This window comes from Acinetobacter harbinensis, assembly GCF_000816495.1.
GTDB classification, from domain to species: domain Bacteria; phylum Pseudomonadota; class Gammaproteobacteria; order Pseudomonadales; family Moraxellaceae; genus Acinetobacter; species Acinetobacter harbinensis.
On the sequence record NZ_JXBK01000001.1, the window covers coordinates 438,714 to 554,056 of the forward strand.

General features: G+C 41.4%; 92 protein-coding genes, 2 tRNA genes and 3 pseudogenes (1 of these 97 only partly in view). 54 read left to right on the forward strand and 43 right to left on the reverse strand.

The window, feature by feature from the left end; translation table 11 throughout:
- The 3 genes and pseudogenes from SE27_RS14120 to SE27_RS02125 form a co-directional block, all read left to right on the forward strand.
- Window positions 1–1,054: pseudogene (locus SE27_RS14120) on the forward strand (hypothetical protein); the annotation flags it as partial.
- 87 nt (window positions 1,055–1,141) lie between these two features.
- A complete protein-coding gene (locus SE27_RS02120) occupies window positions 1,142–7,153 on the forward strand; it encodes an SdrD B-like domain-containing protein (protein WP_039620437.1) in 6,012 nt (2,003 codons plus the stop codon).
- A 61-nt stretch (window positions 7,154–7,214) separates the two neighbouring features.
- On the forward strand, window positions 7,215–10,091 hold the full coding sequence (locus SE27_RS02125) for a hypothetical protein (protein ID WP_039620439.1): 2,877 nt from the start codon (window positions 7,215–7,217) through the stop codon (window positions 10,089–10,091).
- Between the two features lie 69 nt (window positions 10,092–10,160).
- Here the strand turns inward: SE27_RS02125 and rsmB are convergent, their stop codons facing one another.
- A complete protein-coding gene (gene rsmB, locus SE27_RS02130; protein ID WP_039620440.1) occupies window positions 10,161–11,471 on the reverse strand; it encodes a 16S rRNA (cytosine(967)-C(5))-methyltransferase RsmB in 1,311 nt (436 codons plus the stop codon).
- The gene (fmt, locus tag SE27_RS02135) at window positions 11,471–12,430 is read right to left on the reverse strand and encodes a methionyl-tRNA formyltransferase (RefSeq protein ID WP_039620442.1); all 960 of its coding nucleotides are present in this window, start codon (window positions 12,428–12,430) and stop codon (window positions 11,471–11,473) included. The genes rsmB and fmt overlap by 1 nt, the downstream gene beginning before the upstream one ends.
- An 866-nt stretch (window positions 12,431–13,296) precedes the next feature.
- Between fmt and ilvD the strand changes: the two genes are divergently transcribed.
- The 3 genes from ilvD to SE27_RS02150 all read left to right on the forward strand — a co-directional run bounded on the left by ilvD (window position 13,297) and on the right by SE27_RS02150 (window position 16,631).
- Complete coding sequence (gene ilvD / locus SE27_RS02140; protein ID WP_039620444.1) at window positions 13,297–14,982, forward strand: dihydroxy-acid dehydratase; 1,686 nt, start codon at window positions 13,297–13,299, stop codon at window positions 14,980–14,982.
- Between the two features lie 70 nt (window positions 14,983–15,052).
- A complete protein-coding gene (locus SE27_RS02145; RefSeq protein ID WP_039620446.1) occupies window positions 15,053–16,363 on the forward strand; it encodes a hypothetical protein in 1,311 nt (436 codons plus the stop codon).
- Entirely contained in the window at window positions 16,344–16,631 is a 288-nt protein-coding gene (locus SE27_RS02150; protein ID WP_039620448.1) for a chorismate mutase, read from the forward strand. Before SE27_RS02145 ends, SE27_RS02150 begins: the two co-directional genes overlap by 20 nt.
- A gap of 87 nt (window positions 16,632–16,718) precedes the next feature.
- Here the strand turns inward: SE27_RS02150 and SE27_RS02155 are convergent, their stop codons facing one another.
- The 4 genes from SE27_RS02155 to SE27_RS02170 form a co-directional block, all read right to left on the reverse strand.
- The gene (locus SE27_RS02155; protein ID WP_039620451.1) at window positions 16,719–17,210 is read right to left on the reverse strand and encodes a hypothetical protein; all 492 of its coding nucleotides are present in this window, start codon (window positions 17,208–17,210) and stop codon (window positions 16,719–16,721) included.
- 517 nt (window positions 17,211–17,727) lie between these two features.
- Entirely contained in the window at window positions 17,728–19,035 is a 1,308-nt protein-coding gene (locus tag SE27_RS02160) for a solute carrier family 23 protein (protein WP_039620452.1), read from the reverse strand.
- A gap of 298 nt (window positions 19,036–19,333) precedes the next feature.
- Window positions 19,334–22,018 (reverse strand): phosphoenolpyruvate carboxylase, encoded by a 2,685-nt coding sequence (gene ppc / locus SE27_RS02165; RefSeq protein WP_039620455.1) that lies wholly within the window; start codon window positions 22,016–22,018, stop codon window positions 19,334–19,336.
- 141 nt (window positions 22,019–22,159) lie between these two features.
- Window positions 22,160–22,792 (reverse strand): TetR/AcrR family transcriptional regulator, encoded by a 633-nt coding sequence (locus SE27_RS02170; protein ID WP_039620457.1) that lies wholly within the window; start codon window positions 22,790–22,792, stop codon window positions 22,160–22,162.
- A gap of 146 nt (window positions 22,793–22,938) precedes the next feature.
- On the opposite strand from SE27_RS02170, the gene SE27_RS02175 reads away from it, so the two are divergent.
- The 6 genes from SE27_RS02175 (at window position 22,939) to SE27_RS02200 (ending at window position 30,719) form a co-directional block, all read left to right on the forward strand.
- On the forward strand, window positions 22,939–24,045 hold the full coding sequence (locus SE27_RS02175; protein ID WP_039620459.1) for an efflux RND transporter periplasmic adaptor subunit: 1,107 nt from the start codon (window positions 22,939–22,941) through the stop codon (window positions 24,043–24,045).
- Window positions 24,042–27,194, forward strand: coding sequence for an efflux RND transporter permease subunit (locus SE27_RS02180; RefSeq protein ID WP_039620461.1), 3,153 nt, complete (start codon window positions 24,042–24,044; stop codon window positions 27,192–27,194). The genes SE27_RS02175 and SE27_RS02180 overlap by 4 nt, the downstream gene beginning before the upstream one ends.
- A gap of 144 nt (window positions 27,195–27,338) precedes the next feature.
- Window positions 27,339–27,716, forward strand: coding sequence for a hypothetical protein (locus tag SE27_RS02185; RefSeq protein WP_039620464.1), 378 nt, complete (start codon window positions 27,339–27,341; stop codon window positions 27,714–27,716).
- Between the two features lie 106 nt (window positions 27,717–27,822).
- On the forward strand, window positions 27,823–28,941 hold the full coding sequence (gene dnaJ, locus SE27_RS02190) for a molecular chaperone DnaJ (RefSeq protein ID WP_039620466.1): 1,119 nt from the start codon (window positions 27,823–27,825) through the stop codon (window positions 28,939–28,941).
- Between the two features lie 254 nt (window positions 28,942–29,195).
- Complete coding sequence (dapB, locus tag SE27_RS02195; RefSeq protein WP_039620468.1) at window positions 29,196–30,017, forward strand: 4-hydroxy-tetrahydrodipicolinate reductase; 822 nt, start codon at window positions 29,196–29,198, stop codon at window positions 30,015–30,017.
- Window positions 30,018–30,074: 57 nt separating this feature from the next.
- A complete protein-coding gene (locus SE27_RS02200; RefSeq protein ID WP_039620470.1) occupies window positions 30,075–30,719 on the forward strand; it encodes an SRPBCC family protein in 645 nt (214 codons plus the stop codon).
- Between the two features lie 149 nt (window positions 30,720–30,868).
- Here the strand turns inward: SE27_RS02200 and SE27_RS02205 are convergent, their stop codons facing one another.
- On the reverse strand, window positions 30,869–31,231 hold the full coding sequence (locus SE27_RS02205; protein ID WP_052251692.1) for a hypothetical protein: 363 nt from the start codon (window positions 31,229–31,231) through the stop codon (window positions 30,869–30,871).
- Between the two features lie 91 nt (window positions 31,232–31,322).
- On the opposite strand from SE27_RS02205, the gene SE27_RS02210 reads away from it, so the two are divergent.
- Window positions 31,323–32,753: an aminotransferase-like domain-containing protein gene (locus SE27_RS02210; RefSeq protein ID WP_039620472.1), complete on the forward strand. Its 1,431-nt coding sequence runs from the start codon at window positions 31,323–31,325 to the stop codon at window positions 32,751–32,753.
- Here the strand turns inward: SE27_RS02210 and ahr are convergent.
- From ahr to tnpA, 10 genes are all read right to left on the reverse strand, one after another.
- Window positions 32,750–33,772 carry an NADPH-dependent aldehyde reductase Ahr gene (ahr, locus tag SE27_RS02215; protein WP_039620474.1) on the reverse strand — a complete coding sequence of 341 codons (1,023 nt, stop codon included), beginning with the start codon at window positions 33,770–33,772 and terminating at the stop codon, window positions 32,750–32,752. The two genes, SE27_RS02210 and ahr, sit on opposite strands and share 4 nt — an antisense overlap.
- 39 nt (window positions 33,773–33,811) lie before the next feature.
- Window positions 33,812–34,366 (reverse strand): DNA-3-methyladenine glycosylase I, encoded by a 555-nt coding sequence (locus tag SE27_RS02220; RefSeq protein ID WP_039620475.1) that lies wholly within the window; start codon window positions 34,364–34,366, stop codon window positions 33,812–33,814.
- A 28-nt stretch (window positions 34,367–34,394) separates the two neighbouring features.
- Window positions 34,395–34,640 (reverse strand): hypothetical protein, encoded by a 246-nt coding sequence (locus SE27_RS02225; protein WP_039620477.1) that lies wholly within the window; start codon window positions 34,638–34,640, stop codon window positions 34,395–34,397.
- A gap of 17 nt (window positions 34,641–34,657) precedes the next feature.
- Window positions 34,658–35,188 (reverse strand): M23 family metallopeptidase, encoded by a 531-nt coding sequence (locus SE27_RS02230; RefSeq protein ID WP_148308910.1) that lies wholly within the window; start codon window positions 35,186–35,188, stop codon window positions 34,658–34,660.
- A gap of 72 nt (window positions 35,189–35,260) precedes the next feature.
- On the reverse strand, window positions 35,261–36,295 hold the full coding sequence (gene mutY / locus SE27_RS02235; RefSeq protein ID WP_039620481.1) for an A/G-specific adenine glycosylase: 1,035 nt from the start codon (window positions 36,293–36,295) through the stop codon (window positions 35,261–35,263).
- A 131-nt stretch (window positions 36,296–36,426) separates the two neighbouring features.
- Window positions 36,427–36,789 carry an HIT family protein gene (locus tag SE27_RS02240; protein WP_039620483.1) on the reverse strand — a complete coding sequence of 121 codons (363 nt, stop codon included), beginning with the start codon at window positions 36,787–36,789 and terminating at the stop codon, window positions 36,427–36,429.
- A 70-nt stretch (window positions 36,790–36,859) separates the two neighbouring features.
- Entirely contained in the window at window positions 36,860–37,609 is a 750-nt protein-coding gene (locus SE27_RS02245; protein WP_039620485.1) for a dienelactone hydrolase family protein, read from the reverse strand.
- Between the two features lie 332 nt (window positions 37,610–37,941).
- A complete protein-coding gene (locus tag SE27_RS02250) occupies window positions 37,942–38,643 on the reverse strand; it encodes an FKBP-type peptidyl-prolyl cis-trans isomerase (RefSeq protein WP_039620487.1) in 702 nt (233 codons plus the stop codon).
- Between the two features lie 49 nt (window positions 38,644–38,692).
- The gene (locus SE27_RS02255) at window positions 38,693–39,397 is read right to left on the reverse strand and encodes an FKBP-type peptidyl-prolyl cis-trans isomerase (RefSeq protein WP_039620490.1); all 705 of its coding nucleotides are present in this window, start codon (window positions 39,395–39,397) and stop codon (window positions 38,693–38,695) included.
- Between the two features lie 186 nt (window positions 39,398–39,583).
- Complete coding sequence (gene tnpA / locus SE27_RS02260; protein WP_039620492.1) at window positions 39,584–39,982, reverse strand: IS200/IS605 family transposase; 399 nt, start codon at window positions 39,980–39,982, stop codon at window positions 39,584–39,586.
- A gap of 59 nt (window positions 39,983–40,041) precedes the next feature.
- On the opposite strand from tnpA, the gene SE27_RS02265 reads away from it, so the two are divergent.
- Window positions 40,042–41,349 (forward strand): RNA-guided endonuclease InsQ/TnpB family protein, encoded by a 1,308-nt coding sequence (locus tag SE27_RS02265; RefSeq protein ID WP_039620493.1) that lies wholly within the window; start codon window positions 40,042–40,044, stop codon window positions 41,347–41,349.
- A 229-nt stretch (window positions 41,350–41,578) separates the two neighbouring features.
- On the opposite strand, the gene SE27_RS02270 is transcribed toward SE27_RS02265, so the two are convergent.
- From SE27_RS02270 to SE27_RS02280, 3 genes are read right to left on the reverse strand one after another with little or no spacing between them, the layout of a single operon-like run.
- Window positions 41,579–43,765 carry a polysaccharide biosynthesis tyrosine autokinase gene (locus SE27_RS02270; RefSeq protein WP_039620495.1) on the reverse strand — a complete coding sequence of 729 codons (2,187 nt, stop codon included), beginning with the start codon at window positions 43,763–43,765 and terminating at the stop codon, window positions 41,579–41,581.
- A gap of 21 nt (window positions 43,766–43,786) precedes the next feature.
- A complete protein-coding gene (locus SE27_RS02275) occupies window positions 43,787–44,215 on the reverse strand; it encodes a low molecular weight protein-tyrosine-phosphatase (RefSeq protein WP_039620496.1) in 429 nt (142 codons plus the stop codon).
- Window positions 44,215–45,279 carry a polysaccharide biosynthesis/export family protein gene (locus SE27_RS02280; protein ID WP_406564546.1) on the reverse strand — a complete coding sequence of 355 codons (1,065 nt, stop codon included), beginning with the start codon at window positions 45,277–45,279 and terminating at the stop codon, window positions 44,215–44,217. Before SE27_RS02280 ends, SE27_RS02275 begins: the two co-directional genes overlap by 1 nt.
- Window positions 45,280–45,617: 338 nt before the next feature.
- Here SE27_RS02280 and tviB point away from each other — a divergent pair, with 338 nt between their 5' ends.
- The 22 genes from tviB (at window position 45,618) to galE (ending at window position 70,214) form a co-directional block, all read left to right on the forward strand.
- On the forward strand, window positions 45,618–46,895 hold the full coding sequence (gene tviB, locus SE27_RS02285; RefSeq protein ID WP_039620498.1) for a Vi polysaccharide biosynthesis UDP-N-acetylglucosamine C-6 dehydrogenase TviB: 1,278 nt from the start codon (window positions 45,618–45,620) through the stop codon (window positions 46,893–46,895).
- Between the two features lie 163 nt (window positions 46,896–47,058).
- On the forward strand, window positions 47,059–48,858 hold the full coding sequence (locus SE27_RS02290; RefSeq protein ID WP_039620499.1) for an ABC transporter ATP-binding protein: 1,800 nt from the start codon (window positions 47,059–47,061) through the stop codon (window positions 48,856–48,858).
- Between the two features lies 1 nt (window position 48,859).
- Window positions 48,860–50,473: an aldolase catalytic domain-containing protein gene (locus tag SE27_RS02295; RefSeq protein WP_039623747.1), complete on the forward strand. Its 1,614-nt coding sequence runs from the start codon at window positions 48,860–48,862 to the stop codon at window positions 50,471–50,473.
- Window positions 50,470–51,162 (forward strand): acylneuraminate cytidylyltransferase family protein, encoded by a 693-nt coding sequence (locus tag SE27_RS02300; RefSeq protein WP_039620500.1) that lies wholly within the window; start codon window positions 50,470–50,472, stop codon window positions 51,160–51,162. Before SE27_RS02295 ends, SE27_RS02300 begins: the two co-directional genes overlap by 4 nt.
- Window positions 51,159–51,827: an HAD family hydrolase gene (locus SE27_RS02305; RefSeq protein WP_039620501.1), complete on the forward strand. Its 669-nt coding sequence runs from the start codon at window positions 51,159–51,161 to the stop codon at window positions 51,825–51,827. The genes SE27_RS02300 and SE27_RS02305 overlap by 4 nt, the downstream gene beginning before the upstream one ends.
- 57 nt (window positions 51,828–51,884) lie before the next feature.
- The gene (locus SE27_RS14340; RefSeq protein WP_201772977.1) at window positions 51,885–52,046 is read left to right on the forward strand and encodes a hypothetical protein; all 162 of its coding nucleotides are present in this window, start codon (window positions 51,885–51,887) and stop codon (window positions 52,044–52,046) included.
- Between the two features lie 58 nt (window positions 52,047–52,104).
- On the forward strand, window positions 52,105–52,896 hold the full coding sequence (locus SE27_RS02310; RefSeq protein WP_039620504.1) for a hypothetical protein: 792 nt from the start codon (window positions 52,105–52,107) through the stop codon (window positions 52,894–52,896).
- A gap of 4 nt (window positions 52,897–52,900) precedes the next feature.
- Window positions 52,901–54,049, forward strand: a complete 1,149-nt coding sequence (locus SE27_RS02315) for a glycosyltransferase family 4 protein (RefSeq protein ID WP_052251693.1) — start codon at window positions 52,901–52,903, stop codon at window positions 54,047–54,049.
- A gap of 18 nt (window positions 54,050–54,067) precedes the next feature.
- Entirely contained in the window at window positions 54,068–55,315 is a 1,248-nt protein-coding gene (locus SE27_RS02320) for a hypothetical protein (protein WP_039620505.1), read from the forward strand.
- Window positions 55,290–56,408, forward strand: coding sequence for a glycosyltransferase (locus SE27_RS02325; protein WP_039620508.1), 1,119 nt, complete (start codon window positions 55,290–55,292; stop codon window positions 56,406–56,408). The genes SE27_RS02320 and SE27_RS02325 overlap by 26 nt, the downstream gene beginning before the upstream one ends.
- 4 nt (window positions 56,409–56,412) lie before the next feature.
- Window positions 56,413–57,450 carry a polysaccharide biosynthesis protein gene (locus SE27_RS02330; protein WP_039620510.1) on the forward strand — a complete coding sequence of 346 codons (1,038 nt, stop codon included), beginning with the start codon at window positions 56,413–56,415 and terminating at the stop codon, window positions 57,448–57,450.
- A gap of 2 nt (window positions 57,451–57,452) precedes the next feature.
- A complete protein-coding gene (gene wbjC, locus SE27_RS02335) occupies window positions 57,453–58,565 on the forward strand; it encodes a UDP-2-acetamido-2,6-beta-L-arabino-hexul-4-ose reductase (protein WP_039620511.1) in 1,113 nt (370 codons plus the stop codon).
- Between the two features lie 11 nt (window positions 58,566–58,576).
- Window positions 58,577–59,707, forward strand: coding sequence for a non-hydrolyzing UDP-N-acetylglucosamine 2-epimerase (wecB, locus tag SE27_RS02340; protein ID WP_039620513.1), 1,131 nt, complete (start codon window positions 58,577–58,579; stop codon window positions 59,705–59,707).
- A 14-nt stretch (window positions 59,708–59,721) separates the two neighbouring features.
- Window positions 59,722–60,906 (forward strand): glycosyltransferase family 4 protein, encoded by a 1,185-nt coding sequence (locus SE27_RS02345; protein WP_039620514.1) that lies wholly within the window; start codon window positions 59,722–59,724, stop codon window positions 60,904–60,906.
- A gap of 13 nt (window positions 60,907–60,919) precedes the next feature.
- The gene (locus tag SE27_RS02350) at window positions 60,920–61,861 is read left to right on the forward strand and encodes an NAD-dependent epimerase/dehydratase family protein (protein ID WP_039620516.1); all 942 of its coding nucleotides are present in this window, start codon (window positions 60,920–60,922) and stop codon (window positions 61,859–61,861) included.
- A gap of 14 nt (window positions 61,862–61,875) precedes the next feature.
- Complete coding sequence (locus SE27_RS02355; protein ID WP_039620518.1) at window positions 61,876–62,886, forward strand: MraY family glycosyltransferase; 1,011 nt, start codon at window positions 61,876–61,878, stop codon at window positions 62,884–62,886.
- Window positions 62,879–63,403: a PglD-related sugar-binding protein gene (locus SE27_RS02360; RefSeq protein ID WP_039620520.1), complete on the forward strand. Its 525-nt coding sequence runs from the start codon at window positions 62,879–62,881 to the stop codon at window positions 63,401–63,403. The genes SE27_RS02355 and SE27_RS02360 overlap by 8 nt, the downstream gene beginning before the upstream one ends.
- 82 nt (window positions 63,404–63,485) lie before the next feature.
- Complete coding sequence (locus SE27_RS02365) at window positions 63,486–65,360, forward strand: polysaccharide biosynthesis protein (RefSeq protein WP_039620522.1); 1,875 nt, start codon at window positions 63,486–63,488, stop codon at window positions 65,358–65,360.
- Between the two features lie 25 nt (window positions 65,361–65,385).
- A complete protein-coding gene (gene galU, locus SE27_RS02370; RefSeq protein WP_039620524.1) occupies window positions 65,386–66,261 on the forward strand; it encodes a UTP--glucose-1-phosphate uridylyltransferase GalU in 876 nt (291 codons plus the stop codon).
- A gap of 14 nt (window positions 66,262–66,275) precedes the next feature.
- Window positions 66,276–67,532: a nucleotide sugar dehydrogenase gene (locus SE27_RS02375; protein WP_039620526.1), complete on the forward strand. Its 1,257-nt coding sequence runs from the start codon at window positions 66,276–66,278 to the stop codon at window positions 67,530–67,532.
- The gene (pgi, locus tag SE27_RS02380) at window positions 67,532–69,202 is read left to right on the forward strand and encodes a glucose-6-phosphate isomerase (RefSeq protein WP_039620527.1); all 1,671 of its coding nucleotides are present in this window, start codon (window positions 67,532–67,534) and stop codon (window positions 69,200–69,202) included. The genes SE27_RS02375 and pgi overlap by 1 nt, the downstream gene beginning before the upstream one ends.
- Window positions 69,195–70,214, forward strand: a complete 1,020-nt coding sequence (gene galE, locus SE27_RS02385) for a UDP-glucose 4-epimerase GalE (RefSeq protein WP_039620529.1) — start codon at window positions 69,195–69,197, stop codon at window positions 70,212–70,214. Before pgi ends, galE begins: the two co-directional genes overlap by 8 nt.
- Before the next feature lie 62 nt (window positions 70,215–70,276).
- Here galE and SE27_RS02390 read toward each other — a convergent pair whose 3' ends face one another.
- Genes SE27_RS02390 through ribBA form a run of 8 tightly spaced genes read right to left on the reverse strand, consistent with a single transcriptional unit; the run spans window position 70,277 to window position 78,442 of the window.
- The gene (locus SE27_RS02390; protein ID WP_039620531.1) at window positions 70,277–71,647 is read right to left on the reverse strand and encodes a phosphohexomutase domain-containing protein; all 1,371 of its coding nucleotides are present in this window, start codon (window positions 71,645–71,647) and stop codon (window positions 70,277–70,279) included.
- Between the two features lie 59 nt (window positions 71,648–71,706).
- Window positions 71,707–73,545 carry a glutamine--fructose-6-phosphate transaminase (isomerizing) gene (gene glmS, locus SE27_RS02395; RefSeq protein ID WP_039620533.1) on the reverse strand — a complete coding sequence of 613 codons (1,839 nt, stop codon included), beginning with the start codon at window positions 73,543–73,545 and terminating at the stop codon, window positions 71,707–71,709.
- Between the two features lie 12 nt (window positions 73,546–73,557).
- The gene (gene glmU, locus SE27_RS02400; protein WP_039620536.1) at window positions 73,558–74,922 is read right to left on the reverse strand and encodes a bifunctional UDP-N-acetylglucosamine diphosphorylase/glucosamine-1-phosphate N-acetyltransferase GlmU; all 1,365 of its coding nucleotides are present in this window, start codon (window positions 74,920–74,922) and stop codon (window positions 73,558–73,560) included.
- Window positions 74,923–74,944: 22 nt separating this feature from the next.
- Entirely contained in the window at window positions 74,945–75,469 is a 525-nt protein-coding gene (locus SE27_RS02405; RefSeq protein ID WP_039620538.1) for a phosphatidylglycerophosphatase A family protein, read from the reverse strand.
- The gene (gene thiL, locus SE27_RS02410) at window positions 75,444–76,364 is read right to left on the reverse strand and encodes a thiamine-phosphate kinase (protein WP_039620540.1); all 921 of its coding nucleotides are present in this window, start codon (window positions 76,362–76,364) and stop codon (window positions 75,444–75,446) included. The genes SE27_RS02405 and thiL overlap by 26 nt, the downstream gene beginning before the upstream one ends.
- A 21-nt stretch (window positions 76,365–76,385) precedes the next feature.
- On the reverse strand, window positions 76,386–76,835 hold the full coding sequence (nusB, locus tag SE27_RS02415) for a transcription antitermination factor NusB (protein WP_039620542.1): 450 nt from the start codon (window positions 76,833–76,835) through the stop codon (window positions 76,386–76,388).
- A gap of 3 nt (window positions 76,836–76,838) precedes the next feature.
- Window positions 76,839–77,309 (reverse strand): 6,7-dimethyl-8-ribityllumazine synthase, encoded by a 471-nt coding sequence (ribH, locus tag SE27_RS02420; RefSeq protein WP_039620544.1) that lies wholly within the window; start codon window positions 77,307–77,309, stop codon window positions 76,839–76,841.
- A gap of 11 nt (window positions 77,310–77,320) precedes the next feature.
- The gene (gene ribBA, locus SE27_RS02425; RefSeq protein ID WP_039620546.1) at window positions 77,321–78,442 is read right to left on the reverse strand and encodes a bifunctional 3,4-dihydroxy-2-butanone-4-phosphate synthase/GTP cyclohydrolase II; all 1,122 of its coding nucleotides are present in this window, start codon (window positions 78,440–78,442) and stop codon (window positions 77,321–77,323) included.
- A gap of 536 nt (window positions 78,443–78,978) precedes the next feature.
- Between ribBA and SE27_RS02430 the strand changes: the two genes are divergently transcribed.
- Window positions 78,979–79,965, forward strand: coding sequence for an AraC family transcriptional regulator (locus tag SE27_RS02430; RefSeq protein WP_039620548.1), 987 nt, complete (start codon window positions 78,979–78,981; stop codon window positions 79,963–79,965).
- A 356-nt stretch (window positions 79,966–80,321) separates the two neighbouring features.
- Here SE27_RS02430 and SE27_RS02435 read toward each other — a convergent pair whose 3' ends face one another.
- The 4 genes from SE27_RS02435 to SE27_RS02450 form a co-directional block, all read right to left on the reverse strand.
- On the reverse strand, window positions 80,322–81,665 hold the full coding sequence (locus tag SE27_RS02435) for an MFS transporter (protein WP_039620551.1): 1,344 nt from the start codon (window positions 81,663–81,665) through the stop codon (window positions 80,322–80,324).
- Between the two features lie 327 nt (window positions 81,666–81,992).
- Complete coding sequence (gene antB / locus SE27_RS02440) at window positions 81,993–82,484, reverse strand: anthranilate 1,2-dioxygenase small subunit (protein ID WP_039620552.1); 492 nt, start codon at window positions 82,482–82,484, stop codon at window positions 81,993–81,995.
- Window positions 82,485–82,486: 2 nt separating this feature from the next.
- Window positions 82,487–83,902 carry an anthranilate 1,2-dioxygenase large subunit gene (gene antA, locus SE27_RS02445; RefSeq protein WP_039620554.1) on the reverse strand — a complete coding sequence of 472 codons (1,416 nt, stop codon included), beginning with the start codon at window positions 83,900–83,902 and terminating at the stop codon, window positions 82,487–82,489.
- Window positions 83,903–84,706: 804 nt separating this feature from the next.
- Window positions 84,707–84,916 (reverse strand): cold-shock protein, encoded by a 210-nt coding sequence (locus SE27_RS02450; RefSeq protein ID WP_039620556.1) that lies wholly within the window; start codon window positions 84,914–84,916, stop codon window positions 84,707–84,709.
- 934 nt (window positions 84,917–85,850) lie between these two features.
- Between SE27_RS02450 and SE27_RS02455 the strand changes: the two genes are divergently transcribed.
- A complete protein-coding gene (locus tag SE27_RS02455) occupies window positions 85,851–86,087 on the forward strand; it encodes a DUF2171 domain-containing protein (protein WP_039620558.1) in 237 nt (78 codons plus the stop codon).
- 642 nt (window positions 86,088–86,729) lie between these two features.
- Here the strand turns inward: SE27_RS02455 and SE27_RS02460 are convergent.
- On the reverse strand, window positions 86,730–87,995 hold the full coding sequence (locus SE27_RS02460; RefSeq protein WP_039620560.1) for a type II toxin-antitoxin system HipA family toxin: 1,266 nt from the start codon (window positions 87,993–87,995) through the stop codon (window positions 86,730–86,732).
- A gap of 4 nt (window positions 87,996–87,999) precedes the next feature.
- Complete coding sequence (locus SE27_RS02465) at window positions 88,000–88,302, reverse strand: helix-turn-helix transcriptional regulator (RefSeq protein WP_039620562.1); 303 nt, start codon at window positions 88,300–88,302, stop codon at window positions 88,000–88,002.
- A 114-nt stretch (window positions 88,303–88,416) separates the two neighbouring features.
- Here SE27_RS02465 and SE27_RS02470 point away from each other — a divergent pair.
- The 4 genes and pseudogenes from SE27_RS02470 to SE27_RS02485 form a co-directional block, all read left to right on the forward strand.
- A pseudogene (locus SE27_RS02470) lies at window positions 88,417–88,737 on the forward strand (IS5/IS1182 family transposase); the annotation flags it as partial.
- Window positions 88,738–88,926: 189 nt separating this feature from the next.
- Entirely contained in the window at window positions 88,927–90,219 is a 1,293-nt protein-coding gene (locus SE27_RS02475) for a type II toxin-antitoxin system HipA family toxin (protein ID WP_039620564.1), read from the forward strand.
- Window positions 90,212–90,490 carry a helix-turn-helix domain-containing protein gene (locus SE27_RS02480; protein ID WP_039620566.1) on the forward strand — a complete coding sequence of 93 codons (279 nt, stop codon included), beginning with the start codon at window positions 90,212–90,214 and terminating at the stop codon, window positions 90,488–90,490. The genes SE27_RS02475 and SE27_RS02480 overlap by 8 nt, the downstream gene beginning before the upstream one ends.
- A gap of 185 nt (window positions 90,491–90,675) precedes the next feature.
- Window positions 90,676–94,023: a DEAD/DEAH box helicase gene (locus SE27_RS02485; protein WP_039620568.1), complete on the forward strand. Its 3,348-nt coding sequence runs from the start codon at window positions 90,676–90,678 to the stop codon at window positions 94,021–94,023.
- A 108-nt stretch (window positions 94,024–94,131) separates the two neighbouring features.
- Here SE27_RS02485 and SE27_RS13590 read toward each other — a convergent pair whose 3' ends face one another.
- Window positions 94,132–94,878: an IS5 family transposase gene (locus tag SE27_RS13590; protein ID WP_081406866.1), complete on the reverse strand. Its 747-nt coding sequence runs from the start codon at window positions 94,876–94,878 to the stop codon at window positions 94,132–94,134.
- Window positions 94,879–94,934: 56 nt separating this feature from the next.
- On the opposite strand from SE27_RS13590, the pseudogene SE27_RS13810 reads away from it, so the two are divergent.
- Window positions 94,935–95,030 (forward strand): annotated as a pseudogene (locus SE27_RS13810) (helix-turn-helix domain-containing protein); the annotation flags it as partial.
- 290 nt (window positions 95,031–95,320) lie between these two features.
- Here the strand turns inward: SE27_RS13810 and SE27_RS02495 are convergent.
- Window positions 95,321–95,396 (reverse strand) — tRNA-Gly (locus SE27_RS02495).
- A gap of 40 nt (window positions 95,397–95,436) precedes the next feature.
- Window positions 95,437–95,512: transfer RNA gene (locus SE27_RS02500), tRNA-Gly, on the reverse strand.
- A 235-nt stretch (window positions 95,513–95,747) separates the two neighbouring features.
- Here SE27_RS02500 and SE27_RS02505 point away from each other — a divergent pair.
- The 5 genes from SE27_RS02505 to SE27_RS02525 all read left to right on the forward strand — a co-directional run bounded on the left by SE27_RS02505 (window position 95,748) and on the right by SE27_RS02525 (window position 98,599).
- On the forward strand, window positions 95,748–96,059 hold the full coding sequence (locus SE27_RS02505; protein WP_039620570.1) for a BolA family protein: 312 nt from the start codon (window positions 95,748–95,750) through the stop codon (window positions 96,057–96,059).
- An 11-nt stretch (window positions 96,060–96,070) separates the two neighbouring features.
- Entirely contained in the window at window positions 96,071–96,463 is a 393-nt protein-coding gene (locus SE27_RS02510) for a SirB2 family protein (protein WP_039620572.1), read from the forward strand.
- A gap of 87 nt (window positions 96,464–96,550) precedes the next feature.
- Window positions 96,551–97,393 carry a ParA family protein gene (locus tag SE27_RS02515; protein WP_039620575.1) on the forward strand — a complete coding sequence of 281 codons (843 nt, stop codon included), beginning with the start codon at window positions 96,551–96,553 and terminating at the stop codon, window positions 97,391–97,393.
- A gap of 8 nt (window positions 97,394–97,401) precedes the next feature.
- A complete protein-coding gene (locus SE27_RS02520) occupies window positions 97,402–97,794 on the forward strand; it encodes a hypothetical protein (RefSeq protein WP_039620577.1) in 393 nt (130 codons plus the stop codon).
- A 214-nt stretch (window positions 97,795–98,008) separates the two neighbouring features.
- Entirely contained in the window at window positions 98,009–98,599 is a 591-nt protein-coding gene (locus tag SE27_RS02525) for a LysE family translocator (protein WP_039620579.1), read from the forward strand.
- Between the two features lie 24 nt (window positions 98,600–98,623).
- Here SE27_RS02525 and SE27_RS02530 read toward each other — a convergent pair whose 3' ends face one another.
- On the reverse strand, window positions 98,624–99,256 hold the full coding sequence (locus tag SE27_RS02530) for a DedA family protein (RefSeq protein WP_039620581.1): 633 nt from the start codon (window positions 99,254–99,256) through the stop codon (window positions 98,624–98,626).
- A gap of 226 nt (window positions 99,257–99,482) precedes the next feature.
- On the opposite strand from SE27_RS02530, the gene guaA reads away from it, so the two are divergent.
- Window positions 99,483–101,051 carry a glutamine-hydrolyzing GMP synthase gene (gene guaA, locus SE27_RS02535; RefSeq protein ID WP_039620583.1) on the forward strand — a complete coding sequence of 523 codons (1,569 nt, stop codon included), beginning with the start codon at window positions 99,483–99,485 and terminating at the stop codon, window positions 101,049–101,051.
- A 386-nt stretch (window positions 101,052–101,437) separates the two neighbouring features.
- On the opposite strand, the gene SE27_RS02540 is transcribed toward guaA, so the two are convergent.
- On the reverse strand, window positions 101,438–102,700 hold the full coding sequence (locus tag SE27_RS02540) for a GGDEF domain-containing protein (protein ID WP_081406867.1): 1,263 nt from the start codon (window positions 102,698–102,700) through the stop codon (window positions 101,438–101,440).
- A 520-nt stretch (window positions 102,701–103,220) separates the two neighbouring features.
- Between SE27_RS02540 and SE27_RS02545 the strand changes: the two genes are divergently transcribed.
- On the forward strand, window positions 103,221–103,868 hold the full coding sequence (locus SE27_RS02545) for a glutathione S-transferase family protein (RefSeq protein ID WP_039623754.1): 648 nt from the start codon (window positions 103,221–103,223) through the stop codon (window positions 103,866–103,868).
- A 118-nt stretch (window positions 103,869–103,986) separates the two neighbouring features.
- On the opposite strand, the gene phoR is transcribed toward SE27_RS02545, so the two are convergent.
- From phoR to SE27_RS02560, 3 genes are all read right to left on the reverse strand, one after another.
- Entirely contained in the window at window positions 103,987–105,348 is a 1,362-nt protein-coding gene (gene phoR, locus SE27_RS02550) for a phosphate regulon sensor histidine kinase PhoR (RefSeq protein WP_039620585.1), read from the reverse strand.
- A gap of 25 nt (window positions 105,349–105,373) precedes the next feature.
- The gene (phoB, locus tag SE27_RS02555) at window positions 105,374–106,084 is read right to left on the reverse strand and encodes a phosphate regulon transcriptional regulator PhoB (protein WP_039620587.1); all 711 of its coding nucleotides are present in this window, start codon (window positions 106,082–106,084) and stop codon (window positions 105,374–105,376) included.
- Window positions 106,085–106,313: 229 nt separating this feature from the next.
- Window positions 106,314–107,009 (reverse strand): TetR/AcrR family transcriptional regulator, encoded by a 696-nt coding sequence (locus SE27_RS02560; RefSeq protein ID WP_039620589.1) that lies wholly within the window; start codon window positions 107,007–107,009, stop codon window positions 106,314–106,316.
- Between the two features lie 213 nt (window positions 107,010–107,222).
- On the opposite strand from SE27_RS02560, the gene SE27_RS02565 reads away from it, so the two are divergent.
- Window positions 107,223–108,089 (forward strand): SDR family NAD(P)-dependent oxidoreductase, encoded by an 867-nt coding sequence (locus tag SE27_RS02565; protein ID WP_039620591.1) that lies wholly within the window; start codon window positions 107,223–107,225, stop codon window positions 108,087–108,089.
- 191 nt (window positions 108,090–108,280) lie between these two features.
- Here SE27_RS02565 and SE27_RS02570 read toward each other — a convergent pair whose 3' ends face one another.
- Window positions 108,281–109,648: an MATE family efflux transporter gene (locus SE27_RS02570; protein ID WP_039620592.1), complete on the reverse strand. Its 1,368-nt coding sequence runs from the start codon at window positions 109,646–109,648 to the stop codon at window positions 108,281–108,283.
- 426 nt (window positions 109,649–110,074) lie between these two features.
- On the opposite strand from SE27_RS02570, the gene SE27_RS02575 reads away from it, so the two are divergent.
- The 3 genes in view from SE27_RS02575 to SE27_RS02585 are tightly spaced (each overlapping or abutting the next) and all read left to right on the forward strand, a layout consistent with a single transcriptional unit that may run on beyond the window.
- Entirely contained in the window at window positions 110,075–113,461 is a 3,387-nt protein-coding gene (locus tag SE27_RS02575) for a type VI secretion system Vgr family protein (protein ID WP_039620594.1), read from the forward strand.
- The gene (locus SE27_RS02580; RefSeq protein ID WP_227504623.1) at window positions 113,442–113,960 is read left to right on the forward strand and encodes a hypothetical protein; all 519 of its coding nucleotides are present in this window, start codon (window positions 113,442–113,444) and stop codon (window positions 113,958–113,960) included. Before SE27_RS02575 ends, SE27_RS02580 begins: the two co-directional genes overlap by 20 nt.
- A protein-coding gene (locus tag SE27_RS02585) for a hypothetical protein (protein WP_039620598.1) crosses the window boundary here: on the forward strand, window positions 113,957–115,343 show its 5' portion. It continues 998 nt past the right edge of the window; 1,387 of the gene's 2,385 nt are visible here — the first part of the coding sequence; its start codon is at window positions 113,957–113,959; its stop codon lies beyond the right edge, outside the window. Before SE27_RS02580 ends, SE27_RS02585 begins: the two co-directional genes overlap by 4 nt.

Consider the following 115,343-nt stretch of genomic DNA (forward strand, 5'->3'; position numbering starts at 1 on the left):
TACCGGCAATATTCCAGACAATTACATTATTACTGTTCCAAATATCCCAAATGGTTGGACGGTTGAGGTCTTTGAAAAAGACTCTACAGGAAACTGTACCGCAACCAAGCTGACCAATTCCGGCAACATTGCCAACGGTACAGAAAAAAGTTTCTGTTTGATGGTCACGCCACCTGCAGGTGCTGCTGCAGACACCGTGACTGGTCAAAATATTAAAGTTGAAATATCTTCACCTGCAACTGGTAGTAAAGATGATATTACTTTTAATGTTAAGGTTGCTGAACAACGTCAATTAACCTTCACCCCAGATCGTCAAGGTCAAATTGCACCAGGTGGAACAATTGTTTATAGCCATACTTTAACCAATGCCGGCAACATTTTAGAAGGTGTGAGTGCAAGTTATCCAATCGAGATTAATTGGAATTCAACGCTACAAGGCGCTAACACCTCTGTTTATGTAGATCTAAATAATGATGGTCAATTAACTGCTGATGAATTGATTACCGGCAACAGTGCATTTGAGCGCAATGCTTCCTTGCTTCAACTTTTGGCAAAAACAGGCAATGCTGGTTTATCACAAAACGAAGCAGTCAGCATTATTGTAAAAGTTGAAGCACCTGCGACAGCTACTGCCGGTGAGTCCGATACCACCAGTGTGACCTTTACAGCAACAGGTACAACAAATAAACCTGCTGCTGTAACAGTGACTGACCGCACCATCATTAACTTGGGTCAAGTTCGTTTGGTGAAAACACAAGGTTTATCTGCTAACTGTAGTGATCAACCAACAGCTTATGTGAGTACAAATTTGGCTGCAAAACCGGGTCAATGTGTGTATTACAAAATTGTTGCCAGCAATGATGGTAATGCCAATGCCACCAATGTGGTGATTAGCGATACCGTACCAAGCTATACCAAACTGTACGGTACTGTGGAGCCGACAGGCGCAACTCAGTCAAATGGTCAAATCAGTTATAACGTCGGTATGCTTACACCTGCAGCAAGCGCAACCTTAAAATTTGCCGTAAAAGTTGATGGCCTCATCACTCCATAAGTCTCTTTAAATTAATCCCCGCCCTTTTTAGAAAGGGTGGGGATCTTGATATTTTTATTTTAATTTTTTGGGGTTTGGGGCTTGTCCATGAAAAAGGCAATCAGCAAGAAAGTGGAAACACTGTCTTTGACGGCACTTGCATCGGCGATGTTATTGGCACAGCATAGTTATGCAGCCATGCCGGCAGCTGGACAGATGATCCAAAATATTGCCTATGCCAGTTATGAAGTCAGTGATTCAAATGGTGAGCAATTACTGAAAAGCACGCAATCCAATGCTGTAAATATCGAAATTGCCAAATTTTATACGCTTGAATTATTGGCTGATCAACTTAAACAGGTTGAAGCCGGTTCAAAAGTAATTTGGCTCAATCAATTGACCAATACCAGTAATACCGATGCATGGTTTGACTTTAAAACCATTGCGGTCAACCATTTATCCAATGTCAAAATTTACTTAGATGCCAATAATGATGGTGTATTTGACCTATCCGATCGCTTAATCAAAGAAGGTTTGCTGTTACAACCCAATCAAACTGTGCATTTATGGGTGGTGGCAGAGACCTCATTACAAACACCGGATCAACAAAAATTAGTATTGCCGTTAGTGGCCCAAATTCGTGAAGAACCCCAACAACAAAAAACTGCCGAAGATACTGTACAGGTGTTTGAGGCCAAATTAAAAATTGAAAAAACTGTAGATCAGCCGCTGCTGAGCATGAATCATCAAGCGCAAAGCCTTAACTACACCCTAACAGTAAGCAATTCATCGGCTTTGCCCGTATCTCCTGCCAGCATTAGCGTAGATGGACAAAAACAAGCATGGCTGATTGTTGAAGATGCCTTGCCGGCCAATACCATATTTGATGCGATTCAAATTTTAGAGCCGGCTTCAACTGCGGTGGTTTTACATAAATTGGCAGAAGGACAATATTCAAGCCATATCCCGAATGACAAAACCCAAATTTCTCATGCTGTGGTGGCTTATAAAAATGCATTTGCTGCCGGTCAAAGCAGCAGCATTAAATTAAGCGTGAAAACGTTGGCCAGCATCAGCGCCACCACCTTGCTCAATCAAGCCTATGTGCTACATCAAACAGGGCAAGTGGATAAAAAGACTTTATCCAATACAGTTGAGACCCAAGTGTTGGGCAAAGCCAGTTTAGACAGTACCACTGCTGATTTTAAAACCGACTTATATAGCGGTAAAGTTAACGACGTTATTTATCTAAAGAGCAATGCTGCGGTGTGTAATGCCAATCGCTTTAGTCAAGAGCAGGTACGCATTCGGATTGAGTCGAAATTAACCGGTGATGTGGTAGTGGTCTCCGCCATAGAAAGTGCAGCAAACAGTGGAGTGTTTCAATTTAGTTTAAAGACTGAAGAAAATAGTGTTAAAAACTTAAATGATACTGTTTTACAAACGCTTAAACGTGATGACGTGACGGCACGTTTACTGGATTGTGTCGATGCTCAAGGTCAAATCACTACGCCAATTAACGATGTGGCCACGCAAATACTGATTGATCCCTACGGCATCGTGTTTGATGCAAAAACCCAAAAACCGGTCGCTGGAGCAACGGTCATTTTGGTCGATGAAAATGATCAGCCCGTGGGTAATAATGTCGCCTTTGAGGTTGATCGGACAACCGGTGCATTGCGTAGTATGCCTGCAAAACAAGTGACCTCGGCCACAGGGGAATTTGTTTATCCTCAAGTGATTGCGGGTAACTATAAATTGTTGGTGGATACCTCCAGCATAAGCAGCCGTCAATACAGTTTTGTCAGTGATCAAGCGCTATATCCAATAGCCTCATTCAATGGTATGGCGGTCAATGCTGAGTATTCTTATGGTGGGGTGTTTAGCCTTAGCTCTACCAGCCCTGCCTTAAATATTGATATTCCAATCGATCCTCAATTAACACAATCTAGTTTGGTGGTACAAAAAACCGCACGCGATAGCAGTATTGAACTGGGTGATTTTACCAACTACAGCATTACCGTAAGCAATCAAGGCGATGTATTGGCGCGTGAAGTTAAATTACAAGACACCTTGCCGCGCGGTTTTAGCTATGTCCCGAATACCATGCGCGTTGACGGTAAACCTGTTGCCGATCCAGTGGGCGGTAAAGGACCGTATTTAACGTTGGGTTTGGGCGATCTGGCGGTGAATGCCAGCGCAAAAATTGAATATCGCGTTTTGGTGGGGCCAAATGCATTAAATGGTGATGGTATTAACCGCGCGCGTGTAGTTGATCGTTCGGGGCTAAGCTCCAATGAAGCGCAAGCCAAAGTCAATGTGCGCGCTGGCGTTTTTAGTGCTGACGCCTTTGTGGTGGGTAAAGTTTATAACGACTGTAACGCGAATGGCATGCAAGACAAAGGTGAGTTAGGGGTATCCGGTGTCCGCATTTACATGGAAGATGGCAGTTATGTGATTACCGATCGTGAAGGTAAATATGACTTCTATGGTGTTTCTGCCAAAACCCACGTTTTAAAAGTTGACCGCACCACATTGCCTGTGGGAACCGTACTTATCAGACAATCAAATCGCAACGCGGATGATCCATCAAGCCGTTTTGTTGATGTCAAACGTGGTGAATTACATCGTGCTGATTTTGCCCTTACTGATCAGAACGGCAGCTGTTCTAGCACATTGATTGAGACGCTTAAGCAGCGTCAGCAGAATATTAATCGCAGTAATTTTAATTTAGAAAAGGCGATTAATCAGCAACTGTCGATAGAAGCACCAAGTTATCTCACCCGCAGTACCCGTTCAGAAAATAGCCAAGGCTGTTTGGCCAGTAACAATGAGCAAAACTGCTTACTCAATGCTACGAATCCTGTAAATACCCAAGCGCAGCAATTGGCGATCAATCCGCTTAAGCCGACCACTTGGGTAAATCTGGAAGATTATTTAAAGCGCAGTGACAGTAATCATTTAGAAATCTTAAACCTCAAACAAGGACAAGTACTGCCTTTTGCCCAAACCAGCATTCAAGTGCAAGGCGCAGCTGGTGCGACACAGCGTGTGTTGGTTAATGCGGTGCTGGTCTCAGAAAAGCAACGCGGTAAATTGGCCATTTTAGATGAGCAGCATAAACAGGGTCTGGAATATGTAGGTGTGGCCTTAAATGTGGGTACAAATACTATTCGTGTCGAGCAATTAGATTTACTGGGTAATGTACGTGAAAGCCAACAGGTTCAAGTGATTGTTCCAGATGATATTCATCATCTGAAATTACAGCAACCACTGGCATCGGTGATGGCCAATGGTCGTGATGTGATGCAATTACAGCTACAACTACAGGATAAAAATGGCATCAAGGTTTCCACACGCACTTCAGTGACCTTAGAAAGCGATATTGGTCTGATTGATCTGCCCGATTTAAATCCGAGTGAGCCGGGGATTCAAACCTTTATTGAAGGCGGTGAGATGATGATTCCCATCATCGCACCCAATGCACCGGCGCGTGGCACATTACGCGTCAGCAGCGGCCTGCTCAAACAAGCGCTTGATATTCAGTTCCAAGCCGATTTACGTCCGCTGATCGCCGTTGGTTTGGTTGAAGGGGTGCTTAATTTTAATCATTTTGATGCTCAGCAACTGCACAGTGTGACTCAAAATGATGGCTTTGAAGAACAGCTTAACGAGATTGCCAATTGGGGCGATGATACGGCGTTGAGCGGCCGTGCTGCGATGTTCCTCAAAGGAAAAGTCAAAGGCGATTATTTGTTAACGCTGGCTTATGATTCCAGTAAAAGCTCAAAACAGCGCTTGTTCCGCGATATTCAACCGGATGAGTATTATCCCATTTATGGGGATGCTGCGGCCAAAGGCTTTGATGCGCAATCGACCAGTAAATTATATGTACGTCTAGACAAAGGCCGCTCGTATGCCATGTACGGCGACTATGTCACGCGTACTGAAAAAGATGAAGGCTTGGCATTGGGGCAATATAATCGCTCCTTGACTGGGGTGAAAGTCGGTCATGAAAGCGATAAATTACAAGCCTCGGCTTTTGTGGCACAAACCAAATCCCGTCAGATCGTTACTGAAAACCGCGCCTTAGGGATTTCTGGCCCTTATAGTTTGGGTGCAATTTCCAATGACTTGATTTTAGAAAACAGTGAAAAAGTTGAAGTGTTAACCCGTGACCGTAACAATCCCGGTTTAATTATTGCCAAACAAACCTTAACGCGTTTTTCAGATTATCAAGTCGACAGCTACAGCAACAGTATTTATTTAAAACAAGCCGTGGCCAGTGTCGATTCAGAGCTTAATCCGAACTTTATTCGGGTCACAGTAGAAGCGGATGAAATTGGTGATGCGTATTCAGTGGGTGGTGTGAGTTTTAGCTATGCCGTAAAAAGCCATCTGAAAATTGGCGGTTCATTTGTACAAAGCAATGACCCCCTCCAACATGAGCAAATCGCCAGTTTAAATACTGTGGTTAAAGTGGGACCGTACGGTAAATTGATTGCTGAAGTGGCGCAGTCGAAAAATACCGATAGCAGTATCGATCAAATTGCCTCTATCAATAGCGAAGGTTTAAGCGATAAAAATCAAGGAACTGCGGCACGCTTAGAGTTTGAATATGCACCAAGTTTTGCCCATGTTCGCGCCTATCATCAACAAGCCCAAGACGGCTTTGAAAATGATGCGGCCACCATCAGTGCCGGACGTAAAGAAAGTGGCATAAAAGTATCAGCACCGATTGCTCAAATAGGTTTGGCGCGTTTTGAAGCAATTCGCACTGAAGATCAAGATAATCATGGCGTCCGTAGCGGATTATCGGCCAGTCTAGAGCGTAATTTTTTTAAAATCTTAGCGCTAGAATTGGGTCTACGCCATTATGATGAAAGCACTGCCGCAGCCACGTTGGCCACTGAAAATTCAGGCCCTTATAACGGCACAACGGCACGAATTAAATTTACCGGTAACTTACCGTGGAAAGGTGCCAGCGCTTTTATTGAATATGAGCAAGATGTATCTAACGCTGATAAACAAGTCTTGTCCCTAGGCGGAACAGCCAAAGTTCTACCGAATACTGAAGTCTATGCCCGTCATGAATTGATTTCAGCCATTGATGGCTTATATTCACTGAACAGCGCTGAGGAAACCAACAGCACGGTGTTGGGTGTCTCTAGCAGCTATATGAAAGATGGTTCAGCCTTTAGTGAATATCGGGTTGCCGATGGCATTAGCAACCGTGAAGCGGAAGCCGCTTTGGGTTTACGCAATCGTTGGCAACTCAAACCACGCGTATATTTAAGCACTAGTTTTGAACGCATTCAAAGTCTGTCCAACAAGGCTGAAAATACGAATAATGATGCCACCGCGGCAACGCTGGGTTTAGAATATTTGGTGCATGAGAATTGGAAAGCCACCACACGTTTAGAGGCGCGCCGTTCAGACAGCGCAGATACCTTAATCAATAGCGTAGGTTTTGCACGTAAATTAAATGATGATGCGACGCTTTTAACTAAAAACACCTTGAATTGGGTTGACAATAAACAGGCCGAGCAAGGCGATCATCTGCGCAATCGTTTCCAGTTGGGTTTGGCGTGGCGTGATGATGCTGAAAATAAATTAGATATTTTGTCTAAAGTGGAATATTACTACGAACACAATGCCACAGATTTAGAGGCCGAATTTAAGCGTCAGGCCTATGTCACGTCTATTCATAGCAACTATCATCCTGAGCAGCGTTTGACGCTATCCAGTCAATATGCTGCAAAATGGTCAGTATTGAATGAGTACGATATCTCTAGCAATGCTTTAACTCAATTGCTCAGTGGCCGTGCAATGTATGACCTCAATGAACGTTGGGATATGAGTATACAAGCGGGCGCTTTATGGGCCAATCATGGCGCAGGAACACGCTATTTAATAGGTGCAGAGTTGGGCTATTTACTCAGTACCAATCTTTGGGTTTCGGCGGGCTATAATCTTTTAGGTTATCAGGACAATGAGTTGGCCAATACCAGCTCCAATGGGCAAGGCGCGTATTTAAAATTTAGATTCAAATTTGACGAAGATTTATTTGCTCGCCCTCTCAAAAATAACACGGCTTTAGCATCAACGCAGGGACGATAGAACATGACCGTACTTAATTTATCGTTCGCGCTAGAACAACCAAACGTGCAGGTGAACTAAGATGATCAAGCCATACACAGCTTTTATTTTGGCATCTTCATTTTTATTGTTGAGTACCATGCCACACGTTTATGCAGATGAAAATCTACCGGCATCCAATACACGGATTCAGCGTAGTTTTGTAAATATGGATTTACAAACGCCAACGATTACTAACAATTATACTTTATTGGATGCCAATCCTAATTTGTTTGGTACAGGAAACTATATTCCAGGTTGGAGAACGACACATACGTCCAGAAATAACATTAATTTTCCTATGGAATTTTGGAAAGGAGGTGGTCCTGATGGAGTAGCGAATAATCCAAATGTCACTAGCAATGCGAGTAACCAATATATTGAATTAAATGCAGAGGAAGTATCAAATATTTATCAGAGTATTTGTTTGCTTCCTGATGATAGTTTTACTTGGAGCTTTGATCATGCAACTCGAAGTTCAAAAGATGAAAAGGCTGAATTTTATATTGGTCAAGTGAATGGAAGAGCCGTTACTAGGACTAAATCTATCGGTTCTAGTCCAATACATACTACAGTAAAAACTTGGCTTAATACTGGACTTAAATCTTTTTCAATGGCTGGTATCATTCCAGCAGCTGGAAAATATGAATTTATATTCCAAGCAACACAATGGAATAATGTGACATATGGTAACTTTATTGATAACGTAAAGATTAAATTAAGACCAGCGATAGAATTTTCCGCTAATAACAATACAGTAATTGAGAATCAGACCAGTGGTTATCATGCAGTGGAATTTAATATCGTTGGATTTGTAGATGCTGATTTCGATGTGGCGTTTACGATTGACAATACCGCATCAATTAATCCTGCCATATATGGTACAGATTATAAAATATTTAATAAAAACTCTGGTACAGCGGTAGAAATAATCCCTGTCCTCAGTGCTGATTCTAAAAAACTTAGCTTTAAATATAAAGTTAAATATAACCCAAGTTTAAATTATGCAACTGGAGTAAAAATTACTGATTTGGTTATTCAAGTCATTAATAATAATAATAAGGAAGGCAATAAAACCATTCCATTTATCTTGGATAAAACCCAGACCACCATTGCCGTGATGGCTTTGAGTGAATGTGGTGGAAATGTTCCTAATGGTTTTAATTACACCATCGAGGATGATGATGTCGATTTAAGGATTACTAAAAAAATCAATGAGACTATTCCTTTGCCAGGAAGTTTATCTTCATATGAGATGGTACTTTTTAATGACAGTAAAGCGCTTGCAAAGAATGTGAAACTGATAGATGTGTTGGGTGCCAATTTAGCCGTAACGGTAAATACTGAGTTGACATGTAAACTGACCGATCAAAATGGAATAGAAGTTGAGCAGACCTGTGAAGCGCTACTTTCAGGTTTGAGCACGGGAAATACTAAAACATGGGCTAGTCAGTTATTAAGTACGAGCGGTTTAGCATTGGGCAACGTGCCTGCTAACCAATACTTTAAATTTACGCTAAAAAATTTAATCGTTAGCACAACAGACAAAGAAACCACTCAAGCAAATAAGAATTATATTATCAATAATATAGAAGTTAAGACCGATTCTACAGATCAAAATTTAGCCAATAATATCGCGATTGCCAAAACTATGTATGCAGCTCAAAGTGATTTATCGAATAATATTTTGGTCACTGCAAATAATCTCACCGGTACAGGCATGTTCATCATTGGTAAAGAGGGCAGAACAGGAACTACCCCACTTTGGACACAAAAAACAGAAGGCAGTAAAGCGTATTTTCCTTTAAAGATTCAAAACTCTGCTGCACTTGTACAAGACTATCAACTGTATGCTTCAAGCAGTAAAGTTGAACCGACCTTAATCAGCGGTGACTATTCAACCTTGGTTAAAAATAGCATTACTCCATTTACTTCAGGGCTGAAAGTGGAGTTCTATAAAGTAGAGGCTGGACAATGTAAAGTCGGTCTGACTGGTCAGCAAATCACTCAACTTAATATTGCAGCCAATACGGTAGGGCAAGTTTGCGCTGTCGTCACAGTCTCTGCCTCGATCACTAGCACTACCAATATTTGGTTTGCCATTGAATCCCTACAATCGGGTTTAGGCGATATTATTTTAGATGCCGTGATAGCACCGCCCAAACTGCGTTCCTTGGAACTCAGCAATGACCAAACCGCACAGGTGGCTGTGGGGGGAACCTATGTATTTTTACACCGTCTCACCAACACCGGTGTAGACGATGAAAAGCTCAGTCAACTAAATTTAGTGCGGCCCAATGATGGTTTTTTATATACTTTATTCTTAGATAAAAATAAAAATGATGCCTTAGATGCCGGCGATACGCTGTTGGTGACTGGAACAGAATCTGAACTCACGAATTTTATTCTTCAACCCAATCAATCAATGAGTGTATTGATTAAGGTCGAAGCACCTTTAACCGCAACGCATGGTATGAGCAGTCAAGTGAAGGTAGTGGCCAGCGCCAATAATGATGGCAAGGCGACTGTACTTTCCGCTTTGAGCAATACCGACTCCATTATTGTTAGTCCCAATCAATTACAAATTCTGAAATCGCAATTTAAAGTGGAGAAATGCGATAACGATATGAGCGGTATTATTATCGGAGCCGCTTATAGCTTAAAGAATGAAAATTTAAAGCCCAATCAATGTTTGATTTATCGGATTGCGGTTAAAAATATGGGCAATAGTGCATTAAATGATGTAACGATTAATGATATGTATCCGGCTTATACTGAAAAATGGACTTGGGGCGAAAAATTACCAATGACTAGTAGTGGCGAAAGGGTGCAAATGGACGGGGAAAAATTAAAAACTGTTTTGAGTGAACTGTTACCGCAACAAGAAAAGTCCTTATATTTCGGAATCAGAGTGAAATAGTGCCTGATGCTTCAATCTGACCGGCAATAAAAAAGGTGGCTGCTAAGCCACCTTTTTTACATCTTATTTTTACGCGCTTTTCATGATACGGCAGTAATAGAAGCCATCACCCTGACCACTTTGCGGTAACAATTGACGACCGTGGATTTGTTCTATACCCCACTCAGCTTCAATTTTTTGTTCCTGCGCATCCGCATGATTGGCAAAGAAATTGACCATCTGCTGTTCATTTTCCACTTTTAAAATTGAACAGGTGATATACAACAACGTGCCACCCACTTTAAGCTGTGACCACATATTTTCTAAAATCTGTTGTTGCAGTTGTACCGTTTTAGCAATATCACCCGATTGGCGCAGTAAACGAATATCCGGATGACGACGAATCACGCCAATGGCTGAACACGGCGCATCTAAAACAATACAGTCCGCCAGTTCATCCGCCGTCCATTTCGCCGCATCCGCGGTAACAATGGAGACATGACTGTCGCTTAAAGCCAAACGCTCTAAGTTTTCAGTCACGCGTTTTAAGCGTTTTTCATCTTGATCAATGGCAATCAATTTTTTAGGTTGATATTTTTCTAAAATATGCGCAGTTTTACCGCCCGGTGCCGCACAGGCATCAATCACGATTTTACCATCAAGATTTGGCAATAAGCCGGCACACAATTGAGCATGTTCATCTTGCACCGAAAAACCACCCGCTTCAAAGCCGGGAAGGCTTGGCACATGAATGCTTTCATCTAAAGTAATCCCGACATTCGATAGCTCACAGGCATGTGCTTCAATGCCTTCATCTTCTAAAATTTCAAGATATTCATCACGGCTGACTTGTAAGGTATTGACACGCAAGGTGAGCGGCGCCACTTGCTTCAATTCATAACTTAAGGCTTCGAAGTCATCGCCCCAATCTTTCTTTAAACGTTTAAACAACCAGCTGGGTAAACCATGTGCTTGTTCTAACACATCATAAAACTGTTCGGTTTCACGGGTGGCACGGCGTAAAATAGCATTCACCACACCGCTTAAGCTTTCCATGCCCAATTGCTTACAGGCTTCAACCGTCTCAGAAATGGCCGCATGTGCCGCAACACGGGTACACAGCAATTGATATAAACCAACATATAAACAGGTTTCGACCACGGCATTGTCTAACGGTTTGGCCAGCAATGGCAAAGTCACTTGTTTTAGTGCATGCCATTGACGTAGGCAGCCTAAAACCAATTCATGATATAAAGCGCGGTCTTTGTCCGAGACAATATTGATGTGCTGATTCAGCACTGAAGCCAGTGATTGACCATTTTGGACCGCCAATAACGTCTTAACAACCTGAGCACGTAAGTTTAGTGTTTTACCAGAGGCGTGGGGTGCAGATTGTCTCATTATAAAATTTGTCCAATAGTCAGTTTTTGAGTTTGTAAAATTTGTACGGCGTTCAGGGCTTTGCCACCTGGCCATTGTAAAGCAGTTAAGGTGATAACCGTATGATTTGCGCAAGCAACATGCACACCATGTTGATCAATGGCAATAATTTCGCCCACTTGGGCTTGCTCGGCATTCAGATGCGAGAGCGTTGAATTCCAAACCCGTAGGTTATGTTCAGTATCGAGTTGAATAAACGCCACCGGCCACGGATTAAAGGCACGGATGTTGCGGTCAATTTGCAGCGCATCCATTGACCAATCAATTTTCGCTTCCGCCTTGGATAATTTGTGTGCATACACGGTCAGTGCTTCATCTTGTACTTCACGGCTGTCTAAATACTGCTGTAAAGTCTCGATAGAGGCCAATACTGTCACAATCGCTTCGGCACCTTGCGCGGCCAAGCTGTCATGTACACTGGCAGAGGTATCTTCTGCGCTAATTGGAGAGAGGGTTTTATACAGCATATCGCCCGTGTCGAGGCCCGCTGCCATTTTCATAATGGTCACACCGGTTTCAGTATCACCGGTGGCAATGGCACGTTGAATCGGTGCAGCACCACGCCAGCGCGGCAGTAAAGAACCGTGAATATTTAAACAGGCATATTTGGGCGTATCTAATACCACTTGCGGCAAAATTAAACCGTAGGCCGCCACCACCATCACATCGGCACCTAAAGCGGCCAGTTCAGCTTGCGCCGCTAAACCTTCTTCGGTGGAGGATTTAAAATGCAGCGGTTGGTACACCGGAATATTATGCGTCAAGGCCAATTGTTTAACGGCGGATGCACTAAGTTTTTGCCCGCGACCTGCTTTGCGGTCAGGTTGGGTATAGACAGCGACAATTTCATGTTCGGTGGTTAACAGCGCGGCCAAAGCGACCGCGGCAAATTCGGGCGTGCCCGCAAAGATGATTTTCACACATGAAATTCCAAATAAACTTAACGTATTATAAGGCAAAACCGCGCAGAGACCTACGATCGCTGTCCAGCAACGGACAAGCCATTGAAAGGCAGAAATTTATCTGCTCAGGGACTAAAGATTCTCATACACCCAATCTTTATTTAATAAGAAAAAGTAATGCAAAATTAAAAAATTATTCATGAAAGTTTTGTATTTAAATGAAAGTGATCACGTTATATTGGTTCAAGCAAAACATATATTTAATTTGAATGCTTGAAAGAGCACCCGATTGATCGGGCTAAAGCAGCAGTGTTGAAAGTGTTTGGCATCGAGCAGAGTAATCTGTAGAGTAAATTGCTTAGATATTTGATTTAATTAAAGAACTGAATATGCTGCGACTAGATTGGATTTTAGCATGGGTGTGTGATCTACACTTTGTTGTAAAGACCGCCATGCTGGATGATCGTTCAAAAAATCGAACTATACGAGGAAATGGCCGGCACACATGCTCTATGGCCTGCCATGCGTGTGAAAGATGAAGATTTCATGAAACCCATTCTTGCCAGCTCGATGCATTTATTCTTTGAAACCTGCCATGCCCGGTTCAAAGGTTGAAGTCAATGGGTGGCAACACCGATTCGGGCGTCAGGCGCTGTGGCCAAAGAATTTATGCATGCGGACAGGCTGTATTTCTGAGCGTCATATAATTTGAGGGTAAAAAGATCACAATGGCTCGGTCATTGCCTGATCTTTGACAGCATCCGTGAGCATTGAATTGAAAAAAATCTCACTTTTACAAAGTATTGGCTTTCTATACAATGAGCTGAATAATAAATCGCCATGATCACATTTATACAATGACCAGATCTCATACGGAGCGCTTCATGAGTAAAGACAATATCCGCGAACATTCTGCTGCGGTATACGAAGGCATTGAAAATGCACCTGCACGCTCGATGATGCGTGCCACCGGTTTTAATGATGCCGATTTTGAGCGCCCTTTTATTGGGATTGCCTCGACGTGGGCCAATGTCACGCCGTGTAATATGCACATTGATGGCTTAGCCCGTGAAGTGGAAAAGGGCGTAAATGCCGCCAATGGTAAAGGCATTATCTTTAATACCATTACCATTTCTGACGGTATTTCTAACGGCACCGAAGGCATGAAATATTCTTTGGTATCGCGTGAAATTATTGCCGACTCCATTGAAGCAGTGGTGGGTTGCCAAGCCTATGATGGCGTGATTGCCATTGGTGGTTGTGACAAAAACATGCCGGGCTGCATTATGGCCTTGGCGCGTTTAAACCGTCCCGGTCTGTTTATTTATGGCGGCACCATTAAACCGGGTGCAGGTCACACCGATATGATTTCTGTGTTTGAAGCGGTTGGTCAACACGCCAAAGGTGAAATTAGCGCCATTCAAGTGAAACATATTGAAGAAGTGGCCTTGCCGGGTCCGGGTTCATGCGGTGGCATGTACACGGCCAATTCGATGGCCTCTGCCATTGAAGCATTGGGCATGAGCTTGCCGGGTTCATCGGCACAAGAAGCCATTTCAGATGAGAAAATGCTCGATTGTAATCGTGCCGGTGAAGCAGTGATGAACTTGCTGCGTTTAGACATTAAACCACGCGACATCATGACCAAAGCAGCGTTTGAAAATGCCATTAAAGTGCTGATTGCGCTGGGTGGTTCGACCAACGGTGTACTGCATATGTTGGCCATGGCGCATACTGCTGAGGTTGAATTATCTTTAGATGATTTCGTGCGTATTGGTAAAGACATTCCAGTGGTGGCAGACGTGCGTCCATCGGGGCAGTATTTAATGTCGGAATTGATTGCCATTGGCGGGATTCAACCGCTGATGAAACGCATGCTCAATGCCGGTATGTTGGATGGTTCTTGCTTAACCGTGACCGGTAAAACCTTGGCGGAAAATCTTGCTGATGTAGAGGATTATCCTGAAGGTCAGCAAATTATTTTACCGTTTGATGCACCGATTAAAAAAGATTCTCATTTGGTGGTGCTTAAAGGCAACTTGTCACCTACCGGCGCGGTCGCGAAAATTACCGGCAAAGAAGGGCTCTATTTTGAAGGTCCAGCGCGTGTTTTCGAAGGTGAAATTGGCGCCATGCGCGGTATTTTAGACGGTCAAGTGCAAGCCGGTGATGTGGTGGTGATTCGCGGTGAAGGGCCAAAAGGCGGACCGGGTATGCCTGAGATGTTAAAACCCACCTCTGCCATTATTGGTAAAGGTTTGGGCAAATCTGTGGCACTGCTCACCGATGGTCGTTTCTCTGGCGGTAGTCACGGCTTCGTGATTGGCCATGTGACTCCTGAAGCCTATGAAGGTGGACCGATTGGTTTAGTTAAAGATGGCGATAGAATTTCCATTAATGCAGAAACCCGTGAAATGACCTTGCATATTTCCGATGAAGAAATGGCCACACGTCAAGCGGCTTGGGTGAAACCACAACCGAACTACCGTTACGGGGCTTTGGCCAAGTTTGCAAAATTGACCACGGGGGCAGAAAAAGGGGCAGTGACGGATCTCAATTTAGAGGTATAATTGATCATTGCTTAACAAATTGTTATAAACCCTTGTAGCACTACAAGGGTTTTTTTTCGAGGTTGATCTCATGTCACTTTTACGCCGTTGGTTTGATCCACTTCGGTCGCATTGGTTTTATCAAAAGCCGATTCGACAAGTGGTGTTATCGGCGGAACACGGTTTAAGCATTCACCTGCGTTTAGATGATGTGTACAGTTATTTAGCGGTACAGCAGTTACCTGAACTTGAAGAAATTTTAAGTGATGAACTGAAACCGTTAAAAGTGATTATTTCCAGTCAAACCGCTGCACCGCCCAATCAAATGTCGGCACTTGAATGGCAGACCTATTGTTTAAACGATGCAAAAATTCTCTCCAAGCAGCACCGCTTTAGTTTCCATGACACCCCCGAACAACCGCCTGCTGAGGCCATTCAGCAAGCTGAAATAATTCTGCGCTACACGCCATTACGCGGGCAAGATTTTCTCTATTTACTTGAAGACGTGTTTCATATGCTGTGGCAAAAGCAGTATGGTAAATTACGCACTTTGTATGCCATGGCCAGTCGCCACCATAGCTTGCAACAGTTTCCAGAGCGTATTTTTAATGATGATGCAGTATTGGCGAGCTATTTTGAATTTGGGCAGCGTAAATACCATGCAGTCGATGACTTACTGCGTTTAACCCGACGTTTAAAACAACAAAAACTGCTGACCGGTAATCCGATTTTCCTGATTAATCATATTGATTGGCGTGAGCATCTGATTAGTGATGCAGAAGAGCTCAATGCAATTCAGGCTTTAGATCCAGAACTGGACTTATATATCGCATTAGAAGATCCGATGTCATGGCTTTTGCTGGCCTATATTAAAGAAGAATTGGCCAATTATTATAATATCCAACTGAATATTTATCCGCTGTCCTATCATCAGCGCGATCTGTTCGACTGGAGTTTGGCCACGCGTCTATCAAAACGCACAGAAGTGAGTTTCACGCCATTTTGCCGTCCGACGCAACAGGCCACTCAGCAGATGGCGCAGCTGTTTTATTCTGTGCCGGCAGAGCAACAAGTTGAAACTATGTATCGCCTGTTACAAGCGGTCTGGAGCAAAGGCAAGGATTTATCCTTTAAACCCCATTTTGCGCAAATGCAGCAAGACTTAGCGATTGCGCAATTGAGCCAAGAGGATATTGCTGCCAAACTGCAAGACAACGACTTACGCTGTGAAATGAAATCACAGCCTGATTTTCCGGTGCTGGAGCTGCGTATCGCCGGTCAAAGTTATGTGTTTAATAGCTTATATCGGGTATGGATGATTGAAAGTATTTTTAGCAATGTTCTAGAACAACAATATAAAACTGAAAATGAGGACAATAAGCATGAACAAAGAAAAATGTGACTCGTTAGAACAGGCGCGTGAAAAAATTGATGCCATTGATATTGCTTTAATTGAGCTGATTGCCGCACGTCAATTTTATGTCGATCAAGCGGTTCGGTTTAAGAAAAGCGTGCAAGATGTGCAAGCACCAGAGCGGGTGGAGCAAGTGATTGCTCGCGTGCGTGCCCATGCCGAAACCGTGGGGATTAATGCCGATGTGGTGGAACAATTATATCGCGCGATGATTCAGCAATTTATTCAACGTGAATTAAAAGAAATTCGGCCGTAATGCTTTTTAACTGCTGATTTAATTTTAAGCCATAAAAAAGACATCTTGTAATGATAAAGATGTCTGATGAGGCTTAACAAGCACGACTTACACCATACGATAATAAGTATAAGAGACCTGATCATTACGATAGACCGCATAGCCTTTTTGTCTAAAATCAGAGACCCATTGCTGGCCGGTGTAGGCGGCAATATGGCCATAAACATGTTTTTGGGTTTTATTAATAATATAAATATCGCCAACACGGGGTTGGTCAAAGGCCGGTTGAATTTGTTGATAGCCAATATTCTTCAGGGTCGGTCCCCAGTCGGATGCAGCAATCGGATGATTTAAGACGTTCGCACCGGCAGATTGCAGCGCAATTCGGATACTGCGCGCGCAGCGGGCCGTACTGCTACTGGATGAAATACTGGTCAATTTTTGCGTAAATTTATGTACATCCAAATACGGAATCCCGATTTTTTTAGACTTATTTTTAGCCGGTTCGCGTGCTTGGCTTACTTGGAATTTCTGGGATATCACTGCCGTATTCTGGTCTGCAGCATGAATCATATTACTATGATGTGCGTCATAAATCATTCTTCAGTCTCTACCTGTCTTTAATCGTCTTTCTAGAAAAAATAAGCAGTCGTTTTCCACCATAAAACCCGAATATTTTTTCTTACAACCCTGTGAAATGCTATGTTATTACATAGCTTCTGCATAACAGCGGCGTACTTTAAAGGGTTTGTGCTGAAATATCTAGCTTGCTTCTGCTGCATTTCTAGCCAGTTTGGCTCTTTTGGGGGGCCATACAAAAGTCTTGAAAATAGCGTTCAGGAAATTGATAAGCGAAAAATCAGTGAGTTAACCCTGTTGGATAAATATGTTATTAATCGCGCAAATTTTTATGTAGTCCTGTAATTAAATGCTTAATTTTTGATCAAAAATACACATTTTGCCATATTTAAGGGCACAATTTGCAACATCAATCGCGCTACACATCATCAGCAATCCACTGCGCAGAGATTAAAAAAAGCGCTGCTGTTTGGAATTAAAAGACACATTTAGCCGATAAAAAAAGCAGCCTGTTCGGCTGCTATAAAAACTGTAAAAATTAGTCGGCGGAACCATCGGCCAGACCAAAGAACCAATTCAGAATCAGTGCAGCAAAAGTAGCAGTACCAATCCCACCTAAGTTAAAACCACCAAACTGTAAAGCGAAGTCGCCAGTACCTAAAATAATGGTGACGGCGGCCACCATCAGGTTTTTATTTTTGGAAAAATCAACTTTGTTCTCAATCCAAATTTTTGCCCCTGCAATGGTGATCAAACCAAACACCACAATCGAGGCACCGGTTAAAATGGCAATCGGAATGGTGTGAATAATCGCGCCAAATTTAGGCGATAAGCCTAAAAATACTGCAAATACACCGGCAATCACAAAGATAATGGTGGAATACACCCGAGTGACGGCCATCACCCCAATGTTTTCACCATAGGTGGTCATACCCGGCGCACCGACACTGCCGGATAACGTGGTGGCAATACCATCAGCAATAAAGGCTTTACCAATATACGGATCTAAATTTTCACCAGTCATGGCACTGACGGCTTTAATGTGACCTAAATTTTCGGCCACTAAAATTAAGGCAATCGGGGCAATAATCAGCATGGCATTGACATCAAACACCGGTGAATAAAATGTCGGAATACCAAACCAAGCGGCTTGCTGAATCGGTGCAAAATCAATCGCTACGCCATAGCCCATTACGTTGGAAATCAGGTAATAAGCCAAATAGGCCAGCAATAAACCAATTAACAGCAATAAACGCTGTAATAAACCTTTGGTAAACACGGCAATGGAACCCATGCACAGTACGGTCAGCAGCGACATCCACATATTAAAGTCATTGCCCGCTACGCCTTTTACCGTCACAGGGGCGAGGTTTAGACCAATGATCATCACCACGGCACCGGTGACCACGGGTGGCATCAGTTTTTCAATCCACTGCGTGCCGGTTGCCATTACAATAAAACCGAATACGGCATACAAAATACCGCAGGCCATAATACCGCCGGCGGCGACGGCTAAGTTGGCATTCACCGCACCAGTGCCGGAGGCCGCATAGCCGGTGGCTGCAATCACCACGCCAATAAAGGCAAAACTAGAACCGAGATAGCTCGGAACGCGTCCGCCGGTAATAAAGAAGAATAGGATCGTACAGATCCCTGACATTAAAATGGCTAAGTTTGGATCAAAACCCATCAAGAAAGGAGCCAGTACCGTGGCACCAAACATCGCAAAAGCATGTTGAATGCCTAACACCACGCTTTGTGCAGGCGGTAAGTATTCATTGGTACCGACGGGACGTGCATCGATCTGACCTGAGTAAGGCCGCCATTTGGGAAACCAGTTGGACATAAAATAAGCATATCAAGGAGTAAATTGAGCACATCATACTCTGCTTTTTTATTAGATTAATGGCTTTTATTATATTTTTGTTCAAACTAATCTACTGACTTTTCTTGTATTTTTACCGGATGGTAAAAGTTTATTGGATATAAATTAAAGTTAAATCAGCCAATTAATCAAAGGGCCTAAAGCTCAAATGATTCATAACCTGAGGTTATTCTATTCATAAGAGCGTGATGATTTAAACAATGGCATGTGCAATAAAAAAGCACATCTGAGTGATGTGCTTTTTTAAACAGCCTGATGCTTATCCGGTATTGCGTAATCCGGCAGCAATTCCGGCAATACTGACCATTAAGGCATGATCAACTGGGGTCTGTTCTGCGGTACATTCGGCCAAATAACGACGACGACGTTTCATCAGCTCTGCTTGCAATAAATGCAGCGGCAGTAAATACGGTTTACGCACTTTCATGGCTTGATCGAGTACCTCGTTACTGCTGAGTAATTTCGATTCACCTTTTAAGGTTAATAAGGTCTCGACCGCATCTTGTAAGCGTTGGCGCAATTGCTCACCCAAAACTTTTAAATCAGCATCATCGGTTAAATGTGCTTCGTAATAGAGCGCGACATGACTGTCCGATTTAGACAGCACCATTTCCAGCATATCAATTAAGGTTTGGAAATACGGCCAGTGTTGCAGCATGTCATCGAGTAATGGTTTTTGCCCTTGCGCAATCATTTGGTTAATGGCCGCACCTGTGCCTAACCATGCCGGCAACATTAAGCGAATTTGTGTCCATGCAAAGACCCACGGAATTGCGCGTAACGATTCAATCCCGCCGCCGACATTACGTTTGGCAGGGCGCGAACCCAGCGGCAACATTTGTAGCTCAAGCTCAGGGGTCACGGTACGTAAATACTGTACAAAATGCGGATTATCTCGCACTGTGGCGCGGTAAACCTGTACCGATAAATCGGTCATGCGATGCATTAAATCGCGCCATTCCTGTTTCGGTTCTGGCGGCGGCAGTAACGTGGCCTCTAAAGTGGCCGCGGTATAAATCTCTAAATTTTGTAGCGCAATGCCTTCTAAGCCAAACTTAAAGCGAATCATCTCGCCTTGTTCAGTCACTCGAATGGCCCCAGAGATTGAACCGGGCGGTTGAGAAAATAAAGCCTGTTGAGTCGGTGCGCCGCCGCGGCTAATTGAACCGCCACGCCCATGGAATAAGGTTAGTTGTAGCGCATGTTTTTTGGCCACCGCAGTCAGTTCTTCTTGTGCGCGATATTGCGCCCAATTGGCCGACATAAAACCAGCATCTTTGGCTGAATCTGAATAGCCAATCATCACTTCATGTTTACCTTGAATATGCTGTTTATACCAATGCATATTGAACAAGGTGTTCATGGTCTCAGCTGCGCCGTCCAAATCTTTGAGCGTTTCAAAGAGTGGCACCACGCGTAGTGCCTGTTGAATACCGGCTTCTTTTTGTAGCAGCAATACCGCCAAAACATCACTTGGATATTCAGCCATTGAGATAATATAGGCGCCTAAACTCTCGGGTGGCTGCGCTGCCAACGTGCGCATGGTGGCAAAGACTTCTTGCACATCCGGATGTTCAATCAGGCTTTGTTTCGGTTCATTCAGATGTTTGGGCAACAGCGGCCGTTTGCTTTGCAGCTCTTGTAATAAAAAGTTCTGCCGCGCTTGTTCGGTCCATGTCTCAAAATTACCCAAGCCTAAATATTCAGTAATGGCGGAGATGGCTTGGCGATGACGACCAGATTCCTGACGAATATCCAGTTTGAGCAACTCAATACCGAAACAATTCACCCGATGTATATAATCCAGCAATTTGCCATTGGCAATTTCCGGCAAGTTACAGCTCATCAATGAGCGATAGCACAGCAATAAAGGCTGCAACAGTTCATCTTTACTTTTGATGACGCGACTGTCATCGGCGTCACGGCCTTGTAATTTTTCGGCCAACCAGTGCCGTGTGGCTTTCAGGCGTTCGCGCGTATCGCGTAAATATTCGCGATAGGGCTCCGCATGCGGGCTACCCAAAGCCTGAATTAATTCATCACTAGATTGTTGAATCGACAATTCCCAGCGCAAATCTTCCATATCGCGCAGATATAAATCTGCCGCTTTCCAACGTGATAACCACAGTACTTCTTGGGTAATTTGATGGGTGACATTTGGGTTGCCATCACGGTCACCGCCCATCCAAGAGGCAAAGCGCACTGGTGCAATACTCAGCGGTAAGCGTTTGCCACAATGTACCTCGACCATATCATCCAATTGACGGACAAATTTTGGTACCGCATTCCACAGGGTTTGTTCAATGGTGGTAAAGCCCCATTTGGCTTCATCGACCGGTGTTGGGCGATGTTGACGAATTTCATCGGTTTGCCACGCTGAACAAATCAGCTGTTTTAATTCTTGTAGCACCGTGTCACGTTCACGTGGAGTGAGTTTTTGTTGATCGACCTTAAACAGGCAGTCATTAATACCATCATATTTTTGAATTAAGGTGCGGCGGCTGACTTCGGTTGGATGTGCGGTCAGCACCAATTCAATATTGAGTTCGCAAATTTGCTTAAATAAGGTATCAGCGGAAATATCCTGCTGTTTGAATTTTTCTAATAATTGATCCAGTGGATTTTGCGACGGGCTTTGTGTGTCAAATTCACTTTGGCGACGACTGCGCACCACATGATACTGTTCGGCAATATTGGCAAAATTGAGAAAGTGGGTGAAGGCGCGGGTAAGCGGTAAAATTTCGGCATCTTCAAGGCTTAAAAAGAGTTGTTCCAGTTGTTTTTCTGCTTCGACTTGTCCATCCCGTGCACCTTTGGCCAAGGCGCGAATTTGCTCGATCTGATTAAACAAATCTTGCCCTGCATGCTCTTTCAGGGTTTCGCCCAATAAGTTGCCCAGTAAACGTACATCGTCACGCAGTGGAGCATCAATTTGTTGAATCATCTGGTCATTCTCCTAAACATCTGTCTTGAATATACCGCGATTTGTCGATATTCCTATAATGCACAGACAAAAGTCGTGAATAGCTTGCTGTAAAAATGTTCAAGCCTGAGCGTCAGCTTGCAGGGTAGAGCTTATTGCTGGCTATTCTCGTGATTCGGTTTTTTGATATTTCAGCATAAACACGTCCATGCTTTGCGCAATAATCTGTTGGCGTTCGCTATCACTGGGAATAGCGCGAATGCCGAGCAACACTTGATGATGACGCATTCCCAACAGCAACGACATGATCAATAAGGTCAGCGTGTTCAGATTTTCATCTTCGATAAAACCCAAAGCGATGGCTTGTTGAAAGAAGTTTTCCCACACGGCATGCATGCGTAAGTGTGAGGCATTGTAAAATTTTTGCGCCAGTGGATTTTGCTCTGCTGCCAACTCCAGCAATAACAGTTCCAGTTTAATGGCTTCAGGTAAGTTAATAATCGTTAACAACAGCGTGCAGGCATGCTCGAAGGCCTGTGCAAAATCACTGTTGGCATCTAAGTTTAAAGGCTGTGCATTGATCAGTTCTTCACAGCTCACCGCAATGGCGCAGCTAAATAAATTGGCTTTATCTTGAAAATGATTGTAGACCGTCAGCTTGGTGACACCGGCCTCTGCGGCAATTTGGTTCATGCTGGAGCCATGATAACCATATTTTAAAAACAGAGATTTTGCTGCCATTAAAATACGCTGACGTTTTTCTAAGTCTTTGGGACGACCGACATGTATGTGCACAAATTTTTCCAAAAAAAAGCGAAAAGGTCATTGCTTGACCCTTGGCTTGTAATTAATGTACCCGACAGTATATTAATTAAAAAATAGTCAATTGAAGATATTGTTTATTTTGCCCTAAAAAACATTTTTAAATAAGAGCGAACTGGATGAGCAGGATAAAGAGCAAGGCGGTCAGTCTGCTGATCGTTTGTGGCATCAGCTTATGGGGATGCAGTAAAGAGACCCACGAAACGGCTGCGACGCCGTTGGTGATGGTGACACAGCCCAATCGTAGCGACAACGAGCAAAAAAGTTATGCCGGCGATGTACAAGCGCGGCAACAAACTGCCTTGGCTTTTCGGGTGGCCGGACAAGTGATTGAGCGCTATGTCGATGTGGGTGATCAGGTGAAAGTCGGGCAGGTGCTGGCAAAACTGGATGTAAAAGATGCACAGCTACAACTCAATGCTGCCAGCGCGCAAGTGGAAAATGCACAATCTGCGGTTAAAAATGCAGAGAGTGAACTGAAACGCTTTAAAGAATTACTGCCAAGCCATGCGGTGAGTCGTTCGCAATACGAGGCCGTCGACAATCAATATCAAGCGGCGTTATCGGCATTAAAACAAGCGCAGTCCAATTATGCGGTCAGCCGTAATCAAACCGGCTATAACCAACTGATCTCCAATAAAAATGGCGTAATTACCGCACGTAATATTGAAGTCGGCCAAGTGGTCTCCGCCGGTCAAGCAGCCTATCAACTGGCGATTGCGGGCGATCGTGATGTGGTGATTGGTATCCCTGAGCAAGCTATTGGCGAGATTAAAGTCGGGCAAGCGGCGTGGGTGACGTTGTGGTCTAAATCAGAGGAAAAATTTGCCGCCTATGTGCGTGAAATTTCACCTGCAGCCGATCAGTCACGCACTTTTAGTGTCAAAGTGGCACTACGTGAAGGCAGCGCGGTGATTCAATTGGGACAAAGTGCGCGCGTATTTTTTAATCAAACGCAGAACAATGTGTTAAGTGTGCCGCTATCGAGTGTATCGGCCAATGATCAGCAAGCCTATGTTTGGGTGGTGCAAAAAGACCACACCGTGCATAAGGTGCCGGTCACTGTCGGCGCCTATGGCCGTGACAGTGTGCCGATTTTATCCGGTTTACAGCCACAAGATTATGTGGTGATTGGCGGGGTGCATTTGCTGCGTGAAAAACAAAAAATTCAGCCAATTGATCGTGAAAATCGTGCCGTAACTATGAGCGCTGGAGCTTCACGATGAAGCAAAATAAATCAGCCTCGAATTATAATCTGTCGGAATGGGCGTTAAAAAATACCGGCCTGATGCTGTACTTCATGTTGTTGTTGGCCATTGTCGGTATGGTGTCTTATTCTAAACTGGCGCAAAGCGAAGACCCACCATTTACCTTTAAAGTTATGGTGGTGCAGACCTATTGGCCGGGGGCAAGTGCAGCAGAAGTCTCGTTACAGGTCACGGACCGGATTGAAAAAGAACTGATGAGCACCGGCAGTTATGAGCGCATTATGGCGTTCTCTCGCCCCGGAGAATCCATGGTGACTTTTGTCGCCAAAGATTCCCTGCGTTCCAGTCAAATTCCCGATGTTTGGTATCAAGTTCGTAAAAAAGTCAATGACATCAAGGGGCAACTGCCCAGCGGTGTACAAGGGCCATTTTTTAATGATGAATTTGGCGATACCTTTGGCAATATTTATGTCTTGACTGGCGCAGATTATGATTATGCACTGCTCAAAGAATATGCCGATCGTTTGCAACTGCAACTGCAACGGGTCAAAGATGTCGGCAAGGTTAATTTGGTTGGCCTGCAAGATCAAAAAATTTGGATTGAATTATCAAACACCAAAGCTGCACAACTGGGCATCCCGATCAGCGCCATTCAACAGGCTTTACAACAGCAAAACAGCATTGCCAATGCCGGCTTTTTTGAAACGGGCAGTGATCGTATTCAAATGCGCGTCAGTGGCGCACTACAAAGTGTCGATGAACTTAAATTAATGCCACTCTTGGTGGGCGGAAAAACCATTCAATTGGGCGATGTGGCCGAGGTCTATCGCGGCTTTAGTGAACCTGCGCAGCCCCGCATGCGCTTTATGGGTGAAAATGGCATTGGTATTGCCGTCTCCATGCGTAAAGGCGGCGATATTCTGGCCTTGGGTAAAAACCTAGAAACCGAGTTTGCACGCTTACAAACCAGTTTGCCTTTAGGCATGCAGCTGCAAAAAGTCTCCGATCAACCGGTGGCGGTTAAACGTAGCGTCAATGAATTTATGAAAGTACTGGCCGAAGCGGTGATTATCGTTTTATTGGTCAGTTTCTTTTCTTTGGGCTTTCGTCCGGGTTTGGTGGTGGCATTTTCCATTCCCTTGGTCTTGGCCCTGACCTTTGCCGGTATGCATTTATTTGATGTCGGTTTACATAAGATCTCCTTGGGCGCGCTGATTTTAGCCCTCGGCCTGATGGTGGATGATGCCATTATTGCCATTGAAATGATGGCGATAAAAATGGAGCAGGGCTATAGTCGTTTAGCTGCTGCCGGCGCGATGTGGAAAACCACTGCCTTTCCGATGTTAACCGGCACTTTAATTACTGCGGCCGGCTTTTTACCGATTGCCACCGCAGCCTCGAGCACCGGTGAATATACGCGTTCGATTTTCCAAGTGGTGACCATTGCCTTAATCGTGTCTTGGTTTGCCGCCGTGCTGTTTGTGCCGTATTTAGGCGATAAACTGCTGCCGGATATCAATCATGCCGCGCAACAAGCACCGTGGTATCAGCGCTTATGGGCGCGTATGCGTAAACAGCCTGCACCGCCGCGGATGGCTGCACATAATGCGCAACATGATCCTTATCAAACAGCGTTTTATCAAAAATTTAGAACTGTGGTGAATAGCTGTATAACCTACCGTAAAACCGTGATTGCCAGTACCGTGGCGATTTTTGTACTCTCGGTGTTGATGTTTAAATTGGTGCCGCAGCAATTCTTCCCGCCGTCCAATCGTGCTGAAATTTTGGTCGACTTAAAATTGGAAGAAGGGGCCTCGTTAACCGCCACCGAACATGCGGTAAAACAAGTGGAAAAATTCTTATCCACGCAAACTGGCATTGACAACTATGTGGCCTATGTTGGCACCGGTTCAACACGTTTTTATCTACCGCTGGATCAACAATTACCGCAAGCCAGCTTTGCGCAATTCGTGGTCTTGGCATCGTCATTAGAAGACCGTGATGCATTGCGTCAATCTTTAGATCAGAAAATTCGTCAATTGTTGCCCGCGGTTCGAACCCGCGTGTCATTGCTGGAAAATGGCCCACCGGTGGGTTATCCCTTGCAATATCGGGTCTCGGGTGAAGATTTAAACTTGGTGCGGCATTGGGCGCAAAAAGTGGCCGCTGTGGTGGGCGATAATCCCAACAGCAGTAATGTACATTTAGATTGGGGCGAGCCAAGCAAAAGAATTCAGCTCAATATTGATCAAGACCGTGCCCGTCAATTGGGGGTTTCGAGTGTCGATTTGGCCAACTTTTTAAATAGCTCAATTAGCGGTGCCACTATCAATCAATATCGCGATAAACGTGAATTGATTGAAATTCGTTTACGCGGTGAGCATGCAGAACGATTAGATGTGGCATCATTATCCAGTTTGGCTGTACCGACCAGCAATGGCAACTCTGTGCCACTGGCGCAAATTGCCAAAATTGAATATGGCTTTGAAGATGGCTTGATTTGGCATCGTAACCGTTTACCCACCATTACTGTGCGTGCCGATATTCGCAGTACATTACAACCGGCCACGGTGGTCGGAGAATTATCCTCACAGATTGAGCAACTCCGTGCGGAATTGCCCAGTGGTTATTTGGTCGAAGTGGGCGGTACGGTAGAAGAGTCAGCACGTGGTCAAAATTCAGTCAATGCCGGTATGCCAATGTTCTTGGCAGTGGTGATTACCTTGTTGATGATTCAGTTAAAAAGTATCTCGCGGGCCTTAATTGTTTTGTTAACCGCACCTTTGGGCTTGATTGGCGTGGTATTGTTCCTGTTATTATTTCATAAACCCTTTGGTTTTGTGGCTATGTTGGGCACGATTGCACTTTCGGGCATGATCATGCGCAACTCGTTAATCTTGATTGATCAGATTGAGCAGGATATTCAGGCCGGACACGACCCATGGACGGCCATTTTAGATGCCACCGTGCGGCGTTGTCGGCCAATTGTATTGACGGCCGCTGCTGCAGTACTGGCGATGATTCCGTTATCGCGCAGTATTTTCTTTGGCCCGATGGCGGTGGCGATTATGGGCGGCTTGATTGTCGCGACATTACTGACGCTGTTCTTCTTGCCAGCATTATATGCGCAATGGTTTAAAGTGAAAAAAAATAGCCAAAATGCTTAATTTTTTCTCTATTTTTTAAGAATTATCAGGTGCGAAACAGTGAAAATTTCAATATAGTAGCAGCTGATAATTTTATACATTTTGATAAAGTAAATTATTGCAGATTAAAAAACTAAACATGCAGTAAATGGGGTTAAAACGCACATGAAGCAAGACAACTTAAGCCGACTTCGCCGTTCTATTGCGATTTCCTATGTCTTCATGTTTTTCGCTCTATTTACGGTGATTAGTGGATTATTGGCGTATGGCTATGCCCGAAAGGTCAGCCAAGCTGAAAATGCAGAAGTATGGCTACAATCGCAGGCCTTTTGGGTGATGCGTAATACCATGATTTATACTATTTTAATTTGTTTTGCTGGACTGTGGTTTATTCCGCTGATTTTCTTTACTTGGAACAGCGCACTGTGGGTAACCGGTTGTACGGTGGCCGGTGTGGTGTTTAGTCTGATTGCCTTTTTGTTTCTACTCAATGCTTGGCTAAAGGGCCTAATTCGTTTTTGCAAAAATAAAGCCGTTTTCTAGCCTGATTCAACTTTTTTACTGCATTGCCCTTGTAAAGTTTTCATTCACCCCCAATTTCTGTGCACAGTTCAGTATTAAATAAATTCCGTGAGGAGCATCGCCAGATATGGCTAAACGTGATTATTATGAGGTTTTGGGCGTCGCTAAAACCGCTAGTGATGATGAAATTAAAAAAGCCTACCGTAAGTTGGCGATGAAATATCATCCAGATCGTAACCCAGACAACCCAGAAACCGAAGATAAATTTAAGGAAGCTGCTGAAGCTTACGAAATTTTATCCGACAGCGAAAAACGCAGCATGTATGACCGCATGGGGCACAATGCCTTTGAAGGCGGCAGAAGTGGCGGCGGCTTTGGCGGTGGTGGCTTTAGTGCCGAAGATATTTTCAGCCAGTTTGGCGATATCTTTGGTGGCGCTTTTGGCGGCGGCGGTGGTCGTGGTCAACAACGAGCAGCGCGTCGCGGATCAGATTTGCGCTACGTCATGGACTTAACGCTTGAAGAAGCGGTGCATGGGGTGAAAAAGAACATTACTTTTACCGCACCTGCGTCATGCGATGCCTGTGACGGTAAAGGTTCTAAAAACCCGCAAGATGTTCAAACCTGCCCAACCTGTCATGGTGCAGGCCAAGTGCGTATGCAACAAGGTTTCTTCTCTGTACAGCAAACCTGTAGCACGTGCCGTGGTCAAGGTCAGATCATCAAGAACCCATGTGGAAAATGTCATGGTTCTGGCGTGATGGATCGTCAACAAACGCTTGAAGTGACTATCCCAGCAGGGGTAGACAATGGCGATCGCGTACGCTTAACCGGTAAAGGTCAAGCCATTCGTGATGGTGAAGCGGGCGATTTATACGTTGAAGTGGTGGTGCGTGAGCATGAAATCTTCCAACGTGACGGTGCCGATCTGTATATGGATGTGCCGGTCAGCATTGCTGATGCTGCTTTAGGTAAAGAAATTCAAATTCCAACCTTAGACGGTCGGGTGAGTTTAAAAATTCCTGAAGGCACACAAACTGGTAAAATGTTCCGTTTACGCGGCAAAGGCGTTAAACCGGTACGTACCAGTATGCAGGGCGATTTACTCTGCCGTATTGTGGTGGAAACGCCAGTACATTTAACTGCACGTCAACGTGAGTTGTTAAAAGAATTGCAAGAGACCATGGATGGCGATGACAGTAAATCATCTCCGAAGAAAAAATCATTCTTTGGTTTGTTTGATTAAGTTATTCAGCGCGATCTAGTGTCAAAAAGGGAGAATAGTCATATTCTCCCTTTTTTATGCTTATTAATGGCTTTTATTTTGATGGACTCAGTCTGGAGCATGCTTTTAGCTGTTGCTCTATGATGAAGATAAACCAAGGTAACCAGCATATTGAAAGGGCCGGATTTTACGCAAATATTTAGCGCCGAAACCTAGCCGAACTACAGAGTTTTGCTATAGTAAGCACAATTAAAAAACAACATGAGGAATATGTTATGTCAGCAGCTCCACGTATTGCTGTATTGGGTGCCGGCGGTCGGATGGGACGCATCCTCATTCAAGCCGTTCATGACGCCGGTTATTCGTTGGCCGCTGCGGTTGAACGCCCTGAAAGTAGCTTGATCGGCACAGATGCCGGTGAGTTAGCAGGTATTGGCACACTGGGTGTGAAAGTGGTCGGGGATTTAAAACAGGTACTCAAAGACTGTGATGTGGTGGTGGATTTTACGGCACCGGCCGCCACAATTGAGCATTTAAAACTATGCCGTGAAGCAGGCGTGGCCATCGTGATTGGCACCACCGGCTTAAATGACCAACAAAAAGCCATACTAGCGCAAAGTGCCACGCATGCACCGGTGGTCTATGCCGCCAATTATTCTGTTGGGGTGAATGTCTCGATTAAATTATTAGAGTTGGCGGCAAAAGTCTTTGGTGATAGCGTCGATATTGAAGTGATTGAAGCACATCATCGTCATAAAGTTGATGCGCCTTCAGGTACGGCATTGATGATGGGTGAAGCCATTGCAGAGAGCTTGGGCCGCGACTTAAAAGAAGTGGCCGTGTATAGCCGTGAAGGACATACCGGCGCGCGCGATCGTCAAAGTATTGGTTTTCAAACCATTCGAGGTGGCGATATTGTCGGTGAACATACCGTGATGTTTATTGCCGATGGCGAACGGGTCGAAGTCACACACAAAGCCAGCAACCGCATGAACTTTGCTTCAGGTGCAATTCGTGCCGCAGCATGGGTGGTGGGACGTGAAGCGGGTAAATATGATATGAAAGATGTACTGGGCTTTAATGAGATTAAAGTATAGACCTTAAGCAAGTTACGAGATCAAGATAAAATAAAACTAAAATAAGAAGTATAGAAAATGAAGAAAATGATCTTAATGGCATGTACTGCGGCACTTATTGCTTCAGCACATGCCGCGCCGTTTGAACATGCCAAACTGAGTATTGATAAACACAATATTAAAGTTTGGACCTATCAAAATAGTCAAAATCCGGTGTTGCAATATCAAGCGGAAACCATCTATGACTGCTCCTTAGAAAAAGCCGTGGCGTTAATTTTGGATGTCGATCAAGCCGTGAAGTGGGTGCCGTATATGGGCCGTGTGAAAGTGCTGTCTAGCGATAGCCAAAAAGGCGAATCTTTATTGTATATGGTGCTGGATTTTCCTTTTCCACTGAAAGACCGCGATGTGCTGGTTCACAGTAAAATAGTGAAAGATGCCTCGGGTTTGATTCGGATTAAAAATAAAGCAGTCAATCAAGGCTATGCCAAAAATCCGGACTATATTCGCTTAACCGAATATGTAGGCGATTGGACATTTCAAAAATTAGCCCCGAATAAAGTCAAAGTTTCAACCTCTGGTTATGCCAATCCTGAAGGCGCCATTCCCGTTGGCTTTGTGAATATGTTTGTGCAGCAGCAGCCCTATCAGATGCTACAGAAAATGAGGATTGAGCTGGCCAAACCCTCAGGGCCAGTTTTGCTACCAGAAGCAGTGCGCTAAAGCCTAAAAAAGCCCACAGTGTGTGGGCTTTTTTAGGCTTTCTTTTTAGGACTTAAAACAAGCATAGCGATCCTAACAATAAAAATGATCGCTTTAAATGCCTTGACCGCTTTATTGAATATCCGATATTGAGATGTGTGGTCGAGGTATCAACGGCTTTCTGGCAAATGAATGGTAAATAAGGGGGTAACTTTTGCGCTGGCATCTAATGATTGGATACGGTAATGCTGGCTGCTGATTCGTTGACACTGAAATGTAAGTTCAGCCGGTTTAGGAATCCCGAGCATCCTTGTGCTTAGAGTTGCTTGCCAATATAGATAAGTGATTTGGTCTGTGCTATTGAGCTCTTCTCGCTTTTCTTTACGCAGTTCAAAATTATTGAATTGTTGCGCTTTTAAATAGCCTTCAATCAGGGCTTTACAGACGAAATTTTGCTGCTGAGCAGCAATGGATTGTACCGGTTGACAGGCATTTAAGAAAATTAGGCTGATGTATAAAGTTATTTTTTTCATCTGTTTAGACTGAATGAATATGATGTCACTAGCTTAGAGTTAGTTTATATTGGCATACAGAGACAACTATTTTTAAAAAATGAGTACAGTTATGCACTTTCAGTATCAAAGACTCGCTCAGCAATTGGCAGAAAAGATTTATCGTGGTGAGTTGGTACAAGGGCAGCGCTTGAATTCATTAAGACAATTTGCACAGCAGCATCAGATTAGTTTAAATACTGCGCAAAGTTGCTATGCACTTTTAGAGGCGCAAGGTTTAATTGAGGTTAAACCGAAGTCTGGATATTTTATTAAAGCCAAGCCGCGTCAAACGCAACTGCCTAAGCATCGTGATTTTGCTTCCATCGCCCGCGATGTTTCAAATTTAGACTTACAAATAGAGATTCAACAGGCCTCCATCAATAATAAATTAATTCATTTGGGCGCAATTCAAATCTCTCCTGATTTAGTTCCAGTCGTCACGTTACGCCGTTCGATACAGCGTGCACTGAAACACAGTAAACCAGAGGATTTTTTATATAGTGATAAACAAGGACATATTCGCTTAAGAGAAGCCTTATCTGAGCATTGGGCAGAAGATGGTTTCTATATTGCCAAAGAGGATATTTATATCAGCAACGGCTGTATGCCGGCATTATCAGTGATGATTCAAAGCCTGACTGAAATAGGCGACAGTATTATTGTTCCTACGCCGAATTTTAATGGGCAACTACAACTGTTAGCAGCTCTAAAGCGTCGAATTGTGGAAATTCCTGCAACGGATCAAGGTTTTGATTTAGTGCGTTTAGAACAGGCCATGCAAAATTCTGGTGCAAAGGTCTGTTTGCTGACGGCCAACTATCAAAATCCTTTGGGCTTTTGTTTAAGTCATGCTGAAAAAGAAAAAATTGCCCAACTGGCAACCCAGTATCAATGCTATGTCATTGAAGATGATATCTATGCTGAATGTGGCTATGACTTTAAGCGGCCTTTACCGATTCGGCATTGGGATCAACAGGGCTATGTGGTTTATTGTGGTTCGGTGTCTAAATCATTATCGCCGGCATATCGTCTCGGTTGGTTTTGTCTGAATGCACGTTTACAGCATTTGCGCGCAAAAATTACTATGTTGAATGTGTCGGTAAATACCCCTTTACAATTGGGCTTGGCCGATTTGATTTATAGTCGTGCTTATCGTGAGCATATCAATACATTAAGACCGGTTCTGCTGCGACAAGTTGAACAGTATCGTCAGTATATTATTTCAGCTTTCGATACAGTGGCGATTGCGTTGACTCAGCCACAAGGTGGTTATGCGTTATGGCTCCAATTGCCCGAAGAAATTGACAGCTTAGAGATGTATCGTTATGCGCAGCAACAGGGGGTTAATATTGTGCCGGGTGAGGTATTTGGTGAAGATCAGCGCTATAAAAATTATATTCGGCTCAATGCAGGACATAAGCTTTCAGTAGAAATCTGCCAAGCGATTGATCTCTTGGCAGATTGGACACGTAAAAAAATCAATATATTAAGGCGGGGTTAAAAATCCGCTTTTAACACAATGCGGTAACGCGCTTGACCTGAATGTAGACGCTCTAAAGCTGCATTGACCTCTGACATCGGATACAACTCAATTTGCGGTGCAATATTTTTACGTGCTGCAAATTTTAACAGCTGACGTAATGCCGCAGGTGAACCTGTCGGGGAGCCGCTAATCGATTTTGCCCCACCAATTAACGTACCGGCAGAAATTTTCATCGGCTCTAACACCAAGCCCAGCATATGCATGGTGCCATTCGGTGCCAGTGTATTTAAGTAAGCCGGCCAATCTAATGTAACATTAACGGTGCTAAGCAATAAGTCCAGTTTGCCACGTTGCGCTTTCAGGGCTGCGCCATCACGACTATTTACCACATGATCTGCACCCATGGCTTTAAGCTCATCGGTTTTATCTAAATTTGAGGTAAAGGCCGTAATTTCACAGCCCCAACCTTTAAGCAGTTTAATGGCCATATGACCTAAGCCGCCAATGCCAATTACGCCCACATGATGGGTGGCTTGAATTTGATGTTTTAAAAGCGGATCAAATACGGTAATTCCCCCACACAGCAGTGGACCTGCACTTTCTGGGTCTAAATCTTCTGGTAACGGAATAATCCACTGCCAGCCAGCACGGACTTTATCGGCAAAACCACCAGCATGACCGACAATGGTGGCGGTTGGTCGGCCGGTACACAGCACTTGTTGTCCTGACACACACGGATCACAGAATTGACAGCTTTCAGCAGTCCAGCCTATACCAACACGTTGCCCGACTTTTAAGCCTTTGGCCTCGGAACCCAGTTGACGAATGGTACCAATAATTTCATGACCGGCCACCACCGGATAAACCGAGGAATGCCATTCATTATTAATCACTGAAACATCGGAGTGGCATAAACCGCAGTATTCCACTTGCACTTCTACTTGATGCGGTTTTAATTCTCCGGCATCAAATTGATAAGGTTCAAGGTCTGCCCCCGCGCGCATCGCTGCATAGGCATGGATAAGATTATCGCTCATAGTGAATCCTTTTATGATGAGGTGCGCCATTGAATATCTTTATTTAAACGCACAATGATTTTCATGATCATTGACCATGCCCACTGCTTGCATAAAGGCATAACAACTGGTCGGGCCAAGAAACTTAAAGCCATTCTTTTTTAATGCTTTGGACAAGGTAGTGCTGATCACAGTGTGCGTAGCGGCTTGACGATAATCTAGTACAGTATTGTGAATGGTTTGCTGTTGGACGAAACTCCACAGCCAGTGGCTGACATCGATCTGATCGTGCTTTAACCTTTGCCAAGCAATGGCATTGTCACGAATGGCGGTCAGTTTAGCCAAATGCCGAATCAGGCCAGTATCTTGCTGCTTGTGTTGTAACTCTGCATCGCTAAATTGTGCAATCTGTGCAATGGAATATTGAAAGAAGTGCTGGCGGTAACAGTCACGCTTTTTCAGCACAGTAATCCAAGATAAACCGGCTTGTTGTGCCTCTAAACACAGCATCTCAAACAAATAGGCTTCATCACGACAGGCTTTGCCCCATTCATCATCATGATAAGCGATATACAGCGGATCATTGGAGCACCAAGTACAGCGTGAAATCGACATGCTTGCGGCTCCTGTTGAGGACTGAAATTTAAAGTTTAAATTCAACCCATTGATCGTTTTGGTTATCCCAATAATACAGCTCAGCAGTGGATAAATCAGCAAAGCTCATCCACTGCTCTTGTCCAGTTTTTTCGGCAAACCCGCTGCTGATCAAAAGCGCTTCTTCGCTAATTTCCATCACCCAGCCTTGATGGCTTGAGCCGTTCAAAACGATTTTTTGTTGATTGCCTGATTCAGCAAATTCGACCAGACGATTGATCAACGCTTCTGACATGAATAGTTCCTAAAAAATTAACGTAAATACGGATAAGGATTGACCACACCACGTCCTTTACCGTCAAGATAAAGACCATAATGTAAGTGCGGTGCAGTATGACGCGCATTACCGCTGTTGCCGACATAGCCAATCAACTGACCTTTTTTGACATAATCTCCGACCTTTAAGCCGCGTTTATGCCCATCTAAATGTGCATAATAATGCCAACTACCGGCCGGCCCAATCATCCAGACCACTGTACCACCCAAATTGTTATTGCGTAAGTCGGCAATTAAACCTTCGGTGGCACTAAAGACTTTGGTTCCACGTGGAGCCATAATATCAATGCCCTCATGCCGGCGACCATGACTACGCGCGGCAGCCCAAGTATCGCTTAACTGACCTGCTTTGATGTGCTGTACCGGAATAGGCAAGGCCGATTTTAATGGCATGTTTTTCAGTCGTTGTAGTTCTGCCGCAGGCAGGGCACTACTGGAAGGTTTTTGAGGATTAGAGGTACATGCCGCAATCCATAGCACAGTAAAACTAAGCCAGAGAGTGAACATAAAACGCAGCACGGTTCATCCTTTTTCTATGCTATTTGGCTGAAATATTTTGAATTACACCGCTGGACTATGTCACAACTTTAGGGCAGAGATCAATTTTTTCATTGCTGTGGGAATACCCATTTCTGTTGCAATTTGTGTCGTTAACCCAGTCGCGCTAAGCGCTGAAGCAACGGCCTGTTGTTGCTCAGGATCGATGACAAAACACAGCGCCTCTAGTTGCCAAGTAAAGTGGGTAAAACTGTGGCTGATGGCGGCACGTTGTAGACATTTTTTTAAGCCCAACGATTGGCACAGTAGTTCAAATTCTGCTACATCTTCAATAATCGGTAAACACCACAAACCGCCCCATAATCCACTCGGTGGGCGTTGTTGCCAAAGCCACTGATCAGCACATTGAATCACCAACACTTGTGCTGATTTAATCGGTACTGCTTTTTTGGGTTTTTTAAACGGTAGCAACGTCTCTAAACCTTGTTGATGGGCTTTGCAATGTGTCTGCATCGGACAGTATAAACACAGCGGTTTTTTAGGCGTACAGATGGTTGCACCTAAATCCATAATGGCTTGGGTGTAATCATGATTACGTTCAATAGGGCATAACTGTTCAGCCAACTGCCACAGCAGACGCTCATGAATCGGTTTAGATAAATCATCTTCGATGGCAAAAAAACGCGCCAACACCCTTTTCACATTTCCATCCATAATCACGCCATATTGACGTAACCCCAGTGACATTAATGCCCCTGCGGTGGAAGGGCCAATACCGGGGAGGGCAATCCACTGTGCTAATGTTTCGGGGAAATGGCCATTATTGGCCACGATGGCAGCAGCTTTATGTAGATTGCGCGCACGCGCATAATAGCCAAGGCCGGCCCAATACGGTGCAACCTCATCCCAACTGGCGTGCCCCAAAGTCTGTACTGTGGGGAAGCGCTGCATAAAGCGCTCAAAATATTGCAGCACCGTTTTAACTTGGGTTTGCTGTAACATGATTTCTGAGACCCACACCGTATAAGGGTCATCTGCCACTTGCCACGGCAAGTCATGCCGGCCATGTACATCAAACCAGTCCAAAAGTGCATCTGCAAAAGAAAACGCTGCCATATAAACCAAAACTTAAAAATAGAGCAGCAGTATAACGAAAATGCTCTGCTGCTGGGCGGCAAGCGATAATAAAAAAATGATGCCGTAGCATCATTATTCAATCACTGGATGACTGTATAGCGGTCAGCTTATTAGCCGCTTAACATGCCCCAACGCTCATCCAGTTTTAAGCTTTGACCTTCATAGCGTGGAATAATATGGATGTGTAAGTGCGCTGCTTTTTCACCAAATACTGTGCCATCATTAAAGCCAATATGAAAACCTGAAGGCTGATGACGCAGTTGTAATTCATGTCGTGCCAGCTCAAGTAAGGTCAGTAAGCTTTTACGTTCTTTATCGGTAACATCAAAAAAAGAGCTGATATGGCGCAGGGGAATAATGACTGAGTGCCCTTTAGATAATGCATTCGGCTCAGGTAAAATTACCCCAAAGTCATTTTTATCAATGATGTCATATTCATCAAAGTCGCAATATGCGCAGTTATGTTCAGTCATTATTCTATCCTCTTTAAAATATAATTTTTAAAACTATCCCATCAATGCAGAGTGAAATATTTTATAAAATTTACGCTACGTCTGAAGCTAGACGTCTGTTTAATAGGGCATACATGGCCGCCAAACCCCGTTGTTCGGCATTTGCGTTATAACCCAAATCTACCCCATTGGCTTTGGCACGTTCATTCGCCAATGGATTACTAAAACCGTGTTTGGCATCAGCAAATACAATCACTTCATGTTCTACTTTGGCAGCATACATTTCGGCTTTAAAGGCAGCCACATCATCTAAAGTGACCATGCTGTCTAGTTCGCCGTGCAGTACTAAAATTTCTGCCTGTACTTGCCCCATTTGTGCCGGTGCTTTAGGTGTCAGGGTGCCATGAAAGGTAACTACCGCTTGTAACGGTGCTCCCGAGCGGGCCAAATCTAGCACCACTTTACCGCCATAACAAAAGCCGACTGCTGCCAGTTTATCTGCATTTACTTCAGGTTGTGCGGCCAAGGTCTTTAAAGCTGCAGACGCACGAGTCACAATGGTGTCGGGATCGGCAAAGGTTTGGGTCATCCATATATTGGCTTGAGTTGCCACCGTGGTGGTCTTTTTATCGCCATACATGTCGATTGCGAAGGCGGCATAACCGTGTTCGGCAAGTTCTCGCGCCCGCTGTTCGGTATAGTCATTACGTCCCCACCATTCTGGCGCAACAAGTACAGCAGCGATAGGCGTGTCTGATTGTGGTGCGGCAAAGTAGCCGATCAATGTGGTGCCATCTTCAGCGCTGTATTGAATCTCGCGTGTTTGAATTGCTAAAGCCATGAATTCAATCCTTGTTAGACATGCAAAAAATAAAATGATTTAAACATAAAAAGATCAATCTTTCATGATTGTACAAGATGCCTATACGTTGACGGCCTATTATTGGTAGTAAATTGCAACAGGCTTTTAAGCGCATTTTATTTAAGCAGAACTGGCTGATTCAATAAGATTATTTTTAAGCATGCAATATGGCTATTGAGGATTTAAAAAATAAACACAGCATTTAACTAAAGCCCAGTGAAAAAAAGCCAGTGCAATTTAATCAGCACATAGCTAACTCAATTTGACTCGCAATCTTTTCACAGCTTTATAATTTTAGGGATGACAGCGCGTTATTTGGGTGCTTTACCTAGTATTTCAAGCAGTTCAACATCAAAAATGAGGGTACTGTTGGGCTCAATGGCATCGCCCGAACCAATTTGACCATAGCCCAATTCTGCTGGAATAAAGAAACGATATTGCGCGCCTTGTTTCATTAATTGTAAGCCTTCAGTCCAGCCTTGAATCACTTGGCTGACTTGAAATTCGGCTGGTTGGTTGCGCGCAATCGAGCTATCAAACACGGTGCCATCAATTAAGCGGCCTTCATAATTGACTTTAACCAAGGAGTTGGCTTTGGGTGATGAACCTGTACCGGCTTTTAACACTTGATATTGCAAACCAGATTTTGTGCGCTGAATTCCGGATTTTTTAGCATTGGCTGCTAGAAATTCTGCACCAATTTTAGCATTAGCGGTGGCTTTTTGTTTTAGCTCAATCAGTTGTTTAGCATCACTTTGTTTTTTATATTGCGTTAAAATATGCGCCATTTCTTCATCGGTCAGTGCTGGTTTACTGCCGTCTGCGGCCGTTTTTAAGCCTTGCATAAAGGCATCTAAATCTAAATTTTTAACCGATTCAGCATTGCTGCGGCCCATTAAATAACCGAAACTATAACCCACTTGCTCTTGTACGCTGCTGTTTGTACTGATCGTTTGCGCAAAACTGACGCTACTCAATGCACATAAACATACGATGCTGATGGCTGTTTTCATGGTGTTATCCCCCAAATAAAGCAGGAGAGCAGTGGCTCTCCTTGGATTTTTATTTTACTTTGATCAGTTCGACATCAAAAATTAACGTGCTATTGGCTGGAATCATGCCCGGAACGCCTTGTTCACCATAGCCGAGTTGTGACGGAATATAAAAAGTCGCTTTACCGCCTTCTTTCATCAGTTGTAAGCCTTCGGTCCAACCCGGAATCACTTGATTCAGTGGGAATTCAACCGGTTCACCACGTTCAATTGAACTGTCAAAAATCTTACCATCGACCAATTGGCCTTTGTAATGTACCGTAACCATAGAGGTGGCGCTAGGTTGCTTACCTGTGCCTTCTTTGGTCATTTTATATTGTAAACCCGAGGCTGTGGTTTGAATGCCCGGCTTTTTCGCATTTTCAGTCAGGAAGGAATCACTGACTGTTTGCACTTGTTCGGCTTGTTGCACTTGCTTTTGCTGCATTTCTTTTTGGAATTGCTCATAGGCTTGTTGCAGCTCTTGTTCACTATAGGCCGGTTTGCCACGCGCATGACCTTCACGCACACCGGTCACAAAACTATTAATATTCAGTTCCGGCGGAGTTTGATGGGCCACTTCATAACCCAGCGCATAACTGATTTTTTCAACCGCAGAAGCATTTTTTGCCGCTTTAGAGCCAAGCGTAGCAGGGTTTTGACTGGCATAATAAACAGGTACAAGTGCAGCAGCGCCTAAAATAACAGCGACAGCAATCGGTAAGGCTTTACTCATGAGGGTTCCCACATTCATTTTATATTAAAAAAGTTGCCTTAATTTTAGCAGACTTTTCCGTCGAACACGCTTTGTGCAAGGGCTATTGTCTAGATATGCAATATATGCTGATTAAGCCGTTTATTCTATCTAAAGGTGAAAGAGGACTCCAGCCGACAGCCAGGGTGGAGGTGAATTTTACAGATTCTAACCTTGCTGATTCTGAATGTATTGTTTAATTATTTCTAGAGGCGCACCACCACAAGACCCTGCAAAATATGAACGTGACCATAAAACAGGTTTTGCATAACTCCCCCTTAAATCTAAAAATTCATTTCTCATTCTTCTACTTGTTACAGATTTTAAATTATTGACCAACTTGCTTAATTGTACCGTTGGTGGGTACTGAATTAGCATGTGAACGTGATCGGATTCACCGTTGCATTCCTTTAATTCAGCATTAAAATCCTTGCATATTTCAGCAGCACACTCACTAAAATATTGATGATGTATTTCACCTAGTATTTTCTTGCGATACTTTGTGATGAAAACTAGATGGACATGCAAATTAAAGGCTGAATGTCGGTTTTTATATATCTCACTCATTGAGAGTACTTGCTTTATATAGTAACATTACCGCTATATTAGCAGATACACACTCATTGATGAAGATTAACAAAGCGTATAAATTTAGGCTTGAGCCTAATGCGGATCAGGAGGTTGTTTTAAACAATCTTGTTGGTTCTGCACGTTTTGTTTGGAATCATATGTTAGTACTTTCATTTGAAATGCTTGCTCGAAATGAACACATTAATGCAGTAAATTTAGTGAATAAGATTACAGTACTGAAAAAGAATCCTGAATATGCTTTTCTAGCATTACATTCAAATGCTGTTTCCTTACAGCAAAAAGTACGTGACCTTGCTTCGGCATGGGGTAAGTTTTTTGACACAAAAGAACATGCTCGATTAAAAGAAAATAAGCGCAAACCAAAGAAACCTAAGTTCTTTAAATTGAATGACGGTACTGAAATTCAGTTGCGTCCACTGATGCCTAGATTTAAGAAAAAATCAGACGGTTATGATTCGATTCGGCTTGTTCAATTCGATAAATACTGTTGGATTAAAGGCAATAAACTTAAGCTTCCTAACGGTGTTGGTGTTGTTAAATTTAGAAAATCACAAGACATTTTAGGCACAATCAAAAATGTGACCATTAGCAAGGTATCAGGACGTTGGTATATTTCATTCTGCACTGAAAAAGAACTGACTGAAATGCCAATTCACCCCTCTAAATCTGCAATTGGTGTGGATTTAGGTGTTGCTAAATTAATCACAACTTCTGATGGGCAGGTGTTTGAGCCCAAGAATAGTTTTAAAGCTAATCAATTTAAATTGGCTAAACTTCAACGGAAGCTGAGAAAGAAAACCAAGTTCAGCCAAAATTGGAAGAAACTGAATCAAAAAATCAATAAATTGCATCATCATATTGCCAATATTCGGCATGACTACTTGCATAAGATCACTACAACACTCAGCAAAAGCCACGCAATGATTGTCGTTGAGGATTTGAAAGTAGCCAATATGTCGAAATCAGCAAGCGGAACACTTGAGAATAAAGGTCGAAATGTTAAAGCCAAATCAGGCTTAAATAAATCAATCCTAGATCAAGGTTGGTCAATGCTTGTTGGTATGCTTGATTATAAGCAGAAATGGCGAGGTGGTTTGCTTGTTAAGGTTGACCCTAGATACACAAGTCAAAAGTGTAGCTCTTGTGGTCATATTGCAAAAGAAAATAGGCAAACTCAGACTAAGTTTGAGTGTGTCGCATGTGATTTTGTTGCGAATGCGGATTTAAACGCATCAAGCAACATTTTAGCGGTGGGACATACCGTTTTGTCTGTGGAGGGAGGATGCAGTAAGGGTCACCCTGTGAAGCAGAAAGCAAGTGAAATCCGCAAGGAAGTCGCCTAAGAGCTTTGGCTTTTAGAATCCCCCACTTGAGCTAGTCGAAAGTGGGAGAGTATGTCAAAATGCGTTCAATTGCTCAAACATGATTAATACAATTTAATTGCATCGGTTTATCTATTTAAGTGCTCTTACTGTTGGCTTTAATCTTGAGTGGACTTAAATAGTGGTTTGAACTCAAAGTAAAAAAGCCAGTCGATGTTGATCGACTGGCTTTTTTGAGGATTAAGCAGATTTAATCACTGTTTTTATCCGCTTTATACGCATAGGCATAATTATAGCCGTAGCCATAACCACCTGCTTCACGCTGAATATCATTTAAGATAAAGCCATTCACTTTTACCCCAGCTTGTTCAAAGCGATTAATGGTCAGTTCAAGCTCTTTCATTTGTGTTTTGGCATAGCGCGCAATGACTAAATTTACCCCAGCATATTGTGAAATAATAATACCATCGGTCACGGCCAACACCGGTGGCGTATCAATCAAGATATGGTCATATTGGCTCGACAAATCTTGCAACATTTCAGCAAACTTAGCGGTACCGAGCAATTCTGATGGATTACTTGGACTCTTACCGCGCGACATAATACTTAAGTTCTCAACTTCGGTACTGCGTACAATATTCTCTAAGGGTTGTTGCCCATTGAGGTATTCGGCTAAGCCGGGTTGAGTATCGTAATTAAAATATTTATGCATATAACCACGACGTAAATCGGCATCAATCAGCAAGACTCGTTTTTGGCTTTGCGCCAAAATAGTGGCCAAGTTAATGGAAATAAAAGATTTACCCAGTTCAGGTGCTGGTCCTGAAATCATAATAATATTATTCTTGGCACTGCTTAAGGCAAAGTGAATTGCGGTGCGCATACTACGCAAGCTTTCAATGGCAATATCATCACTATTTTTAACCGCAAGAATGGGAATATTCTTTTTCTTCTTCAGCAGTTGCACGCGACTTTCTTGAATTGTTGAACGTGGTACGGTGGCATACACTGGTAAATCCAGTTCATTTTCAATTTGGCTAGAGTCTTTAATGCCAGAGCGCAGCATATTGCGTAACAACGCCAATAAGGTACCCAAGAATGCACCCAAGAATAGTGCCAGCACTAAAATTTGCAGTTTTTTCGGTGCAATCGGTTTAATGGGTTCAACGGCAGTATCAATAATCCGCACGTTACCAATTTCACCGGCTTTAGAGATTTGCAGTTGTTGATAAGAGTTGAGTAAACCGGTATACAGCTGCTGTTTGACTTCAATTTCACGGAACAATTGTAAATATTGGCGTTGTAATTCAGGTAAACGTTTTAGCGTACCATTCAGCGCTGCAATTCTTTTGTTAATCGCAGCCACTTGCGCCTGCATTTGCTGCATCACCGGATGTTCAGCCGTATATTTGGCCGAAGCTTCTGCAACACGTTGTTCTAATTCTGATTTTTGAGTCTCTAGCGCAACACTTTGCGTCAAATACAATTCAGATTCTTTGGTGACATCGACCGTATTATATTTTTCACGGAAACGGTTGAATTCACGCTCAGCCACATCCAATTGCTGCTTTAATTTCGGCAATTGAGCTTCTAAAAAGCCTAAGGTTTGAGCCGTTTCAGCAGAGCGGCGTTCAATGTTTTGTTGGTTATAGGCCACTAAAACGGCATTCAGCACTTGGGTAATATGCTGCTTATCATGCCCTTGATAATTCAGTCCCAATACACCAGTCAGTTTGCCTTTTTCCGCTACGGAGTAATTACCCAGCAAAGATTGCATCGCCGCAGGCAGCGTTTGTTTTTGCAGCATATAGCGACGATCAAACTGATCTTGACTATAAATAGCCACTTTCCACAGGCCATATTCCGACTGCAATGTGCTGCTTTGATTAAGCGGTGCAGAAAAAACCACTTGATCTGTTGCGCTATTGGTCAGGCTATAATTGCCTTGCTTAAAACTAAGCAATAAGGCTTTGTCTTTAAAGACGCTCGGAATATCAAATTCACGTATATCAAAGCTTTTTTGATTGTCTTTAAAGCGCGCCGATTGCTGAGAATAGACCACATCATATTGATGGCGTTTCGATAAACGGTTCCAAAAGGAATCATCAGTGGCAGAAATTTTTAAATCTAAATGTAGGCGATCAATGACCGTACCCAACACCAAGCGAGATTTTAAAATTTCAATTTCAGCTTGAGCGGGAGATTTTTGATCCATCATACTGGAGAGATCACCCAACAAAGCGGCAGATGCGCCTTTGGAGTCTTCCACTTGAACCAAGGCATCAACTGCATAAGTATCGGGCGTGGTTCTTAAGTAAAGTAAGGCACAAATCAAACTTAAGATCATGCACAGTGCGATAAGTTTCCATTGCGCGATTAAGGAAAAAAACAGTTCCTTAAGGTCAATGGTGTCTTCTGTTTGGCTATTTTGGCTCATAATCTGAATAATTTTCTAAAGTTAAATATATTTTTTCCAATCGGCAATGCAATTTTGAATCAAAATGCAGGTCTCATCAAATACGGTTTGATCATGCTGATACGGGTCGGGCACATTTTTGTCTTGCCAATGCCCTAAGCGAAAGGTTTTACCCTTGGAAAAGGGCCAAGTATGTTCGATATGTTTTTGTTGATTTTGGCTCATCACCAAAATTAAATCTGCTTTTTTAATCAGTTCTAAATTCAACTTTTTAGCACAATGCGGCTGCATATCGATTCCCAAACGCTGCATACAGCGTTGTGCTTTTTCATCTGCGGCATGACCACTTAGGCCTGAAATACCCGCTGACTCGATATGCAACTGTGGATACTGTTGTTTTAACAGGTATTCTGCCATTGGACTGCGGCAGATATTTCCAATACAGACCACTAAAATATTTTGAATATTCATTATTTACCCAAACTATCAAGTTGATAGACCACACTTGAGAATGGGATCATTTGATTGATCACACGCTGCCAGCGTGCCAGACCTGAGGCATCGACATACACAATATCATTGCTGCGCATTTTAAACTGATTGGCCAAACCAAAGTCGGCAATACTGCTTAAATCGATATGATAGACCTCGGTATGCGCGCCACTGGCTTGACTACGCACCACATAAATTTTACTGCGACTGGCGGACAGGGGATTAAGCCCTAAGCTTTCACCCAACACATCACTCAGGCTCATGCCTTGATCACGCATCGGTAAGGATTGATTTTTACCCGATTCACCCATCACATAGACTTTTTGATTTTCGCGATTATTCACATACAGCGTGTCATTCGGTTGAATCAGCAAGTTGTGTAAAGACAGTCCAGCTTTTTCCAGCTCAACGGTATTTAAGTTATAACTGCGCCCCTGACGTACCAAAGTAATAAAGGTATTGTCGCCTTGCTGTGCATTGACGCCGCCGGCCATGCCTAACGCGGTATAGACACTAATCGGTTGATCGCTTAAATAATATTGCCCACCTTTCATGACATTGCCCTGTACCGAATAGCGTTGTCCTTGATAAGACAACACCCGAGCAATCACGTCTGGGGTTTTTAAATAGCGTGACAGTTGATCGCGTAATTCGCGGTTCACCTGTGGCAGGGATTTTCCTGCCGCTTTATAACGGCCAATAATGGGAAATTGAATATAGCCATTTTGATCAATTTGGTAGCCATTGGCTTGAATGGCTTGCTCATTGCTTACGGTATTGGTCGGTGGTGTAATTTCAGGATAAGCCCATAAATAAATCGATAAAATATCGCCAGAACTGAGTTGATAACTCTGGTGTTTTGCGCTAAATAAGTGTGAATATTCTTGTTGAATGTTATGGACTGCAGGTTGCGTTGCCAGCAAAGAGTCTTGGGTCAGTTGAATCACATTCACCGAAGTGCCCAATTCAGTTTTATAGACACCTTCAGTGGGAAGATCGTAAGTCTGTAGACCAGAGGTTACGGCACAACCGCTAGCTGCCATGATAAAAGACAGTAAAATGATCGGTTTAAAATGTTTCACACATATTCCCATGATAAAAATTTTAAAATCGTTTTAAATTGCCGGTATTTTACCGAAGTTATCTTTTCTTTATATAGTAAATTGTAAGCAATGCATGCTGTTATACAATTTATTTATACAAAATATAAAAAAGACTAAAATTTTCGAATAAATTATCGATTTTTCACACAATATATACAATATTGCCTTTTTTTGCTGTTTTTGGACAAAAAGCATCATAAGAAAATCAAAATTTTCTGCTAGTATCTGCGCCGAAAAGATTTGTTCTTGATAAAATTATCTATACATAAGGCGTTCACATGCTACAGCTCTCTGACCTGAAAATTGCCATCATTGGCTTAGGATATGTTGGTTTACCTTTAGCAGTTGAATTTGGTAAACAAGTGCCCGTGATTGGCTTTGATATTCATCAAAAACGGATTGATGAGCTTAAAAGTGGCCAAGACCATACTTTAGAAGTATCTCCAGAAGAATTAAAACAAGCCAGTAAATTGAGCTATTCAGCAGACTTAGCAGAACTCAAAGACTGTAATTTTTTTATTGTCACCGTTCCAACACCAATTGATGATTTTAAACAACCCGATTTAACTCCACTAATTAAAGCCTCCACCAGTATTGGTCAAGTGCTTAAAAAAGGTGATGTGGTGGTCTATGAATCCACTGTTTATCCCGGCGCCACAGAAGAAGTCTGCATTCCAGTCTTAGAAAGACAGTCGGGTTTAAAGTTTAATCAAGATTTTTTTGCCGGTTATAGCCCTGAACGAATTAATCCGGGTGATAAATTACACCGTGTGACCAATATTTTAAAAATTACCTCGGGTTCGACCCCTGAAATTGCTGATTTTGTCGATCAAGTCTATAACTTGGTGATTGAAGCCGGTACGCATCAAGCCCCGAGTATTAAAGTGGCTGAAGCCGCCAAAGTGATTGAGAACACCCAGCGTGATGTCAATATCGCCCTAATCAATGAATTGGCTCTTATTTTTAATAAATTAGGCATTGATACTGAAGATGTTTTAAAAGCCGCGGGTACCAAATGGAATTTTTTACCGTTTCGCCCCGGTTTGGTGGGTGGTCATTGCATTGGGGTTGATCCGTATTACTTAACCCATAAAGCGCAGTCTGTTGGTTTGCATCCTGAAATTATTCTGGCTGCACGTCGTTTAAATGACCGTATGGGGGAATATATAGCAACTCAGCTTATTAAAGAGATGGTGAAAAAGCGTATACAAGTAGTAGGCTCTAAAATTTTAGTCATGGGTTTAAGTTTTAAAGAAAATTGCCCAGATATTCGTAATACTAAAATTATTGATATGGTAAAAGCGCTTAAAGAATATGATTTAGATTTAGATATTTATGATCCATGGGTCGATTCTAAAGAAGTAGAACGTGAGTATGGTTTGGCACCAGTTTCAGAACTTGTTCCAAATACTTATGATGCAATTATTTTAGCTGTAGCACATGATCAGTTTAAAGAAATGTCACCGCAACAATTTCATGGTTTAGGTAAAATAAATCATGTATTAGTTGATCTAAAGTATGTTCTAGGAAAAGATGATTCAGACTTACGTCTATAACAACTGTTAACTATGACAACTAAACATTCGAGAAAAACTAGTATTACTAAATATTTATCTAAATTTGCCAGCATCATAATATTTGGATAATTATTGGAACGCGTCTGGTTCTTAGAAATACTAACTATGCCAACAATCCACTTAATAGAGTAAAGATTACATAATGTTCCATTTAGCAAAAGAACTGTTTGCCTTATTAACTCCTAGCCAGCGCCGACGCTACTTATCTTTGCAGGTTATGGTTTTTTTTATGGCTATTATGGAATTATTGGGTATAGCTTCTATTGCACCATTTATGGCCCTCGTAGCAGATATGCAACTACTTGAAACTAATGCAATGCTTAGTAAGATTTACTTAGCGAGTGGTGTAGATACTCACAAAGAATTTTTATTTATAGCAGGTCTTGTTGTTCTTTTAATGCTGAGTATTGCCTCTATATTATCAATCATTACTACATGGCGCTTATCTTTATTTGCCTTTTCTGTTGGTACAGAAATAGGCGATCGTTTGTATCGCTATTATCTGCACCAAGACTGGCTGTTTCACGCCTGTGGTAGCAGTGCTCAGTTAACTAAGCAAATTGCTACTGAATCTATGCGAGTTACAAACTTTATTATTCTTCCGTTGATCCAGATGAATGCCCGCTTTATTTTAGCTGTAGTTATTTCAGTTGGTATTTTTATTTATAATCCACTGATAGCAACTGTAGGTGTTGTACTATTTGTTAGTGGGTATATGATTGTTTATAAAATCATACGCAAGCGTATTACACGCTACGGTGAAAATGTATCAACTGCATCAACTGATCGTTTCCGTTTAATGAATGAGGGTTTTGGCGGTATTAAAGACGTATTGCTTTATAATCGCAATCATGATTTTGTTGAGCAATTTGAACACAGTGGAAGAGTTCTTGCGCGCGCTCAAGGTGTAAACACCGCATTAAGCCAAGCACCGCGTTACTTAATGGAGTTGCTGGCTTTTGGTGCATTAATTAGTTTAGTTTTAGTACTACTCACCACGCATAACGGTGCATTGAGCCAAGTTCTCCCTGTATTGGCCGTGTATGCATTGGCAGGATTTAAACTTTTACCAGCGCTACAGCAGATATACGCTAGTATTACTTCAATTAAAGGTAACACGGCTGCCTTCGATGCGATCAAAATAGATTTACTGGCGTCTAAAGCCGAAGAGAGCGAAAAAACTCCTATTTCAGCTACTAATGATTTAACAGCAATCAGTCACATTCGATTTAATAATGTAAGTTTTACGTATCCTAATAAAAAAGATCCAGCGCTCAATGGCATAAACATTGCAATACCTATTAAAGCTACTGTTGGCTTTGTAGGCGAATCAGGCTCAGGTAAATCGACAGCAATAGACTTACTGCTTGGTTTAATTGAGCCAACTATGGGTCAACTTATGTTGGACGATATAATCATTGACCATAGCAACAAGCAAGCTTGGCAAAAGCACATAGGCTTTGTACCGCAAAGTATTTTTTTAAGCGAAGGCACTATTGCTCAAAATATAGCGTTTGGTTTAAATAATAAAGATATTGATTTAGATAAATTAAATCAAGCTATTAAGCTTGCTCATCTTGATTTACTCGTTAATAGCTTACCTAAAGGTTTAGACACCAAGGTTGGTGAACGTGGTGTTCAGCTGTCTGGTGGCCAGCGCCAACGAATTGGTATTGCTAGAGCGTTATATAATCAAGCGAATGTGTTGGTGTTTGATGAGGCTACAAGCGCATTGGATGGTATCACTGAAAAAGTGATTATGGATGCTATCCAAGAAATGAGTGGTCAAAAAACGATTGTAATGATTGCACACCGATTAAAAACGGTGAAAAACTGCGATATTATTTATCTTATGGAGCAAGGCAAAGTTGTTGATCAAGGTACTTACCAGCAACTTATAGACAGTAACCTAAAATTTAAAAAAATGGCGGAACATGCTTAATATGAATAATTTGATTTTTCTGGACTGTACTTTCCGTGACGGTGGTTACTACAATGCATGGGACTTTTCATCTGAATTGATAAACGACTATCTCATCGCTATGCAAGCAGCCGGTATAAATGCTGTTGAGTTAGGTTTTCGTTCTCTTAATAACAAAGGTTTTAAAGGTGCTTGCGCATTTACTTCTGATGATTTCTTGCGCAGCTTACCTTTGCCTGAAAACCTAACCATTGGTGTCATGTTAAACGCCAATGAGTTGGTAGGCGATATAGCGCAAGAAGAGGTACTCGCTCAATTATTTCCAGTATCGGCCGCCGAATCACCTGTTGATTTAGTCCGTATTGCTAGTCATTTGCATGAGTTTGAGCAGGCTTTACCTGCTGTGACTTGGTTGAAAGAACGCGGTTATCAAGTTGGTTTTAATTTGATGCAGATCGCTGATTGTCCAGAGCAAGAAGTGAAAGCGCTGGCTCGGCTAGCTAATAGCTATCCTTTAGATGCGCTGTATTTTGCTGATAGCATGGGCAGCATGAGTCCAGATCAGGCCGCGAAAATTGTGGGTTGGTTGCGTAGTGAGTGGCAGGGTGCATTAGGGATTCATACGCATAATAATTTAGGTCTTGCGCTCTCTAATACATTACGAGCTTTAAACGAAGGCGTCACTTGGGTTGATGCAACTGTTACAGGTATGGGGCGCGGTCCTGGTAATGCATTAACTGAAGAGTTGGCAATAGAGATAGCTGAATCTCGTCAGCAAAAAGTTAATTTGGTTCCACTGATGGGGCTTATTCGTAAGCACTTTCGCCCGATGAAAGAAGCCTACGGCTGGGGTACTAACCCTTATTATTATCTTGCCGGTAAGTACGGTATTCACCCAACCTATATTCAAGAAATGCTTAATGACTCGCGTTATAGCGAAGAAGATGTGCTGGCTGTCATTGAGCATTTACGTATCGAAGGTGGTAAGAAATTCAGTTTGAATACCTTAGATACCGCACGTCACTTTTATCGTGGTGAGCCTCAAGGGCAATGGTCTCCTCAAGCTCTTTTTGCTGGGCGAGATGTGTTGCTTTTGGGTACAGGGCCGGGCGTTGAACAGCACCGTTCAGCGTTAGAAAGTTATATACGCCAAGCTAAACCTTTGGTGTTGGCATTGAATACGCAAAGTGCTATTGCACCAGAGTTGATTGATGTGCGTGTGGCTTGTCATCCTGTGCGCTTATTAGCTGATTGCGAAGCGCATACTAAATTGCCACAGCCCTTGATTACACCCTACTCAATGTTGCCCGAAGATGTGCAACATGCATTGGCTAGTAAAGAAATTTTTGATTTTGGCTTAAACGTACAAGCAGATACTTTCGAGTTTAACGAGACCTATTGTACGACACCGACCTCGTTAGTGATGGCTTATGCTTTTGCGCTTGCAAGTAGCGGAAAAGCTAAACGCTTGTTGCTAGCTGGTTTTGATGGTTATGAAGGTGAAGATCCGCGTAATTTTGAAATGAATAAAGTTGTTAAAAGCTATACCCAAACAGCTAATACGACACCATTACTAGCAATTCTACCAACTCGGTATGATGTCTTTAAACAAAGTGTCTACGGGGAAGTTGAATGAAAAATAAAGTTACCGCCTTTTTACCTTGTAGAGCAGGTAGTGAAAGAGTACCTCATAAAAATATTAAACCTTTCGCGGGTTACGATTTTGGATTGATAGAAATTAAGCTAAAGCAGCTTCATGAGTCAAAGGAAATTGATGAGATTGTATTGTCAACGAATGATCTGCATATTTTAAATTATGCACAATCACTTAGTTTAAAAAAATTAAGTATTCATAAACGATCCGAAGACCTTTCATCTAGTGAAACAAGTACAGATCAGTTGGTAGCTCATGCTTTAGAATTAATTCCAAGTGGTGATATTTTATGGACGCATGTCACTTCACCTTTTATAACTGCTAAGCATTACGATGAAATGATTCGTTGTTACTTAGAGAAAAAAACAGAAGGTTTTGATTCGTTAATGAGTGTAACAGAGCTATATGCTTTTCTGTGGCAAGATAAAAAGCCGTTAAATTACGATAGAAGCATAGAGAAGTGGCCTAGAACACAGACCTTACAGCCTATATCAGAAGTAAATAGTGGGGTTTTCTTAGCATCTACGAAAGTATATAAAACAAAAAATGATCGCATAGGTGATCAGCCTTATTTGTATAATCTAAATAAACTTATTAGTCATGATATAGATTGGCCTGAAGATTTTATTGTCGCAGAGTGTATGGCTGAAAAAGGACTTGTTAAATTATGAGTTACAGCCTTGAAAAATATAAAACTCTAGTTTTTGACTGTGACGGCGTTGTTTTAAACTCCAACAAAGTTAAAACCGATGCTTTTTATCAAGCAGCATTATCGTATGGTGAGCAAGCGGCGCAAGCATTGGTTGAATATCATGTCGCTAATGGCGGTGTGTCGCGTTATAAAAAGTTTGCATACTTTTTAAATACTCTAGTCCCCCAGTATGCAGCAGGAGTCTCCGGCTCAACGCGTGAAGAGTTGCTCGATGCTTATGCACGTTACGTACTAAAAGGATTGCTAACCTGCGATATCGCAGAAGGCATTCACGAGTTGCGCAAAAACACCCATAACACGAACTGGCTGATAGTTTCAGGTGGCGACCAAGCTGAATTGCGTTATGTATTTGCTGAGCGTGGTTTAGCTGAATACTTTGATGGCGGCATTTTTGGTAGTCCAGACACTAAAGATGAAATCCTTGAGCGCGAAATAAATAACGGCAATATTCAGCAGCCTGCATTGTTTCTTGGTGACAGCAAATATGATTACCAGGCTTCTAATGGTGCCGGATTGGATTTTGTGTTCTTGACTGGGTGGACTGAGGTTGAGGGGTGGGAAGAGTGGTGTAATCAATACTGCTTGATAAGTGTTGATAGTATTGAAAAATTATTAGGAGCTTAAAGATATTTTATTAACAGTGCAGCGTATAAAGTATCGTTTAAATCCTTATGAGCTGAAGTGTTAATTGAGGTTATTGATAAGCTTTTTATTGAGCTAACTTCAGAAAATACACATAAAAAATCAATAGTTTATTTGCAGTACTTAATTGAGAAAACAAATGAAATAGGTAATGTTGTTTTCAAAGAAGAGCGAGAAAGGATTAATAAGGGCGAGTCTTGATTTTACTGGTCTTAATGGGTATTTTTGATTTTTATAAGGTATTTAGGTGCTTATGTCAATGTTGCGTAAAATATATTGGGCCTTAATAGTGCCTTTTATGAGCTTTTTAGGTTATTTAAAATTAAAATCTATTAGTGAGAAAAAAGATTATCTTGAATGGAGAGAGTCTTTCAGCGCAAAGAAAGTTTTAATCGTTGGAACAGGACCAAGCCTAGATAATGTTAGTGATGAATATTTTTTAAATTTTGATACTATTGTATATATTAATCATGCTATTAAATGTTCGGGTAAAGTAAAGGATGAGTATTTTTTCTCTACTGATGTGGATGTGGTTAAAGGTATAGCTGATAAACCTTATTTTAAAAAAATTGAGACCATAGGTAAGGTTAAATCAATACTTGCTCCAATTTTTTTTCAGCAAGTATTTTTCTTGAAAGGTAACATTAAAAAAGGTTTTTCTTGGTTAGTAGCTAGCGAAGCAAGTTATAAAATTCATAGGGTCAGTAAGAGTTTCTTTGATTTTAACTTTCCAGTCACAGCAGTTTTTTGGCCAAAACAGCCTGATATAAAAGGGTTAGATATTTGGTTTTCACAGAAGCAACAAGTTTGTTTTTTTCCTGTTGTAGAATCAACATCAGCTCTTAGCGCGATTTTATTTGTCGCTAAATATAGACCCTTGCAAGTTTCTTTAATCGGGTGTGATTTTGGTGTAGGGAGATCAAAGTCTATAGTAGAGGATTGTCCTGCGCATAATGTGAATGTCTTTAGTGAGGCTAGAAATAAATTTAATTATATTAAGAATTATCTATCAAATAAAAATATTCTTTTGACAAATGAATCTTGGAGCTAATTTCATGAAAATACTTCAAGTTACCAATATAGTCAGTCACCATCAGTTACCCTTAGCTCGAGAGCTATGCAAATTGGTTGGTGAAGAAAACTTTTTATTTGCTGCTACAGAAAAAATTGATCAAGATAGATTGAACAATGGATGGCAAAGTGAATATCCTGAAAAATGGATTATCCATCCTAATGAATCTGCAGCTGATCAAGAGAAATATGACAAATTCTGGGATGAAGCTGATGTTATTCTCTGTGGTGAGCGCTTAATTAGTAGAATGCAAGAGCGTATTGATAATAAAAAGCTATGTTTTTATATGTCTGAACGTTGGTGGAAGCCGCCTGTAGGTATGCTTCGATTATACCATCCTAGATACTTAAAAATGTTTTTAAACTTTAGACGTTTGAGTAAAAGCCCGTATTTTCACTACTTACCTACAGGGCCATTTGCAGCAAAAGATTTAGCCATGCTTGTACCTATGTCAGGACGTGTGTGGCATTGGGGATATTTTACTGAGATGCCGAGTGTAACACGTAATGTTTCAGACGTGACCGACTCTCAGAGTGTTAGTATTCTTTGGGTTGGACGTATGCTGAAATTGAAAAATGTTGATTTGTTGATTAAAGCATTATCTCGGCTAAAAAATGAAGGTAAGAAATTTAAGCTTTTACTAGTTGGTGAAGGACCAGAGCGAGAGCGATTACAAAAGCTTGCAGATAAGTTGTTGGGTGAAGAGTTTTGTACAATTCAAGATTTTATCCCAGCTTCTGAAGTGCCAGCACTAATGGCCGAACATGATATATATGTATTGCCAAGTAATGCATATGAAGGGTGGGGGGCTGTTATTAATGAAGCAATGTCAGTCGGTTGTGCTGTTGTTGTATCAGATAAGACTGGTGCAGGGGCTGCAATGATTGAACATGGTGTGAATGGGATGTTGTTTAAGTCTGGATCAGAGCACTCTCTTTATGAGTGTTTAGATTGGTTTATTAGTATGAACGATTTAAGGAAAGATCTAGGTATGCATGCTAAGTCTACATTTGTAGAAGACTGGCAGCCGAGCATAGTTGCCCAACGTTTTATAAATATATCTTCACAGTTGATTAATGGCAGAGAGGTATTAGGTTATTCTCACGGGCCATTATCAAAAATTAATAAATGAATACTTTGGTGGTGTAACTTGGGTATTACCTTTTTTGTTTCAATAGTAGTGTTAATATTGAGTTTTATTTTTTTTAAAACTCCGAAAGGAAGGTTTAAATACTTATTCATAAATCCGATTGCTTTTGTTTCGATATTTGTTATTATTTACATGATAGTAGGGTTTAATTTATTTTGGCAAGGCGATTATTATTTTTTAGGTGTAAATTTATCATATGGTTTAGATAGACTTTATGGGGTTACATCTGTTTTTTTAGGATTTTTTTTAGGATTTTTTTTAATAATTTTTTATTCTATTAAACAACGTAATACTTTTAACTATTACAAGGATTACCGGCTAAGGTCATCTTTAGTTTTCCTTTTTATATTCCTAATGGTTCTCTACTCATTATTACTAATTAATAAATTTAAAATTCCTTTAGTACATAATTTTTTAGGTCTTTTTTTTAATGCTGGCATTACAGTAATTTCCTATGCTTTTATTTCTAAAATGCGCTACTCTCATTTTTTATTATTAATCTATACTTTGCTGGTTGTTTATCTAGGTTTTCGCTATAGATTATTATTTTTGTTTTTACCTATTATTATTTCTCTTTTTATATTAAAAAAAACATCGTTTTTTAAGATGCTCGTATACTCAGCCGTAACTTTAGTTTCTGTTTTAATTGTTGCCGTTGTTGGTATATCACGTAGATATTCGGATGGCCTAGATCTTAGTAGGTTAGATGGAATGGGTTTTTTAAATATAATTATTCAAGGTATATTTAATGATACATCCACAGTACTAACGTCAGGCGCACTAATTCAATGGCTAGATGATACCGATAATTTTGCTTATTTTAAGCAGATTTGGTATGTGTTAAATTATTTCATACCTAATGAATTATATCCAGATAAGGAATATTCCCCTATCTTTGATAATATTTCTATATTGACAGGTCAGATAAATAATGAATCGGGCGCTGCAGTTCTAGGTTTTGTAGAGTATTATCATACTGCTGGTTACTATGGAGTTATTTTATTTGCATTTTTATTTGCATTTTTATTTGCTAAGCTTTTTAAAAAAATGATTAATTCAAATAGTCTTTATGATCATTATGTTTACTTTGTTCTACTTGCTTGGTTTATAAACTCTTTAACAAGAGGTTATCTACCACAAAACTTACAAGATCTTGTTTCTATAGTTATAGGGCTTTATCTGATTAAGAGATTTTCTAATTTATCTAAAGCTGGTGGCTATCTTGAAAGTAATAATAAACGGATCTAACTTGCACTCGGGTGGTGGTTTACAAGCTGGTATTTCATTTCTGTATGAAGCTTCTAGATTAAATTCTAGTGATTTACCCTTGCTGCATGTGATTGTTTCAAGCGAAATTTATGCAGGGCTAGCTCAAATGGGTGCTAATACAGCCGTTTTTGGTCGTTATGAAGTTATAGATACATTTGGTCTTGAGGGTTTGTACTCCAAATTAAATAATAGAATTAAAGAATATGAATTGGTTTTTACAATTTTTGGCCCAAACTATTTAAGAGTAAAAGCTAAAAAAGAAATTGTCGGTTTTGCGCAGCTGTGGATATTAAATTTTAACAACCCTATATCTGAAAAAATGTCTTTTTTTAGTAAAAATGTATTGCGTCTTAAGTTTCTTATTCAATGGCTTTTTTTCTTACGGGCAGATCATTACGTTGTTGAACTTGAGCACGTTAAAAAGGGGTTGATTCAAAGCAAAGGTGTTGATGCTGAAAAAGTAAGCATTGTATATAATACTGTCTCATCTTTATACCTTGATGAAAGTAAATGGAAGACTATCTGTATAGAAAAAGGCAATGAAAAAATATCTTTAGGGATTGTGACCCGAGATTACCCGCATAAAAATATTGGTATTTTGCCTGCAGTCGGTCAGATTTTAGAAAGTAAGCACAATCTTAAAGTGCACTTTTATACCACGCTTAATGAGCTTGAGTGGTCAGCTCGAGATGAGTTTTTTAAGAAGTATGTATCAACTGTAGGTTCGCTATCACCAGACCAATGTCCGTCGTTTTATCAACAAATAGACGGCGTGGTATTTCCTAGTTTATTAGAGTGTTTTTCAGCAACACCCTTAGAGGCGATGGTTATGGCTAAGCCGTTATTTGCTTCTGATCGTGGTTTTGTACGTGATGTTTGTGCTGAATATGCAGTGTATTTTGATCCATTAGATGCCAATGATATTGCACTTAAGATAGCTAACTATTTTAAAACCAATTTTAATAACACAGAAAAGTTAGATAGAGCTAGAAATCACGCACTAAATTTTTCTTCAGCTAAGAGTCGAGCTGAAAAATATTTAGAAATTATTCAACAACAAGTGAAAGGTTGAGCAAATGCATTTTAACGGAAAAATTCTACTAATTACAGGTGGCACTGGCTCATTTGGTAACGCAGTGCTAAAGCGCTTTTTAAATACTGATATTGCTGAAATCCGTATTTTTAGCCGTGATGAAAAGAAACAAGATGATATGCGTAAGAAGTATCAATCATCCAAGCTTAAATTCTATATTGGCGATGTACGCGATTATAACAGTATATTAAATGCTACCCGTGGTGTTGATTATATTTATCATGCGGCTGCACTCAAACAAGTACCGTCTTGTGAATTTCATCCTATGGAAGCCGTAAAGACAAATGTTTTGGGTACAGAAAATATGTTGGAAGCGGCTATTCAAAATCGAGTAAAACGTATTGTATGTTTAAGTACAGATAAAGCCGTGTATCCGATTAATGCAATGGGCATCTCTAAAGCGATGATGGAAAAAGTCATTGTTGCCAAATCTAGGAATTTAGAAGGTTTGGATACCGTTATTAGCTGTACACGTTATGGTAACGTGATGGCATCACGCGGTTCAGTGATCCCTTTATTTGTCGATCAAATTCGTCAAGGAAAACCCTTGACCATTACAGATCCCAATATGACTCGTTTTATGATGACACTGGAGGATGCAGTAGATTTAGTGCTGTATGCATTTGAACATGGTCAAAATGGCGATATTTTTGTACAAAAGGCACCTGCTGCTACCATTGAAGTACTTGCTCAAGCCTTAAAAGAACTGATTCAGTTACCTGAGCATCCAATTTCTATTATGGGAACGCGTCATGGTGAAAAAGCCTATGAAGCCTTGCTCAGTCGTGAAGAAGTAGTGGTTGCCATTGACCATGGCGAATATTTTCAAGTGCCCGCCGATCAGCGTGATTTGAATTATGAAAAGTACGTTGAGGAAGGTGATTTAGAAATCACACAATTTGAAGATTATAACTCGCATAATACAACGCGCTTAGATATTGAAGGTATGAAGAAACTATTGCTTAAACTTAATTTTGTGCGTGCCTTAACCCAAGGTCAATATATAGACCCAGAGGCATAAGCATGAATGTTTTAGTTACAGGTTCAAATGGCTTTATTGCTAAAAATTTAATTCAATTTTTAGCTGAAAAAGCAGATGTTAATGTTCTGCCTTACAACAAAGAATCCACTCCACAAGATTTAGAGCAAGCGGTTATTAATGCAGATTGGATTGTGCATTTGGCGGGGGTAAACCGTCCCTTAAATGATCAAGAATTTATAGACGGTAATACGACCTTAACTCAGCATATCGCTGATATTTTAAAGTCTACCAAAAAAACCACGCCAATTATTTTATCGTCCTCTATTCAGGCCGAGCGTGATAACGTCTACGGACAAAGTAAATTGGGCGGTGAGCAAGCCTTACTTGAGTTAAATCAAGCTCAAGCTAATCCAGTGTATATCTGCCGCTTAGCCAACGTGTTTGGTAAGTGGTCGCGCCCAAACTATAATTCTGCGGTGGCAACCTTTTGTTATAACGTCGCTAATGACTTACCTATTCAGATCAATGATCCAAGTGCGATGATCCGCTTGGTCTATATCGATGATGTGGTTGAAACGTTTTGGAATATGCTACAAGGCAGCTTTATACCACAGCAACAATTTATGATTGAACCTGAATATCAAATTAGCGTTGGCGATTTAGCCAATACTTTAAATGAGTTCAAAAAATCACGTGACAGTTTAATCACTGCGCCAGTGGGCACAGGGTTAATACGTGCTTTATATTCCACTTATTTAAGCTTTTTGAAGCCGGCACAATTTGATTATAGCGTGCCGAAATATGGTGATGAGCGCGGTGTGTTTGTCGAAATGCTTAAAACGCCTAATGCGGGTCAATTTTCTTATTTTACCGCACATGCTGGTATTACTCGTGGTGGACATTATCACCACAGTAAAACTGAAAAGTTTTTAGTCATTAAAGGTAAGGCACTGTTTAAGTTCAAACACATCATCACAGGTGAGTTTTATCAGTTAGAAACTTGCGGCGATGAGCCAAGAATTGTGGAAACAGTACCCGGTTGGACGCATGATATTACCAACATTGGTACGAATGAAATGGTGGTGATGTTGTGGGCCAATGAAATTTTTGACCGTGAAAAACCTGATACCTATGCGATGCCTTTAACAAATTAAGAGTAAAAATTGTGAAAAAATTAAAATTAATGACGGTAGTCGGTACACGTCCAGAAATTATTCGTTTATCTCGCGTGATGGCAGCATGTGATACCTATTTTGATCATGTGATTATGCATACCGGTCAAAACTATGACTATGAACTCAATGAAATTTTCTTTACTGACTTGGGTATTCGTAAGCCGGATCATTTTTTAAATGCCGCTGGCACCACAGGTGCGGAAACCATTGGCAATGTCATCATTGGTGTTGATAAGGTTTTAGAGGAAGTGCAGCCAGAAGCATTGCTAGTACTTGGCGATACCAACAGCTGCATGGCCGTTATCCCAGCCAAGCGTCGTAAAATTCCAACCTTTCATATGGAAGCAGGAAATCGCTGTTTTGATATGCGTGTGCCGGAAGAAATTAACCGTCGTATTGTGGACCATACCGCAGACCTGAACTTAACTTATAGCACCATTGCACGTGACTACTTGCTAGCAGAAGGCTTACCCGCTGATTTGGTCATTAAGACCGGTAGTCCCATGTTTGAGGTATTAAATTACTATAAAGCAAAGATCGAAGCGTCTGATGTATTAGCACGTTTAGGCTTAAAAGAACATGAGTACTTTATTGTCAGTGCACATCGTGAAGAAAATATTAACTCAGATCAAAACTTTTTAGATTTGATTGAAATGCTGAATGCGGTGGCAGAAAAATATCAGTTTCCGGTTATTGTTTCCACACATCCACGTACGCGCAACCGTATTGAACAGCTAAATATTAAGTTTCATCCTTTAATTCAGCTATTAAAACCACTTGGATTTAGTGATTATAATAAATTGCAACTCTCTGCAAAAGCAGCTTTATCTGATAGTGGCACAATTAACGAAGAATCTTCAATTTTAAACTTTCCTGCATTAAATTTACGTCAAGCACATGAGCGTCCAGAAGGGATGGAAGAAGCTGCGGTGATGATGGTGGGCTTAACTGCTGAGCGGACTTTACAAGGCTTAGAGATTTTAGACTCACAGCCGCGTGGTGAAGAACGTTTATTACGTTTGGTCGCTGATTATAGTATGCCAAATGTCAGTGAAAAGATGGCGCGTATTATTTTAAGTTATACCGACTATGTTAACCGAGTAGTTTGGAAGAAGTACTGAGTTAAGGGTGAGCTATGAACAACAAGGTCTATTTAGTCACAGAATATTATCATGAGAGTCAGAATACGACAGGATACTTACTTGGCAAAGTATATAATTTTTTAAATATGCAGAGCGATATAGATCTGGTCTTAATTGCTAAAGAGGATAAAAATAGTCCTTGTTATAGTAATGCCCATTACATTAAGGCTATAAGCCCAAATAAAACCAGTTTGCTGAAAAGATTGATTTATGAGTTTATGATTTCATTCTATTTTTTCGTTTCCATCATGAAAAATGTAGAAAAAAAAAGTATAGTTTTTACTGGTACTACACCAATTTTTTTACTTATAGTTTTATTTTTTACCAAGAAATTTTTAAAGTTTAAATGGATTTTATTAGTACATGATGTCTTTCCAGAGAACTTAGTTGCTGCAAAGGTTTTAAAGCAAGGAAGTATGGTTTATAAAATTCTTAAAAGGTTTTTTGATGTTATTTATACCAGTGCAGATGAAGTTATTGTTATTGGTAAGGATATGGAAAAGTTGGTTCATTCCAAAACTCACAAGAACAATATTAGTGTTATTCAAAATTGGATTGATTACTCCGACATTAATGTAGAACCAAAAAATGACAACTCTATTCTGAAAGAGCTTAATTGGTTAGACATGCATACTACAATATTTCAGTTTTTTGGTAATATCGGACGTGTTCAAGGTGTGGATGTTATTTTAGATGCTATTAAGAACATGGAGTATTCGCATCTTGCAAAATTTATCTTCATAGGTGATGGCGCATATGTTGAAAAACTTAAAATACAAATTAAAAGCTTGAATCTAGATAATGTTTTTTATTATGGTGCTTTAGATCAGTCCCAAAAATCGATTGGCTTAAATGCATGTGATGTTGCATTGGTTACATTAGCAGAGGGAATGCTCGGCTTAGGTGTGCCGAGTAAATCGTACTTCTCAATGGCTGCTAACAAACCTATTTTAGCAATCATGGAATATGAGTCTGAAGTTTCGCATATGCTGAAAACTCATAATATTGGTTGGGTTGTTCAGCCAAATAATATTCATGCTTTAACCAATAAGTTAGATGAAATTGTTCAAAAAAATAATGTTTATGGATTTAATTCACCACGCGAAGTTCTAAAAAAATATTATGCTGAACCTGTTGCTATGCAAAATATCTTAGAAATTATTAGAAAACTTAACTAATGGTAGAATTAACGTGAAAATACTAATCACAGGCAGTAACGGATTCTTAGGTCAATATTTATGTCAGTTTCTGGCTGAAAAAAACTATTCAATTTTGGCACAAACACGTAAAGCTCAAACATTTGCTCTTCCTAATATAAGCAATATCAATTTTGACTTAAATGATAACTTGGACAATGTCAACCTTTACCAAGTTGAAGTTATCATTCACTGTGCAGGTCGTGCGCATATTATGAATGAAACCGCTGAATCGCCTTTAACCGCATATCGTCAAACTAACGTACAAGGTACTTTAAACCTTGCACAAAAGGCGGTAGAAAGTGGTGTAAAGCGTTTCATTTATTTGAGTAGTATAAAAGTGAATGGCGAAGAAACACGAGAAACTCCATTTAAGCCTGATGATTTATTTAAATCGAATGATCCTTATGGATTATCTAAATACGAGGCTGAACAGGCTTTGCTTAAACTCTCTGAACAAACCGGACTAGAAGTTGTCATTATTCGTCCTGTTCTTATTTACGGACCAAATGTTAAAGCCAATTTTAAAAGTATGGCGGCATTAGCTAGTAAAAAACTGCCTTTGCCAATAGGCTGCCTAGGCAATAAACGTAGTATGGTGAGTGTTTATAACTTAGCTGATTTTATTCATACTTGTATGAGACATCCGAATGCTAATGGTGAAGTATTTCTCTCTAGTGACCAAGAAGATATTTCAGTCAAACAATTATTTGAAAAGTTAGCCTACTATCAAAATAACAAATTACTGATGATACCTGTGCCTAAAAGTCTGATTAGCCTGCTAGCAAGTTTAGTAGGGAAAAAAGCAGTCGCGTCACGTTTATGTTCAGAGTTGGTGGTAGATACATCAAAAAATACTAAACTTTTAGATTGGACAGCACCTTATAGCGTTGATGCAAGTCTAGAAAAAATGTTTAACACAACTCATAAAAATTGAGATTAGTCATAGATATGTCCATTCTATTCATCTTTATTTTCTTTATACTTGCGTTTGCTTTGACTTATTTCATGCGAACTTATGCCTTAAAGAAAAACATCATAGATAACCCCAATGAACGTAGTTCCCATAGTATTCCTACCCCACGTGGTGGTGGCGTTGCTGTAGTCATCAGTTATCTTTTGGCGCTTGGATTACTCATCTATTCAAATGATATATCTGTGCATATAGGTGTGACTGTTATAGCCGCAGGTTTTATTATTGCCTTATTGGGCTTTTTGGATGATCACGGCCATATTAACTCTATGCTGCGTTTAGCCATCCATTTCATGGTTGCAATCGGTGTTGTCATCAGTTTGGGTGGCTTTGCTGAAGTCGCAATTCTAAACGGTATACAGCTGGGCTTTTTTGCCAATATTATTGCAGTCCTATTTTTAGTTTGGTTGCTTAATTTATATAACTTTATGGATGGTATTAATGGCATTGCCAGTACAGAAGTTATTACATCAACTATCAGTATGGCAATAATCTATTTGGTGCTAAATCATATTGTTGATGAAAAATCACTGATTTTATTGGCAGCTTGTGCATTTGGATTTTTATTGTGGAATTTCCCGAAAGCTAAAATATTTATGGGAGATGCCTGTAGTGGCTTTCTAGGACTTATTCTGGGAATTTTTGCACTGATCGCATTAAAAGTCGATATTGCTTTATTTTGTGCTTGGCTCATTTGTTTAGGGGTTTTTATTGTAGATGCCACTTTTACCTTAATCCGTCGAGTCGTCACAGGGCATAAAATGTACGATGCGCATCGTAGTCATACCTATCAAATTTTATCACGTCACTTCAATAGCCATACGCCCGTAACCCTAGCTGTCGCAGCGATCAATATTTTTTGGCTGTTGCCAACCGCCTATTTTGTGGCAACGCAAAATTACGCTTATCCAGAATTGGGAATTTTAATTGCCTATCTACCTTTAATTATTTTAGCGATTAAATTTAAAGCAGGTCATCCAGATGCTTAAACCGATATTGTTAATTTTAGGTGCGGGAGGGCATGGACGCTCCGTTGCCGAAAGCGCTAAGCTATCAGGTAAATGGTCAGATATTATTTTTGCAGATGATAGTTGGCCGATTCATACCAGTGTCGCTGAATATAAGATTATTTGTGATATTCAAGGCCTAGATACATTAGAGATTGACAATCTTTTTGCTATAGCTGCGGTGGGTAATAATCAACGACGCGAACAGTGGCATAGCCGTTTAGCCGCATTAAATATTGCTCAAGCCAGTATTATTCATCCACATGCAATTATTAGTCCTACTGCACGTATCGGGCAGGGTGTTGCGATTATGGCAGGCTGTGTTGTGGGTACAAATACCAATATTGCTGATGGTGTCATTCTTAATATAGGTACATTAATAGATCATGATGTATCTGTTGAAAAGTATGCGCATCTAAGTGTCGGGGTTAAAGTTGTTGGCGGCAAAGACATCACTGAATATTCTTTTTTAGAGGTGGGCAGTATCATTGCTCATTAAATTGAAATGAATATCGTACTCATGCTATTAATTTGTAGTGTATAAAATCTCAGTATCCATGCATAGAAGCAAGAAGGTTTGTGTGAAATCAACAATTATTCAATTGGTCGAATCTCCTCGATGGTCAAAATTAGTCTTTCTCATTCTTCTTGACTTTTGTATTTTTCCTGTACTGATTTGGCTGTGTTATGCCTTACGTCAATTTGATTTAGGCGCAGACGTGGTACCCAACATCGCCTTTGGTTCACTCTGGGTCAGTGGCATTGCGGTACTTTCCTTATTGCTCTGTGGCGTTTATCGTTTTATTGTTCGTACCTATAATGAAGTCTTTATGGTGAAGTTGGGACTGGCCACCTTGCTGAGCGTGGTGGGGCTGTATGCCTTGGCATACTTCAGTTATGCGTTTATTCCGACCTCTATTCCCTTGATGTTTGGCTTTTTTATGTTTGCTTGGGTGTGGTTTAGCCGTGGCTTTATCCGCTTTTTGGTGCACTCTTACTTACATGCGGATATTCATAAAAAACGTGTCGCTATTTATGGTGCGGGTTATGCCGGCCAGCAAGTGGCGGCGGCATTGTCTCGTTCAGACGAACACTTACCGCTGTTTTTTATTGATGATGCGACGTCATTGTCCGGTCAAATTTTGGGTGGACTGCAGGTCTATGATGCTAAAACGGCATTAAAAGTTATGGCCAAACGCAAAGTCGATGAAATTTTAATTGCCTTGCCTTCGGTCAGTCGCCCACGTAAAAGTGAAATTATTCAGCTGTTAGAACCTGCACATTTAAAAATTACCGAAATTCCGGGATTGACCAAATTGGTCGATGGTGAAATTCGTATTTCAGATATTCAAGAAGTCGATATTATTGATTTATTGGGCCGCGATCCGGTGCCACCGATTCAAGAACTGTTGGCTAAAAATATTCAAGATAAAGTGGTGATGGTCACCGGTGCAGGTGGTTCGATTGGTTCAGAACTGTGCCGACAAATTATTAAAAATAAACCCACCAAACTGATTATTTATGAGCTGACTGAATTTGCGCTGTACAGTATCGATAAAGAACTGAATTTAAAAAGTCAGATTGAGATTATTCCTATTTTAGGCACCGTGTTGGATCAGGCCAAGTTAGAGCGCATATTAGAGCAATACGCGGTACAAACCGTTTATCATGCCGCCGCGTATAAACACGTACCACTGGTGGAATGTAACCCATTGGCCGGACTAAAAAACAATGCCATTGGGACCGCGTTTAGCTTAAATGCCGCAGTCAAAAAAGGCGTAGAAACCTTTGTCTTGATTTCAACCGATAAAGCTGTGCGCCCGACCAATGTGATGGGGGCTTCAAAGCGTATGGCGGAGCTGTATTGTCAGGCCATGGCCGAAGCGCAAAGCCAGACCCAAGTCAGTATTGTCCGTTTTGGCAATGTGTTGGGTTCATCTGGCTCAGTGGTGCCATTGTTTAAACAACAAATTGCCAAAGGCGGCCCAATTACCGTCACCCATCCGGATGTCACACGTTACTTTATGACTATTCCAGAGGCGTCACAATTGGTGATTCAAGCCGGTGCCTTGGGGCAGGGCGGTGATGTGTTTTTACTCGATATGGGCGACCCAGTGCGTATTCAAGATTTAGCCCGCCAAATGATTTCCTTAAGTGGTTTAAAATACCGCGCTGCCGATTCAGAGATTGGCGATATTGGCATTGAATATTCGGGTTTACGCCCTGGTGAAAAACTCTATGAAGAGTTACTGATTGACCATGACAATACCGAAATCACGCAACATAGTCGTATTTTAAGATCGTTTGAAAAGCATTATCCTTTACATCAGTTGATTGAAGTGTTTGAAAAGATGAACAGTCTCACGGCCATTGATGAGGATATTGATTGGGCCTTAAAACAATTAGAGTATTATGTGGATGGTTATCAGCGCGGCAAAGAAATTAAAGTCAATTAGAGTCAATGCATAACGGGTGATAAGGATGATTAAAAAAGCAATTCTGCCTGTTGCAGGTTTAGGCACACGTTTTTTACCGGCCAGTAAGTCCATTCCCAAAGAAATGGTCACCGTCGTCGATCGCCCTGCGATTGAATATGTGGTGAAAGAAGCCGTGGCAGCCGGTATTGAGCAGATTATCTTGGTCACCCATACATCAAAAGCCTCAATTGAAAATTATTTTGATCGTAATTTTGAGCTTGAAACACGCTTAGAACAAAAACAAAAATGGGATTTACTCCAAGAAATCACTGAGATTTTACCGCCGCATGTCAGTGTGGTTAGTGTGCGTCAGCCACAACCATTGGGTTTAGGGCATGCAGTATTGTGTGCCAAAGCGATCATTGGTGATGATGATTTTGCCGTGTTATTGCCGGATGTGTTGGTGAAAGATCATGAGGCGATTAATGATTTAAGCCTGATGATTCAACGTTTTGATGCATCAAAAGCTGCACAGATTATGGTCGAAGCAGTTCCTGATCATCTGGTGGATCAATATGGCATTGTTGATGTTAAGCACTTACCGAATGAAGGTGAAAGTATCGTGATGCAAGGTATAGTAGAAAAACCTGCTCTAGGTACCGCGCCATCCAATCTTTCAGTGGTGGGGCGTTATATTTTACCTGCTAAAATTATGCAACTCTTAGAAACAACGCCAAAAGGTGCTGGTGGTGAAATTCAACTGACCGATGCGATTGCAGCATTACAACAGCTAGAAAATGTTGAAGCCTATCGGATGCAAGGCCAAACCTTTGACTGTGGCAACAAACTTGGCTATCTAAAAGCAGTATTACATTATGGCGTAGACCATCCTAAACTCGGTGAAGCATTTAAAGACTTAATTAAAGAACTCGAATTATAAGACTAGGAATTTATATGAAAGTTGCAGTATTTGGACAAACTCTTTATGCCGGTGTGTTAGCCGCTTTATTGGCAGAATGTGGTCATTACGTTTTTTGGTGTGAACTGTTAAAAAAGCCCACTTCAGAGCAGGCGTATACTCAAGATGAAGTAGTCAAGCAATTGCTTGATAAGCAGCATCAAAGTGGATTTTTAAAGTACTGCGATTTTAATACGATTCCTTTAGATATAGATGCTTATCTATTTAGTTTTAATCCGACTGAAAAAGTACAAGCGATTGAAATTTTAAAAGAAATTGAGCGACGCACTATTATTCATCCAAAGCTAATGATTAATGCCTCAACTTTAGGCCTGTATGGTACAGAGCAATTTGAAAAGATTCTGAATCAAGATGAATGGGTATATTTACCGGATATTATTCAAGAAGGTAATGCTTTACAAAGTCTAGTTCAGGTTAAACAGCTCATTGTCGGTTGTGGGCTTGAGTCTAGCCAAGTGAAAATCAAAGAATTATTAGGTCCCTTATTTCCGCGTGAACAACAATATTTATTTATGCCTATACTAGATGCTGAATTTACTAAGCTGAGTATTTCAGGCATGTTGGCCACACGCATTAGTTATATCAATGATTTAGCCATAGTGGCAGAAAAACTTGGCATTGATATTGAGCATGTGCGTCAGGGGATGGCTGCAGATAATCGTATCGGGGAATCTTATTTATATCCGGGTGCAGGGTTTGGCGGAGAAAACTTTTCACATGATATCTTAACGCTGTCGAATACCGTGTCAGATACTGGGATGAAAAGTCAGCTGCTCTCTCAGGTTTGGGAGATTAATGAGCAGCAAAAAGAAATTTTATTCCGTAAACTGTGGAATTATTTTAGCGGTGATTTAAAGGGTAAAACCGTGGCCATTTGGGGTGCTGCCTTTAAAGAAAATACCGCACGTATTCAGCAGTCACCGATTCATGCCATGTTAGAGGCCTTATGGGCACAAGGCGTGACCGTACAATTACACGATCCGCAAGCACTTGTAGAAATAGAAAAAGTATATGGTCATCGTGCAGATTTAATTTACTGTACAGATCAGTATCAGGCTGCTCAAGATGCCCATGCACTGTGTTTACTCACTGCGTGGAAGCAGTATTGGAGTCCAGACTATAAGCGCCTACTTCAGCAGATGCAGCATCCGCTGATTTTAGATGGCCGTAATATTTATAACCCAAGTTATGTCAAAGCTCAAGGGTTTGCATATACGGGAGTGGGACGCTAATGCCACAGCCAAGCACGCCTTTAGCGACTCATGATGCCGAGATTTTAGCCACGTTGGATCGTTTAAAGCAACAGTTTACACAGCGCCATTTAAATGAACTGTTCGCACAAGATGAACAGCGCTTTGATCGTTTTTCTGTGATTTTTGAACAGATGATTCTAGATTTTAGTAAGCAGCGCATTGATTCAAGCGTATTAGACAGTCTAATACAGTTTGCAGAAAAGTATCACTTGGCTGAACGGATTGAGCAGCTGTTTTCTCAGCAATGTATTAATTACACCGAACAGCGCGCCGCCATGCATTGGGCACTGCGTTTACCCAAAGATGATCCGCTGCATAGTGAATTAGCGATGCCCGTGCATCTACAGCTGGAGCGCATGTTTGCTTTGGTGGAAAAAATGCATGCCGGACAATGCCGCGGTAGCAGCGGTGAAGTGATTCAGGATGTGGTCAATATCGGCGTCGGGGGGTCAGATTTAGGCCCGTTGATGGTGACTCAAGCACTGTCCGATTTTAAGCAGGTCACGGCAAAACCGTTGAATGTGCATTTTGTATCGACCATTGATGGCAGTCAATTATCGGATTTGTTACATCAACTACGCCCTGAAACCACGTTATTTATTATTTCTTCTAAGTCTTTTGCCACCATTGATACCTTGTCTAATGCGCAAACGGCACGTTTGTGGCTTGAAAAAACCTTCGGTGCGCAAAGCCAATTTTTAAAACAGCATTTTATTGGGGTATCAACCAAAGCAGATAAAATGACCGAGTGGGGCATTGCCGCAGACAATCAATTTTTACTGTGGGATTGGGTGGGCGGACGCTACTCTTTGTGGTCATGCATCGGTTTGCCGATTGCCTTAAGTATTGGTGTCGAAGGTTTTAAGCAGCTACTGGCCGGCGCGCATAAAATGGATCAGCATTTTCAACAGACTGCCTTTGAAAAAAACATACCAGTATTAATGGCGCTGTTGGGACTATGGAATAATAATTTTCTCAATATCCAAACCCATGCGGTACTGCCCTATGATGGCCGCTTAAAATATTTTGCCGCCTACTTACAACAGTTGGAAATGGAATCCAACGGGAAATCGATTCAGCGTAATGGCGAGAAAGTTACTTTCGATACTTGCCCGATTATCTGGGGCGAGGTGGGGCCCAATGCACAGCATGCGTTTTATCAATTGTTGCATCAGGGCACACATGCCGTCAGTTGTGATTTTATCGCCCCAATCCAGCGTTACAATACCGATCAGTTTACCTATGTAGAAAATGCGGCGGCCTTAATTGAACAGCATCATTTGGCCTTAGCCAATTGTTTGGCACAGTCCAGACTGTTGGCCTTTGGCAATCAAGCTTTAGATGCTGCTGATTTGCCATCCTTACCGCTGTATAAGCAATATAGCGGTAATCAGCCCAGTAGCACGCTGTTATTAGATGAGTTAAATCCCTATAGTTTAGGAATGCTGATTGCGACGTATGAACATAAAGTATTTACCCAATCGGTGCTGTGGAATATCAATCCGTTCGACCAATGGGGGGTGGAAAAGGGTAAAAATATTGCCGATCAACTGCTGCCACTTTTAAATGCGGACTTTGCAGATACACGTGGCTTAGATGCATCCACCCAAGGTTTAATTAAAATGTTACGGGAAAAAATAGATGGCTAATATTTTAGTAACTGGCGGTGCCGGTTATATTGGCTCGCACACCTGTATTGAGCTACTCAATGCCGGCCACGAGGTTGTGGTGCTGGACAATTTATCCAATAGTTCTGAAGAATCTTTAAACCGTGTGCAAGAATTGACAGAAAAATCGTTGACCTTTATACAAGGGGATATCCGAGATGGACACACCTTAGATCAACTGTTTCAGCAGCATGCCATTGATGCGGTGATTCATTTTGCCGGCTTAAAGGCCGTAGGCGAAAGTCAGCAGATCCCTCTGACCTATTTTGATAACAACATCGCTGGATCCATCAACTTGGTGAATGCCATGCAGCGTGCCAATATCTTCCATTTGGTGTTTAGCTCCTCTGCCACGGTCTATGATGAAGCCAATATCTCCCCACTCAATGAAGATATGCCGACGGGGATGCCGACCAATAATTATGGCTATACCAAACTGATTGTTGAGCAACTCTTACAAAAGCTGTGTATTGCCGATGAGCGTTGGTCGATTGCATTACTGCGTTATTTTAATCCGGTAGGCGCACATAAAAGTGGTCGAATCGGTGAAGATCCGCAAGGTATTCCGAATAATTTAATGCCGTATATTACCCAAGTGGCGGTCGGTCGGCGTGAGAAATTGTCTATTTTTGGCAATGATTATGACACTGTGGATGGCACCGGTGTACGTGACTATATTCATGTGGTCGATTTGGCCAATGCACATTTATGTGCGCTCAATAATCGTTTAAAACAGCAGGGTAGCCGCGCATGGAATATTGGTACCGGCCAAGGCTCATCGGTTTTACAAGTTAAGAATACCTTTGAACAGGTCAGCGGTGTGCCGGTTGCCTTTGAGTGTGTGGCGCGTCGTGCAGGGGATGTGGCAACGTCATTTGCCGACAATACCCGTGCTGTGACAGAATTGGGTTGGACGCCGCAATATAGTTTAGAGGATATGTTGGCAGATAGCTGGCAGTGGCAGCAGCAAAATCCAAATGGTTATTTAAAATAAACCGCACATGAAAAAATGGGCGCTATCACAGCGCCCATTTTTATAGCATGAATATCGTCAGATTAATCCTGAATTAAGGCACTCAGTTCTTCGATATACTCTGACATGGCTTTGGGATTTTGATCCAAACGGCTTTCAATATTTAAACGCAGCAAGGGTTCGGTGTTTGAGGCCCGTACATTAAAACGCCAACTGCCAAAATCTAAACTGACGCCATCGCTGTGATCAAGGATTGGATTTTGTAAGGCATAATGGCTGAGCAATTTTTCAATGGTGGCTTGGCTGTCGGCCACGGTAAAGTTAATTTCTCCGCTACACGGAAACTGATAAATCATCTCTTCGACCAGTGCAGATAAGGATTGCTCCGTTTCAGACAGAAGGGCAATGACCAGTAACCATGGAATCATGCCGCTGTCACAATAGGCAAAGTCACGAAAATAATGATGCGCACTCATTTCTCCGCCATAGGCTGCATTATGCTCCCGCATTTTATCTTTAATAAAGGAGTGCCCCGATTTAGACTGGATCGCAATGCCGTTATATTGCTCCGTAATCGCCAAAGTGTTCCAAATTAAGCGTGGATCATGCACAATTTTTTCACCGGCCTGTTTCAGTAAAAAAGCTTGCGCCAATAAGCCAACGATATAATAGCCTTCAATGAACTGCCCTTTTTCATCAAACAAGAAACAGCGGTCAAAGTCACCATCCCAAGCAATACCCAAATCGGCTTGATGTTCAATCACCGCATCACGGGTACTGGCACGATTTTCAATTAAGATGGGGTTGGGAATACCATGAGGAAAAGTACCATCGGCTTGATGATGGATTTTAATCAGTTGCAGTGGAACACCCAGTTGCTGGAATTTTTCCTCTAAAGCATCAATCACATGTCCTGCGGCACCGTTGCCCGCGTTCATGACCAGCTTTAATGGTTTAATTTTGCTGGGGTCAATATAGCCTAATAAATGCTGAATAAATTCCGGCAGAATATTATATTGTTCGGTACGGCCTTTGTTTTCAACGGCGATAAATTGCGCGCTTTCAGCCAAGGCTTGAATCTGTTTCAGTCCGGAATCAGCCCCAATTGGTCGGGCATTTTCCCGCACCAATTTCATGCCGTTATAGTCCATCGGATTATGGCTGGCGGTAATTTCAATACCGCCTTGCACATCTAAATGAAATGCACCGAAATAAACCTCTTCAGTACCAGTCATGCCCAAATCAAGCACATTCACGCCGGCATCATTTAAACCGCGCATGGTGGCCTGTTTTAAGCCCTCACTGCTTAAGCGCATATCACAACCAACCACAACCGTTTTAGGCTGATAAATCTGTCCATAGGCACGGCCAACTTTATAAGCAATTTCTTCATTGAGTTCTGTGCCCAGTTTGCCGCGAATATCGTAGGCTTTAAAACACGTCAATTGAGTCATCAAGGTTCCTTATAAAATTAGATATAAAAAAAGGCCAGTTTTCACTGGCCGGATGGCGCTTATTCCACCGTGACACTTTTGGCTAAATTTCGAGGTTGATCGACATCGGTACCGCGCAGCACAGCCACATGATAAGACAGCAATTGTACCGCAACACTATAAATGATCGGTGCCAGTAATGGACTGATTTTAGGAATATGCACCACGTGTTGGCGCTCTTTACTTTGAATGCCACTGTTTTCATCGGCAAACACAAACAGTTCGCCACCACGTGCTTGTACTTCTTCCATATTGGATTTTAGTTTATCCAGCATGTCATCTTGTGGGGCTAAAATCACCACCGGCATGTCGTTATCAACCAACGCCAATGGGCCATGTTTCAGCTCACCTGCGGCATAGCCTTCAGCATGAATATAAGAAATTTCTTTTAATTTTAACGCGCCTTCTAGTGCAATTGGGAATTGTGTGCCACGGCCCAAGAACAGGCAGTGTTGTTTTTCAACAAACAATTCCGATAAGCGCAAGATGCTTGTGTCTTGTTGCAAGGTGTCTAAAATAACTTTCGGGGTGTGCCATAAATCCGCAATGATCGCTGTCATTTTTTCTGTGGCAAGGGTGTGTTTCACCTGACCGATTTTTAACACCAACAGCATCAGTGCCGCCAATTGTGTGGTAAAGGCTTTGGTCGATGCCACGCCAATTTCAGGGCCAGCCAAGGTCAATAAACTGTGCTCTGTTTCACGCACCATCGACGAGGTCGCCACATTACAAATGGTCAGTGTGCTGATATTTAAATTCTTCTGTAAGGCACGTTTTTGCGTATCCCGCAGCGCCGCCAAAGTATCGGCAGTTTCACCAGATTGTGAGATACACACATACAAGGTGTGATTGACAATCACCGGACTGCGATAGCGAAATTCACTGGCAATTTCGACCTGACACGGCAGATCAATCAGCTGCTCAAACCAATATTTGGCAATCATACCGGCGTGATAACTGGTGCCACAGGCGATAATTTGGATTTGCTGAATGCGGTCAAAGTCGCTCACCGCCGCGTTTAAGAAATCATCGCGTAAGCTATTGCCATTGAGCGCTTGAGAAATGGTTTGCTGGATCGCTTCAGGCTGCTCATAAATTTCTTTGAGCATATAGTGTTTATATTCACCTTTTGAAGCATTGCTGACCGTGGCATCAAGCTCGCGCATTGGACGTTCAACCAAGACCCCATCGACAAATACTTCAATGCTATTGCGGGTTAAACGTGCAATATCACCTTCTTCAAGATAAATAAAACGGTTGGTAATCGGCAGCAAAGCCAACTGATCAGAACTGATAAAATTCTCACCAATGCCCACGCCAATCACCAAAGGCGAACCTTCGCGTACGGTAATCAATTCATCTGGATGATCGGTATGCACAATTCCTAAAGCGTAGGCACCTTTTAAACGCGGCGCAATTTGCTGTACAGCCGTCAACAGGCTAGAAGTCGACTGTAAGGCTTGATTGACTAAATGTGCAATCACCTCGGTATCGGTTTGCGAAGTAAAGACATAACCTTGTGCTTCAAGCTCATCTTTAAGTTGTTGATAATTTTCGATAATACCGTTATGTACTACGGCTACCGTACCCGAGATATGCGGATGCGCATTATTTTCAGTCGGTTTGCCGTGAGTGGCCCAGCGCGTATGTGCAATACCAAGCGTCCCTTCAATACCCGATTCCTGCACGGCCTGTTCTAAATTGACCACTTTACCGACGCGACGTTCGCGTAACACTTGACCCTGATGAATCAGCGCAACACCGGCTGAATCATAGCCACGATATTCCAGACGTTTTAGGCCTTCAATTAAAATATTAATAATATTGCGCTCAGCTACGCCGCCAACAATTCCGCACATAGTGATATCCTCTTATTTATTGATTTTTTGGGGGCGTTGATAGTTTTCTTTGGCGATTTGTTTGCTACGCTCAAAAGCCAAGCTATTTTCTGCTACATCATGAGTAATGACCGATCCTGCACCAATGGTGGCACCATGACCAATATGCACGGGCGCAACCAATGAACTATTCGAGCCAATAAAAGCGCGCTCGCCAATAATGGTTTTAGATTTATTGGCGCCATCATAGTTACAGGTAATGGTACCGGCACCAATGTTTGAACCTGCACCAATTTCGGCATCACCCAAATAGGTGAAGTGGTTGGCTTTAGCGCCAATGCCCAAACTGGAGTTTTTCACTTCAACAAAATTGCCAATATGCACCTCATTGGCCAATTGTGCACCGGGACGCAAACGCGCAAAGGGACCAATCTGGACATTATGACCGACCACAGCTTGATCAAAAATACTGTAGGGCTGTACTTTGGTGCCGGCAGCAATCACGCTGTTTTTGATGATACATCCTGCACCAATTTCAACATGATCACCGAAGCTGCAATCACCTTCGATAATCACATTAATATCAATTTTCACATCTTGGCCAACGCTTAACGTGCCGCGTAAATCAAAGCGTGCCGGATCGATTAAATGCACGCCTTGTTGCATCAGTTGTTTGGCTTGATGCGTTTGAAATTCACGTTCTAACGCGGCCAGTTGCACGCGATCATTTACCCCTTCCACTTCAAAGGCCAATTCCGGCTCAACCGAAGCGACCGTCATACCGTCGCGAATTGCCATGGCAATAATATCAGTCAGATAATATTCGCCTTGGGCATTGTCATTACTCAGTTTTGGCAGCCATTCATGCAATTTGGCATTGCTAACACAGTAAATACCAGTATTAAATTCTTGAATCTGACGCTGTTCGTCTGTGGCATCTTTATGTTCAACGATGGCCTGAATCTGACCATTTTGACGCACAATTCGGCCATAACCGGTGGCATCTTCCACGGTTAAGGTCACAATACCAATTCCCGTTGCGCTCGCTGCATCGAGTAAACGCTGTAGTGTGCTGGGTTGTACACAGGGCACATCACCGGATAAAATCAGTGAGACACCGTCATGCGGCAATACCGGTAAAGTCACTTTTACCGCATGACCAGTACCCAGTTGTTCAGCTTGTTCAACCCACTGTACATTTTCTTGACTGAATGCTTGTTGGACTGCTGCGCCGCCGTGACCGTAAATTGTAATAATATGTGCGGCATTAATTTTTTTGGCGGTATGAATGACGTGCTCTAATAAAGGACGTCCGGCAAGAGGTTGTAATACTTTGGGTAAAGTTGAACGCATGCGCGTGCCTTTACCGGCAGCAAGAATAATAACGCTGGTAGACATGTCTAATCCTACAAGTTGTAGCTTAAGCCATTACAAAATATAAATAAATGCAGATGCATAGCGCTGCCCAAATGCCCGCGATAATATCGTCAAACATAATGCCAAATCCACCACCGACCTGACGATCGATCAGGCGAATAGGCCAAGGTTTCCATACATCAAACAAACGAAATAAAGCAAAACCAACCAAAGCCCACAACAGGCTCATTTTACCTAAATATAAGAGCGGTAAAAAAGTAATCGATTGTCCGGCAAACTCATCCCAGACAATGCGGCCATCATCATGGACGTTCATGACCTTGGCACTATACCCGCAAATATAAATACCCACGACAGACATTAGTAGCATGACCCAAAGTGAGTTCATAAAACCCAAGGCCAACCACGCTGGAATAAACAATAAGGCAAAGGCTGAACCAAAGGTTCCGGGTGCTTTAGGCAGTAATCCAGAGCCAAAGCCCACGCCACAAAATACAATGAAACGCTCGTATCCAGACATGGCTTTAAAATTAATCGCGGGTTTATTCGGCAAAGTGTTGGTATCCAGAAAAGTGCAGCAAATGATCTAGGCCATTCTGCACAAAAGTTAAGTCAGTGTGTTGGGTGATTTGTCCAATCTTGGTAATGTTGATATCTAGTTTTTGTTGTATCAATTTTTGATAATTTTGCGCGCTAATGGTAAAGCATAACTCATAGTCGTCCCCACCGGCTAAGGCGTATTGCCATTGTTTTTGTTCAGGTAACTGCAAGAGTGCTGCACTGATAGGCAAGGCGTCGAGCTGAATTTGCGCGCCGACTCCCGAGGCCTTTAAAATATGCCCCAAGTCTTGTGCCAAACCATCCGATACATCAATCATACTCGAGGCTAAGCCTTTGAGTTGTTGACCCAATTGACAACGCGGGGTCGGATAATCCAGCCGTTTTCTCAGCACATGATCTAAATGTGCCAATCCAAAAGCGGCATCGCCCATTTGACCACTGACACAAACATAATCACCGACTTGTGCACCTGCGCGCGTAATAGCTTGACCGGATTCAATCCAGCCCAGTGCCGTGACGGAGATGGTCAGATGTGGACTTTGTGTGGTATCGCCACCAATCAGGCTGACGCCAAATTGATCGCAGCATGCATATAAACCCTGACTAAAGCCTTTTAGCCAGTCATGCTCGATATCGGCTAAGCTTAAGGCCAATAAAATACTGTGCGGTTTAGCGCCCATCGCGGCAATATCAGATAAATTGACCGCAACCGATTTCCAGCCAATGGCATGAGGATCGGTATCTAAAGGAAAGTGTCGACCGGCCACTAAGGTGTCGGTACAGATGACCAATTGTTGGTTGGCCGGAGGAGTGAGCACGGCCGAATCATCACCGACACCTAAATCGACCGCATGATGTTGCGGCCGATTAAAATAGGTGTCGATAATAGAAAATTCAGCCATACCACAGATCTACTGAAAAAATTATTCGGCTTGCTGCTTTTCTGCTGCACGCAGGCTGTTGGCTAAACGGTCTAACACACCATTGATGTATTTATGACTGTCTGCGCCGCCAAAGTGTTTAGCCAGCTCAATCGATTCATCTAAAACCACGCGATAAGGAACTTCAAGATGATCTTTCAGTTCATATGCGCCCAGACGAAGTGTCGCCAATTCAACGCCATCTAAGGCATTGAGTTCGCGGTCTAAGACCGGAATCAGCAGTGCATCCAATGCTTCATGATTGGCAACCACTTGAGTCAACAATTCATGATAATAAGCCAGATCCACTTTGTGCATGGCATTTTCCACACGTGTACGTGCTTCAATCTCATGGACAGGGTTGTGGCTCATCTGCCATTCATAAATTCCTTGTACAGCAAAGCGACGTGCTTTACGTTTTGCTGCATAAGTTGCTTGGAGTGTTTGCGACATGTGTTAAATAGCCTTTAACAAGTTAACCATTTCAATTGCAGTAAGGGCAGCTTCGCCACCTTTATTGCCTGCTTTTGTACCCGAGCGTTCAATCGCCTGTTCAATACTGTCCGTCGTGAGTACGCCGTTAATCACTGGTAAGCCGCTGTCTAAACTGACCACGCCTAAACCTTTAACGCATTCACCGGCCACAAAGTCAAAATGTGGCGTGCTGCCACGAATGACTGCGCCCAATGCAATAATGGCATCAAAACGATCGGAAGCTGCCAGTTTTTTAGCCACAACCGGAAGTTCCCACGCGCCGGGTGCGTGAATGACAGTGATATTATCCTCTGATACACCATGACGTTTCAATGTATCAATGGCGCCTTCTAATAGATGTTCAACCACAAAACTATTAAAACGACCCACTAAAATCGCGTAACGACCTTCGCTTGCGAGATGTAATAAACCTTCAATTCGGCGAATAGCCATAGCAACCTCGATTATTTCTGTGTTGTTTGCTGTGCGGTGATATATTCCACCACTTCTAAGTTAAAGCCAGATAGTGCATTGAAACGTAATGGAGAGCTCAGCAGCTTCATTTTTTCCACGCCTAAATCACGTAAAATTTGTGCACCAACACCAATGGTTTGATATTGCTGTGACAATGCCGCATTCGATTTACTTGGTTTCGGGGCTTTTAAGCTTTCTAAAGCAGGCCCTAAATCTTGTAAATGACGCTGACCAATCCAGACCAAAACTCCACGATCACTGCTGGCAATTTCTTTTAACGCACGGTCTAAGTTCCACGCGCTTTCACCGTCAGGCTTGTTCAGTTTTAACAAGTCACGTACTGGACTAAAACCATGTACACGTACGGTGGTGATGCCTTCTTTTGGCTCACCTTTGACCAGTGCCAAATGAATATCAGGATTACCTAATTCACGATAACGAAACAGCTGGAAATCGCCATATTCGGTATTGATATGTTGCTGATCAATACGCTCAACCGTTTGTTCATTGGTCATGCGGTAATGAATTAAATCAGCAATGGTACCAATTTTTAAGCCATGTTTTTCAGCAAAAACTTCTAAATCAGGACGGCGCGCCATGGTGCCATCATCATTAATAATTTCACAAATCACCGATGCTGGTTCTAAACCTGCCAAACGTGCTAAATCACAGCCCGCTTCGGTGTGACCTGCGCGGTGCAATACGCCGCCCGGTTGTGCCATCAGTGGGAAAACATGCCCTGGTTGGACAATATCCGCAGGTTTAGCATGCGCTGCGACTGCGGTTTGAATAGTATGCGCACGTTCTGCAGCTGAAATACCGGTGGTAATACCTTCAGTGGCTTCGATGGATAACGTAAAATTCGTTCCATGCTGTGCACCATTGGCATCGACCATTAAAGGTAAGTTGAGCTGCTGACAACGGTCGCGGCTTAACGTTAAGCAAACTAAACCCCGTGCATGGGTAATCATAAAGTTGATGTCTTCTGCGCGCACATGTGTGGCCGCAATGACTAAATCACCTTCATTTTCTCGATCTTCATCATCCATCAGGATGACCATTTTTCCTGCACGGATATCTGCTACGAGCTCTTCAACAGTATTGAGCGGCATCAATCTTCACCTTCTTTTTGTCTCAAATGACATTTTGCTTACCGCATAGTCTAACGCGTTTTGACGTCTTTTGCCTATGCTTATTGATTTGCCTAAACTGTCCTTTGTTATACACAGTCGTTGTAGGCTTGAAAAGAGCTGTTTATTTTAAAATTTGGTGATTGTGCGGTATTTTTAGGCAGTTGGCTGTATTCATTGGCGATCTGCGATTATCACTTTGAATCGCCAATATCAATGGCGCCAGATCTAGATGTTAAGCTTGCGATAAATAGACTAAAGGTGTGCGGTATAACGCCTGCAAATAGCGTAGATTTGGCTTTCATTTAAGCCCAATACATGCGCTCTAGAGATCAGGTATGTAAATATACTTATTCAGTATTTTACATTGCATGACTTTTATATTAAAGATAGTAATCGCGTCTGCTTGTCAGGATGTTCTGATAGCAAGGCCGCTGTGAATTGAGTACTGCGCTGTGATTGGATGAGATGGCTTAAAGCAGCAATGAATAATAAATATTTAGCTAGGTGAAAAGGATATGACCGCACTCAGCCCAGAGCGTGATTTGCATCATTATTCGCATAAGGCTGATTTTGCGCAAAATTTAATGTCAGTCATTTGCGGTGAACATCGTTTAGATACGCGCTGCCGAGATACCCTTGATTTTCATTACGATGGCATGCGCTTGCCGCATCGACAGATGGCCATCGGCACGATCCGCTATGGTGCGCAGGTCACCATTAATATTGCCAACTTACGCGCTTATAGCATTAGTTTGCCTTTACATGGCCGACAGCAGCTCAGTATGAGCGGCGCCAGTTTTCACTCTAACGACCGTCAAGGTTTAATTGTATCCAATGCCAGTTCGCAAGATTTAATTATTCATCCAGAATGTCAGAAAATTCAGGTGGTGATTCCTGAAAAAAGCATGCAGATGGTGTTAAGTGACTTATTGGATCAGCCAGTGGATCAGCCGATCATTTTTGATCCGCAAATGCATGTCGATTCCAGCGCATTGATTGCTGCATGGTGGAAAAATATTGAACAATTCATGCAATTAAAATCACAATATTCCGGTTTTTATGGGCTGCAAATGCTTTCGGAAGACTATGAAAATTTTGTGATTAAATCTTTATTGTTGTCACAAGAAAATAATTTTTCAGCGCTGCTAAAACAGCGCTCGCAGCAAGAAATACCGGCTTATATTATGAAGCTGCGCCAGTTTATGATTGAACATGCCCATGAAATGCTTTCTGCTGAAGATTTATTGCGCTGCTCAGGTGTTTCTAAAAGTAAATTATATGCTGAATTTCAACAGTATTATGCCACCACACCGATGCTATTTTTACGTAATTATCGTCTACAACAAATTTATAAAATTTTAAGCAATCGCCGGTTAAATCAGCGCTATTCAATCTCCAGATTGGCCTATGATTGGGGTTTTACTCATCTCAGCCGTTTTTCTCAAGAGTACCGCGAAGCGTTTGGCGAGACACCGAGCGAAACCAAAAGTAAGTTTTTATAATTTATAGTGATTCAACCGCTAAAATCGCTATTGGCTGACTTGGTTAATGATGCTTTATGCCCAACTCACCCTTTAACAATATGGTGCATGCGCTGATATTGAGCTGCATTTTATGACGTTGAAGAAGATACTAAACGCCTTTAATTCGGCGCTTTTTTATCATCTAACTGATCGGGTATAGAGTAATTCGTTGGCTAAACAGCAGTCTGAATTGAGGTAATTATACTTAAAATCCATATCTTAGCGTGATGTAAGTAGACGCAACACAGTACAGTGAAAAAGATGAAAATTACGCGATAAAAAAAGCGGATTGTGCTTATGTCACAATCCGCTTTTTAGACTCTATTTGTTCATAATTAAGCCGCTTTTTTTGTCTCTAAAATGGCTTTATGGGATGATTTTTCATGCATCACTTTAAGAGTTAAAGCGATAAAGGAAATAAAGGTCGGAATGGCCAAAATAAAGAAAATGCCAGATAAACTTAAGTTAAAGGTGAAAATAAGTGAACCGAAGAAGGCCCCTAAAATCGCTCCAATCCGTCCAATACCGTGCATCCATGACACACCCACTGCGCGGCATACCGACGGATAAAACAGTGCGGCCAATGGTAGAAGTGACGATTGTGCGCCCACCAACAATGCACCAATTAAGAAAATGGTAATGCCCAACAAGACAATATTGGTACTGACAAACCCAGCCACCAAAAACAAGATGACCGCGAATAAATAGGAAAATTTAATCACTTTGGTTGGGTTTACTTTGTCCATATACCACCCCATTACAATGGCGCCAATGACACCGCCAAATGGGAAGATCGCAGCAATTAAACTAAACTGTTGCGTGCTAAAACCTGCAGTTTTTAGAATGGTTGGCATCCAACTGGTTAAAAGATAAAACACCAATAAACTGGTAAAACAGCACAGCCATAACATGCTTGAACCCCACAGATACTTGCCCAAGACCATTTTGGCTGGACTTTCACTGAGATTACTTTCTGCTTGTGGCAGCACCAATTGCACGGGTTCAACGAATGCGCAACCTTGTAAGCGCTCTAAAATATGTTTTGCTTTGTCTTGTTGAGCATTTTTAATTAAGTACTGCGGTGACTCAGGCAGTTTTAACAGCAGTGCCACCACCAAAACCAGCGGAATAGCACCACCAATAATAATAACTTTGGCCCAGCCTAAATTTTCTAATAAGTAGGCGGACAGTACACCACCACAGGAAATGCCCAGCATAAAACCGCAGCCGGCTAAACCCGTTAAAAAGGCTTTGCGTTTGGCGGGCATATATTCAGAGACAATGGTGCTGATGTTTGGCATCGCTGCGCCCAAACCTAAACCAGTAATAAAACGATAGATCATTAATTCTTGGGTGGTGCTGGCAAAACCACATAAAATGGTAAAGCTGGCAAACAATAAGGTGGTGCTGGTAATAATCGCTTTGCGCCCAAATTTATCAGATAAGGGACCTGACAGCAGAGCACCAATGGACATACCCACCAGTGCCGCACTAAGAACGGGCGCCAATTGCGGCTTGGTAATGCCCCAATCATCCAATAACGCGGGCGCGATAAAGCCAATAATACCGGTGTCTAAACCATCACAGAAAAATACCAAGAAGCCGAAGATAAACACCAGCCACTGTAATGGCGAGAGTTTATCGCGGTCGATAATCGTATTTGCATCAATTTTTTTCATTGTTCATCCTTGTAAGCGCATTCGAATTTTTATTGTGATTGATCAAGACAACAGCTATTAATGCGTTCATTTGTCTTGTGTGCAGCAGCCATAGAGCAATAAATTTTCTATAGCGGTCGCGGCGTGTGATTGAATGCAGCAGATGGGGCTAATCCCTGTGTGCCGCATCTGTATATTGATAAATGATTTATACAACAATAAGTTAAAAGCATTCCTATACGGTTATAAACATTTTCCCTGATGAAAGCCATGAATTTATATACATGGCGATGCCGATTACGCTGTACTTCAAAGAGCACCTAACTAAGATAACGTGCTCACGTGCTTTTAGACGTGATAGAAGTCTAAAACCGAATCAATTTTATCATTCAGTAAAACAATATGCTGCCGACGGATACGGAAACTGTCCTCTGTTTTACGCAGCAGATAGGTGGCATGACCGTAAAAACTGCCCTCTAAACCTTGGCGGTTATACAGCGTATGCCAGCCCACTTTTGCCTCAATCAGATCATTTTCAAGCACTTTGACACGAATATTATTTAAGTTGTGCAAGGTGCGCGGTAAGGGATTGGCAGAGGCGGCTTTACCGGTACGAATTCGAAAAATGCGATCCTCTAAACCGGAGCGGTCTGCATAGTAGATATAAGACATGCCTTGATTGGGGTCTTGCACGTAGCGATGATCATCAATCCATTGCGGAATATGATATTCACTGTCTTCATCATACAATTCCAAATAGGCATCCCAATCATAGGCATCACAGAGTTCAGCTTTTTTGATCAAAAATTGACTGACGTTAAAATGTAATTCAGCAGACATGATTAAAGCTCCTCTGTAGCAGGAATAGGTTCAGCAGTAATATCCTGCATTTTTAAGGCTTTATTGTTCAGACCCTTTTGTAATAAATGTTGCCAATGACCATGTTGATTGACATATAACCCTTCATGGGTAAATTCTTGTCCGGTAATCACTGGAGTAATACCTAAATCTTGAGTGTTTTGAGTAGCGCCATAGCACCAGTTTTGATGACCACGGGAAATATCACTCCAGTGTTCAATACGTGCCTGAAAGCCTTTTTGTTGTTCACGAAATTCAACCAAATCATCCGGTGTGCCTAAACCGGAAACATTAAAGAAATCTTCAAATTGACGAATACGATTGCGTCTGGCTTCACTCGATTCACCTTTAACCCCAATGCATTGACTGATCACTTCGGTTTTATTCCATGCCACTGGACGGATAATACGCAGTTGTGAGCTAATTTGATCCATGAAGAATAAGCTTGGATAAAGATTCAAATTTCTTAGGCGATGCATTGCCCATGCCGCTCTGGTTGCGCCATATTTTTCTAAGAGATAAGGGTAGACTGTGGCATAACCGGGACGTACCGCAGGGTTGGGCATGTCACTAAACAACACACTGTGACCATTTTTAAAGCTAAACCAACCATCATCGGTATTGCTGTCGCCTGCACCTAACTTACTGTAATCCAAGGTATCTAAATCTGCACCTTTGGCCAGATTAACCTGTTGGCGATGCTGTACGGTGGAAACATAGTTATAGTGTACGGTGCTGACATGATAGCCATCTAGGCCATTTTCATTTTGTAGTTTCCAGTTTCCAGCAAAGCTATAGGTCGATTTCCCTTCCAGTACTTCCAGTTCACCCGTGGGCGACTGCTCAACCATTAAATCTAAAAAGACTTTGGCGTCACCTAGAAATTCTTCTAAGCTATCAGTGGCTTGAGTATCTAAGCTGACAAAGACAAAACCACGATAACTGGCAATGCGACCTTGTTTTAGCCCACGCTTGGTTTTATCGAACTGCTCACAATATTCTTTGGCGGCTTTGACCTTCACCAAACGACCATCGGATTTATAGCTCCACGCATGAAACGGACAGGTAAATGTAGATTGATTGCCTTGTGCCACGCGGGTGAGTGTTGCACCGCGGTGTGCGCAAGCATTGGCCATGGCATGCAATTCACCTTGAGCATCACGGCTGATAATCATCGGCTGACGGCCAATTTGTACGGTCACAAAATCGTTTAAATTGGCAATTTCACTTTCATGACAGGCATAAATCCAGACCTTTTCATAAATCAGTTCCATCTCTAAATCAAATAATTCAGTTTCGGTAAACATGTCACGAGAGATACGAAATACGCCATCTTCTGGGCGAAAATCGAGACTGTTCTGAACAAAATCTTGCCATTCGCTTACATTACGTGAGGCCATTGCATAATCCTTTAATCAATGAGAGCTTTAAACTGATTGAAGCTTAAAAAGCACTTTGGCTCTATCCGTTTTTTCCGTATCTTTATCCAATTTTTTTAATGCATGAAAATATGGGGCGTATGGGCGCTGATCAGATCGCGTTGATTCATCATTAAAAAGGGTCTGCTTTGAAATAGGATTTTACAAGGTGGCAAAATGAAGTCGTGTGATTTTCAATATAGCCTATTTACATAGGGGGCGATATTTTTGCTATGGAAAATATAGGGCACGTATTCTGTTAGAACAGCATTACAAAGATGCCGATGAATATCCAATTTTTAATTGGTGTGAGAACATGCTCAGTTCATGATTGACCATCATTCAATGTGGTTTTATTTGTACGCAAGTTCGTGGATTTATATGAAAGGCTGATTGTAGTTAAAGCTAAGGTCTGGATTTAAAAAGCGTTAGAGAGATTATTTTCGCTCGATGAAATGAAAAGCATAGAGCGTTTTTACTTGCTGACGGCTGCTTAGGTTTCAATATGCTTTGATCCATATCTTCAATTCAATTGACTGTATGCGGTAGGCAGGGAGATCTGTTAATTATTGATGCAGATGTATTACTGGATCGTGAAAAATAGACTAAGCAAGTCTATCAATATTGGATGGTGAGCTTTTAACGAGATATGTTCAGAGTTAGATTAAACTCAGCACTAAAGAAGATTAACTATTGATTTATAATGTTTATTTATAGAAATAAATTAAATTTTAGATACAAAAAAAGCACTATACAGTGCTTTTTTTTAAAATAACGTGTTATCGATTAGATAGCAACGATATTTACTGCGTTCGGGCCTTTTTGACCTTGAGTAACGCTGAATTCAACTTGTTGACCTTCGATTAAGGTTTTGAAGCCAGAACTAGCGATTTCGCTGAAATGAGCAAAAACGTCAGGACCGTTTTCTTGTTGAATAAAACCAAAACCTTTAGTTTCGTTGAACCACTTAACAGTACCTTTAACAGTGTTTGACATAGTATAAATCCTATATTGATAATTTTTAGCCGCGTTATCGACTGACAGTAACTTTGAAAATAATAAAGAATGAAACTGGAAATCTGATAAAACGAAGGATTATGACTAAAACTGCGATACTTAAAGAAGATTTACCGAAACAAGACTTTTTTTCTAGTTGAGCCAATTATAGCTGAATAAAATAATTATTCAAGCCCTTATATTGATTATTTATCTTATTGGTGAAATTTTATGATTTACATCACTTTTTTTGATTAAATAAATGAATATAAAGCAATTTTTAGCACTAAATCGATTAAGAATGCGTCATTATAGGCGAAACAAATTCAAAAAATAATTAAAATTAAGCGTAAGTAGCAAGTTTAATTAATTAAAATCATTCTTTTTTATACATAAAATCAAGAAACATCGATGAGATGAGTGCTCGTCGATGGGTGAGAATGCTTAATTAAAGCCAATATTATATGCAGCTGATCAGATGGCTTATTTTTTTTATTGCTGAAAATGCGATCTGTATATAGCACTGCTTCTAGAAAATATTAATGTAGAGATAAATGTTGAATTTTTTAAGGTTAAGGTTTTCGAAAAGGATTACGCTTCCAATCTTTTAATATTAAATATAATAGGCCAACAGCCAAAATAACTAAAAAAATGATAGCAATAAAATATAAGTCCAAAACTAAATCACACTAAAGAGCCAATAGTGCGGATTGTGACACAATTTTTTATAAAAAAATACAATATCATTATATAATTGCTAAGTTTTTTATATTGAGTGTTACTTGAAATAAGGTTGAGTAATTGATATTTAACTTCTCTAATTGCGAATCATTACATTTTTAACTTAGAGCAACTTAAAACCTGATAACTCTTACACGCTTTAGATGGCTATTGCGTACACTGATAGCTCAACTTCTCTACATAGGCAATTACAATGAATAATTTCAATGAGGATATCAAAGAACATGCTTCAGTAATCGCTTCATGCGGTACACAAGTGGGCAAGGTTGATCATTTAGAAGGTCAAGACTCGATTAAATTGACCAGAAGTGATGATGAAAATAATGAGCATCACATCATTCCACTAAGTTGGGTGAGTGAAGTCAAAGATGGTAATGTGATTTTGAATAAAAATTCAGAAGAAGTTAAAGTACAATGGAAGACTGTATAAGTGGTCGAGAACTGAATAGTTTTTAAATTACTGACACAGCTCTTTTATTCTGGGTATGAAATTTATAGATGTAAAGCCAGTCCACAAGACTGGCTTTTTTAGTGCTAGGTACATTAAATAGTTGCTTGTATGAGCAATCAATAGCTGTTGTTGCGATTAGACTAAAATCTTAATCTACATGGCAAGATCTAAAAAAGTCTACTCAGAAACCATCACAATAGATCAGATAGCTGAGCTGAAATAAATAAAATGCTTTTAAAAAACAATAAGAAAAAGGCCCCTATCTAACGATAAGGGCCTTTTAAAATTTGGAGCGGGAAAAGAGACTCGAACTCTCGACCCCAACCTTGGCAAAAGTCACCGACATAAAATACGTTAAATCACTTATTATTATGCTAAATTAAATCATTATAAAACATGTATATAGGGGAATTGTGTTTTGTGATGTGAATTTATGTAGGGTGGGGTATAAATAAGTTGGTCACTTTAGTGTTTATATAAATTCAACAATAATGACCAGCATAAAACATGCTTCTGTTTTTTATTATTTTTATTTTTTACTGTTTGGTAAAAAATATCTAATGGTGAAATCCTGAATTTGATAAGCAGTAATAGTCAAAAAAATTGATGAGTGATTGATCTTTATTTTTTAGTTAAGAGACAAATATTATTTTCAATCCGGCCTTGGATCATTTGGAGAGTTTCTGATCTAATCTGCTCAGGTAATAGATTATGAGCGATCCTACTGAATCGAATTGCAACTCCGCAAATTGAGCTAATAATTTCATCGACTTCTTGAACAGAAAGATCGGCTTCTTGAGTACCAAGTTTTACAATAGCTTGTCGAGGAATATCTAGTGCTTCACCCATAATATCCATTTGATGATATCCACCTGGTCCTTCACAGAAAGTAACATCATAAGCAGGGGCGAGTTTCCATTGTCCATTTTGGGACATTAAAAATGAAAAGTTTTTGCAATGATCATCTCTATTATTGAAAACAACATTAAAAACAGCTCGCTTGAATGCAATTGCTTTTTCGCGAACATCATTGGTGCAGAGGTGTGTAGCACGAAGAAAGTTACTGTAGTCTAAACTCCCCGGTGATTTAAAATCAGCCCCAGTAAAGGCAGCTAAACTTTGCATAGGGATACGCATACCATCTTGGCGGTCAAATCTTTTTGATGCAAATGCGGTTAATCCATTCGGAAGAGTAAAATATTGGGTATCAGGGGTGTCAATACCACAGTGACGCAAACATTCTGCATAAACAGCTTCAATTGCACAAACTTCCGGATGCTCTTGCTGAGCGGGAAATTTGATCAGCCATGCTTCATATTGATGTGAGTTAACTGTTGAGAATTGGTTGGTGACAGGATCACGATAGACGAGTGCTTTTGGCCTTGCACCTTGTGGAGATCCGCCCATAATTAATAAATGCTGTAAAAATTCTGCACCTTCTCCTTTCAGAACTTCTTGGACTTCTTCGGCGAGTTTAATTAGTGGAATATTTTCAGTTAATGAAAACTCAGATGCTGAAGGTTCAAAGCATAATGCCCCCATTGCATGTGTACTAATATACGTGAGCCGCTCTAATGGCCCAATTCGTGCTGGATTAAGTCCATTTTTTTTAAACAAGCGATCCATAAGGAGCATACCCCAACCATCGGGTAAGGCATCATATATAGGACCGGGTAATCCCATTTGATGTGCAGGAAAGTTCTTTCTTAATGGATCACCTTTTAACGCAAGTAAGTAAGAGGAAAGCTCTAAACCTTTACTGATCGCTTCTGCACTGTATTCGAAGGCAATCAATGGTCGACCTGTAATTGCGGTTGAGGAAATCAGCGTGCCCCAAAGCCAATATTCACCCCATCCATTGTAGTAGACATGAAGTTTTTTGAGCATGGGTTTATTTACTCTTTATACGTTGGCGAGCTGTATTGCTCTCATAGCGGAGAATATCATCTACACTGTTTAAATGAGGTTTGAAGAGTTCCTCTAATTCTTTTAATCGGCCCAGTACCATAGCAACGCGTACTAAATTCTCAAATGAAATATTTCGACCAGCTTCAAGATTGGATACTGTATTCACACCAATACCAGCGCGTGCAGCGACATCTGCCTGAGTCATTTCCAGATAAAGTCGTTCTTTACGAAGCCTCTCACATAATAAAGCAACAACTTCTTCAGGCTTCCTGAATTTTAAATCCATAATATTGTCCCTTATGCTTGCATATAGCTATTAAAACACAAAATAATAGATTTATGAATTGTGCTGGTTGATTGGTAAAGAGGTACTTTATTGGCTGATTAGACCTTATTAGGACAGGTGATTTCAGATCGTCAAGCACATACAGTGATTCCACCAAGAAAGAATGCAAAGCCTTGGAAAGATAGACAAGCAAGATCTTTAGAAAGAAATGAATTATTAAAAACGGTCAAGCGCCTAGGCAGAGTAATTTGGAAAAAGTGGTCTGGGTATCATCGTCGAAGTTTGGTAGAAACCAAGATGCATTTCATCAAATTATTAGGCGATAAATTGACTGCAAGGAATTTTGCTAGTCAGGTGAATGAGATTCATGCACGTGTGGCAGTTCTCAATAAATTTACAGAATTAGGTCGACCTCATACCCAAGTTGTCACTTAAATTTGAGCAATTTGGGGAAGTTTTACTTTTAAATGCTTTATGCAACAAAGCCTTTCAGTTTTTAGATGCATGTATCTGCATTAAATAAAAATAAATTTTGAAAACTCACTTGGATAAAAATAATACTTTACTACTATAATAGTTATATAATAGTTAAAACTGACTATACTTTACTATTTAAATAGAATTATGAATGATTTTTGCTCTGTCCAAATATTTTTGACTAATCAATGGATCGATTGTGCCACTATTGAATTAATAGGTGAAAAAGCTAAAGGTTGGAAAGCTAGCTGTGGAACATATTATTCAATGGATTACGCAATTGAATATATGGGGTTACGAGATGGTTATGCTGTTTCAAATCATTATCCGATTAATTTAGAAAGCAATATTGAGCCTACGTGGCTAGCGTTTCTAGTTGATCTATTACCTCAAGGATATGGTCGAAAAGAACTATTAAAAAAACTTGGCCGCCCTGAGTATGAAGAAGAGTCAGCAGATTGGCCATTGCTTAAAGTAGGAGCGAGCAACCCTATTGGTAACTTAAGAATAAAAGAAGCTCATGAATGGCTTTTAACTCAATACTCAGATCAGTTAGTACAAGGATTTTCAATACAGGAAATTATCGAACGTAGTGAAGAGTTTCTTGAGACATTATCATCTTTTGGACTCTTTATCTCTGGATCATCGGGTGTTCAAGGTGAATGGCCAAAACTATTACTCACACAAGGTCATGATGAGTTATTTTATCTTGATCATACGTTACCTGATGAAATGGCTAAACAGCACTGGTTGGTTAAATTTAGCCGAGGAACGCATCAACGTCTAAACAAAATTTTGAATCAAGAACCCTTATATATGCAAATAGCAGCATATTTAGGATTGCGAGTATTTAGACCTCTCGAGTTACATGGAAGAACTTTATTTATTCCACGTTTTGATCGGCAAGTGGTTGATAAGCGTGTTGAAAGAATAGCCCAAGAAAGTTTAGCTTCTTTTAGTGGAAAAGCGGGCTTCGGAGTAAAAATGTCTCATAACGAAGTCTGCAAAATTATCATGAATTGCTGTACGGACCCAGAAACAGAAATTCTTGAATATGTAAAAAGAGATTTAGCGAATATCGCTTTAGGAAATAAAGATAATCATACCCGTAATACAGCATTTCAGAGGTTTAACAATGGTGATATTCGATTAACGCCTTTATTTGATTTTGCCCCTATGTGGTTACATCCTGATGGAATCGCGCGATCTACTCGATGGGAAAAAGATGATAACAACTGGGCTTCAATTATTCATCAGATTGTAGAATGCAGTTCTTTAACCATAGAACAAATAAAAGCTTTATTTTCTGAACAATTACCTTTGTATCAAGGGCTTTTAACCCAGATGGAATCTATCGGGATAGATGATGAAATTCTAGAAAATTGTACATATCGCATTGAAGGTATTTGCGCACAATTACAGGAAATTTGTTATGGATAAACGTTTTATTCCACTGTCTCAAATAGAGCAAATTAGAAAAAGACAATATGTCTTAGAACAGATTCAGCTTAATCCAGACTGGCCAATACATATTATTGCAAAATTCATTAGAACAGAGCTGCATCTGACATTACATGAAATGTCCAAGATCACTAAAATTTCGCTTCAAACTTTACAGAAGCTCGAGCGATCAGATGCAAATCCAACCTTAGAAACAATGCTAAAACTTTTAACCCCATTTGGTTTAAAATTAACTGTCGTGAAGAAATGATTACGTTCTATCAGAATATTTTCGACCTCAATGATCTGTTTAACTTCTCTGATTTGATTGTCTTTACTCACAATATTCCTATTGAGTGAGTCCAATTTATGCTCAGGTTGAGCAGCTCGGCTACTGTTCTGAAATGACAGCTTTGTCCGTTATAATTGTATAAACATTTTTAGTGTCTGGTAATCATGTCTTCATTGATCAATTTTCTATCTCGCTTTAGTACCGCAACTATTCAGCGCAGTCTTAGCTACGCTAAACACATTGATAGGGAAACGATTGAGTTCTTTGAGGAAAAAGACGATGTCACGATGTATGCCCAAATTGAAGGGACGGATTATTACGATACTGCAATTACCTATAATCTTAAAAAAGACCGTTTAATCGATGACGACTGCACTTGTCCGGTTGGATATGACTGTAAACATGCTGCTGCTTTAGCACGGTTATTCTTTCAAGAATATCGCCAAGAATTTCAGCAGCGTTATGCTGAATCTCAATCCCCACAGGGAATCGCAAACCGCCAACAGGGGTATAATCAGGCGCAACGCTGGTTGAATGATTTTAAACGGTATTTACAACAGACTGAACCTGAGCAATCTGCCAAAACAAACACGTGTTTAATTTACCTGTTAAATCAGTCTGTCAGCTCAAAGAAATTGACCCTTGTGGTGCAGAAGGCCAGACGCAATAAAAATGGCTCGATTGCCGGTGAAAGTGATTATATGCAATATGAAAATATCACCAGAAAGCATCTGACTTTACCTGAACAAAAACGAAAATTATTTAACCAGGTTTATTATTACGCCAAAATAAACAGCGACGAACGCTTTTATCAGAGCAATCTTAATATCTCCGGGATTTTATTGGAGCACTTCAAATCTTTTATTCAAAGTGGTGATGTTTACTGGCAAAAAAAGAGCCATGCTGCACTTCAATGGTCAGAACAAGGGTATAACATCGAATTTATATGGGAACAAGGTGTCAAAAAACAGACGGAGCATTTAAGCATTGAATTGGTCAATGGCGATATTCGACTCGATTTAAAATCAAATCCACATATTCAAATTCTCGCTAGCCAGCCACCGTGTTATGTCGATATTCGACAGAACACGGTGGGTCAATTATATGGCGAATATACGGCAAATCTGCTCTACCATTTTTTGCAGATGCCTGATCTTCCATCCACGCTATTGTCTGAGTTTGAACATATTACTCATCAATATTTAAACGTGCAGAATCTGCCTCAGTCCGAGTCTATTCAGAGTGTTGAGGTCCTTGCCGGCAGCCCCCAGCCAATTTTACGCTTTGGTGTTTTAGATAAATTTGATTGGAAATTGGAGGAGTCTGTTTGTGCTGAAATTGAATTCTCCTATGCAGGCGGACGAATAAAAGCGGGTACATCAGGTGACAGTTTTATCGGTGAGCAGCATGGCAAAATGGTGCGACAGCTTCGAGATTTAATTCAGGAACAACAGGCAATCCAGCGTTTACAGCTATTAGTCGCATCACTGGGTTGGGTGAAAGATCTTAGCTATTACCAGCAATCAAAACTTGATAAACAACGTCTCGATTCTATGGTTTTTGCTTTCTACGGAGACTGGATCAAGCAACTAATGCCAATCAATCAAATTGAGTTAATGGGGTGGCAGATAGAGCACCTGGAACACAGCCCATTTAACCTGCAATATGTTGAAAATTTAAATATTTCCATCACTGAATCTGAAAGCCAGCAGAACTGGTTCAATATCGGGGCGACCGTTCAGGACAGTGCAGGCAATTGCTATGACCTGCTCGATGCGATTGCCGTTCTGGTGCAACAGCAGCCTGATTTACTTAATCCGCAGGCTTTTAATGATCTTGATGACACTCAAATTTTTACCCTGAAAACTGCGTTGGATAAACCCGATTTGGCTCTGTCGGTCAGGGACATCAAGCCGGTATTGTTGCATCTCCGCGGTATTTTACAGCAGGATGAACGTAGCCTGGATCGCTATGATGCGAGTCAACTAATAGAGTTACAGCATCATCTTGGGATGGCATGGCAGGTCAGTGACCGGCTGCAGCAATTTGCGCAGAAATTCAAACAGGGCTATCAGCAACAACTGCCGACACCAAAAGGTTTTCAGGGGGAATTACGTCCATACCAGCAGCAGGGCTTAGGCTGGTTACAGTTTTTAAGGGAAACCCAGCATGGCGGGATTCTTGCAGATGATATGGGCCTGGGCAAAACAGCACAAACTTTAGCGCATTTGCTCATGGAAAAGCAGGCTGGACATTTGCAGGACAGCCCCGCCTTAATTGTTGCGCCAACATCGCTGATGCATAACTGGCTCAAAGAAGCGGAAAAATTTACCCCTGAGCTCAAGGTGCTGCTGCTACAAGGGCCGGACCGACATCAGTATTTTGAACAGATTCCGCAATATGACATTGTTTTAACCACCTATCCGCTCCTGGCGAGAGATGAAGATCAACTGAGTCAATATGCGTATCATCAACTTATTTTGGATGAAGCACAGAATATTAAAAATCCTCGTGCCAAAGCCGCACAGGTGGTACGGCAATTAAAAGCGCGACATCGTCTGTGTCTAACCGGTACCCCGATGGAAAATCATTTGGGTGAGCTGTGGGCACTATTTTATTTTCTGATGCCAGGATTTTTATATTCACAAGAAATCTTTAATAAAAAATACCGTCATCCGATTGAAAAACGTGGTGATCAGCAGCTAAGGCAAAAGTTGGTTAGCCGCATTAAACCCTTTATTTTACGTCGCTTGAAAACTGAAGTCGCCAAAGAATTGCCTGAAAAAACCACGATTGAAGTCAATATTGACATGAATGAACAGCAATCCAAGCTATACGAGGCTGTTCGCGCCACGATGCAGGAAAACATTCAGAAAATTGTGGCAGAAAAAGGCTTTAAACGTAGTCAAATTCAAATTTTAGATGCCTTGTTGAAACTACGTCAGGTCTGTTGTCATCCTAGCTTACTGAAACTGGATTCAGTTAAAATCGGGCAGGCACATTCTGCCAAACTTGAACAGTTGATGGATATGGTCGTCCCGATGGTGGAAGAGGGACGAAAAATTCTCATCTTTTCTCAGTTTACTTCAATGTTGGAATTGATTGAGCAGCGACTCAATCACGCAGAAATTGGCTATGTCAAACTGACTGGAAAGACCAAAAAACGAGATGAAGTCATTACAGCATTTCAGTCTGGACAAGTGCCTGTGTTTTTAATCAGCCTTAAAGCTGGAGGTGTAGGCTTAAATTTGACCGCCGCAGATACGGTCATTCACTATGATCCATGGTGGAATCCTGCTGCTGAAGATCAGGCTTCAGATCGTGCATGGAGGATTGGACAGGACAAGCCGGTATTTGTGTACAAGCTGATTACCAATCAAAGCATAGAAGAGAAAATTATTGCCTTGCAGAAAAATAAAGCAGAATTGGCACAGTCTATTCTAAGCACCGATCATGAGGGCGAAGCGAAACTTACGGAAAATGATCTGATGAAATTGTTTGAAAAATTTTAGTATTTTATTTTTGGCTAGTCTTTTTGTCGAGACTGTAAATTAAATAAACTTTATTATCAGGAATTGATGTGGTTCCGTTAATTAGACCACTCAATCTAGGGCGTGTCATCAATTAAGCCAGAGGATTGTTGATGCCAAGTAGATCGCTGATAAGAAGTTTTGAGCCAATTTATCATAGCGTGTAGCAATAGCACGATACTGCTTGAGCTTGGCAAAAAAGTTCTCGATCAGATGTCTTGCCTTGTAGAGATGTCGGTCATAATCACGCTGATCAATAGAATTACTTTTCGCTGGCATCACAATTTGACCCTTCGCCGCTAAAATTGGAGCAATGACCCGATCCCTGGAGTTGTAGGCTTTATCCATAAGCCAGGTCTGGCTCAACGATAAGTCCAGCAACACATCTGAACCGTTTAAGTCATGGACCTGCCCATCAGTGAGATAAAATCCTGTTGGTTTGCCTAAAGCATCAGTACGGGCATGAATTTTGGTGCTTAAGCCACTTTTACTGCGTCCAATCGCCTGATTTTTTTTCCCAGCGCTGTGTTGATGAGCACGTACAATGGTGGAGTCTAACATGGCGTATTCATTATCACTGTCATGTGACAGCACTTCAAAGACCCTCTGCCACACACCTGTTTTAGCCCAATGGCTAAAACGAGTATGCACGACTCTAAAATCACCAAAGCGTTCTGGTAAGTCTCGCCACGGGATACCTGAACGATACCGATACAATACTGCTTCAACAAATAGTCGGTTGTCTTTGGCCGTTACTCCAACAGTACCCATTCGTCCAGGTAACAGATCTTTAATCTGTTCCCATTGATCATCTCTTAAGGCATAGCGTTTAGTCATAAAAGTATAATGGGGACAAGGTGGTTTTCCTCAAGGTAATTGATGACACGCCCTAGGATACAATTGATCGAATTTGTGATCATTTGAATATTGAAGTTGGGGATTTATTTGTTTTTGAAAAAAACAATAAAGATCATGATATTGAAGAATAGTTTGGTCACAAATGGTCACAAAAAAAGAGCCGTGGTCACAAATTTAAGCATAAGGAAAAACTGAATAATCAGCGGCAAGGATGGTGGCGTTTTTTTATAAGTAAATTAAGAAAATTTAAGGTGATTTAAGATCATTTATAAAAGATGGGCACATTTTGGTCACAAAGCCAAAGGATGAGGTCATGAGAAATCATCACAATACATCCGATGGTTGAGTAGAAATAAATAAAATACTTTTAAAAATCAATAAGAAAAAGGCCCTTATCTGACGATAAGGGCCTTTTTAAATTTGGAGCGGGAAAAGAGACTCGAACTCTCGACCCCAACCTTGGCAAGGTTATGCTCTACCAACTGAGCTATTCCCGCTTATTGAGCAGTTTTTAATAAAAACTTACACTAAAAAATTTGGAGCGGGAAAAGAGACTCGAACTCTCGACCCCAACCTTGGCAAGGTTATGCTCTACCAACTGAGCTATTCCCGCATGCCGTGTATAATACAGGATGTGAAAATGTGGTCAATCCCTTTGTGAAAAAACTTGTATCAATTGCATAAAATAAAAGCATTTTGACGCAAGTAATGCGGTTTTATCGTGATAACACGGCATGTCAGTGCAATGACTACCTAATAGGTCAATGGATTTGTTTATCGACGGACTTAAGATTGAAGCAGAACAGGCTATACTAAACTGAGCTATTGAACTATTTACGAGTGACATCATGAATTTAGAACAACAATTGATTGAACGCCTACAGGTTTTATCCCCACTGCATTTAGAGGTGACCAATGAATCAGCAGGGCATGGCGGTTATTTCCCTGGTAAAGAATCACATTTTAAAATTATTTTAGTCAGTGAGCAATTTCAAGGCTTACGTTTAGTGCAGCGTCATCAAAAAATTTATGCCGTAGCCGGTGATTTACTCGCGCCAAACAAAATTCATGCACTGGCGATTCATGCTTTATTGCCTTCAGAGTGGCAAGGCCAAGCGCTTAGCAGTCCTGAATGTGCGCATGCGCCAAAATCTGAATAAAGGACTTTAAAATGGAGATGCAACTGACGATCAAAATTGTGCATATGACGACTGCACTGCTGTTAGCAGTGGTGGTCATTGCTCGAGGTTTTACTTTATTCGTGGGTGTACAAGGCAATCAGCCCAATCCGATTGCACGTAAGCTTTTTGTCATGCTGCAACATTTGAGCATGACCATGATTATCGTGACCGGTATTATGGCCTTATTTCTTAAAAACTTTACGGTAGCGCCTTGGTTTTATGCCAAGATTCTTTTATTTGTGGTGTTATTCTCCTCGTTAATCAAAGCCTATAAAAAAGATGACAGTATTTTATTGGCGCAACGCCGTGCAGGTTTGGCCATCGCCGTGGTGGCTTTGCTGGCAATTATGATTCTGGTGCTTGTGAAGCCAACTTTCGGTTGATTGTTCGACATACCACAGCGTAATAAAAAGCCTATCGGTTAAACTTGCGCACATCAATCAAATAATAAAATACAGAGGATACTTTTAATGCTGACACGTGTGGTGTTTAATCAAAAAGGTGGGGTGGGGAAGTCTAGTATCGCTGTTAATCTTGCCGCGATCAGTGCCTATCAGGGCTTTAAAACGTTACTTATTGATCTGGATCCACAAGCCAATTCGAGTCAATATTTATTGGGTGAGGAAGCTATTTATGCGGCAGATCGTCCGGCATTACAGCCCAATATTGAAAACTATTTTGAAGAGGTGTTAAACAGCAATCAAAGTAAAGGCTTGCTTGGCAATGCGCTCGGTTCTCTTTTAAAAACGCGCAGTAAAGGCTTAGACAGTTATGTGCATCAATCGCCATTTCCGAATTTGTCTGTCATTCCGGCCAGTCCCACTTTGGGTACGTTGGCGCATGCTTTAGAGGCCAAACATAAAATTTATAAATTGCGCGATGCACTGCAACAGATGTCCGCGCAGTATGAGCGCATTTATATTGATACACCGCCTGCGTTTAATGTTTTTACTTTGTCGGCATTAATTGCTGCCGACCGCGTGTTAATTCCATTTGATTGCGATGTATTTTCTAAGCGTGCACTGCACAGCTTGATTGAAAATGTGATTGAGACGCAGGATGATCACAACAGCGCTTTGGAAATTGAAGGAATTGTGGTGAATCAATATCAAGCGCAAGCCAAATTACCGCGCCAAGTGGTGCAGCAGTTGAAAGATGAGCAGTTGCCAGTGCTGAATAGTATGTTGCCACCTTCGATTATCATGAAGGAATCACATCTTAAAAATCTACCACTGATTCATTTGGCTACGGATCATAAATTGACGCAAGCCTATCAATCGTTGTTCAATGAAATTGAGCAAAATAACCGTTGAGATCTGTGATGAAAAAACGTTATCTAGGCCTTGTACTGGGCAGTGTGGTTTTATTCTCTGCCTGTGCGACAACCGTTAAGCCCACGTATATTTCTCCTACGCAATATCAAGCCTTTAACTGTGCACAATTACAAAGTGAATATAACCGTATTCAGTACTATATCGACCGTGGTGTGCAAGCACCCAAACGTAGCGGTGTAGGAGTTGGCGTTGGACTGGGTGGAGGATGGGGCAGCCGTGGAGGTTGGGGAATTGGTCCAAGTGTATCGGTGAATATGGGGCAATCTTCTAACACCAAAAACACTGAACTGGCACGCTTGTTAGGTGAGCAAGAAGCCATCGTACAGGCCGCCCAATTTAAGAACTGCCCGTTAACTGTTCGTAATAAAACTACACAATAGCGCAAATAGTCACTCTGTTTTTTGGTCTAAATGGCCTACAGAGTGATTAAATCTTAGCAAAATGTTTCAAGGAAAAATAATATTTATTAAAGGGTTGAGTTTTTTTGTTACGAAAAAAAGCCATTTAAAATTATTTTTTTTAAAGGAAGTACTTGTTAGTTTTTATAACTTTCATATAAGGTGTGCCCCTGTTGAATGCTGATATTGGGTACTTATGATTGAGAGTTGGCTTTTTGTGTTGGCAATGATTGCGGTGCTCATGATTCCTGGACCGACCAATGCATTACTTGCGAGCTCTGCGCATCAACAAGGTATCCCCAAAACCAGTTTATTTATTCCAGCACAGTCGTTGGGCTATTTTTATGCCATTAATTTATGGGCTTTATTGATCCATTTGTGTAGCCCGACGTGGCCGCATTTAATTCATCTGTTGCATATTTTAAGTGCGCTGTATGTTTTTTGGTTGGCCTTTCATTTGTGGAAGTCCTCGCACTTACAAAAGCATAGTCAACGCCATCGTTCTATTCGTCCGGTGCAATTGTTTTTCTCAACCTTAAAGAATCCCAAAGCCTTGCTGTTTGCAGCGGGCGTGTTTCCTCCAGAAACATGGCATAGTCCAAGCAATTTTGTTTTAATTTTTGCTATTTTTAGTTTGGTGCTATTGCCGAGTGTGCTGTTTTGGATGTCGTTTGGTCGAGTGATTTTGGGTGGCCAGCTGCAACAAATTAAAACCGCGCTTTTATATAAAGGTTCGGCTATGTTGCTGCTGCTGTGTATGCTGCCAGTGGTTGCACGCTTTTTCTAAATTCAACGCTTTTTCTACGCTTATTTAGCCACGTTTTTTAAGTCTTTGACGGATAAAACCCACGATACCCGGTAGCACGCTAATAATAATGATGCCAAAAATTAGATAGGTGAAATTGTCTTTCACAATTGGCATGTTGCCAAACAAATAGCCCAGTGTCACAAACGAGCCGACCCAACAAATTGCACCGATCAAATTATAGGTTAAAAAGAATTTATAATTCATGTGCCCAGCACCGGCCACAAATGGCGCAAAGGTGCGTGCAAAAGGCACAAAGCGGGCAAAAATAATGGTCTTACCGCCGTGCTTTTCAAAGAATTTTTGCGTGTAATCTAAATGTTGTCGATTAATCAGGCGTGATTCCATTTCAAAAACCCGTGGCCCGATGAATTTTCCAATGTGATAATTGAGTGTGTCGCCCAGTACTGCGGCAACGAATAAAAGAATCACTAAAACCACAGGGTTCATCGCACCGGTTGAGGCTGCCAAGGCACCTGCAGCGAACAATAAGCTGTCACCCGGTAAAAAGGGCATGACCACTAAACCGGTTTCAACAAAAATGATCAAGAACAGAATGGCATACACCCATAAGCCATACTGGGTGATAAACTCAAGCAGATGCTCATCTACATGTAATATAAAATCAAACAGTTCCATTGGGTCACAGGCAGCAAAAATATGCTGAAATGCTATCAGTCTGGGGCATGAAAGTCAGTATAAAAAATTAAATAAATCCGTATTGTCATCTGCTATACAACAGCGCGATCAGCTTAAAACAGAATGCAATCAATTGAATGAAAGCCTCATCTGAATAGTGTGCTTAATGTGCGAAGAAATGCTAGAATATAGCGCTTATTTCGTTTGCCTTGCATAGTTGTTTGTCATGACTACCAATACTCAAATCACTGAAGACCGCATCCTGATCTTGGATTTCGGTTCGCAATATAGCCAGCTTATTGCACGTCGCGTACGTGAAGCTGGTGTTTATTCTGAAATGTATGCCTATGATATGTCTGAACAAGACATTCGCGCATTTAATCCGAATGGCATCATCTTGTCTGGTGGTCCTGAAAGTGTGCATGAAGAAGGTAGTCCGCGCGCACCTGAAGTGGTCTTTAACTTAGGTGTTCCTATCTTGGGGATTTGCTACGGCTTACAAACCATGTCTGAACAACTGGGCGGTAAAGTAGAACCCGGTACAGTGCATGAATTTGGTTCTGCTGCGGTAGATATTTTGGTGCGTGACCAACTTTTAGCTGACTTAAACGATGGCGATAACAAACTGAATGTTTGGATGAGCCACGGTGATAAAGTCAGTGCTATTCCAGACGGTTTCCAAGTCACTGCCAGTACTGCAAGTTGCCCATTTGCTGCGGTTAGCGATGAAAAACGTCGTTTTTATGGCGTACAGTTTCACCCAGAAGTGACCCATACCGCGAAAGGTGCAGAGTTATTGTCTAACTTTGTGCATGGTATTTGTGGTTGTCGTAATCTGTGGAACTCTGAAAATATTATTGATCTACGCGTAGAACAACTACGTAGCCAAATTGGTGATCAAAAAGTGCTTTTGGGTCTGTCTGGCGGTGTCGATTCATCGGTGGTGGCTGCACTTTTACACCGTGCTATTGGCGACCAATTGACCTGTGTATTTGTCGATAACGGTTTACTTCGTTTAAACGAAGGCGAACAAGTGATGGACATGTTTGCAAAAAACATGGGCATCCGCGTGATTCGTGCTGATGCTGAAGAGCGCTTCTTAACGGCGCTTAAAGGCGAAGTAGATCCTGAGAAAAAACGTAAAATTATTGGTCGTGAATTTATTGGTGTCTTTGCTGAAGAAGCACGTAATCTTGATGGCGTGAATTTTCTGGCACAAGGCACAATTTATCCAGACGTGATTGAATCTGCGGCCACCAAAAATGGTAAAGCGCATGTGATTAAATCACATCACAACGTGGGTGGCTTACCAGAAGATTTGGCTTTTGAATTGGTGGAGCCAATTCGTGATTTGTTTAAAGATGAAGTGCGCCGTTTAGGCACCACTTTAGGCTTGCCACATGAAATGCTATATCGTCATCCATTCCCAGGTCCAGGTTTGGGCGTGCGTATTTTGGGTGAAGTGAAAAAAGAATATGCAGATATTCTACGTTTAGCCGATGATATCTTTATGCAAGAACTGCGTGCCAGTGGTTGGTATGATAAAACTGCACAAGCATTTGCCGTATTCCAACCGGTTAAATCGGTAGGTGTGGTGGGTGATGGTCGTCGTTATGCATGGGTGATTGCATTACGTGCGGTTGAAACCGTTGACTTTATGACTGCGCGCTTTGCCCATCTTCCTTATGATTTGGTGGACAAAATTTCAACCCGTATCATGAATGAAATTGCAGAGGTTTCACGTGTGGTGTATGACGTGTCTTCTAAGCCACCTGCAACGATTGAATGGGAGTAATTTAGGGATTTCACGAAGCACTGCTTCGTGCCTAAATTACGGTAAGAGCTATGCTCGCGCCAGTTCTGGATTTCAAGCAGCATTGCTGCTTGCCAGTTTTACGCCAAAGGCTAGGCCTGCGGCAATGAGGGATTTCACGAAGCACTGCTTCGTGCCTAAATTACGGTAAGGGCTAGGCTCGCCCAGTTCTGGATTTCAAGCAGCAGCTGCTTGCCAGTTTTATGCTATGAGTATGGTTTAAAGTACCGGTTTTAAGCCTGATATAAAATATTTGAGCCGTGTAAAAAGATTATAAAAAAAAGAGCGCTTAGGCGCTCTTTTTTTTATGAATTACTGCTGTGATGGATCGTTTTATGGTTACTATGTTTTTTTATCAGTAAAATTTATTATGCGTCGCAGCTATATACCGCGACTTGATTACGTCCATTTTCCTTGGCTTGATAGAGCGCAATATCGGCATTTTTAATCAATAAATTTAAGTCTTTTTCATGCGGTTTAAGTTGTGCCACACCAATGGAGACACTGAAGTTAAAAAAGAACTTATCATCAATACAAATTTGATGGTTTTTAATTTTTTGACATAAGCGATCGGCAATTGCTTCGGCTTCATTTAAAGTGGTATTGGGCAAAAGTGCAATAAACTCTTCTCCGCCAAAGCGTGCCAAAATATCGGTATAGCGCATTTCTTTACGTGTAATTTCTGCCAATATTTGTAAAACTTCATCGCCCACATCATGGCCATAGGTGTCATTAATCTGTTTGAAAAAATCAATATCCAGCATCAATAAGCAGGCCATATTGTATTTGGTCCATTTTTGGATGGCCTTTTCAGCGCGCTGCATAAACTGACGACGGTTATTTAATTGTGTTAATTCATCGGTATGTGCCAATTCAGATAGCGCATAATAGTTCCAATCATTTAATAAGACGCGTAGAAAATTACGTTTGGAGTTGGCGGTATTATTCCAACTGATATACATACTGAGCGCCAATATAGAGCCATAAATCAGTACAAATGAAAGGGCTTCTGGCCCTTGGACTAAATTAAAAACGCCATAAAAAGTCACCGAGCTGATCAGCAGCGAGGTAAATACAGAGTAGCGAAAGGAGACCTGTATGCATAAATTTCCCAATAAAATAAACATACATGCGGCATAAATATAGGTATCGACAATTGGGTTTTGTGACAACGACAGTAAATATAGCCAAGAGGCCGCTGCAATTGCACAATAGGTCGGCATCAAACTGTCTAAGATTTTAATATTCTGACAATAGCGGAATAAAAATAAATTAATCAGCATCGCGATCACCACCAATACTAAGCGTGTGATGGCTGATTGCGACACAATATCGGGCAACAAAAGCCAGTCCATCACAAAATAGCTTAAAAAAAGTAACTGGCCCATATAGTTAACGTATTTGAGGAATTCGCGCTGATGGGTATTTTGATACTCTAAATAGTAGTGCTGAAATTTTTTTGGAATACGGGTAATAGATTTTTTTAATGCCTGTACGATCAGTCTGTGATTGCTTGCGGTACACAATTGTTCGGGCAGAATAAAAGCAGTAGTAGGGGTAGCGCTCTGTACCTCAGATGATGTAAAACTGGCGTCACTGGGCTGTTGTTGTTCTTGATCTCCGTTAAACATGGAGATACCCCTTTCTATGTGGGATTAGTAAAACAGCAATCATAGGGGCAGTAACCTATTCTGTATATAAGACTAAGTATCAATAATTAACATAATTGTGACAAAATTTTATTTATAGATACTATTCATATGAATAGCGTCTCAATATGACTGACTAATAATGGATATAACGATATTTTACCCCGTAAAAATTGTAGCAATTATGCCGTCTTGTCAGCTATAAAATACAGTCAATGCATGCACTAAAATGCTCTTAATGCGTTTACCCTCAGAAAATCATGCTTTGTGATTGAAAAAATGCTCAAAAACAGAGGGATGGATAGCTGACTTTATATTGCAGACCCAGCTGCAAATTAAATCAGTGAAAAAGTCTGTACTTAAGATATGCTGGAATAAGGTTATATTTCATCCTCAATTCAACCCAGCAAGATAAAAGCTACGACAAACTAAAAATACAGCACAATTTTGTCGCATAAGCGCAGCTATGCGCATCAAACGTCCGCTTAAAGAGATTAAAAAAATGATTACACTGCATCACCTCGACCAATCGCGTTCTTTTCGTATTTTATGGGCATTAGAAGAATTGGCGTTGGATTATCAGGTCAAATTTTATAAACGTACAGCAACCTTTGCTGCACCGCCTGAATTAAAACAGGTTCATCCGCTGGCAAAAGCCCCCGTATTAACCGATGATCAGCAGACGATTGCTGAATCTGCGGTGATTTTGCAATATCTGCAAGAAACTTATGATACCGCGCATAAATTTAAACCTCAGCAGCCTGCTGAGCAGCAGCAATATCGCTATTGGATGCATTATGCCGAAGGTTCGTTAATGCCGTTATTGGTCATGCAATTGGTGATGAATACGGTACCCAAGCAAGTACCATGGCTGATTAAACCGGTGGCAGAAAAAATTACCGCGGGGGTAAAAAGCAATTTTATTCAACCGCGTCTACGCGATCATATTGCCTATTTAGAAGATTATTTAGCGCAGCATGAATATGTCGCAGGAACATTTTCTTTTGCCGATATTCAACTGTGGTTTCCGCTACAGGCCATGCAATCGCGTATTTCAGGTTCATATCCACAGATTGGTGCCTATATTGAGCGTTTGGCGCAGCGCCCTGCTTTTGAAAAAGCGCGCTTAAAAGAACAAAATTTGGCTTAAAGCTATTGACGTGATAAAAAGTTCATCGCTGAAAAATACACAGATAAAAGCCCAAAATTTTCGCTATCAAATTTTGGGCTTTTTGTCGCACTGGAGTGATTGAGTATTCGTAAAAATGCTATTCACTCATTTGATAGAGTCGTTCTTTGGGGAAAATAACTTTAAAAATCGAGCCTTTATTTTCTTTGGATTCAATTTCTAAATAAGCACTATGTTGCATCAAGACGTGTTTGACAATAGCTAGCCCCAAACCGGTGCCGCCTGTTTGCCGGCTACGCGCACTATCAACCCGATAAAAGCGTTCGGTTAAGCGCGGCAGATGTTTCGGATCAATACCAATTCCGGTGTCTTCGACGGTAAAAATACCATGCTCGCCATCGTCATGCCAGCCCATGGTGATGGTGCCGCCTTTGGGCGTGTATTTAATGGCATTGGTGATGAGATTGCTAAAAGCACTGGCCAGTTCCATGTCTGAGCCAATTAAATCGCAGTGACTGTCGATATCTAAATTTAAGGTGTGGTGATAGTCGACATTATAAGCTTGTGCGTCATCGAACAATTGGTTCATCAGACTGGGCATTTCAATAATCTGATTTTTGGCAATTTGTTTGTTACTTTCTAAACGTGACAACAATAATAAGTCATTGACCAACGCATTCATGCGCCGCGTTTGGGATTGCATTTGATCGAAAGCGCGTTTCCAGCGTGGATTTAACTCTTCTTGGTCGGTAAAGGTTTCAATATAGCCACTCAGAACAGTTAAAGGCGTACGCAGTTCATGTGAAATATTATCGACAAAGTCTTTACGCATCTCTTCTAGATTGTGCATGCGCGTCACATCATAGGCTACCAACAGCCGACTTTCTCCACCAAAACGGGTCAGTTTGACTTGCACATAATGATCTTCAAAGGCCGAGGATTTCATTTTTAAGCCATCCGGCGCTTGGTCAATATGATTAAAATATTCGATAAAACTGGGTTGGCGTAAAATGGTGAGAATATTACGCCCGCGATCTAGCGGTTGGATACCAAGTAATTTTTCTGCAGCCGGATTCCACCATTCAATTTGATGTAATTCATCAATTAACACCACTGCTTCGGCCAACGCCACCAAAGAGGATTGCGCCCGATCAATCAGACCGACCATTTCAGCTTGCACAATGCGTTCTTGCCGCTGCGCACGGTAAACATTAAACAATAATGCTCCCCAAATTCCATCTAAATTGGGCGGCACATCGTAGGGCCGATTGGAAATCCACTCATTGACCAAATACAAAGAATGCAGTTGCAGCACAAAAAATAAACTGAGGGCAATAAAAATAAAAACCCAAAAATAGCCAACCCCAATGCCTACCAACCCTGCAATCAGCAGTAAAAATAGCAGTTGGCGTAAATCCTGCTTGGCAAAAGTCCATAAGCTGCTATAGCGGAATTTTTTATGTTCCTGTGCAAGTTCCGGAACGGGGTAGGGTTCATACATAAAATACAATTGACCTAAAAAAGAACTAACCTAAAGCAGCATCGGTGCGGGTGGAGAAACGGTAACCAGTACCGCGAACCGTTTGTACATAGCGATCAACCGCGTAGGGTTCTAAGACTTTACGTAAGCGGCGAATATGCACATCAATGGTACGATCTTCAATATAGACATTGCCGCCCCACACTTGATCGAGCAATTGTGCACGCGTATAGGCACGCTCAGGATGGGTCATAAAGAATGCCAATAAACGATATTCAGTCGGTCCCATTTCTAAAATGCTATCGCCAAAGCTTACGCGTTGACTGACTGGATCTAAAATTAAGCCATTGGCATCAATGGTTTTTTCACCACTTAAGGCATTGGCACGGCGCAGTACGGCTTTAATACGCGAGACCAATTCACGTGTTGAAAAGGGTTTGGTCATGTAATCATCAGCACCGGCATCTAAACCTTGCACTTTATGGTCTTCTTCACCGCGCGCGGTCAGCATAATCACCGGAATTTCATTTAAACTTTCATCGCGTTTTAAGCGCCGACACAGATCGACGCCACTGACGCCACCGGGTAACATCCAATCGAGTAAAATAATTGCAGGACGCTGATCCACAATCATTTGATGGGCTTGTTTGGCATCTTCGGCTTGTAAGCACTGAAAGCCTGCCATATCTAAAGAGGTGTGAATCATCTCTCGAATCGGAAGTTCGTCATCGACGATTAATACATAGTCATCTTTCACAGCGCAATATCCTATTTGATGTTAACGGTGAACCGTTGTTGTATTTATGACAGGCTTATTACAAAGATTAATTATGACAGTATCATGGCAAAAATGGCTGAATGCATAATTTACTCATAAATGGGCTTGAATTAAAGTGATTAAATTCAGAATTTAAAATAAATCAGTCAGATAAGTTTAATCAATTCAAAGCATTGTCCATTTCTTATCTGTAAGTCGGATCTTGATGCTATTTTTTGGCTATTTTTTCTTTTTCAGAAAAAGTATTAAATAATGACAAGAACACGATACTACAACTGGATAAAACTTCATCCATCGGCTGTTTAAAACCACTGACCACCCAACGAATGGCAATTTGAGTGACATAGCCATTGAGTCCGGTGGCAACCAGAGAGATTTCTTGCTCATCATGCTGAATATGCGGCATCATCAGCATGACAAAGGCTTGAATCATACGATCAAAACGTAACATGGTCTCGTAAATGGTGGCTTGATTATGCAGCTCTTGTACCAGCATGGCATCGATATAAATAATCCGTGCCATTTTTGGGTGCTGTTTTAAGGTGGTCAATAGCGCCCTTAAACCGGCTTCAATCATTTTTTGCGGATCGGATGAGGCCTGCATAATGGCTTGCATCACATTCTGTTGCAGTTGATCAATCAAGATTAAAAAGATGGTGTGGAACAAGGCATCACTTTTCTTAAAAGATTCGTAAAAATAACGTTCGGTCAATTTGGCTTCTATACAAATATCTTTGACCGTGACGGCAAAAAAACCATGCGTTCCGTAGGCTTCAATTCCGGCTTCAATCAATTTTTCACGGCGTGCGTGTTTGCGCTCGGTTAAAGATAAGCCTTTGAATTGTCGTTCTTTGATTTTTGACACATTGTTAGATGCGGCCAGATGATCCTGAGCTTCAGTCATTAATATGGTATGTCCCATTCACAGCAGAATTTTGTCCTTGGTAAGCCACAGTTTAGCATTCTCGTGAGGCTGAACCTACAGTCAGCTTTTTCAGGTTATCTTATATTGACAATATGTATTGTCAAAATTATATTAACAACTGCGGCCTCAGGTTGTTCATGTCAGTATTATCAGCATGGAACGATGAGCGTAAAAATTGACTAAGGATCGGGAATGAAAAATTTTAACAATAAAGTCGCGGCAATTACCGGCGCGGGTTCTGGGATTGGTCAGCAATTGGCGCTGTTGTTGGCAAAGCAAGGCTGTCATTTGGCCTTAAGTGATGTGAATGAACAAGGCTTGGCACAAACGCTTGCCTTACTGCAAGACACGCCAGTACGCATCAGCACACAAAAATTGGATGTGGCAGATCGCGAAGCGATGAAACAATGGGCAGCCGATACGGTCACCACGCATGGCGCCGTCAATATGATTTTTAATAATGCCGGTGTGGCCTTAAGCTCGACGGTGGAAGGCACCTCTTATGAAGAACTCGAATGGATTGTGAATATCAATTTCTGGGGCGTGGTGTATGGCACCAAAGAGTTTTTACCGCTGATTAAAGCGACTGGTGATGGGCATGTGATTAATATTTCCAGTCTATTTGGCTTAACCGCGCAGCCGACCCAGTCGGCCTATAACGCCACCAAATTTGCAGTACGCGGCTTTACCGAATCCTTGCGTCAAGAATTAGATATGCAAAATTGTGGGGTGAGTGCTTTATGCGTACATCCGGGTGGTATTCGCACCAATATTGCCAATGCGGCCAAAATGAATGACAGCATTCGCAGTTTAGGCATGCATCCTGAGCGCTCGGCCAAATCATTTAATAAATTATTACGCTGTCCGCCAGAAGAAGCGGCGCGTCAAATTCTTGAAGCAGTACAAAAAGACAAGCGCCGTGTCTTGATTGGCAATGATGCCAAAGCGATTGATCTGATTCAGCGTATTCTACCTGCCGGTTATCAACGTGTTATCAGCTTGGCAAATAGCTGGAGTAAAAAAAGTAAGAAAGGCAAAAGAAGTCCAAAAATCGATTAAAGTTAGCCTCTAAAAAACCCGCTATAGCGGGTTTTTTTAATAGCATTTGCCTAACCTCGTTCATCCGCAAGCGCTGCATTGGATTAATGCTGTATCAATCGGCTGAACAGCAATGACCGCGTTTTTAATCTTGAAAGCGGATCAAGCCAATACGCGACCTGACATCAACCGGCTTTAGCATGCTTTCGCATTTAAATTAAAGCGATAACGGTTTTTTTCTTCCAAACCAATTGGTAATACAAACCCTGCAATACACATAAGCAGACAAAGGCCAATGCGTAAGCATACCAAACCCCTTTTAAACCCCACCATTGACTAAATAGATAGGCACACGGCACTTCGATGGCTAAAATAACCACAATGTTAATCAGCATCGGTACAGTGACAGTACCACTGGCGCGCATGATGGAGGCGAAAATGGAACTGGCACCAAAGAAAATAATCGACCACAACACAATAAACAGTAATTGCTGCCCCAAAGCCACCACCTCGGGATCGGTAATAAATAAAGCCATCAGATATTTAGAAAATAGATAAGCCAACGCCACCAAGCCACCCGTGATTAAGATATTCATGGTCAGCGCGGTGCGGGTGACTTTGGCCAATAAATCCGATTTTCCTGCACCAATGGCTTGGGCGGCAAAAATAGAGGCGGCAATCGAAATCGACAATGCCGGAAATTGAATATAATTGAGTACCTGATTGACCGCACCATACGCCGCGGTGGCATGTGAGCCATAGCGATTGACTAAGCCGACAATGACCAAACCGGCCATCGAGGTGGTGATCATCTGAATACCGGTTGGAACTCCCAAGCGCAGAATAATTTTACTCAGTTCAGGATGATGGCGAATATGCCCGAGTAAATGTCGATCCGGTTTTAACGGATGGTCTTTTTTATTTAAATATACTGCTAAAAAAATCAGTACCGCAAAATAACCGGTAATCGTGGCAATGGCAGGTGCCACAATGCCCATTTTCGGAAAACCAAAATAACCCGCAATTAAAATTGGCGTGATCAACAAACCAATCAAAATGGTCATGCCGGAGGCAATCAGTGGCGTGGTGCTGTCCCCGACGCCACGTAAAATAGAGGTATAGATTAAATAAATAAACAGCAGCGGACTACCGGCCAACATCCATTGCACATAGGGTAAAGACAGGTGCATGACGTCTGGATCGGTACCCAAGGCCAATAAAATATGCTTGGCAAAAACCACTCCGAGTAGTGCAGTAATCGTACCGCCAATCAGGGTCATAAATAAAGTTGAACCAACCACACAGCGTACTTTTTCGACATTCTGCGCCCCCCATGCTTGCCCCACCAGAACCGTTGCGCCCGCAGAGAGTCCAATGACAAAAGCCATTAAACAAAACAAAATGGGAAAAAAGATCGCCACGGCGGCAATGGCGTTAACGCCCATCATCTGTCCGACAAAAACGGTATTAATCGTTCCGGATAGATTTTGTAAAATATTGGTTGCAATCAATGGCAACAGGAAAATTAAAAAGGTTTTCCATAGCTTTTGTTGATTGAGCAGCGTTTGAGGTTGAGGCATCGAATGTCCTGTAAAAGGGATATTTATGGTGATTTAAAACTCTTCTCAGACTAGCGGAGTTAACTTAAAAAAGCCTTAGCGTTTCGGTAACGCAACATCTGCTCGATCTATTCATGTAGCTCTAAAATTGCTCGTTGCTGCTGATGTTTTGTGGCTTTAAAAAACCATCTAGCTTGATGTCGTTATTAATGAAATATACTGTGCTAAAGAGCGCTTATTTTGTTTTTTCAGTGTTTTATTTGGCTTTTTGTGTTGAAATTAAGCTGATGTATACGCTCTTGATTTAAAATATATAAACCAAATAACTTAAATTTTTCAGTTTGTTATGATTTTTAATGACCTTTAATCAAAAAACACTAGACTAAAAAAACCACATTTCCTAGAATGCGGCTACTGATTAAAACAATCTGTTTAAAATAAAAAATTATGTTAAAAAATATTCATAGCTTGATTGAGGCAATGGGCTTAAGTCTGCAAAAGCGCGCCTTACATATACACTTTTCTCATGAGGTACTGAACCATCAGGTCTTTATCCAAAGAATTGAAGGGCAGCATCGTATTAATCAGGGTGCTCAGGCCGAACTGATTTGTTTGTCGACCCATGCCTCTATTGCCTTAAAGCAATTTATTGGGGTGCAAGTGGCGGTAGACCAAGTGACGGATTTGGGTGCGCTGTTTCGTATGACCGGTATTGTGACTGGCGCCAGTCAAGGTCAAAGTGATGGTGCATTAAGCATTTATAAGCTAACGATTGAAGATGCTACAGCGCTGTGGCATAAGCGCCGCAACAGTCGTGTATTTATGAGTAAAACAGTGGTTGAGATCACTCAAATTCTGTTTAAAGAATGGCAAAGTAAAAGTGCTTTATTTGCAGCTAGTTTAACGCTGGATACGCAAGGCCTAAGCCGCGAGTATGATATTCGGCCATTTGTGATGCAGGCCAATGAAACAGATTATGCATTTCTGACTCGACTGTGGCGCAGTGAGGGCATCAATTGGCTGATTGATGAAACTGAACAGATTGTGGCGCATGCATCAGCTGCCATTGACGCACAAAAATTACGCTTAATTGATGACAATCAGCACTATACGCCGTTAAGTCGTCGCTCAATTCGTTTCCATCGCAGTGATGCCACGGAGCGTTTAGACAGCATTACTCATTTTGTGGCTGAACGGCATTTAAGTGCGACGGCTGTTCAATTGCAGCGCTGGCAAGCGCATAGTTTGTCACAAGATCAGTCGAATAGTGTACTGAGTCATCATCAACACAGTGCGGTTCAAGACAATGAAAGTTTAAGTCTAGAGCAGGCATGGAGTATCAGTCCGGCATGGACAGCTGATTTAAGCGGTGCCGATCAGGCCACTGATTCTGGCACGCAGCAATTGGAAAAAATCAGCCAACAGCTCTCGCATTATCAAAATTTACAGTCTAAATATTTTACCGCGTACAGCAGTGTCCGTGATGCGCAAGTCGGCTATTGGTTCGAGTTAATCGGTCACGCAGAAATTGATCAACATGCAGGTGCAGATAAAGAATTTTTGATTTTAGGCAAAGAGTTTTATCAGCAAAACAATCTCCCCAAAGATATTCTACATTTGGTGGATGGCTTATTAACTGCCAGCCATTGGCAGATGAACAATGACCAGCGTCAAGCCAATATACTACACGTAGTGCGCCGTTATATTGCAGTGGTGCCAGAATATGATCCGTTACAGCATCGACCGGCAGCCTATCCGCAGCGTGCCAAAGTGGTAGGGCCTGACGGTGAAACAATTTATGTCGATGCTTGGGGGCGCATTAAAGTCCGCTTTTTATTCACCCAAGGTGCAGACCACGCGCATGATGGCGGGGCAGGCAGCAATGACAACGATACTGACTCTGCATGGGTCGATGTACTGACGCCGTGGGCGGGTGCCGGTTATGGTGCGCGTTTTCATCCGCGGATTGGTGAAATTGTGGTGATTGATTTCTTTGAGGGCGATGTGGATCGACCGTTTGTCACGGGTCGTATTCATGAGGCTGATCGTCATCAGACCATGTTTGATATTAAAGGCAAATTACCCGACACCAAAAAACTCAGTGGTATTCGCTCACAAGAAGTTAATGGCGCAGGCTTTAACCAACTGCGTTTTGATGATAGCACTGGACAAATCAGCACCCAATTGCAAAGCAGTCATGCAGCAACACAACTGAATTTAGGAAATTTAAGTCATCCGAAAGACAAAGAAACCAGTAATGGACGTGGTGAAGGATTCGAGCTGAGAACCGATGCGTATGGTGCAGTTCGTGCCGGAAAAGGCATGTTGATTAGCACCTATGCGCAAGAGCAAGCAGTTGCCGATCATTTAGACGCAGCGCAAGCACAATCCTTACTCAGCCAAGGGCATGAAAGCATGAAAATGCTCAGTGAGATTGCGGTTAAACAGCAGACGGATGCACTCAATGTGATTAATCGCTTGCCGAAATTTTTTCAATCTTTAGAGCTTAAAAGCACCAGTCAGGCTTTAGATACCACGCTTAATTTATTTAAACAGAGCATGAGTGATGATCCGCTGAATGCATTAAAAGACTGTGGTGGTTTTATTCGTGATGTCGGTACTTTGGGTGGAAATAGCAAAGGCATTGTTGATGAATTTAATACCTTTTTTAGCAATGCTCAGGATGCTGTCGAAAATTTAAAAGAATTTATTGAGAATGTTCAGGAACACGGTTCAGATGTAATCAAAGGAAAACTCGCCAGCTTAAAAGATAATCTTCAATCCAACCCTTTTGCGAGCCTACAACAGGTCGGCAAGGTACTTGCCAATGTTGATCTAAACGATTTTGATGTGATGAGCAGCTGTGGCACCTTTAATAAAGGCAGTAAATTAGAAGTAACGCCCAACAAAGCATTAACTTCATTGCAAGGTTTTATGGAAGGTTACACCCAAGGTTTAGAAAATAGTAGTGATGATAAAAAACTACAACAAGGCAAACTATTTAGACAAGCACTCATGTTGTTAGCTTCCCCGAATGGAATTGCTTTAACCACGCCAGAAGATATTATTTTACAAGCCTCGCAAGATATTGCTGAAAGCGCACAAGGTTCGATTAACTTAAGTGCACAGAAAAATATTGTGGCACATGCGCAAGATAAAATTAGTTTGTTTGCCGCGCAGAAAGGTTTAAGTGCGTATGCGGCAAAAGGAAAAGTACAGATTCAAGCTCAAGATGATGCGATAGAGGCTATTGCCAAAAAAGTCATTAAGTTAATCTCTACTGAAGATAAAATTGAGATTACCAGTCCAAAAGAGATTGTTTTAACTGCGGGTGGCTCTCAGTTGAAAGTTAATGCCAGTGGTGTGTTTGTAACAACAGGTGGCAAGTTCGAGAGTAAAGCGGGACAGCATATTTTTAGTGGTGGGGCGGCTGTAAATGCTGAACTACCGAAAATGCCTGAGAGTGGAATATTTAGTCGAAGATTTGATTTTGGCGATATTTTTAGTAAAGATGAGTTAAAACATCAGGTTAAATTTAAGTTCATAAATCACTCACGAAAAACTGAGTTTATTGGTATTTTGGATGAATTTGGTCGTACACAACGTTTTTTCAGTGATAGTGCTGATAACGTCGAAGCTATTATTCTTGGGCATGATAGTGAAGATTTAAAAGAATTAATTGTGATAAAAAACGATGTTGAAGACACTACAGATCATAGTGCATGTGAGGGTGAAGGGTGTTGTGGCGCTGCAGATGATCATGGTGCAATAGAAGATCAAAATGAATCTTGTGATGAAGATTTAGAAGCAGATTTTGGCAGTTTCGGTCAGTAAGGGCTTTATTATTATGAGAGCAATATTTTCTTTCTTATGTTTTTTATTATTTGTACCTTTGTGTCATGCACAGATTATCAAAGAATTTCCAAAGCGTACCATAGGTGCTGAAACGGTTAGCTTTGATTATATTGAGTCTGATAAATGCAGTTTTCAACGTAAGGATATTAAGACGCCTGTATCGAAGATTTTAAAGCAAAATAATATAGATTTAAGTACAGGTTCTTGGTTACATGTTCCTGATGAATGTTGGAATATCAAAAGTTCAGAGCAAAATCTTTTACTTATTTCATTAACAAATAAAAATAAGCCTTTAAAATTTTATATTATTGATGATGGTAAAAACTTAGGTAATGTCATGTTAAATCTTAATGAGGATCTGAGCCTAAATTTTGATGGAAATAAAATTAAATTTTCAAAACAAATTAGTGAAAAAACAAAAAATAAAATTCTAATCCTATTTAAACAAATTGATCAAGAATCAAAGGGGGTACTATGAGTTTTGTTTCTCCAGTAAATGGCAAGTCATTTGGTGATGATAGACAAGCATATATATATGCAGTATCCCGAAGAGAGTCATCATCAGATTTAATCTTATCAGACCTCGTAGATCCAAACCTTACTGCTAGAAAGGTGCATAATAGTAAAACTGCTGGGTATGGCTTTATTGGCTATTTTCAGTTTGGTGAAGGTGCACTTTTCGATTTGGGTTATTTTAAGCCACCTTATACTTTTAGTAATGATTCTGACAGCCTTTTTCAGAAATCATTTTCGGTCAATGATTGGAGTGGAAGTTGGACAGGGTTAGACAATGTAACATCCAAAAGTATTTTTTTAAAAGACAGAACTATTCAAATAAAAGCATTTAATAGCTGGATTAATACACTCTGTAATAGATTAAGAAGTCAGAACGTCAATGAATTTTATGGTGTCCGAATTAATGGCGTTGAAATTACTGAGTCAGGCTGTATTGCCGGAGCACATTTAAAAGGCCCTAAATATGTTTTGGAGTTTGTGCAAGGAGTAGGAAATCAGGCTGATGCTTTTGGTACAAAGGTTGGTGAATACATATCGCTATTTGCCCATTATGACTTGGAAAATTGCTGTAATCGTAAAGTGTATATTAATGTCGTGGATGAGCAAGGGAATCCAGTTTCGGAAAAAAAGATTATAATAGAGTCAGAATATAAAGAAGGTAAATATTATAGTAAAATTGGTAAAATTTCGAATGATTACAAGACAAATAAGGAAGGAAAAATTCCTGTTATTGTTAGACATCCCGGCACTAAAATAAAGATTATCGTTGATGGGAAATCACTTGAAATTACACAACAAAAAGATAAGAAAGAAAGCTATACGATAAAATTAACAAAACAGGTATCAGTGCCTGTTGTTTTAGAGCAAAATAGTGCCCCTCAACCAAAACCACAAGCCAATAAAACGCCTCAAGAAATTAGAAATGAGCAAACTCCGAGTGTTACAGAAGAATCTAAAGCGGCTGATAAGAAAGATGTGAGCTTCAATATACAAATTGTTGAAGCCGATACTGGAAAGCCAATCTCTAATATGGGGTTTTTTCTCACCTATAAAAATAATATAAAAAAGCATTCAGCAGATGGTAATGGCATAAAGCACAATATTTCAGCTGAGATAGGCCAAGATATCGAGGTTTCTGTCTCTGGAGATGGGAAGTATCAAAAAATTCATCATTTCAAAGTTGATGAATCTCTATCTAATCAGACAATAAAAGTAGGCCTTCCAGTTCATAGTTTTCAGATGATTGTAAAGAAAGATGATCAAATTGTTACGAATACCTCTGTAACTGTTTTTTATCGTGGTAAGCAAATTCCTAAAAAAACAAATGTTGCAGGCGCAATTAACT

Coding starts and splice junctions, on each gene's coding strand:
- SE27_RS02120 (WP_039620437.1), top strand. CDS start 1,142: ATGAAAAAGGCAATCAGCAAGAAAGTGGAAACACTGTCTTTGACGGCA.
- SE27_RS02125 (WP_039620439.1), top strand. CDS start 7,215: ATGATCAAGCCATACACAGCTTTTATTTTGGCATCTTCATTTTTATTG.
- rsmB (WP_039620440.1), bottom strand. CDS start 11,471: ATGAGACAATCTGCACCCCACGCCTCTGGTAAAACACTAAACTTACGT.
- ilvD (WP_039620444.1), top strand. CDS start 13,297: ATGAGTAAAGACAATATCCGCGAACATTCTGCTGCGGTATACGAAGGC.
- SE27_RS02145 (WP_039620446.1), top strand. CDS start 15,053: ATGTCACTTTTACGCCGTTGGTTTGATCCACTTCGGTCGCATTGGTTT.
- SE27_RS02150 (WP_039620448.1), top strand. CDS start 16,344: ATGAACAAAGAAAAATGTGACTCGTTAGAACAGGCGCGTGAAAAAATT.
- SE27_RS02155 (WP_039620451.1), bottom strand. CDS start 17,210: ATGATTTATGACGCACATCATAGTAATATGATTCATGCTGCAGACCAG.
- SE27_RS02160 (WP_039620452.1), bottom strand. CDS start 19,035: ATGTCCAACTGGTTTCCCAAATGGCGGCCTTACTCAGGTCAGATCGAT.
- ppc (WP_039620455.1), bottom strand. CDS start 22,018: ATGATTCAACAAATTGATGCTCCACTGCGTGACGATGTACGTTTACTG.
- SE27_RS02175 (WP_039620459.1), top strand. CDS start 22,939: ATGAGCAGGATAAAGAGCAAGGCGGTCAGTCTGCTGATCGTTTGTGGC.
- SE27_RS02180 (WP_039620461.1), top strand. CDS start 24,042: ATGAAGCAAAATAAATCAGCCTCGAATTATAATCTGTCGGAATGGGCG.
- SE27_RS02185 (WP_039620464.1), top strand. CDS start 27,339: ATGAAGCAAGACAACTTAAGCCGACTTCGCCGTTCTATTGCGATTTCC.
- dnaJ (WP_039620466.1), top strand. CDS start 27,823: ATGGCTAAACGTGATTATTATGAGGTTTTGGGCGTCGCTAAAACCGCT.
- dapB (WP_039620468.1), top strand. CDS start 29,196: ATGTCAGCAGCTCCACGTATTGCTGTATTGGGTGCCGGCGGTCGGATG.
- SE27_RS02200 (WP_039620470.1), top strand. CDS start 30,075: ATGAAGAAAATGATCTTAATGGCATGTACTGCGGCACTTATTGCTTCA.
- SE27_RS02205 (WP_052251692.1), bottom strand. CDS start 31,231: ATGAAAAAAATAACTTTATACATCAGCCTAATTTTCTTAAATGCCTGT.
- SE27_RS02210 (WP_039620472.1), top strand. CDS start 31,323: ATGCACTTTCAGTATCAAAGACTCGCTCAGCAATTGGCAGAAAAGATT.
- ahr (WP_039620474.1), bottom strand. CDS start 33,772: ATGAGCGATAATCTTATCCATGCCTATGCAGCGATGCGCGCGGGGGCA.
- SE27_RS02220 (WP_039620475.1), bottom strand. CDS start 34,366: ATGTCGATTTCACGCTGTACTTGGTGCTCCAATGATCCGCTGTATATC.
- SE27_RS02225 (WP_039620477.1), bottom strand. CDS start 34,640: ATGTCAGAAGCGTTGATCAATCGTCTGGTCGAATTTGCTGAATCAGGC.
- SE27_RS02230 (WP_148308910.1), bottom strand. CDS start 35,188: ATGTTCACTCTCTGGCTTAGTTTTACTGTGCTATGGATTGCGGCATGT.
- mutY (WP_039620481.1), bottom strand. CDS start 36,295: ATGGCAGCGTTTTCTTTTGCAGATGCACTTTTGGACTGGTTTGATGTA.
- SE27_RS02240 (WP_039620483.1), bottom strand. CDS start 36,789: ATGACTGAACATAACTGCGCATATTGCGACTTTGATGAATATGACATC.
- SE27_RS02245 (WP_039620485.1), bottom strand. CDS start 37,609: ATGGCTTTAGCAATTCAAACACGCGAGATTCAATACAGCGCTGAAGAT.
- SE27_RS02250 (WP_039620487.1), bottom strand. CDS start 38,643: ATGAAAACAGCCATCAGCATCGTATGTTTATGTGCATTGAGTAGCGTC.
- SE27_RS02255 (WP_039620490.1), bottom strand. CDS start 39,397: ATGAGTAAAGCCTTACCGATTGCTGTCGCTGTTATTTTAGGCGCTGCT.
- tnpA (WP_039620492.1), bottom strand. CDS start 39,982: ATGAGTGAGATATATAAAAACCGACATTCAGCCTTTAATTTGCATGTC.
- SE27_RS02265 (WP_039620493.1), top strand. CDS start 40,042: ATGAAGATTAACAAAGCGTATAAATTTAGGCTTGAGCCTAATGCGGAT.
- SE27_RS02270 (WP_039620495.1), bottom strand. CDS start 43,765: ATGAGCCAAAATAGCCAAACAGAAGACACCATTGACCTTAAGGAACTG.
- SE27_RS02275 (WP_039620496.1), bottom strand. CDS start 44,215: ATGAATATTCAAAATATTTTAGTGGTCTGTATTGGAAATATCTGCCGC.
- SE27_RS02280 (WP_406564546.1), bottom strand. CDS start 45,279: ATGGCAGCTAGCGGTTGTGCCGTAACCTCTGGTCTACAGACTTACGAT.
- tviB (WP_039620498.1), top strand. CDS start 45,618: ATGCTACAGCTCTCTGACCTGAAAATTGCCATCATTGGCTTAGGATAT.
- SE27_RS02290 (WP_039620499.1), top strand. CDS start 47,059: ATGTTCCATTTAGCAAAAGAACTGTTTGCCTTATTAACTCCTAGCCAG.
- SE27_RS02295 (WP_039623747.1), top strand. CDS start 48,860: ATGAATAATTTGATTTTTCTGGACTGTACTTTCCGTGACGGTGGTTAC.
- SE27_RS02300 (WP_039620500.1), top strand. CDS start 50,470: ATGAAAAATAAAGTTACCGCCTTTTTACCTTGTAGAGCAGGTAGTGAA.
- SE27_RS02305 (WP_039620501.1), top strand. CDS start 51,159: ATGAGTTACAGCCTTGAAAAATATAAAACTCTAGTTTTTGACTGTGAC.
- SE27_RS02310 (WP_039620504.1), top strand. CDS start 52,105: ATGTTGCGTAAAATATATTGGGCCTTAATAGTGCCTTTTATGAGCTTT.
- SE27_RS02315 (WP_052251693.1), top strand. CDS start 52,901: ATGAAAATACTTCAAGTTACCAATATAGTCAGTCACCATCAGTTACCC.
- SE27_RS02330 (WP_039620510.1), top strand. CDS start 56,413: ATGCATTTTAACGGAAAAATTCTACTAATTACAGGTGGCACTGGCTCA.
- wbjC (WP_039620511.1), top strand. CDS start 57,453: ATGAATGTTTTAGTTACAGGTTCAAATGGCTTTATTGCTAAAAATTTA.
- SE27_RS02345 (WP_039620514.1), top strand. CDS start 59,722: ATGAACAACAAGGTCTATTTAGTCACAGAATATTATCATGAGAGTCAG.
- SE27_RS02355 (WP_039620518.1), top strand. CDS start 61,876: ATGTCCATTCTATTCATCTTTATTTTCTTTATACTTGCGTTTGCTTTG.
- SE27_RS02360 (WP_039620520.1), top strand. CDS start 62,879: ATGCTTAAACCGATATTGTTAATTTTAGGTGCGGGAGGGCATGGACGC.
- galU (WP_039620524.1), top strand. CDS start 65,386: ATGATTAAAAAAGCAATTCTGCCTGTTGCAGGTTTAGGCACACGTTTT.
- SE27_RS02375 (WP_039620526.1), top strand. CDS start 66,276: ATGAAAGTTGCAGTATTTGGACAAACTCTTTATGCCGGTGTGTTAGCC.
- pgi (WP_039620527.1), top strand. CDS start 67,532: ATGCCACAGCCAAGCACGCCTTTAGCGACTCATGATGCCGAGATTTTA.
- galE (WP_039620529.1), top strand. CDS start 69,195: ATGGCTAATATTTTAGTAACTGGCGGTGCCGGTTATATTGGCTCGCAC.
- SE27_RS02390 (WP_039620531.1), bottom strand. CDS start 71,647: ATGACTCAATTGACGTGTTTTAAAGCCTACGATATTCGCGGCAAACTG.
- glmS (WP_039620533.1), bottom strand. CDS start 73,545: ATGTGCGGAATTGTTGGCGGCGTAGCTGAGCGCAATATTATTAATATT.
- glmU (WP_039620536.1), bottom strand. CDS start 74,922: ATGTCTACCAGCGTTATTATTCTTGCTGCCGGTAAAGGCACGCGCATG.
- thiL (WP_039620540.1), bottom strand. CDS start 76,364: ATGGCTGAATTTTCTATTATCGACACCTATTTTAATCGGCCGCAACAT.
- nusB (WP_039620542.1), bottom strand. CDS start 76,835: ATGTCGCAAACACTCCAAGCAACTTATGCAGCAAAACGTAAAGCACGT.
- ribH (WP_039620544.1), bottom strand. CDS start 77,309: ATGGCTATTCGCCGAATTGAAGGTTTATTACATCTCGCAAGCGAAGGT.
- ribBA (WP_039620546.1), bottom strand. CDS start 78,442: ATGCCGCTCAATACTGTTGAAGAGCTCGTAGCAGATATCCGTGCAGGA.
- SE27_RS02430 (WP_039620548.1), top strand. CDS start 78,979: ATGACCGCACTCAGCCCAGAGCGTGATTTGCATCATTATTCGCATAAG.
- SE27_RS02435 (WP_039620551.1), bottom strand. CDS start 81,665: ATGAAAAAAATTGATGCAAATACGATTATCGACCGCGATAAACTCTCG.
- antB (WP_039620552.1), bottom strand. CDS start 82,484: ATGTCTGCTGAATTACATTTTAACGTCAGTCAATTTTTGATCAAAAAA.
- antA (WP_039620554.1), bottom strand. CDS start 83,902: ATGGCCTCACGTAATGTAAGCGAATGGCAAGATTTTGTTCAGAACAGT.
- SE27_RS02450 (WP_039620556.1), bottom strand. CDS start 84,916: ATGTCAAACACTGTTAAAGGTACTGTTAAGTGGTTCAACGAAACTAAA.
- SE27_RS02455 (WP_039620558.1), top strand. CDS start 85,851: ATGAATAATTTCAATGAGGATATCAAAGAACATGCTTCAGTAATCGCT.
- SE27_RS02460 (WP_039620560.1), bottom strand. CDS start 87,995: ATGCTCAAAAAACTTCATGTCTACTACAATGGATGGGGTGAATATTGG.
- SE27_RS02465 (WP_039620562.1), bottom strand. CDS start 88,302: ATGGATTTAAAATTCAGGAAGCCTGAAGAAGTTGTTGCTTTATTATGT.
- SE27_RS02475 (WP_039620564.1), top strand. CDS start 88,927: ATGAATGATTTTTGCTCTGTCCAAATATTTTTGACTAATCAATGGATC.
- SE27_RS02480 (WP_039620566.1), top strand. CDS start 90,212: ATGGATAAACGTTTTATTCCACTGTCTCAAATAGAGCAAATTAGAAAA.
- SE27_RS02485 (WP_039620568.1), top strand. CDS start 90,676: ATGTCTTCATTGATCAATTTTCTATCTCGCTTTAGTACCGCAACTATT.
- SE27_RS13590 (WP_081406866.1), bottom strand. CDS start 94,878: ATGACTAAACGCTATGCCTTAAGAGATGATCAATGGGAACAGATTAAA.
- SE27_RS02505 (WP_039620570.1), top strand. CDS start 95,748: ATGAATTTAGAACAACAATTGATTGAACGCCTACAGGTTTTATCCCCA.
- SE27_RS02510 (WP_039620572.1), top strand. CDS start 96,071: ATGGAGATGCAACTGACGATCAAAATTGTGCATATGACGACTGCACTG.
- SE27_RS02515 (WP_039620575.1), top strand. CDS start 96,551: ATGCTGACACGTGTGGTGTTTAATCAAAAAGGTGGGGTGGGGAAGTCT.
- SE27_RS02520 (WP_039620577.1), top strand. CDS start 97,402: ATGAAAAAACGTTATCTAGGCCTTGTACTGGGCAGTGTGGTTTTATTC.
- SE27_RS02525 (WP_039620579.1), top strand. CDS start 98,009: ATGATTGAGAGTTGGCTTTTTGTGTTGGCAATGATTGCGGTGCTCATG.
- SE27_RS02530 (WP_039620581.1), bottom strand. CDS start 99,256: ATGGAACTGTTTGATTTTATATTACATGTAGATGAGCATCTGCTTGAG.
- guaA (WP_039620583.1), top strand. CDS start 99,483: ATGACTACCAATACTCAAATCACTGAAGACCGCATCCTGATCTTGGAT.
- SE27_RS02540 (WP_081406867.1), bottom strand. CDS start 102,700: ATGTTTAACGGAGATCAAGAACAACAACAGCCCAGTGACGCCAGTTTT.
- SE27_RS02545 (WP_039623754.1), top strand. CDS start 103,221: ATGATTACACTGCATCACCTCGACCAATCGCGTTCTTTTCGTATTTTA.
- phoR (WP_039620585.1), bottom strand. CDS start 105,348: ATGTATGAACCCTACCCCGTTCCGGAACTTGCACAGGAACATAAAAAA.
- SE27_RS02560 (WP_039620589.1), bottom strand. CDS start 107,009: ATGACTGAAGCTCAGGATCATCTGGCCGCATCTAACAATGTGTCAAAA.
- SE27_RS02565 (WP_039620591.1), top strand. CDS start 107,223: ATGAAAAATTTTAACAATAAAGTCGCGGCAATTACCGGCGCGGGTTCT.
- SE27_RS02570 (WP_039620592.1), bottom strand. CDS start 109,648: ATGCCTCAACCTCAAACGCTGCTCAATCAACAAAAGCTATGGAAAACC.
- SE27_RS02575 (WP_039620594.1), top strand. CDS start 110,075: ATGTTAAAAAATATTCATAGCTTGATTGAGGCAATGGGCTTAAGTCTG.